Annotated in this window: 110 protein-coding genes, 1 tRNA gene and 1 pseudogene (2 of these 112 running past the window's edge); 48 read left to right on the top strand and 64 right to left on the bottom strand. The window is 71.8% G+C overall.

The features are described 5' to 3' along the window. Positions 1-558, bottom strand: partial view of a cysteine desulfurase-like protein gene (locus ACYVLT_RS31855; RefSeq protein WP_360454429.1) — the start only. Its footprint begins 642 nt before the window's first position; only the first 558 of its 1,200 coding nucleotides appear in the window; it begins with the start codon at positions 556-558; its stop codon lies off the left edge, out of view. 113 nt (positions 559-671) lie between these two features. Here ACYVLT_RS31855 and ACYVLT_RS31850 point away from each other — a divergent pair, with 113 nt between their 5' ends. The 6 genes from ACYVLT_RS31850 (at position 672) to ACYVLT_RS31825 (ending at position 5,258) form a co-directional block, all read left to right on the top strand. Then, the gene (locus tag ACYVLT_RS31850) at positions 672-1,250 is read left to right on the top strand and encodes a bacterial proteasome activator family protein (RefSeq protein ID WP_461123843.1); all 579 of its coding nucleotides are present in this window, start codon (positions 672-674) and stop codon (positions 1,248-1,250) included. Between the two features lie 109 nt (positions 1,251-1,359). Next, positions 1,360-2,223: a class I SAM-dependent methyltransferase gene (locus tag ACYVLT_RS31845; protein WP_461123842.1), complete on the top strand. Its 864-nt coding sequence runs from the start codon at positions 1,360-1,362 to the stop codon at positions 2,221-2,223. Positions 2,224-2,271: 48 nt separating this feature from the next. Then, positions 2,272-3,198 carry a galactan export ABC transporter permease subunit Wzm/RfbD gene (wzm, locus tag ACYVLT_RS31840; RefSeq protein ID WP_461123841.1) on the top strand — a complete coding sequence of 309 codons (927 nt, stop codon included), beginning with the start codon at positions 2,272-2,274 and terminating at the stop codon, positions 3,196-3,198. A gap of 18 nt (positions 3,199-3,216) precedes the next feature. Continuing rightward, the gene (wzt, locus tag ACYVLT_RS31835; RefSeq protein ID WP_360454417.1) at positions 3,217-4,032 is read left to right on the top strand and encodes a galactan export ABC transporter ATP-binding subunit Wzt/RfbE; all 816 of its coding nucleotides are present in this window, start codon (positions 3,217-3,219) and stop codon (positions 4,030-4,032) included. A 9-nt stretch (positions 4,033-4,041) separates the two neighbouring features. After that, positions 4,042-4,938 carry a galactofuranosyltransferase GlfT1 gene (gene glfT1, locus ACYVLT_RS31830; RefSeq protein WP_461123840.1) on the top strand — a complete coding sequence of 299 codons (897 nt, stop codon included), beginning with the start codon at positions 4,042-4,044 and terminating at the stop codon, positions 4,936-4,938. A gap of 107 nt (positions 4,939-5,045) precedes the next feature. Then, positions 5,046-5,258, top strand: a complete 213-nt coding sequence (locus tag ACYVLT_RS31825; RefSeq protein WP_360454411.1) for a hypothetical protein — start codon at positions 5,046-5,048, stop codon at positions 5,256-5,258. 10 nt (positions 5,259-5,268) lie between these two features. On the opposite strand, the gene ACYVLT_RS31820 is transcribed toward ACYVLT_RS31825, so the two are convergent. The 5 genes from ACYVLT_RS31820 to ACYVLT_RS31800 all read right to left on the bottom strand — a co-directional run bounded on the left by ACYVLT_RS31820 (position 5,269) and on the right by ACYVLT_RS31800 (position 13,153). Continuing rightward, on the bottom strand, positions 5,269-7,125 hold the full coding sequence (locus ACYVLT_RS31820; protein ID WP_461123839.1) for a glycosyltransferase: 1,857 nt from the start codon (positions 7,123-7,125) through the stop codon (positions 5,269-5,271). An 85-nt stretch (positions 7,126-7,210) separates the two neighbouring features. After that, positions 7,211-9,082: a glycosyltransferase gene (locus ACYVLT_RS31815; RefSeq protein ID WP_461123838.1), complete on the bottom strand. Its 1,872-nt coding sequence runs from the start codon at positions 9,080-9,082 to the stop codon at positions 7,211-7,213. Between the two features lie 7 nt (positions 9,083-9,089). Further along, positions 9,090-10,277, bottom strand: coding sequence for a UDP-galactopyranose mutase (gene glf, locus ACYVLT_RS31810; protein ID WP_461123837.1), 1,188 nt, complete (start codon positions 10,275-10,277; stop codon positions 9,090-9,092). Positions 10,278-10,359: 82 nt separating this feature from the next. Further along, a complete protein-coding gene (locus tag ACYVLT_RS31805) occupies positions 10,360-12,306 on the bottom strand; it encodes a DUF6541 family protein (protein WP_461123836.1) in 1,947 nt (648 codons plus the stop codon). Between the two features lie 76 nt (positions 12,307-12,382). After that, on the bottom strand, positions 12,383-13,153 hold the full coding sequence (locus ACYVLT_RS31800; RefSeq protein ID WP_461123835.1) for a glycosyltransferase family 2 protein: 771 nt from the start codon (positions 13,151-13,153) through the stop codon (positions 12,383-12,385). 98 nt (positions 13,154-13,251) lie between these two features. On the opposite strand from ACYVLT_RS31800, the gene ACYVLT_RS31795 reads away from it, so the two are divergent. From ACYVLT_RS31795 to ACYVLT_RS31780, 4 genes are read left to right on the top strand one after another with little or no spacing between them, the layout of a single operon-like run. Continuing rightward, entirely contained in the window at positions 13,252-14,496 is a 1,245-nt protein-coding gene (locus tag ACYVLT_RS31795) for an MATE family efflux transporter (protein ID WP_461123834.1), read from the top strand. Positions 14,497-14,506: 10 nt separating this feature from the next. Then, a complete protein-coding gene (locus ACYVLT_RS31790; protein WP_461123833.1) occupies positions 14,507-15,646 on the top strand; it encodes a glycosyltransferase family 4 protein in 1,140 nt (379 codons plus the stop codon). A gap of 45 nt (positions 15,647-15,691) precedes the next feature. Continuing rightward, entirely contained in the window at positions 15,692-16,381 is a 690-nt protein-coding gene (locus tag ACYVLT_RS31785; RefSeq protein ID WP_461123832.1) for a glycosyltransferase family 2 protein, read from the top strand. Between the two features lies 1 nt (position 16,382). After that, positions 16,383-16,769 carry a DUF2304 family protein gene (locus tag ACYVLT_RS31780; protein WP_461123831.1) on the top strand — a complete coding sequence of 129 codons (387 nt, stop codon included), beginning with the start codon at positions 16,383-16,385 and terminating at the stop codon, positions 16,767-16,769. Positions 16,770-16,836: 67 nt separating this feature from the next. Here ACYVLT_RS31780 and ACYVLT_RS31775 read toward each other — a convergent pair whose 3' ends face one another. Next, complete coding sequence (locus ACYVLT_RS31775) at positions 16,837-17,778, bottom strand: NAD-dependent epimerase/dehydratase family protein (protein ID WP_461123830.1); 942 nt, start codon at positions 17,776-17,778, stop codon at positions 16,837-16,839. Between the two features lie 42 nt (positions 17,779-17,820). After that, the gene (locus ACYVLT_RS31770) at positions 17,821-18,639 is read right to left on the bottom strand and encodes an HAD family hydrolase (protein ID WP_461123829.1); all 819 of its coding nucleotides are present in this window, start codon (positions 18,637-18,639) and stop codon (positions 17,821-17,823) included. Positions 18,640-18,686: 47 nt separating this feature from the next. Here ACYVLT_RS31770 and ACYVLT_RS31765 point away from each other — a divergent pair, with 47 nt between their 5' ends. Beyond that, positions 18,687-19,559: an LLM class flavin-dependent oxidoreductase gene (locus tag ACYVLT_RS31765; RefSeq protein WP_461123828.1), complete on the top strand. Its 873-nt coding sequence runs from the start codon at positions 18,687-18,689 to the stop codon at positions 19,557-19,559. A gap of 10 nt (positions 19,560-19,569) precedes the next feature. Then, a complete protein-coding gene (gene lhgO, locus ACYVLT_RS31760; protein WP_461123827.1) occupies positions 19,570-20,757 on the top strand; it encodes an L-2-hydroxyglutarate oxidase in 1,188 nt (395 codons plus the stop codon). Positions 20,758-21,285: 528 nt separating this feature from the next. Here the strand turns inward: lhgO and serS are convergent. The 4 genes from serS to ACYVLT_RS31740 all read right to left on the bottom strand — a co-directional run bounded on the left by serS (position 21,286) and on the right by ACYVLT_RS31740 (position 25,078). Beyond that, on the bottom strand, positions 21,286-22,536 hold the full coding sequence (gene serS, locus ACYVLT_RS31755) for a serine--tRNA ligase (protein ID WP_461123826.1): 1,251 nt from the start codon (positions 22,534-22,536) through the stop codon (positions 21,286-21,288). Between the two features lie 120 nt (positions 22,537-22,656). Beyond that, a complete protein-coding gene (locus tag ACYVLT_RS31750; RefSeq protein ID WP_461123825.1) occupies positions 22,657-23,109 on the bottom strand; it encodes a DUF350 domain-containing protein in 453 nt (150 codons plus the stop codon). A 91-nt stretch (positions 23,110-23,200) separates the two neighbouring features. Continuing rightward, complete coding sequence (locus tag ACYVLT_RS31745) at positions 23,201-24,364, bottom strand: glutathionylspermidine synthase family protein (protein ID WP_461123824.1); 1,164 nt, start codon at positions 24,362-24,364, stop codon at positions 23,201-23,203. Further along, complete coding sequence (locus ACYVLT_RS31740) at positions 24,365-25,078, bottom strand: hypothetical protein (RefSeq protein WP_461123823.1); 714 nt, start codon at positions 25,076-25,078, stop codon at positions 24,365-24,367. Positions 25,079-25,198: 120 nt separating this feature from the next. Here ACYVLT_RS31740 and ACYVLT_RS31735 point away from each other — a divergent pair, with 120 nt between their 5' ends. Both ACYVLT_RS31735 and ACYVLT_RS31730 read left to right on the top strand, forming a co-directional pair. Then, on the top strand, positions 25,199-26,263 hold the full coding sequence (locus ACYVLT_RS31735; RefSeq protein ID WP_461123822.1) for a septum formation family protein: 1,065 nt from the start codon (positions 25,199-25,201) through the stop codon (positions 26,261-26,263). A 4-nt stretch (positions 26,264-26,267) separates the two neighbouring features. Continuing rightward, the gene (locus ACYVLT_RS31730; RefSeq protein WP_461123821.1) at positions 26,268-26,618 is read left to right on the top strand and encodes a metallopeptidase family protein; all 351 of its coding nucleotides are present in this window, start codon (positions 26,268-26,270) and stop codon (positions 26,616-26,618) included. A 41-nt stretch (positions 26,619-26,659) separates the two neighbouring features. Here the strand turns inward: ACYVLT_RS31730 and ACYVLT_RS31725 are convergent, their stop codons facing one another. Together ACYVLT_RS31725 and pheA are read right to left on the bottom strand one after the other, a co-directional pair. Beyond that, a complete protein-coding gene (locus tag ACYVLT_RS31725) occupies positions 26,660-27,274 on the bottom strand; it encodes a histidine phosphatase family protein (protein ID WP_461123820.1) in 615 nt (204 codons plus the stop codon). After that, complete coding sequence (pheA, locus tag ACYVLT_RS31720; protein ID WP_461123819.1) at positions 27,271-28,164, bottom strand: prephenate dehydratase; 894 nt, start codon at positions 28,162-28,164, stop codon at positions 27,271-27,273. Before pheA ends, ACYVLT_RS31725 begins: the two co-directional genes overlap by 4 nt. 102 nt (positions 28,165-28,266) lie before the next feature. Between pheA and ACYVLT_RS31715 the strand changes: the two genes are divergently transcribed. Next, positions 28,267-28,881 (top strand): macro domain-containing protein, encoded by a 615-nt coding sequence (locus ACYVLT_RS31715; protein WP_461123818.1) that lies wholly within the window; start codon positions 28,267-28,269, stop codon positions 28,879-28,881. A 97-nt stretch (positions 28,882-28,978) separates the two neighbouring features. On the opposite strand, the gene ACYVLT_RS31710 is transcribed toward ACYVLT_RS31715, so the two are convergent. Further along, positions 28,979-29,461 (bottom strand): GNAT family N-acetyltransferase, encoded by a 483-nt coding sequence (locus tag ACYVLT_RS31710; protein ID WP_360448270.1) that lies wholly within the window; start codon positions 29,459-29,461, stop codon positions 28,979-28,981. A 60-nt stretch (positions 29,462-29,521) separates the two neighbouring features. Here ACYVLT_RS31710 and ACYVLT_RS31705 point away from each other — a divergent pair, with 60 nt between their 5' ends. Further along, a complete protein-coding gene (locus ACYVLT_RS31705) occupies positions 29,522-30,151 on the top strand; it encodes a response regulator transcription factor (protein ID WP_360448273.1) in 630 nt (209 codons plus the stop codon). 70 nt (positions 30,152-30,221) lie between these two features. Then, the gene (locus tag ACYVLT_RS31700; RefSeq protein WP_461123817.1) at positions 30,222-30,371 is read left to right on the top strand and encodes a hypothetical protein; all 150 of its coding nucleotides are present in this window, start codon (positions 30,222-30,224) and stop codon (positions 30,369-30,371) included. Positions 30,372-30,401: 30 nt separating this feature from the next. On the opposite strand, the gene ACYVLT_RS31695 is transcribed toward ACYVLT_RS31700, so the two are convergent. Genes ACYVLT_RS31695 through ACYVLT_RS31680 form a run of 4 tightly spaced genes read right to left on the bottom strand, consistent with a single transcriptional unit; the run spans position 30,402 to position 37,184 of the window. Next, positions 30,402-31,523, bottom strand: coding sequence for a GAF domain-containing sensor histidine kinase (locus ACYVLT_RS31695; protein ID WP_461123816.1), 1,122 nt, complete (start codon positions 31,521-31,523; stop codon positions 30,402-30,404). Next, a complete protein-coding gene (gene cydD / locus ACYVLT_RS31690; RefSeq protein WP_461123815.1) occupies positions 31,520-34,636 on the bottom strand; it encodes a thiol reductant ABC exporter subunit CydD in 3,117 nt (1,038 codons plus the stop codon). Before cydD ends, ACYVLT_RS31695 begins: the two co-directional genes overlap by 4 nt. Continuing rightward, positions 34,633-35,664, bottom strand: coding sequence for a cytochrome d ubiquinol oxidase subunit II (cydB, locus tag ACYVLT_RS31685; protein WP_461123814.1), 1,032 nt, complete (start codon positions 35,662-35,664; stop codon positions 34,633-34,635). The genes cydD and cydB overlap by 4 nt, the downstream gene beginning before the upstream one ends. An 11-nt stretch (positions 35,665-35,675) precedes the next feature. Further along, complete coding sequence (locus tag ACYVLT_RS31680; RefSeq protein ID WP_461123813.1) at positions 35,676-37,184, bottom strand: cytochrome ubiquinol oxidase subunit I; 1,509 nt, start codon at positions 37,182-37,184, stop codon at positions 35,676-35,678. Positions 37,185-37,506: 322 nt separating this feature from the next. On the opposite strand from ACYVLT_RS31680, the gene ACYVLT_RS31675 reads away from it, so the two are divergent. Beyond that, positions 37,507-38,106: a TMEM165/GDT1 family protein gene (locus ACYVLT_RS31675; RefSeq protein WP_461123812.1), complete on the top strand. Its 600-nt coding sequence runs from the start codon at positions 37,507-37,509 to the stop codon at positions 38,104-38,106. 47 nt (positions 38,107-38,153) lie between these two features. Here the strand turns inward: ACYVLT_RS31675 and ACYVLT_RS31670 are convergent, their stop codons facing one another. The 4 genes from ACYVLT_RS31670 to ACYVLT_RS31655 all read right to left on the bottom strand — a co-directional run bounded on the left by ACYVLT_RS31670 (position 38,154) and on the right by ACYVLT_RS31655 (position 41,509). Next, entirely contained in the window at positions 38,154-38,729 is a 576-nt protein-coding gene (locus ACYVLT_RS31670; protein WP_461123811.1) for a Uma2 family endonuclease, read from the bottom strand. Positions 38,730-38,801: 72 nt separating this feature from the next. Further along, on the bottom strand, positions 38,802-39,470 hold the full coding sequence (locus ACYVLT_RS31665; RefSeq protein WP_053714875.1) for an IclR family transcriptional regulator: 669 nt from the start codon (positions 39,468-39,470) through the stop codon (positions 38,802-38,804). A 3-nt stretch (positions 39,471-39,473) separates the two neighbouring features. Continuing rightward, positions 39,474-40,646 (bottom strand): fumarylacetoacetate hydrolase family protein, encoded by a 1,173-nt coding sequence (locus ACYVLT_RS31660; protein ID WP_461123810.1) that lies wholly within the window; start codon positions 40,644-40,646, stop codon positions 39,474-39,476. Continuing rightward, a complete protein-coding gene (locus tag ACYVLT_RS31655; protein WP_461123809.1) occupies positions 40,643-41,509 on the bottom strand; it encodes a hypothetical protein in 867 nt (288 codons plus the stop codon). Before ACYVLT_RS31655 ends, ACYVLT_RS31660 begins: the two co-directional genes overlap by 4 nt. 69 nt (positions 41,510-41,578) lie before the next feature. Here ACYVLT_RS31655 and ACYVLT_RS31650 point away from each other — a divergent pair, with 69 nt between their 5' ends. From ACYVLT_RS31650 to ACYVLT_RS31625, 6 genes are all read left to right on the top strand, one after another. Then, positions 41,579-42,754, top strand: coding sequence for a homogentisate 1,2-dioxygenase (locus ACYVLT_RS31650; RefSeq protein ID WP_461123808.1), 1,176 nt, complete (start codon positions 41,579-41,581; stop codon positions 42,752-42,754). Positions 42,755-42,792: 38 nt separating this feature from the next. Further along, a complete protein-coding gene (locus ACYVLT_RS31645; protein ID WP_461123807.1) occupies positions 42,793-44,070 on the top strand; it encodes an SWIM zinc finger family protein in 1,278 nt (425 codons plus the stop codon). A 298-nt stretch (positions 44,071-44,368) separates the two neighbouring features. Next, positions 44,369-45,796, top strand: coding sequence for a DUF5691 domain-containing protein (locus ACYVLT_RS31640; protein ID WP_461123806.1), 1,428 nt, complete (start codon positions 44,369-44,371; stop codon positions 45,794-45,796). Further along, complete coding sequence (locus ACYVLT_RS31635) at positions 45,793-46,881, top strand: ATP-binding protein (RefSeq protein WP_461123805.1); 1,089 nt, start codon at positions 45,793-45,795, stop codon at positions 46,879-46,881. The genes ACYVLT_RS31640 and ACYVLT_RS31635 overlap by 4 nt, the downstream gene beginning before the upstream one ends. Continuing rightward, the gene (locus tag ACYVLT_RS31630; protein WP_461123804.1) at positions 46,881-49,121 is read left to right on the top strand and encodes a DUF5682 family protein; all 2,241 of its coding nucleotides are present in this window, start codon (positions 46,881-46,883) and stop codon (positions 49,119-49,121) included. The genes ACYVLT_RS31635 and ACYVLT_RS31630 overlap by 1 nt, the downstream gene beginning before the upstream one ends. Positions 49,122-49,343: 222 nt before the next feature. Beyond that, on the top strand, positions 49,344-50,516 hold the full coding sequence (locus ACYVLT_RS31625) for a VWA domain-containing protein (protein ID WP_461123803.1): 1,173 nt from the start codon (positions 49,344-49,346) through the stop codon (positions 50,514-50,516). Positions 50,517-50,568: 52 nt separating this feature from the next. Here the strand turns inward: ACYVLT_RS31625 and ACYVLT_RS31620 are convergent, their stop codons facing one another. Continuing rightward, complete coding sequence (locus ACYVLT_RS31620) at positions 50,569-51,033, bottom strand: hypothetical protein (RefSeq protein WP_461123802.1); 465 nt, start codon at positions 51,031-51,033, stop codon at positions 50,569-50,571. A gap of 60 nt (positions 51,034-51,093) precedes the next feature. Then, positions 51,094-51,567 (bottom strand): hypothetical protein, encoded by a 474-nt coding sequence (locus tag ACYVLT_RS31615; protein ID WP_461123801.1) that lies wholly within the window; start codon positions 51,565-51,567, stop codon positions 51,094-51,096. A 235-nt stretch (positions 51,568-51,802) separates the two neighbouring features. On the opposite strand from ACYVLT_RS31615, the gene ACYVLT_RS31610 reads away from it, so the two are divergent. The 3 genes from ACYVLT_RS31610 (at position 51,803) to ACYVLT_RS31600 (ending at position 54,112) form a co-directional block, all read left to right on the top strand. Next, positions 51,803-52,561, top strand: coding sequence for a DUF2470 domain-containing protein (locus ACYVLT_RS31610; RefSeq protein ID WP_461123800.1), 759 nt, complete (start codon positions 51,803-51,805; stop codon positions 52,559-52,561). 24 nt (positions 52,562-52,585) lie between these two features. Continuing rightward, the gene (locus ACYVLT_RS31605; RefSeq protein ID WP_461123799.1) at positions 52,586-53,350 is read left to right on the top strand and encodes a CPBP family intramembrane glutamic endopeptidase; all 765 of its coding nucleotides are present in this window, start codon (positions 52,586-52,588) and stop codon (positions 53,348-53,350) included. A 99-nt stretch (positions 53,351-53,449) separates the two neighbouring features. Beyond that, positions 53,450-54,112 carry a GOLPH3/VPS74 family protein gene (locus tag ACYVLT_RS31600; RefSeq protein WP_461123798.1) on the top strand — a complete coding sequence of 221 codons (663 nt, stop codon included), beginning with the start codon at positions 53,450-53,452 and terminating at the stop codon, positions 54,110-54,112. Between the two features lie 89 nt (positions 54,113-54,201). Here ACYVLT_RS31600 and ACYVLT_RS31595 read toward each other — a convergent pair whose 3' ends face one another. Further along, a complete protein-coding gene (locus ACYVLT_RS31595; protein ID WP_461123797.1) occupies positions 54,202-56,265 on the bottom strand; it encodes a caspase, EACC1-associated type in 2,064 nt (687 codons plus the stop codon). A gap of 1 nt (position 56,266) precedes the next feature. Next, positions 56,267-56,626: a hypothetical protein gene (locus tag ACYVLT_RS31590; RefSeq protein WP_461123796.1), complete on the bottom strand. Its 360-nt coding sequence runs from the start codon at positions 56,624-56,626 to the stop codon at positions 56,267-56,269. Positions 56,627-56,826: 200 nt separating this feature from the next. Here ACYVLT_RS31590 and ACYVLT_RS31585 point away from each other — a divergent pair, with 200 nt between their 5' ends. Together ACYVLT_RS31585 and ACYVLT_RS31580 are read left to right on the top strand one after the other, a co-directional pair. After that, a complete protein-coding gene (locus ACYVLT_RS31585; RefSeq protein ID WP_461123795.1) occupies positions 56,827-58,074 on the top strand; it encodes an arginine deiminase in 1,248 nt (415 codons plus the stop codon). Between the two features lie 104 nt (positions 58,075-58,178). After that, positions 58,179-58,739: a ferritin gene (locus ACYVLT_RS31580; protein WP_461123794.1), complete on the top strand. Its 561-nt coding sequence runs from the start codon at positions 58,179-58,181 to the stop codon at positions 58,737-58,739. A 64-nt stretch (positions 58,740-58,803) separates the two neighbouring features. Here ACYVLT_RS31580 and ACYVLT_RS31575 read toward each other — a convergent pair whose 3' ends face one another. The 6 genes from ACYVLT_RS31575 to ACYVLT_RS31550 form a co-directional block, all read right to left on the bottom strand. After that, entirely contained in the window at positions 58,804-59,304 is a 501-nt protein-coding gene (locus tag ACYVLT_RS31575) for a hypothetical protein (RefSeq protein WP_461123793.1), read from the bottom strand. Further along, entirely contained in the window at positions 59,301-59,942 is a 642-nt protein-coding gene (locus ACYVLT_RS31570; RefSeq protein ID WP_461123792.1) for a hypothetical protein, read from the bottom strand. Before ACYVLT_RS31570 ends, ACYVLT_RS31575 begins: the two co-directional genes overlap by 4 nt. Next, complete coding sequence (locus ACYVLT_RS31565) at positions 59,939-60,460, bottom strand: SigE family RNA polymerase sigma factor (RefSeq protein ID WP_461123791.1); 522 nt, start codon at positions 60,458-60,460, stop codon at positions 59,939-59,941. The genes ACYVLT_RS31570 and ACYVLT_RS31565 overlap by 4 nt, the downstream gene beginning before the upstream one ends. An 81-nt stretch (positions 60,461-60,541) precedes the next feature. Next, positions 60,542-60,865 carry a DUF952 domain-containing protein gene (locus tag ACYVLT_RS31560; protein WP_461123790.1) on the bottom strand — a complete coding sequence of 108 codons (324 nt, stop codon included), beginning with the start codon at positions 60,863-60,865 and terminating at the stop codon, positions 60,542-60,544. Positions 60,866-60,925: 60 nt separating this feature from the next. Continuing rightward, on the bottom strand, positions 60,926-61,873 hold the full coding sequence (locus tag ACYVLT_RS31555; protein WP_461123789.1) for a DUF5926 family protein: 948 nt from the start codon (positions 61,871-61,873) through the stop codon (positions 60,926-60,928). 15 nt (positions 61,874-61,888) lie between these two features. Continuing rightward, positions 61,889-62,596: a glycerophosphodiester phosphodiesterase family protein gene (locus ACYVLT_RS31550; protein ID WP_461123788.1), complete on the bottom strand. Its 708-nt coding sequence runs from the start codon at positions 62,594-62,596 to the stop codon at positions 61,889-61,891. A gap of 92 nt (positions 62,597-62,688) precedes the next feature. On the opposite strand from ACYVLT_RS31550, the gene ACYVLT_RS31545 reads away from it, so the two are divergent. Further along, positions 62,689-63,927: a cytochrome P450 gene (locus ACYVLT_RS31545; RefSeq protein ID WP_461123787.1), complete on the top strand. Its 1,239-nt coding sequence runs from the start codon at positions 62,689-62,691 to the stop codon at positions 63,925-63,927. On the opposite strand, the gene ACYVLT_RS31540 is transcribed toward ACYVLT_RS31545, so the two are convergent. From ACYVLT_RS31540 to sigJ, 5 genes are all read right to left on the bottom strand, one after another. Beyond that, entirely contained in the window at positions 63,908-65,821 is a 1,914-nt protein-coding gene (locus ACYVLT_RS31540; RefSeq protein WP_461123786.1) for a tetratricopeptide repeat protein, read from the bottom strand. The genes ACYVLT_RS31545 and ACYVLT_RS31540 overlap by 20 nt on opposite strands. Before the next feature lie 51 nt (positions 65,822-65,872). Further along, positions 65,873-66,889 carry a glycerophosphodiester phosphodiesterase gene (locus ACYVLT_RS31535; protein ID WP_461123785.1) on the bottom strand — a complete coding sequence of 339 codons (1,017 nt, stop codon included), beginning with the start codon at positions 66,887-66,889 and terminating at the stop codon, positions 65,873-65,875. Positions 66,890-66,913: 24 nt separating this feature from the next. Beyond that, a complete protein-coding gene (locus ACYVLT_RS31530; RefSeq protein ID WP_461123784.1) occupies positions 66,914-67,108 on the bottom strand; it encodes a DUF397 domain-containing protein in 195 nt (64 codons plus the stop codon). A 14-nt stretch (positions 67,109-67,122) separates the two neighbouring features. After that, positions 67,123-67,950 carry a helix-turn-helix domain-containing protein gene (locus ACYVLT_RS31525; protein WP_461123783.1) on the bottom strand — a complete coding sequence of 276 codons (828 nt, stop codon included), beginning with the start codon at positions 67,948-67,950 and terminating at the stop codon, positions 67,123-67,125. A 250-nt stretch (positions 67,951-68,200) separates the two neighbouring features. Further along, complete coding sequence (gene sigJ, locus ACYVLT_RS31520) at positions 68,201-69,115, bottom strand: RNA polymerase sigma factor SigJ (protein WP_461123782.1); 915 nt, start codon at positions 69,113-69,115, stop codon at positions 68,201-68,203. 65 nt (positions 69,116-69,180) lie between these two features. Between sigJ and ACYVLT_RS31515 the strand changes: the two genes are divergently transcribed. Further along, positions 69,181-69,951, top strand: a complete 771-nt coding sequence (locus ACYVLT_RS31515) for an SDR family oxidoreductase (RefSeq protein WP_461123781.1) — start codon at positions 69,181-69,183, stop codon at positions 69,949-69,951. A gap of 539 nt (positions 69,952-70,490) precedes the next feature. On the opposite strand, the gene ACYVLT_RS31510 is transcribed toward ACYVLT_RS31515, so the two are convergent. From ACYVLT_RS31510 to ACYVLT_RS31475, 8 genes are all read right to left on the bottom strand, one after another. Beyond that, positions 70,491-71,393, bottom strand: coding sequence for a DUF4328 domain-containing protein (locus tag ACYVLT_RS31510; protein WP_461123780.1), 903 nt, complete (start codon positions 71,391-71,393; stop codon positions 70,491-70,493). A gap of 1 nt (position 71,394) precedes the next feature. Further along, positions 71,395-71,733 carry a rhodanese-like domain-containing protein gene (locus tag ACYVLT_RS31505; RefSeq protein WP_461123779.1) on the bottom strand — a complete coding sequence of 113 codons (339 nt, stop codon included), beginning with the start codon at positions 71,731-71,733 and terminating at the stop codon, positions 71,395-71,397. Positions 71,734-71,857: 124 nt separating this feature from the next. Then, on the bottom strand, positions 71,858-73,444 hold the full coding sequence (locus ACYVLT_RS31500; protein WP_461123778.1) for a solute symporter family protein: 1,587 nt from the start codon (positions 73,442-73,444) through the stop codon (positions 71,858-71,860). After that, the gene (locus tag ACYVLT_RS31495; protein WP_461123777.1) at positions 73,441-73,794 is read right to left on the bottom strand and encodes a DUF485 domain-containing protein; all 354 of its coding nucleotides are present in this window, start codon (positions 73,792-73,794) and stop codon (positions 73,441-73,443) included. The genes ACYVLT_RS31500 and ACYVLT_RS31495 overlap by 4 nt, the downstream gene beginning before the upstream one ends. Positions 73,795-74,168: 374 nt before the next feature. Continuing rightward, positions 74,169-75,920, bottom strand: a complete 1,752-nt coding sequence (locus ACYVLT_RS31490) for a sodium/solute symporter (RefSeq protein WP_461124164.1) — start codon at positions 75,918-75,920, stop codon at positions 74,169-74,171. Between the two features lie 35 nt (positions 75,921-75,955). Continuing rightward, the gene (locus ACYVLT_RS31485; RefSeq protein WP_360448387.1) at positions 75,956-76,396 is read right to left on the bottom strand and encodes a hypothetical protein; all 441 of its coding nucleotides are present in this window, start codon (positions 76,394-76,396) and stop codon (positions 75,956-75,958) included. After that, on the bottom strand, positions 76,393-77,268 hold the full coding sequence (locus tag ACYVLT_RS31480) for a LytR/AlgR family response regulator transcription factor (RefSeq protein ID WP_461123776.1): 876 nt from the start codon (positions 77,266-77,268) through the stop codon (positions 76,393-76,395). Before ACYVLT_RS31480 ends, ACYVLT_RS31485 begins: the two co-directional genes overlap by 4 nt. Before the next feature lie 61 nt (positions 77,269-77,329). Next, complete coding sequence (locus ACYVLT_RS31475; protein ID WP_461123775.1) at positions 77,330-78,196, bottom strand: S49 family peptidase; 867 nt, start codon at positions 78,194-78,196, stop codon at positions 77,330-77,332. A 72-nt stretch (positions 78,197-78,268) separates the two neighbouring features. Between ACYVLT_RS31475 and ACYVLT_RS31470 the strand changes: the two genes are divergently transcribed. After that, positions 78,269-78,436 carry a hypothetical protein gene (locus tag ACYVLT_RS31470; RefSeq protein ID WP_360448394.1) on the top strand — a complete coding sequence of 56 codons (168 nt, stop codon included), beginning with the start codon at positions 78,269-78,271 and terminating at the stop codon, positions 78,434-78,436. A gap of 33 nt (positions 78,437-78,469) precedes the next feature. On the opposite strand, the gene ACYVLT_RS31465 is transcribed toward ACYVLT_RS31470, so the two are convergent. The 5 genes from ACYVLT_RS31465 to ACYVLT_RS31445 all read right to left on the bottom strand — a co-directional run bounded on the left by ACYVLT_RS31465 (position 78,470) and on the right by ACYVLT_RS31445 (position 83,099). Next, positions 78,470-79,729 (bottom strand): sensor histidine kinase, encoded by a 1,260-nt coding sequence (locus tag ACYVLT_RS31465; protein WP_461123774.1) that lies wholly within the window; start codon positions 79,727-79,729, stop codon positions 78,470-78,472. A 223-nt stretch (positions 79,730-79,952) separates the two neighbouring features. After that, positions 79,953-80,213 (bottom strand): hypothetical protein, encoded by a 261-nt coding sequence (locus ACYVLT_RS31460; protein WP_461123773.1) that lies wholly within the window; start codon positions 80,211-80,213, stop codon positions 79,953-79,955. Positions 80,214-80,304: 91 nt separating this feature from the next. Then, positions 80,305-81,168, bottom strand: coding sequence for a DNA-formamidopyrimidine glycosylase family protein (locus tag ACYVLT_RS31455; RefSeq protein ID WP_461123772.1), 864 nt, complete (start codon positions 81,166-81,168; stop codon positions 80,305-80,307). Between the two features lie 27 nt (positions 81,169-81,195). Beyond that, positions 81,196-81,630 (bottom strand): DUF983 domain-containing protein, encoded by a 435-nt coding sequence (locus ACYVLT_RS31450; RefSeq protein WP_461123771.1) that lies wholly within the window; start codon positions 81,628-81,630, stop codon positions 81,196-81,198. A gap of 86 nt (positions 81,631-81,716) precedes the next feature. After that, on the bottom strand, positions 81,717-83,099 hold the full coding sequence (locus ACYVLT_RS31445) for a sigma-70 family RNA polymerase sigma factor (RefSeq protein WP_461123770.1): 1,383 nt from the start codon (positions 83,097-83,099) through the stop codon (positions 81,717-81,719). Between the two features lie 248 nt (positions 83,100-83,347). On the opposite strand from ACYVLT_RS31445, the gene ACYVLT_RS31440 reads away from it, so the two are divergent. From ACYVLT_RS31440 to ACYVLT_RS31430, 3 genes are all read left to right on the top strand, one after another. Further along, entirely contained in the window at positions 83,348-83,758 is a 411-nt protein-coding gene (locus tag ACYVLT_RS31440; protein ID WP_461123769.1) for a DUF7674 family protein, read from the top strand. Positions 83,759-83,771: 13 nt separating this feature from the next. Then, a tRNA-Gly gene (locus ACYVLT_RS31435) sits at positions 83,772-83,844 on the top strand. Positions 83,845-83,967: 123 nt separating this feature from the next. Next, positions 83,968-84,396, top strand: a complete 429-nt coding sequence (locus ACYVLT_RS31430) for an OsmC family protein (protein WP_461123768.1) — start codon at positions 83,968-83,970, stop codon at positions 84,394-84,396. 45 nt (positions 84,397-84,441) lie between these two features. Here the strand turns inward: ACYVLT_RS31430 and ACYVLT_RS31425 are convergent, their stop codons facing one another. After that, the gene (locus tag ACYVLT_RS31425; protein WP_461123767.1) at positions 84,442-84,933 is read right to left on the bottom strand and encodes a hypothetical protein; all 492 of its coding nucleotides are present in this window, start codon (positions 84,931-84,933) and stop codon (positions 84,442-84,444) included. A 34-nt stretch (positions 84,934-84,967) separates the two neighbouring features. Between ACYVLT_RS31425 and ACYVLT_RS31420 the strand changes: the two genes are divergently transcribed. Next, positions 84,968-85,453 carry a hypothetical protein gene (locus ACYVLT_RS31420; protein WP_461123766.1) on the top strand — a complete coding sequence of 162 codons (486 nt, stop codon included), beginning with the start codon at positions 84,968-84,970 and terminating at the stop codon, positions 85,451-85,453. Between the two features lie 13 nt (positions 85,454-85,466). Here ACYVLT_RS31420 and ACYVLT_RS31415 read toward each other — a convergent pair whose 3' ends face one another. Beyond that, positions 85,467-87,218 (bottom strand): ABC transporter ATP-binding protein, encoded by a 1,752-nt coding sequence (locus tag ACYVLT_RS31415; RefSeq protein WP_461123765.1) that lies wholly within the window; start codon positions 87,216-87,218, stop codon positions 85,467-85,469. Positions 87,219-87,414: 196 nt separating this feature from the next. Here ACYVLT_RS31415 and ACYVLT_RS31410 point away from each other — a divergent pair, with 196 nt between their 5' ends. Continuing rightward, on the top strand, positions 87,415-87,666 hold the full coding sequence (locus tag ACYVLT_RS31410; protein WP_053714615.1) for a type II toxin-antitoxin system Phd/YefM family antitoxin: 252 nt from the start codon (positions 87,415-87,417) through the stop codon (positions 87,664-87,666). 45 nt (positions 87,667-87,711) lie between these two features. Next, entirely contained in the window at positions 87,712-87,831 is a 120-nt protein-coding gene (locus ACYVLT_RS31405; RefSeq protein WP_461123764.1) for a type II toxin-antitoxin system YoeB family toxin, read from the top strand. Between the two features lie 82 nt (positions 87,832-87,913). Here the strand turns inward: ACYVLT_RS31405 and ACYVLT_RS31400 are convergent, their stop codons facing one another. Then, a complete protein-coding gene (locus ACYVLT_RS31400) occupies positions 87,914-88,855 on the bottom strand; it encodes a glycoside hydrolase family 6 protein (protein WP_461123763.1) in 942 nt (313 codons plus the stop codon). A 57-nt stretch (positions 88,856-88,912) separates the two neighbouring features. Continuing rightward, positions 88,913-92,092 (bottom strand): NACHT domain-containing protein, encoded by a 3,180-nt coding sequence (locus tag ACYVLT_RS31395; protein ID WP_461123762.1) that lies wholly within the window; start codon positions 92,090-92,092, stop codon positions 88,913-88,915. Between the two features lie 208 nt (positions 92,093-92,300). On the opposite strand from ACYVLT_RS31395, the gene ACYVLT_RS31390 reads away from it, so the two are divergent. The 6 genes from ACYVLT_RS31390 to ACYVLT_RS31365 all read left to right on the top strand — a co-directional run bounded on the left by ACYVLT_RS31390 (position 92,301) and on the right by ACYVLT_RS31365 (position 101,762). Continuing rightward, positions 92,301-93,407, top strand: coding sequence for a hypothetical protein (locus tag ACYVLT_RS31390; protein WP_461123761.1), 1,107 nt, complete (start codon positions 92,301-92,303; stop codon positions 93,405-93,407). Then, entirely contained in the window at positions 93,400-97,095 is a 3,696-nt protein-coding gene (locus tag ACYVLT_RS31385; RefSeq protein WP_461123760.1) for an FkbM family methyltransferase, read from the top strand. The genes ACYVLT_RS31390 and ACYVLT_RS31385 overlap by 8 nt, the downstream gene beginning before the upstream one ends. A gap of 93 nt (positions 97,096-97,188) precedes the next feature. Continuing rightward, entirely contained in the window at positions 97,189-97,833 is a 645-nt protein-coding gene (locus ACYVLT_RS31380) for a hypothetical protein (RefSeq protein WP_461123759.1), read from the top strand. Next, positions 97,826-98,815 (top strand): hypothetical protein, encoded by a 990-nt coding sequence (locus tag ACYVLT_RS31375; protein WP_461123758.1) that lies wholly within the window; start codon positions 97,826-97,828, stop codon positions 98,813-98,815. The genes ACYVLT_RS31380 and ACYVLT_RS31375 overlap by 8 nt, the downstream gene beginning before the upstream one ends. Next, positions 98,812-99,927 (top strand): acyltransferase family protein, encoded by a 1,116-nt coding sequence (locus ACYVLT_RS31370; RefSeq protein ID WP_461123757.1) that lies wholly within the window; start codon positions 98,812-98,814, stop codon positions 99,925-99,927. Before ACYVLT_RS31375 ends, ACYVLT_RS31370 begins: the two co-directional genes overlap by 4 nt. After that, positions 99,924-101,762, top strand: coding sequence for an acyltransferase family protein (locus ACYVLT_RS31365; RefSeq protein ID WP_461124163.1), 1,839 nt, complete (start codon positions 99,924-99,926; stop codon positions 101,760-101,762). Before ACYVLT_RS31370 ends, ACYVLT_RS31365 begins: the two co-directional genes overlap by 4 nt. Here ACYVLT_RS31365 and ACYVLT_RS31360 read toward each other — a convergent pair. Further along, on the bottom strand, positions 101,759-103,033 hold the full coding sequence (locus ACYVLT_RS31360; protein WP_461123756.1) for an alginate O-acetyltransferase AlgX-related protein: 1,275 nt from the start codon (positions 103,031-103,033) through the stop codon (positions 101,759-101,761). The genes ACYVLT_RS31365 and ACYVLT_RS31360 overlap by 4 nt on opposite strands. Positions 103,034-103,396: 363 nt before the next feature. Between ACYVLT_RS31360 and ACYVLT_RS31355 the strand changes: the two genes are divergently transcribed. Continuing rightward, complete coding sequence (locus ACYVLT_RS31355; RefSeq protein ID WP_360448445.1) at positions 103,397-103,771, top strand: hypothetical protein; 375 nt, start codon at positions 103,397-103,399, stop codon at positions 103,769-103,771. A 130-nt stretch (positions 103,772-103,901) separates the two neighbouring features. On the opposite strand, the gene ACYVLT_RS31350 is transcribed toward ACYVLT_RS31355, so the two are convergent. From ACYVLT_RS31350 to ACYVLT_RS31330, 5 genes and pseudogenes are all read right to left on the bottom strand, one after another. Beyond that, positions 103,902-104,561, bottom strand: a complete 660-nt coding sequence (locus ACYVLT_RS31350; protein WP_461123755.1) for a response regulator transcription factor — start codon at positions 104,559-104,561, stop codon at positions 103,902-103,904. Further along, the gene (locus ACYVLT_RS31345; protein ID WP_461123754.1) at positions 104,458-105,357 is read right to left on the bottom strand and encodes a sensor histidine kinase; all 900 of its coding nucleotides are present in this window, start codon (positions 105,355-105,357) and stop codon (positions 104,458-104,460) included. Before ACYVLT_RS31345 ends, ACYVLT_RS31350 begins: the two co-directional genes overlap by 104 nt. Before the next feature lie 65 nt (positions 105,358-105,422). Further along, positions 105,423-105,599, bottom strand: a complete 177-nt coding sequence (locus ACYVLT_RS31340; RefSeq protein ID WP_461123753.1) for a DUF397 domain-containing protein — start codon at positions 105,597-105,599, stop codon at positions 105,423-105,425. Between the two features lie 16 nt (positions 105,600-105,615). Further along, positions 105,616-106,095, bottom strand: a complete 480-nt coding sequence (locus tag ACYVLT_RS31335; protein WP_461124162.1) for a DUF5753 domain-containing protein — start codon at positions 106,093-106,095, stop codon at positions 105,616-105,618. Positions 106,096-106,187: 92 nt separating this feature from the next. Next, positions 106,188-106,352, bottom strand: a pseudogene (locus ACYVLT_RS31330) (helix-turn-helix domain-containing protein); the annotation flags it as partial. A gap of 335 nt (positions 106,353-106,687) precedes the next feature. On the opposite strand from ACYVLT_RS31330, the gene ACYVLT_RS31325 reads away from it, so the two are divergent. Then, entirely contained in the window at positions 106,688-106,963 is a 276-nt protein-coding gene (locus ACYVLT_RS31325) for a hypothetical protein (RefSeq protein WP_461123752.1), read from the top strand. Between the two features lie 84 nt (positions 106,964-107,047). Here the strand turns inward: ACYVLT_RS31325 and ACYVLT_RS31320 are convergent, their stop codons facing one another. Both ACYVLT_RS31320 and ACYVLT_RS31315 read right to left on the bottom strand, forming a co-directional pair. After that, positions 107,048-108,841, bottom strand: coding sequence for a gamma-glutamyltransferase family protein (locus tag ACYVLT_RS31320; RefSeq protein ID WP_461123751.1), 1,794 nt, complete (start codon positions 108,839-108,841; stop codon positions 107,048-107,050). An 85-nt stretch (positions 108,842-108,926) separates the two neighbouring features. Next, the gene (locus tag ACYVLT_RS31315) at positions 108,927-110,225 is read right to left on the bottom strand and encodes a UDP-glucose dehydrogenase family protein (protein WP_461123750.1); all 1,299 of its coding nucleotides are present in this window, start codon (positions 110,223-110,225) and stop codon (positions 108,927-108,929) included. Between the two features lie 281 nt (positions 110,226-110,506). Between ACYVLT_RS31315 and ACYVLT_RS31310 the strand changes: the two genes are divergently transcribed. Further along, positions 110,507-111,259, top strand: a complete 753-nt coding sequence (locus ACYVLT_RS31310) for an SDR family NAD(P)-dependent oxidoreductase (RefSeq protein ID WP_461123749.1) — start codon at positions 110,507-110,509, stop codon at positions 111,257-111,259. A 149-nt stretch (positions 111,260-111,408) separates the two neighbouring features. On the opposite strand, the gene ACYVLT_RS31305 is transcribed toward ACYVLT_RS31310, so the two are convergent. Then, positions 111,409-113,043, bottom strand: a complete 1,635-nt coding sequence (locus ACYVLT_RS31305; protein ID WP_461123748.1) for a TM0106 family RecB-like putative nuclease — start codon at positions 113,041-113,043, stop codon at positions 111,409-111,411. A gap of 107 nt (positions 113,044-113,150) precedes the next feature. Here ACYVLT_RS31305 and ACYVLT_RS31300 point away from each other — a divergent pair, with 107 nt between their 5' ends. After that, positions 113,151-113,347, top strand: the start of a protein-coding gene (locus tag ACYVLT_RS31300) for a DUF6474 family protein (protein WP_461123747.1). The gene runs 235 nt beyond the window's last position; 197 of the gene's 432 nt are visible here — the first part of the coding sequence; the start codon lies at positions 113,151-113,153; its stop codon lies beyond the right edge, outside the window.

The raw sequence follows: 113,347 nt of genomic DNA, 5'->3' as shown, positions 1-113,347 counted from the left end.
GGTGCGGCGGGCGGCCTCGGCGATCTTGCGCAGGTCCGGGCGGGTGCCGACGGAGCCGGACGCCGCGGTCACCGCGACCAGCTTGCACTTGGGCGTGACCAGGTCGTCGTACTGCCAGGCGGGCAGCTCGCAGGTCTCGATGTCGACCTCGGCCCACCGGACCACGCTGCCGGTGCGCTGCGCGGCCCGCTGCCACGGCGCGATGTTCGCCGGGTGGTCCAGCCGCGACACCACGACCTCGTCACCGAGGAACCAGCCCTCCGACAGCGCGTCGGACAGCCGTTGCAGCAGCACCGCCGAGCTCGGGCCGAGCACCACGCCGGCCGGGTCGGCGCCGACCAGGTCGGCCACGGCCCGCCGGGCCGCGTCGACGATGGCCTCGGCGCGTTGCGAGGCGGGGAAGATGCCACCCGGCCCGGAGACGGGTGCGCGCAGCGCGGTGGAGACGGCCGTGGCCACCTGTTCGGGTACTTGCATCCCCGCAGGAGCGTCCAGATGAACCCAGCCGTCGCCGAGCGCGGGGAACAGCCCACGGACCCGGGCGACGTCGAACGCCATGCCGCACACCGTACGGAGGACGCCGGCCCGAGCGACAGCAGGGGCCGCGGGTTTGCCACCCGATCTGTGACCCGGTTCGGCGTGCGCCACCCGATCGGGCCAGGATGGGAGGCATGAGCGAGGCATCCCGAGACGATCAGGTGGACAACGAGCGGCGCACCGCCGGCCGCGCCGGCGACCAGGCCGTGGTCGTGGTCGGCCCGGACGGCGCCCCGGTGGGCGCCGCACGGCTGCCGTCCGGCGACGACGCGGGCGGCCAGGACGTGACCGACCTGGTCGAGCAGCCGGCGAAGGTCATGCGGATCGGCACGATGATCAAGCAGCTGCTGGAGGAGGTGCGCGCCGCACCCCTGGACGAGGCCAGCCGCAACCGGCTCAAGGAGATCCACAAGCGGTCCATCGACGAGCTGGAGGACGGCCTCGCGCCGGAGCTGCGCGACGAGCTGGAGCGGCTTTCCCTGCCGTTCACCGAGGAGGGCACCCCCTCCGACGCGGAGCTGCGGATCGCCCAGGCGCAGCTGGTGGGCTGGTTGGAGGGCCTGTTCCACGGCATCCAGACGGCGCTGTTCGCCCAGCAGATGGCCGCACGCGTCCAGCTGGAGCAGATGCGCGGTCGCGCGCTGCCCGCCGGCACGGGTCACGCCGACGGTGAGAGCGGTCCGCACATCCGAGGGACCGGTCAGTACTTGTGACGTTCCGCTACTTGTAACGTTCCGGTGCGGTGGTGAGGGCGTGGACTGGACAACGGGTACCGCGCTGCCCGAACGTGTTCACCGCCACACCCGCGAGAGGAGCCGTCAAGTGCTCGACAAAGTCCGGCACAGCCCGTTCGTCGAAGAAGTCCGGAAGCGCGTGCGCGGCAAGATCTTCCGGGTCATCGACGACGTCGTGCGCCCCTACCACCACGAGCAGGCCCAGCGGATCGCCCGGCTCCAGCACGAGGTGGAGCAGCTGCGCAGGCAGGCCGACCGGGCGGTCGACGCCACGATCCAGTACGAGGTCCGCGCGCGCCGCGACCTGGTGTTCGCCGGCGAGCAGGAAGCCGCCCTGGAGAGCGCCCGGTTCGTGCGCAGGCACCTGCCGACCGCGCCGCACTTCGGCCACCCGCACGCGACGCTGGAGCACGGCCTCGGCCTGGTCGAGGCCGAGGGCATGGCGCTGGAGTTCGGCGTCTACACCGGCGGCACGCTCAAGCTGATCGCCACCGCGTTCCAGGGCCGCGACGTGTACGGCTTCGACTCGTTCGAGGGCCTGCCCGAGGACTGGCGCAACGGCTTCCCGGCCGGCCTGTTCGGCATGGACGGCCTGCCCGACGTGGACGGCGCCGAGCTGGTCGTCGGCTGGTTCGACGACACCCTGCCCGGCTTCCTGGACAGCCACCCCGGCCCGGTGTCGTTCCTGCACGTCGACTGCGACCTGTACTCCTCCACCAAGACCGTGCTCGACCTGGTCGGGCCGCGGCTGGTGCCCGGCACGGTGATCGTCTTCGACGAGTACTTCAACTACCCGGGGTGGCAGGAGCACGAGCACAAGGCCTGGACGGAGTACGTCGAGCGCACCGGGATCGAGTTCGACTACTGCGGGTACACGTACGATCACGAGCAGGTGATCATGAAGGTGACCGGTGTGCCCGAGGCCGGCGAAGCAGGGGTGACCGCACCGTGACAGCCCGGCGACAGGGCCCACACCCCGTCGCCGGTAGTCTCACCACTCGTGCAACCCACGAGTACGGTCGAGCGACCTCCCGCTCCCCTGGCACCCAACTCGCGCACGTTCGCGCGCGCGTTCGGCGACGTGCGCGACGCCTGGCGGCAGCGGGAGCTGTGGGGCCACCTGGGGTGGCAGGACATCAAGCAGCGGTACCGCCGGTCGGTCATCGGCCCGCTGTGGATCACGATCTCCATGGGCACCACGGCGCTCGCGCTCGGCCTGCTCTACTCGCAGCTGTTCAACCAGGAGCTGGGCACGTTCCTGCCGTACGTCACGGCCGGGTTCATCATCTGGCACTTCATCCTCGGCGTGGTGACCGAGGGCACCGAGGTCTTCATCGCCAACGAGGGCCTGATCAAGCACCTGCCCGCGCCCATAACGGTGCACGTGCTGCGCATGGTGTGGCGCCAGACGCTGTTCCTCTTCCACAACCTGGTCGTCTACCTGGTCGTCGTCGTGATCTTCTTCCCGACGCTGACCGAGAGCTACCGGATGGAGGGCGACAAGTTCCTCCAGCCGGGCCTGTCGTGGACGGTGCTGCTGGCCATCCCCGCGCTCGCCCTCGTCGTGTTGAACGGGGTGTGGGTCGCGCTGCTGTTCGGCATCATCAGCACCCGGTTCCGCGACATCCCGCCGGTGATCAGCAGCTTCATCAACCTGATCTTCTTCATGACGCCGATCGTCTGGCACGTCGGCGTGCTCAACAAGGTCACCGGCGGCGAAGGCAGCGGTGACGAGGGCGACTGGCGCATGCTGATCGCCGAGCTGAACCCCATCTACCACTACGTGGAGATCGTCCGCGCCCCCATGCTCGGTCACGCGCAGGACTGGCACCACTGGGTGGTCGTCGGCGCGTTCACCGTCGTGGGCTGGGGACTGGCGCTGATCGCGATGCGGAACTACCGTGCCCGCGTCTCCTACTGGGTCTGAGTGAGGCCGCAACACATCATGGTCAGCATCGACGTCTGGAACGCCTCGGTCGACTTCCCGATCTTCGACGCCAAGTCGAGGTCGCTGAAGAAGCTCGCACTGGGCAAGGTCGGCGGCAAGATCGGCTCCGAGGGCCGCGTCCCGATCATCGAAGCCCTGCACGACATCAACATCTCGCTGCGGCACGGTGACCGGGTCGGGCTCGTCGGCCACAACGGCGCCGGCAAGTCGACGCTGCTGCGGCTGCTCGCGGGCATCTACGAGCCCACGCGGGGCAGTTCGCGCGTCGTCGGCAAGGTCGCGCCCGTGTTCGACCTCGGCGTCGGCATGGACCCGGAGATCTCCGGGTACGAGAACATCATGATCCGCGGTCTGTTCCTCGGCATGAGCCGCAAGGAGATGGAGAAGCGGGTCGACGACATCACCGAGTTCACCGAGCTCGGCGACTACCTGCAGATGCCGCTGCGCACCTACTCGACGGGCATGCGGGTGCGGCTGGCGCTGGGCATCGTGACGTCGATCGACCCGGAGATCCTGATCCTGGACGAGGGCATCGGCGCGGTCGACGCGGCGTTCATGGCCAAGGCGCGCGACCGGATGAACGACCTGGTCAAGCGATCGGGCATCCTGGTGTTCGCGAACCACTCCGACGACTTCCTCGCCGAGTTCTGCACCACGGCGATCTGGATGGACGAGGGCAAGGTCAAGATGCAGGGATCGCTGCGCGAGGTGCTCACGTCCTACAAGGGTCGTGACCCGTTCGAGAACATGGCCCCGGAGACGCTGGAGCGGATCGGTCAGCCGAGGGTGCTGAGCGGGAACGGTGGCGAGTAGGTGAGCGTCGTGGGCGCACTGCCGGAGGGTTCCGTCGTCGGGGTCGTGGTGACCCGGCACCGGCGCGAGCTGCTGGCCGACTCGTTGAAGGTGCTGGCCTCGCAGACCCGCCCCCTCGACCACCTGGTGGTCGTGGACAACGGGCCCGACCAGCCGGTGGACGACCTGGTCGCGCAGTGCCCGATCCCGACCACGTACCTGGCCTCGCACCGCAACCTCGGCGGCGCGGGCGGGTTCGCGCTGGGGATGCTGCACGCGCTGTCGCTGGGCGCGGACTGGCTGTGGCTGGCCGACGACGACGGGCGGCCCGCGGACGAGACCGTGCTCGCCGTGCTGCTGGAGGAGGCGAAGCGGCGCAAGCTGGCCGCGATCTCGCCCATGGTGACGAACATCGAGCGGCCGGAGAAGCTCGCGTTCCCGCTGCGGCGCGGGTTGACGTGGAAGCGGAACGCGGCCGAGCTGGGCACCGACTTCCTGCCGGGCATCGCGTCGCTGTTCAACGGGGCGCTGTTCAAGGCGTCCACGGTGGACGTCATCGGCGTGCCGGACTACCGGCTGTTCTTCCGGGGTGACGAGGTGGAGATCCACCGGCGGCTGGTGCGCACCGGCCTGCCGTTCGGCACGTCGTTGAAGGTCGCCTACCTGCACCCGGACGGTTCGGACGAGTTCAAGCCGATGCTCGGCGGCCGGTTCCACGCGCAGGACCCGGAGAACGCGGTCAAGCGCTACTACACCTACCGCAACCGCGGGTACCTGCTCTCGCAGCCGGGCATGCGCAAGCTGGGGCTGCTGGAGGCGTTCCGGTTCGGGCTGTACTTCATCGGGGTGCGGCGCGACCCGAAGGCGTTCCTGGAGTGGCTGAAGCTGGTGCGCCTGGGTCAGCGGGAGCGCTTCTTCCGCAAGTGAACCGGGCCGCCGCGGCCCAGCCCCGACCCAGCGGTTCAGCTTGGCGCGGAATCGCTGACGGCGAACCTGTCTTGCCTGGTCAACCCACTGCTGGTGGGCTGTTCGGCATGACTTCTGAAGCGCGTAAGACGACGCTGGTCCTGCACCTGGCCGCGAACCCCAACCCGATCTCCGTCAAGATCTCCCAGGAGACCGCCGAAGACCTCGGCTCACGCCTGATCCAGGTCGTGCGCAACGGCCACACCCAGGCCATCACGACCGCCGACGGCAAGGAGTTCGTGGTGAACTTCAGCCACGTCGTCGCCGCGCACTTCGACTAGCCACGCGCCCTCAGCGGTTCTCGAACACCTTGCGCCACTGCTCGGCCGACGTGAGGTCGGGCAGGGCGTCGCGGTACTGCCTGCGCAGCCTGGGCCACTCCTTGCCGAGCCTGCGGTAGTTGCGCACCGCCCTCGCCATCAGGGTGCGGAACTGCTCGGGGTCGCGCTTGTAGAACGCGACGCCGGTGCCGTCGGCCGTGGAGACCGTGGCGCTGTCCAGGTTGCCCAGCAGGAACCACCGGGCGTTCAGCGCGGGCACGTTGAGCTGCGGCCGGTCGCCCGCGGCGGGCTGCGGTGGGCGCAGGTTGTGCAGCACGGACTTCGCCGCGCGCACCGCGATGGTCGCCTTGCTCCTCGACGGCTGGAGCAACGCCTCCGCGCGCACCATGTCGAACGTCGGCGGTGGGAACTCGCGCGCCGACTCCAGGCGCTGGGCGTCGCTGAACTCCGCCCGCATCGCCCGCACCATCGGCAACGCCGTGCGCAGCGAGTCGAACAGGCCGGCCGGGCCCGCGAGGAAGTCCTCGATCGCCTTCTGCTGCAACGCCACGGTGGAGTACTCCATGGACAGCAGGTGCCGCAGCGACAGCTTCAGCCCGTGCTTCACGATGACCGACCGCACGTCGTACGGGCTGTGCAGCGCGGCCAGGACCAGCCGGTTGCGGGTGTGGAAGTAGGCCTGCCAGTCGGTCGAGTCGTTCTTGTCCGTCCACGGCATGTGCCACACCGCCGAACCCGGCAGCGACACCGTCGGGTAGCCGTGCTCCAGCGCCCGCAGCGAGTACTCGGCGTCGTCCCACTTGATGAACAGCGGCAGCGGGTAGCCGGTCCGCTCCACCACCTCGCGCGGGAACAGGCACATCCACCAGCCGTTGTAGGTGGCGTCGACCCTCGGGTGCAGCTCGGGCGTCTCGCGCAGCGACGACGTGGCGAAGTCGTGGTCGGTGACCGCGCCCGGCGCGGCGCGCCAGAAGCACGTGCCCAGGTCGACGATCTCCGCCGTGCTGTGGATCCTGGTCCTGGCCTGCAGGTTCAGCATGTGGCTGCCGACGATGACCGGCGACGCCGCCGCCCGCGCGAACGCGTTGGACCGCAGCACGGCCTCCGGCTCCAGCCGGATGTCGTCGTCCATGAGCATGATCTGGTCGGCGTCGGTGTGCTCGACCGCCTCGAACATGCCCCGGGTGAACCCGCCCGCGCCGCCGAGGTTGTCCTGCTCGATGACCTCCAGCCGGCCGCCCAGCCCGGCCTCCGCCTCCGAGAAGCCCGCCACCGAACGCACCTTCACCGCGCCCTGGTCGGCCACGAACACGTGGCTCACGACGTCGAGCACGGCGGGGTCGCTGCCCAGCGCGCGCAGCGCCGCCACCGCGTCGTGCGGGCGCATGGTGGTGATGCTGACCGCGACCTTCCGCACCGGCAACGGCTCCCGCACCGCCCACTCGGCGTCCTGGATCTCCAGCACCGCCTCGTGCGTGAACACGTCGAACCAGATCAGCCCGCCGTCCTCGAACGGCCGCAGCGACACCGGGAATTCCAGCGTCGTCCAGTCCGCCGCGTCCCGGACGAACTCGCCCTCCAGGTGCACGACGTCGCCGCTGGGCTTGGAGCGGTACACGTCGACCCGGCCGGAGCCGCGCACCCGCATCCGCAGCACGACCTCGTCCACGACCGTCCACCGCTTCCAGTAGCTGGCGGGGAAGGCGTTGAAGTAGGTCGCGAACGACACCTTGGCGTGCTCGGGCACGGTCAGGCCGCGCCGGGAGTCCACCTGGCAGTGCACGTTCTGCGGTTCGTCCAGGTACATCGGCCGGACGTCCAGCGGGTCGTCGTCCCTCGGCAGGATGATCCGGTGCACTGCGTCCACAACAGGTCCCTACGGTGAGAAGCGCGTGAGGAGGACTGGGAGAAAAAAGCGGGGCGACCCGCGATGGGCCGCCCCGGAACACCGATCAGAGGTCGTACAACCGCTGCCAGTTCTCGCGGCTGGTCAGCTCGCCCATCGCGTCGCGGTAGGCGCGCTGCATCTCGGGAGCACGCTGGTACAGCTCCTTGAGCAGCCTGGTGCCCTGCTTGCCGAGCCGGATGGCGAGCTCGCGGTCGCGCCGCCGGACCCGCACGCCCTCCTGGGACGCGTCGGTGACCACCGCGGTGTTGAACAGCGACACGTGCCACCAGGCCGAGTCGCCCGCGGCCACCGCGCCGACGTCGTGCACGCTGCGGCCGAGCAGCTGGTTGACCACGCGCTTGGCCAGCACCGGCGCGAACAGCCGCGGCGCGGGCGGCGCCGTGATCAGCGGCAGGTCGCCGGACGAGATGCCGGGCACCTCCGAGGCCGGGTGCTTGATGGTCTCGGGGAACTCGGCGCGCAGCTTGCGGATCTCCGCCGCCGCCTCGACGCCGCCGTCACGCAGCACGTCGGGGCCCTTGAGGAAGTCCTCGATGGCCTTGAGCTGGGTCGCGGCCAGGCCGTACTGCATGGCGACCAGGTAGGTGGCGAGCTGGCCCGCCATGGACCGGCAGATCCGCTTCGGGTCGAACTGGCTGTGCAGCGCCGAGGTGATCAGGGCGTTGCGCAGGTTGAAGTACCGGTGCCAGTCGTCCCAGTCCTTCCAGTGGAAGTCGGCGTGCCACACGCCCGCGCCGGGCAGCGTGACCGTGGCGAACCCGTGCGCCCGCGCGCGGAAGCCGTACTCGATGTCGTCCCACTGGAAGAACAGCGGCAGCGGGTAGCCCACCGCCTTGACGATCTCCGACGGGATCAGGCACGACCACCAGCCGTTGTAGCCCGCGTCGACCCGGCGGTCCTGCACGTTGCGCTTGCCGGTCTCCTCGTCGTACCCGGTGAGGTCGGCGTCGTGCAGCGCGCCGTCCACGACCTGGCCGGGGGCCAGCGTGTCGAGGTTGGCGTACTCCGCGCCCACGTGCAGGTGGTTCGGGTGCAGCAGGTACAGCATCTGGCCGCCGACGATGACCGGCTGCGCGGTGCGGTTGGCGAACGCGGTCGTCCGGACCACGATCTCCGGCTCGCACAGCACGTCGTCGTCCATGAAGAGCACGTTGGCGTGCTCGGCGTGGTCGACCTCCATGACCTCGTAGAGGCCGCGGGTGAAGCCGCCGGCGCCGCCGAGGTTGGGCTGGCGGATGTAGCGCAGCTTGTCACCCAGCGCGGCGGAGACCTCGGCGAACCTGGGCCGCGACTCGACCGCGTCGCTGCCCTGGTCCACCACGTACACCGCGTCGACCAGGCCGAGCGGCTCGGAGTCGGACGCGAGGGCCGCCATGGTGTTGAGGCAGTCCTCGACCCGGTTGAACGTGCAGATCACGATCGCGGTCGGCCGGACCCGCCTCGGCGGCGCGACGGTCCACCGGGCCTGCTCGACGACCAGCTGGTGCTCACCGGTGACGACGTCGAACCACAGCGCGCCGCCGTCGGTGAACTTGTCGATCTTCGCCGTCATGGTGACGACCTGGGCCTTCGCCCCGGAGACCTGCTCGGCGACGATGGTCCGGGACTCGCCCTCGGCGTCGGACGCGACGATCGAGACCGTGCCGGAACCGGTGAGGGTCAGGCTCAGCTCCACCTCGGGGCTGACGCACCACCGCTGCCAGTAGGTGGCCGGGAACCGGCCGAAGTAGGTGTTCAACGACACCGTGGCGTGCGGGTGCACGACCAGGCGGTGCCGCTCGCGGTCGGCGATGCCCTGGGAGATCTCGGCGTAGAGGTCCTCCGAGACGATCTGCGACGGCCCGGCGAACAGGCCGCGTTGCGCCAGCAGTTTCTCCGGAGCCTCGTGCTCGACGAGGGTGGAGTTGCCCGACATAACCGAATCAGTCCTCCAGCGAACCGTCCAGCGCCCGACCGGTGGCCAGGTGCGGAGCGATCTTGTTGTCGAACACGCTCAGCGCGGAACCGATCGCCATGTGCATGTCCAGGTACTTGTAGGTGCCCAGTCGACCACCGAAGACGACGTTACGCTCGGCGGCTTCCCGCCGCGCGAGTTCCCGGTAGCGCTCCAGCTTCGCCCGGTCCTCGGCGGTGTTGATCGGGTAGTACGGCTCGTCTTCCTTCTCCGCGGCCCGTGAGAACTCGCGCACGATGACCGTCTTGTCCGACGGGTACTCGCGCTCGGGGTGGAAGTGCCGGAACTCGTGGATGCGGGTGTAGGGCACCTCGGCGTCGTTGTAGTTCATGACCGGCGTGCCCTGGAAGTCGCCCACGGGCAGGACTTCCTGCTCGAAGTCGAGCGTGCGCCAGCCCAGCCAGCCCTCGCTGTAGTCGAAGTAGCGGTCGAGCGGGCCGGTGTAGACCACGGGCGTGCCCGCCGGGATCTCGTCGCGGACGTCGAAGTAGTCGGTGTCGAGCCGCACCTCGATGTTCGGGTGGTCGGCCATCCGCTCCAACCACGCGGTGTACCCGTCGACGGGCAGGCCCTCGTAGGTGTCGTTGAAGTAGCGGTTGTCGAAGGTGTAGCGCACCGGCAGGCGGCTGATGACCGCCGCGGGCAGCTCCTTCGGGTCGGTCTGCCACTGCTTGGCCGTGTAGTCGCGCACGAACGCCTCGTACAGCGGGCGGCCGATGAGCGAGATCGCCTTCTCCTCCAGGTTCTTCGCGTCCTTGGAGTCGATCTCGGCGGCGTGCTCGGCCACCCACGCGCGGGCTTCCTCGGGGCTCAGGTAGCGGCCGACGAACTGCGAGATGAGGCCCAGGCCCATGGGGAACTGGTAGGCCTGCCCGGCGTGCATCGCGAACACCCGGTGCTGGTACCCGGTGAACTCGGTGAACTGGTTGACGTAGTCCCACACCCGCTTGTTGGAGGTGTGGAACAGGTGCGCGCCGTACCGGTGCACCTCGATGCCCGTCTCGGGCTCGGCCTCGGAATAGGCGTTGCCGCCGATGTGGGCACGGCGTTCCAGCACGAGCACGCGCTTGTCGAGCTGTGATGCGGTGCGTTCGGCGACCGTCAGGCCGAAGAAACCGGAACCGACGACGATCAGGTCAAATCCAGCGAAGCTCACAGCAGTCGAGGGTACGGCAGTGACCGGACGCTACTGCCCACACCCCATGGGGTGAAACCGAGACACTGACGGGTCGATACGCTCACCGACCGGCCCCCGCCGAGGCGCCTTCGACCGCGCTCGCCTGGCCGTCGATTTCGTAAATCACCGAATCGGAGTTCCGGAACACCTCGGTGAAGCCCGGCGTGCGGTCCAGGCCGACGAACCCGGGTGCGATGCGGTTCTCCCGGCGCACGAAACCCCGGCCCACGATCACGTACCGGACCCTCAGCTCGGTCAGGTCCTCGCGCACCTCCGGGTCCTCGTCCAGCTCGTTGAGGTGGTGGACCAGGTAGTTGCTCGGCGTGCCGGCGGGCGTGCCGTAGAACGTCCACTCGACCGGCTCGACCTCGGCCATCGCGTAGAGCCAGGCGCTGCCGTCGAACACGTCGTTCATCACCCGCTCGCCGGGCCGCACGTGCTCGGCCAGCCACCGGTAGGCGGCCAGCTCGCCGTCGCTGACCGTCGGCCCGTTCTGGTAGTTGCCCGCCAGGCGGGCGCTGTTGCGACCGATGTACGCGCCGCTGACCAGGCCGATGAGCAGGAAGAACACCACGCTGACGGCCACCGGCGCCCAGGGCGAGCGGGAGAGGGCGGCGGGCGCCCGGCCGGCGTAGCGGTCGACCACCCACGTGCCGAGCGCGACCACGGCCACGCCGAACGCGATGGCGCCCGGCAGCGGCAGCATGACCGCGAGCCGCCAGTGGTCGTTGTAGAAGTAGCCGGTCAGGCGCTGGATGATCGCGCCCTCCAGCGACACGGTCACCGCGTACAGCCCGCCGAACGCGAGCCACACGCCGACCATCCACACCATCAGCCGCCGCCTGGCCATGACCACGATGCCGAACAGCGCGGGCACGCCGATCCACCACTGCGGGAAGTCGACCACGCCGGAGAAGGTCAGCATCTGCCCGAACGCGCCGGCGGGCGTCGCCTCCGAGGGCCACACCATGGCGGCCACGCCGTCGGCCGCGCCCATGGAGGGCAGGATCAGCGGCGCGGCGCCCAGCGCGCCCAGCACGGCCACCGCCGCGAGCGTCGGCCACGCGCGCTTCCAGTCGATCGGCACCAGCCGGAGCACGCAGGCCAGGAAGATCACGCCGAGCAGGCCGGCGAGGATGAACGCCAGGCTGGGCTGCAGGCCGACCAGCGCCGCCGCCGACACCGCGATGGCGACCGGCCCGGTGATGCCGCGCGGCCGGATCAGGTACGTGACCAGGGCCAGCACGGCGGGCAGCAGGGCGATGCCCGCCACGTAGGGCCACAGCGGGCCGCGCCACAGCGAGTCGTAGGGGAACGGGGAGAACCAGGTGGACACGGCGGCGGCCGGCGCGACCACGCGCGCGGGCAGCTTCCACGCCAGGCCCATCGCGGCGATGCCGACCGGCCACACCAGCACCGTGCTCAGCGCGCCGGAGTTGAGCAGCTGCGGCAGCGTGATGCCGAACTGGTCGAGCAGCAGCGCCAGCAGCTGGTGGTAGGTGGCCGGGTAGAAGTAGTTCGCGTTCTCCGGCTGGTTGCCGATCGCGCCCGCGCTGGAGACCAGCGACGTCTGGTGCTCGGCGAGCCAGCGCACGAGGTTGCCGTGGTGCGGCGCGTCCCAGTCCTGGGCGAGGCGGTCGAGGCTGCTGATGCCGCGCAGGAACGTGACCGCGCCGACCGCCAGGCCGATCACGACACCCGCGGCGACGACCAGGTGGCCGCGGCGCGAGACGCGCGGCTCGTCGTCCTCGACCCGGGCGGGCCACCGCCGCTGCACCAGCGTGGTCACGGCGAACAGCACGACCGACGCGGCCAGCGCCCACGCGCCGAAGGTCAACAGCGTCCACGAGGCGCCGAGCTTGCCCAGCAGCAGGCCGCCGATCGCGACCAGGCCGTAGGTCAGCGCGGGCGCCGCGGCGACCAGCGTCCACCCACGCAGTCGCAGGGCCGCGCCGAACAACAGGCCAGGCACCCAGAGCAGCAACAGCACCAGCAGTGCAGCACTCATCGCGTCAGCAACCCGATCACTTGGCGTAGGCGCGGGTCCCCGTCCCGCTCGCGACCGCAGAGTACCCGCGCGGGCCTCACCAGCGGCGGTGGGCCACTTGCACGCCCAGCCACGCCGCGTGCCGGGCGGCGACGCCGAGGCCGCTCACGCCGATCCGCTTGGCCAGCGCCTGCTTGGACCGCCGCAACAGCTTGGTGTGCCGGCCCATGAGCGCGCCGCGGCTGTACTGGCCGGGGTGCACGCGGTAGCCGACCAGCTCCTCGGGCAGCACGTCGCCGTCCGCGCGCGCCATCACGCGCAGCCACAGGTCGTAGTCCTCCAGCCGCACCAGGCGCGGGTCGAAGCCACCGACCTGCGCGGCCAGCTCCTTGCGGACGACGACGGTCGAGGTGATGAGGCAGTTGAAGAGCAGCATGGTGCGCGCGACCTCGGGCCCGATGGCCGAGTGCATCTCCCCGACGACCTGGCCGGACGGGTCGATCTGCCGGGCCCACGCGCCGACCAGGCCGAGGCCGGGCCGCTGCTCCAGCACGGCCACCTGGTGCGCCAGGCGCTGCGGCATGCACAGGTCGTCGGCGTCGAGGAAGGCCACGAGGTCGTGCTTGGCGGCGTCGAGCCCGATGTTGCGGCCGACGGCGGGCCCGCTGCGCGGCGCGGGCGTGAGGTGCACCTGCACCCGGTCGTCGGGGAGGGTGCGGGCGGCCGCCCGGTTGCGCTCGCACTCGCCGTCCAGGACGAGCACGACCTCCCAGTCCTGGTGCGTCTGCTCGGCGACCGAGCGGAGCGTCTCGGGCAGGAAGTCCGCCTCGGGCGCGCACGGGATCACCACGGACACCGGCGATGGCATGGGGTTCTCCTGCTGCGGGGAGGGATCGGCCGACGCCGTACAGTAAGGCCCGCTTCAGCACTCCTGAGCACCCGGCACCCGGCAAGCAGAGGACACCCGTGACGGCGGCGAACAGATCCAGGCTCGACGGTCTGCGCGCGTTGGCCGGCACGGCGGTGCGCCAGTCGGCGGTCACGATCGACCAGCTGGTGTTCAGCGCGATCACCTTCGCCGTCCAGCTGGTCGCCGCGCCGGTGTCGACCGACGCCGAGTTCGGGGTGTTCTCGCTGGTCGCGATCGTGCAGATCGGCCAGTGGTACCTCGGCCGCGCGGTCGCGGCGGAACCGCTGCTGGTGGCCAAGGCGGTCGCGAACGGCGACGCGCGGGGCGTGCGCGGCGCGGCGGCGACCTCGTTGCTGCTCGGTCTGGCGATCGGCGCGGTGTGCCTGGTCGTCGGGCTGCTGCTGGACGGGCCGGCCCGGACGTTGCTGCTGATCCAGGCGCTGGCCTCGCCGTTCACCGCGGTGCTCGACCACGGCCGGTACGTCTCGTACGCGCGGCAGCGGCCGTTGCGGGCGCTGGCGCTGGACGGCTCGTGGCTGGTGCTGTTCCTGGGCGCGGTCGGCGTGGCCGTGCTCGTCGGCGAGCTGGACGCCTCGTCCACCTACCTGATCTGGGCGCTGACCGCGGTGCCCGTGGCGGCCGCCTGCGCGTGGCTGACCGGCGGGCCGTTCGCGGTCGGCGCGGTGCGCGACTGGCTGCGGGACCGCCGGTCGCTGCTGCCGGGGTTCCTCATCGACGCGGTCTACCTGACCGCGGGCACCTGGGCCACGTTCGGCGTGACCGCGTGGGTCGTCGGCCTGGACGGGCTCGGCCTGCTGCGCAAGGCGCTGGTCCCGGTGACCGCGCTCACCGTGCTGTTCATCGGCATCAGCAACGCGCTGCTCGCGCACCTGGCCGGCCGGTCGGCCCGCGAGGTGGTGCGGGCGCCGGTGCTGGTCTCCGGGCTGGCCGCGGTGGTCAGCCTGGTGTTCGCGGGCCTGACCCTGGTCGCGCCCGCCGACCTGCTCACCGCCGCGCTCGGCACGCCCTGGGAGGGCCTGCGGCCGGTCGTGCTGGTGCTGCTGGCGTACGCGTTCCTGCTGGCCACGGCCCAGACGGCGCTGGTGGCGGGCAAGGCGAGCGGTCGGGCGTGGCTCGGGCCGAGGGTGCGCACGGTCCAGTTCGCCACCGAGATCGCCCTCGTGGCGGGCCTGGGCCTGCTGTTCGGCGTCATGGGCGTCGCGTTCGGCATGGCGCTGGCGTGGCTGACCGCCGCCGCGCTGGCCTGGGGCGGCCTGCTCGGGCAACGGGGCAGGGCTTAGATTCGTGGCCGTGCACCTGGTCGACATGCCGGTCTACTACCCGCCGCACAAGGGCGGGGTCGAGGCGTACGCGCACGAACTGCACCGGCGCATGTTGGAAGCCGACCCGGACCTGCGGATCACCGTGTTCACCTCGGCCGTCGGCGCGCCGGCGGGCGTGCAGCGGCTGGGCGACCGGTGGACCGTCGTGCGCTGGCCGGGCCGCGAGGTGATCTCGCACTACCCCGTGCCCTACCCCGGTTTCACCAGGAAGCTGCGCGCGCTGTGCGGCCCGGACACCGTGCTGATGACGCACACCCGGTTCTACTGGCCGCACCTGTGGGCGGCGCTGTTCGCCAAGCGGAAGGGCCTGCGCAGGCTGCACGTCGAGCACGGGTCGAGCCCGGTGCAGAGCGGCGGCTGGTTCGTCCGGTTCGTCGCCGCCACCGTCGACCTGCTGACCAGCCAGCCGGTGCTGCGCTGGGCCGACGGCGTGGTCGCGGTGTCGCAGTCGGCCGCGCGGTTCGTGCGCGACCTGGCCAAGCGCGAGGCGAAGGTGCTGTACCGGGGCATCGAGCTGCCCGAGGGCGTGACCTCGCGGCCGGTCGACGACGACCGCCCGGTGGCCTGCTACGTGGGCAGGCTCATCAACGGCAAGGGCGTGGCCGACCTGCTCACCGCGACCGCGACCCTGCACCGGCGGGGCGTGCCGCTGAAGCTGCGGCTGTGCGGCGACGGCCCGGCCGCGGCGGAGCTGCGCGCCCAGGTGGCGCGGCTCGGCCTGGACGCGAGCGTGGAGTTCCTCGGCGAGGTCGACCACGACACCGCGCTGCGCGAGATGGCCTGCGCCACCCTGTTCGTCAACCCGAGCTGGACCGAGGGCCTGCCGACCACCGTGCTGGAGGCGGCGGCCATCGGCTGCACGGTCGTGGCCACCGACGTGGGCGGCACGGCCGAGATCCTGGACCACGGCGTGACCGGCTGGCTGGTGCCCGCGCGGGACCCCGAGGCGCTGGCCGGCGCGTTGGAGTCGGCCGTGTCCGACCCCGAGCGCGAGGCCCGCGCGGCGAAGCTCGGCGAGATCACCCGGGAGCGCTTCTCGTGGGAGCGGACCATCGCCGAGTTCACCGCAATGCTGGTCGGCGACGGCGGGGACCGGACCGCGCGCTAGCCTGTTGCGCGAACCCCATCCGACTCACTCGCCAGGGAGGCCGCCGTGGCGGACCAGTCTGACGTATGGCTGGTCGTGCCCGTCTACAACGAAGCACAGGTGATCGCGGACGTGGTGCGCAACGCGCTCCAGACGTTCCCGAACATCGTGTGCGTCGACGACGGTAGCCGGGACGGCTCAGCGGACGCGATCCGCGGCACGGGCGCTCACCTGGTGCAGCACCCGGTCAACCTCGGCCAGGGCGCGGCGATCCAGACGGGCGTCGAGTACGCCCGCTCGCGGCCGGGCGCCGAGTACTTCGTGACCTTCGACGCCGACGGCCAGCACCAGGTCGCGGACGTGGTGCGGATGCTGGAGCGGCTGCGCGCCGAACCGGTCGACATCATCGTCGGCACCCGGTTCAAGGGTGACGCCTCGCACATCCCGCTGATCAAGCGCGTGGTGCTGCGGACCGTGGTGGCGGTCAGCCCGCGGCTGCGGAAGCTGAAGCTGTCGGACGCCCACAACGGGCTGCGGGTGTTCAACAAGAAGGTGGCGGACGAGCTCCGCATCACGCTGAACGGCATGGGCCACGCGTCGCAGATCGTCGACATGATCTCGCAGCGCGGGTGGCGGGTCACCGAGGAGCAGGTCGAGATCCTCTACACGGAGTACTCGATGTCCAAGGGGCAGTCGCTCATCAACGGCGTGAACATCCTGTTCGACTCGGCTCTCAAGACGGGGTCCAGGCGCTGACATGCTGATCCAGTTCCTGCTCATCGCCGCGGTCATCGTGCTGCTGGTGTTCTTCCTCAAGAACCACGGCACGACCAAGACCGCGGCCGGCGTCAAGATCGGCTTCTTGCTGTTCCTGGTGCTCGCGGTGGTCGCCGTCGTCCGGCCGGTGGAGGTCTCGAAGGTCGCCGAGTTCGTCGGCGTCGGCCGGGGCACCGACCTGCTGCTCTACGCGCTGGTGGTGGCGTTCGGCTTCCAGACCATCAACACGTACCTGCGGTTCAAGGAGCTGGAGCTGCGCTACGCGCGCCTGGCCCGCGCCATCGCGCTGCGCAACGCGGAGGCTCCCCAGCCGTCCGACGCCCCCGAGGTCGTCGAGCGCGCCGAGGACCCGGCGCACACCGCCTGACCTGGACCGACGCGAACGGGCCGGTCACTCCCGAGTGGGGGGCGACCGGCCCGTTCGCCGTGCGCGGTCAGCCCTCCAGCGAGCGGAAGTAGTCCACGGTCAGCCGCACGCCGGTGGCGATGTCCACCTCGGGCTTCCAGCCCAGCTCGGCCTGTGCGAGCGACGGGTCGATGGCCGACGCGCGCAGGTCGCCGAGGCGGGCCGGGGCGAACTCGGGTTCGTCGGCCACCCCCGCCGCCTGCGCGACGAGCGTGTGCAGCTCGCGGTCGGACACCTGGTGCGCGGTGCCGATGTTGTAGCGCCGACCGCCGCCCGCCTCGCCGGAGGCCGCGATGAACGCCGACACGACGTCCTCCACGAACACGTAGTCGCGGGTGTTGCCGCCGTCGCCGAACACCTTCGTCGGGCGGCCCGCGAGCAGCGCGGACGCGAAGATGGCCACCACGCCCGCCTCGCCGTGCGGGTCCTGCCGGGGGCCGTACACGTTGGCCAGCGCCAGGTGGGTGCACTCCAGGCCGTACAGCTGCCGGTAGGTGTTCAGGTACACCTCGCCGGACACCTTGGACGCCGCGTAGGGCGACTTCGGGTTGATCGGCGTGGTCTCCGCCACCGGGAGCACCTCGGGCGTGCCGTAGATCGAGCCGCCGGAGGAGGCGAACAGCACCTTGCGCACGCCCGCGCGGCGGGCGGCCTCGGCGAGGTTGACCGTGCCCAGCACGTTCTTGTTGGCGTCGAGCAGCGGCTCGGCCACCGACACGCGCACGTCGATCTGGGCGGCCAGGTGGAACACCACCTCGGGCCCGAACGACGCCACCACGTCGGCCAGCTCCGGCGAGGTGATGTCCACCCGGGAGAACGAGTAGCGGTCGGCGTGGGCGGGGTCGGCGGGCTCCGTCCGCTTGCCCCTGGTCAGGTCGTCGACGACGTGCACCTCGTGCCCGTCCCTCAGGAGCCTGTCGACCAGGGTCGAACCGATGAAGCCGGCACCGCCGGTCACGAGTGCGCGCACGGGTGTTTCTCCAGAGTCGGTCGGGGAGTCGTCACGGGCAGCCTAGAACCACCGCTCCAGCACCAGTGCCACCCCGTCCTCGGAGTTGGCCGCGGTGACCTCGTCGGCGGCGTCCAGGGCGTCCTGGTGGGCGTTGGCCATGGCCACGCCGTGACCCGCCCACGTGAGCATGGGCACGTCGTTGGGCATGTCGCCGAACGCGAGCACGCCGCGCGCGGGCACGCCGAGCAGCTCCGCGACCGCGGCCAGGCCGGACGCCTTGGTCACGCCGGGCGCGGCGAACTCCAGCAGGCCCTCGTTGGTCGACCAGGTCAGCGCCACCGAGTCGCCGACCAGCGGCCCGGCCGCCCGCGCCATCTCGTCCGAGGTCATGCTCGAATGCCTGACCAGCAGCTTCACCGCCGGTTTGCCGAGCAGCTGGGCCCGCTGGTGGCCGGGCAGCGGCTGCCCGCCCTCGTCCCACGGGTGCAGGTAGTGCTCGTCGGCGATGAACTCGGCCGCCGCCGGGCCGTGGGCGGACTCGCCGACGCGTTCGGCCGCCATCGCGCAGCCGGGCAGCGCCTCCTCCAGCACGGAGGCCAGGTCGGTCAGCTGCTCGGGGGTGAGCAGTTCGGCCGAGATCACGCGGTCGCCGCCGATGTCGTAGAGCACCGCGCCGTTGGAGCACACGGCATAACCGGTGAGGCCCGCCGCCGCGGCCACGTCCGGCACCCAGCGCGGCGGCCGGCCGGTGGCCAGCACGAACGGGACGTCGGCGGCCAGCACCCGGCCGACCATGCCCGCCGTGCGCGGGCTGACCCGCCCCAGGGGCGTGAGCAGGGTGCCGTCGACGTCGGATGCCACAAGGGAAGGTCTCTGCACCCCCACATGGTGCACTCCCGGCGGGAGGACTCGGATAACGTCGCCGGGTGCGCACAGGGATTGTGATCCTGCCCGAACACCGCTGGTGGATGGCCGAACACAAGTGGAAGGCAGCCGAGGAGTACGGCTTCCACCACGCCTGGACCTACGACCACGTGGGCTGGCGCTCACTGGTCGACGGACCGTGGTTCGGCGCCGTTCCGACGCTGGCAGCAGCGGCTTCGGTGACCGGGAAGATCCGCCTCGGCACGCTGGTCGCGTCGCCGAACTTCCGCCACCCGGTGCCGTTCGCCCGTGAGCTGCTCGCCCTGGACGACCTCTCCGACGGCCGCTTCACGCTCGGCGTCGGCGCCGGCGGTGTGGGATACGACACGGAGGTGATGGGCACCACGGCACCGGGCAGCCGGCAGGGCCGGTTCGAGGAGTTCGTGACGGCGCTGGACCTGCTGCTGACCCGGGAGCGGACCACGTTCAGCGGCGAGCACTACGAGATCCGCGAGGCCCGGGGGGCGCCCGGCTGCGTGCAGCGGCCCAGGCTGCCGTTCGTGGTCGCGGCGAACGGGCCGAAGGCGATGGGCGTCGCGGCGCGGTACGGGACCGGCTGGGTCACCACCGGGCCGGAGGCCGACGACGAGGCGGCGTGGTGGCGGGGCGTGGCCGGGCTGACCGAGCGGTTCCGCGAGGTGCTGGCCGACATCGGGCGGGCCAAGGGGTCGATCGACTTCCACCTCAACGCCGACTCCTGCCCGGTGTACTCGCTGACCAGCGTGGAGCACTTCCGGGACGTGGCCGGTCGGGCCGGTGAGCTGGGCTTCACCGACCTGGTCGTGCACTGGCCGCGTGCGGATGGCGTGTACGCGGGCAGCGAGTCGGTGCTGGAGCAGGTCGCGGCCGACGTGCTGCCCGAACTCGTCGGCTAGCGTTTCCGCCGTGCGACGAGTCGTGGTGATCGGTGGCGGGATCGTGGGCCTCGCGACCGCGCGGGAGTTGGCCCGGCGCGGTCACGACGTGGTGGTGCTGGAGAAGGAGCCGCGGTGGGCGGCGCACCAGACCGGGCACAACAGCAACGTGGTGCACGCGGGCCTGTACTACAAGCCGGGGTCGTTGAAGGCGCGGATGTCGGTCGCGGGCAACGCGTCGATCGTCGCCTACGCCAAGGAGCACGGCGTGCCGGTCGACGTGTGCGGCAAGCTCGTCGTCGCCACCTCACCGGACGAGGTGCCGCGGCTGGAGGCCCTGGCGGAGCGCGCGGCCGCCAACGGCGTACCCGCCCGCCGGATCGGCGTCGACGAGGCCCGGGAGTACGAGCCCGAGGTGGCCGCGGTCGCCGCCCTGCGCGTGGAGAGCACGGGGATCATCGACTTCCCGGCCGTGTGCGCGGCTCTCGTCCGGGAGCTGAACGGCCACGACCTACGCCTGCACACGCCCGCTCTGGCCATCCGGCGCGCGCTCAGCGGCGGTGGGGTGGAGGTGGCCACCACGCGGGGCGTGGTGCGCGCGGACGCGCTGGTCAACTGCGCCGGCCTGCACAGCGACCGGGTGGCGCGGCTGGCCGGCATCACCCCGTCGGCCGCGATCGTGCCGTTCCGTGGCGAGTACTACGAACTGCGCCACGACCGGCGACGCCTGGTGCGCGGCCTGATCTACCCCGTGCCGGACCCGGCGCTGCCGTTCCTGGGCGTGCACCTGACCCGGATGCTCGACGGCAGCGTCCACGCGGGCCCCAACGCCGTCCTCGCCCTGCGCCGCGAGGGCTACCGCTGGCGCGACTTCTCGCCGTCCGACGTGGCCGACGTGGCCCGGTTCCCCGGCACGTGGCGACTCGCCCGCCGATTCGCCCGCACGGGCGCCGAGGAGGTGCTGCGGTCGCTGTCCCGCAAGCGCTTCGCCCAAAGCCTGGCCCGCCTCGTACCCGCTATCCGGGAGGACGACCTCGTCCGCGCTTCGGCAGGCGTGCGCGCTCAGGCCATGCGCGCCGACGGCTCACTTGTGGACGACTTCCTGATCGACACCGCACCACGCCAGGTACACGTCCTCAACGCCCCTTCACCTGCCGCGACCTCGGCTCTGGAAATCGGCCGCCACGTCTCCACCCAAGTTGAACTCTCCTGGTCGTAAACCGCCACGTCCTTTCCCTAAAAGGGAGGGCTTCGTGCCATCCCGCCGACCTGGCGCAGCCCTACCGCACGTGTCAAGGGGGCACTGTTCAGACTTGCCCGGTGGTGGACTGTTGCCGCCCCCTTGACACGTGTGGTTGCCCTTGTGGAGGTCGGCGGGATGGCACGAAGTCCGGACCACGCTGGTACGGGAGTTACTGCGGGACCCCGCCATCCTGCTGATCTGCCCGTCCGGCGAGGACGCTTTTGCTTTTGTTTTTGTTTTTTGGGGTTCTTGGCGCGGCCGGTACTCAAGTCCGGCTCGATTTGACATGGGGCCCTTACGGGCACCCCAGGCAGGCCAAAGCCGGGCAGGCCTGGCGGATAAAGCGCCCGCCAAGCCTGCCCGGCTTCGTCCAGCCTACGGCACCCGAACCCATGTCAAATCGAGCCTCGGTGCGCTGGTGCCGGGTCCGTTGTAGGCGAGTCGGGCGAGTTGACCCCGCCGATCGCCAGCAGGTCGTCAGGCCGTCAGCTGTTTATTCGTTGCTTAGTTGGGATTGAGGATTTCCAGGCCGAGGAATGGGCGGAGGGCTTCCGGGACGATGACCGAGCCGTCGGCCTGCTGGTGGTTCTCCAGGATCGCCACAATCCAGCGAGTGGTGGCCAGGGTGCCGTTGAGGGTGGCGGCGATCTGGGGCTTTCCGTTCTCATCCCGATAACGGACGTTGAGGCGGCGGGCCTGGAAGGTGGTGCAGTTCGAGGTTGAGGTCAGTTCCCGGTAGGCCTGCTGGGTCGGGATCCAGGCCTCGCAGTCGAACTTGCGCGCGGCCGAGGTGCCGAGGTCGCCGGCGGCCGTGTCGATGACCCGGTAGGGGACCTCGATCTTGGCCAGCATCTCCTCTTCCCACGCCAGCAGCTTCGCGTGCTCGGCCTCGGCGTCCTCCGGCTTGACGTAGGCGAACATCTCGACCTTGTTGAACTGGTGCACGCGGATGATGCCGCGGGTGTCCTTGCCGTACGAGCCCGCCTCGCGCCGGTAGCACGACGACCAGCCCGCGTACCGCTTCGGCCCGTCCAGGATCTCGTCCGCGTGGTACCCCGCCAGCGGCACCTCCGACGTGCCTACCAGGTACAGGTCGTCGGCTTCGAGGCGGTAGATCTCGCTCGCGTGCGCGCCGAGGAACCCGGTACCGGCCATGATCTCCGGCCGGACCAGGGTGGGGGTGATCATCAGCTTGAACCCGGCGGCGGTGGCCTGGGCGACGGCCATGTTCAGCAGCGCGAGCTCCAGCTGCGCGCCGACGCCGGTGAGGAAGTAGAAGCGCGAGCCGGACACCTTCGCGCCGCGTTCCATGTCGATCGCGCCCAGCCGCACCCCGAGGTCGAGGTGGTCGAGCGGCTCGAAGTCGAACTCGCGGCGCTCGCCGACGTGCTTGAGCACGACGTAGTCGTCCTCGCCGCCCGCGGGCGCGTCGGGGTGGACCACGTTCGGCACGGCGCGGTGCAGCTCGGTCAGCTCGGCCTCGGCGCCGGACTGCTCGGCCTCGGCGGCCTTGACCTCGGCGGCCAGCTCCTTGCCCTTGGCCAGCAGCGCGTCGCGCTCCTCGCCCTTGGCGCGGCCGACCTGCTTGCCGAACGTCTTCTGCTCGCCGCGCAGCGCGTCGGCGCGGGCGATGGCGGCCCGGCGGCGCTCGTCGGCGGACAGCAGCGCGTCGACCACGGTCTCGTCCTCGCCACGCGCGCGTTGCGACGCGCGGACGGCTTCCGGGTTCTCGCGCAGTGCCTTGAGGTCAATCACACCGGCAGCGTAGTACCCGACCGGAAGCGGTTTACAAGCCGCTGGAGACGACAACCGCTCCCGACCCGACCACCCGGTCGGGTCGGGAGCGGTGTCGTGTCCCTCGTTCGAACCGGAGCGCTACGAGATCGCGATGGCGACCACGAGGCCGAGCGCGAAGTGCGCGGCGGCCACCACGACGCTCGCCGGCGCGAAGCGGTCCGACTCGATCAGCGAGCCGATGTCGAGCCTGGTCACCCACTCCAGCAGCCGCACCGCGAGCACCTGGACGATGATCCCGACGAAGCCGAAGATCAGCGACGACAGCAGGCCCTCGTCGAGCTTGCCCGCCGAGCTGTAGATCGCCACGACCACGATCAGCGCCATGCTCACCAGGCCCGCCGCGGTCACGATGACCGCGTTCGGGGCGCCGTTGCGCACGAGCGCGCTGAGCTTGCCGGGGGTGGTCCAGTCGATGGCGTAGAAGCCGACGATCATCAGCACCAGACCGACGATCGCGTAGAGCGCGATTGCGCCGACGCCCCGGCCGATGGCGGCGCCGAAGCCGGCGTCCAACGCGAGTGGGGAGATCACAGACCCTCCGTGGTATGCAGGTTGATCGGTTGTGCCGCCGGTGAAGGAGCCGGTGACGTCGGGTGTGGCGGGCCGGGGTTGGTCGAGCAGGTCATTCGACGATCCTGTGCGGCACGAACGCCGCGCCGTCGTCGGTGACCAGGCCGACGGTCTCGCGGATGCCGAGACCCGCCGAGGCGTCGCCGACGACCCACGCGCCGAGCGCCGGCCGGTAGCCGTCGAACTCGGGCAGCGGGTCGAACAGCTGGTAGACGAAGCCCTCCTTGCCGTAGACCCCGCCGGTCTGGGTCTCGTAGCCCGGGGCGACGATCTGGATGTTCTGGCCCTCACGGCCCAGCCGCGGCTTGCGCACGTACTCGGTGAGCAGGCCGGGGTCGTCCAGGAACGCGGGCAGCAGGTTCGGGTGGCCGGGGTACATCTCCCACAGCACGGCCAGCAGCGCCTTGTTGGACAGCAGCATCTTCCACAGCGGCTCGACCCACAGGGTGCCGGGCAGGGTCTCCACCGCGTAGCGGCCGAACTGCTCGTCCACCACCCATTCCCACGGGTAGAGCTTCACGACCGTGCTGATCGGTGCGTCTTCGAGGTCGACGAACCGCCGCAGCAGCGAGTCCCAGCCGATCTCCTCGATCGCCAGGCCGACGGTGTCCATGCCCGCCTCGGCCGCGGTCTCCTGCAGGTAGGCCACGGTGACGTGGTCCTCACCGGAGGGGTCCGCGCCCGACCAGGTGAAGTGCAGCTCGTTCGACGGCAGCCCGCCCCTGATCTCGGCCCAGCGCTCCACCAGCTTCTCGTGGATGGAGTTCCACTGGTCGTCCTCGGGGTACACGTCGGTCTTCCAGTTCCACTGGACGACCGACGCCTCCAGCAGCGACGTGGGCGTGTCGGCGTTGTACTCCAGCAGCTTGGCCGGTCCGCGCCCGTCGTAGCGCAGGTCGAACCGCCCGTACACGTGCGGGTCGCGCCGCTTCCACGACTCGGCGATCGCGGGCCAGAGCCACTCGTTGATGCCGAAGTCCCGGTAGCGCTCGCTGAGCACCACGTTGTCGACGGCCTCCAGGCACATGTTGTGCAGCAGCTCGACGTCCGCCTCCAGCGACAGCACGTCGCTCATCTCGAAGACGTAGTGCGCCGACTCGTCCCAGTACGGGCGCGGGCTGCCGTCCGCGGCCTTCGCCGGCGCGCCGAACACCAACCCCTGGTCGGAGACGGTGCGCTGCCAGTTGGGCCGGGGCGTGGAGGACTCCCGACGCACTCAGCTGCCCCCGCTCTTGCTGCCGCCGGACACGCCGAACCCGCCGCGCTGCACCACGGTGCCGGACTTGGTGGAGACGTTCGCGCCCTTGGGCATGGTGTAGCTGCCGCCGCTGACCTTGGAGCCGATCGGGGTGCTCGTGCCGCCGTAGTGGTAGCGGTAGGAGCTGCCGCCGATGAAGATGAACCCACCGCTGACGTACCCGCCGTTGCTGCGGGCGTAGTTCTCGTCGCAGTACTGGTCCTCGACCACCACGTCGTCACGGGTGCACTGCGCCTCGATGTCATCGGGGCTGGACACGGCGTACCAGATGGCCACCACGCCGACCACGCCGACGCCGACGCCACCGCCGATGAGCAGCCGCTTCCGCAGCTTCTTGCGGCGCTGCGCCTCGGCTTCGACGGCGAGCTGCTGCTCGCGCTGCTGCTCGATCGCCGCGGCGCGGGCGCGCTGCTCGGCCAGTGTCGGCGGGCGGGGCTTGGTCTGCCCCGGCTCCTGCCGGCGGATCTGGCCGCGACCACCCTGCTGCGGGCCTTGCTGCGGCCCCTGAGGCCCCTGCGGTGCTCCTTGTGGCGGCCCTTGCGGTGGTCCTTGGCCCTGGGGCGTCGGCGGCACGTACGGCGGCGGCGACGCGCCACCGCCCTGCGGCCCCGGCGAGTCCGGTCGGTTCGGCCCACCCTGACCGGGCGTCCCGGTGTTGTCGTTCTCAGTCATCAGCCACTCCCGGCGGGGACGGTACAGAGATCGGCCGCCGAATGGGTGACGAGTGTCCCAAAAGCAACACACTCCACCCGCCCGAACGGTTCGTCGGCCTACACAGGCATCATGGAGTAGATGTCCGTGACCACGCGCTGGTTTCGTCGAGGTGACCACATGGTCATGCTCGGCGCGTCTGCTGGCGCGTTCTTGCTGCTCGCCCTGAGCACCCTCACGTCCTGGCCGGTCGGCCCGGGTGGCCTGGGCAGCCCGGCCACGACCGCGGTGAACCCGGTCATGGCCGCTCAGGCGGGCGACTGCCTGAACTGGACGAAGAAGGACCTGTCGGACGTCGAGAAGGTCGACTGCGCCGCCCAGCACCTGTTCGAGGTGACCGGTGTGGCGGACATCTCCGCCGCTCACGGCCCGGAGGCGCCGTTCCCGGACGACGCGCAGTGGCAGCAGATCAGCCAGGAGCGGTGCGCTCAGACGTCGCTGGACTACCTCGGCGGCAAGTTCGACCCGTTCGGCAAGTACACCGTCGGGCCGCTCAACCCGGGCGAGCGGCTGTGGGGCGAGGGGCAGCGGACGCTGCGCTGCGGCCTCCAGGTGGCCGGACCGGCGGGCGGGCTGCTGCCCGCCTACGGCACCGCGCGGACCCAGGACCAGTCCGACGTCTACGACCCGGGCGTGTGCCTGGGCATCACCGAGACCAAGTCGGTGGCCGACCCGGTGGACTGCGCGAAGCCGCACACGTTCGAGATCACCGGCGTGGTGACGATGCCGCCCGGCGAGTTCCCGTCGCCCGAGCAGCAGGACCAGCTCATGGTCGGCGAGTGCACCCGGATCACCACCGAGTACACCGGTGGCGCCGACCTGAAGGCCCGCGGGCTCCTCGTCTCCTGGGACACCAGGGTGGCGGAGAGCTGGGCCGCGGGCTCGCGGCTGGCCAACTGCAAGGTCGGCGCGCAGCCGGTCGACAACATCCTGGTCGCGTGGGAAGGCAGCGTGCGCAACCCGAACGCGCCGCCGCTGACCACGGCCAACCCGCCCCAGACGACCGCCGTGCAGCAGGACGAGCCGACCGGCGCGCCCCTGCACTCCCAGTCCAACTCCAGCTCCGCCGCACCGCCCTCGTCGGGCTCCAAGCCCCCGAAGTCCGACGAGACGACAGCCACGACCACGACCACGACGTCGAGGTGACGACATGCCGGTGGAGATGACCCGTCAACGGTTCGAGGAGCTGGTCGGTGAGGCCCTCGACCTCATCCCGCCGGAGTTCGCGGCGGCGATGAACAACGTGGTGGTCCTGGTCGAGGACCGGAACCCGCAGGTGCCGAGCCTGCTGGGGCTGTACCAGGGCATCGCGCTGACCAGGCGGACCACCGACTACGGCGGCGTCCTGCCGGACCGCATCTCGATCTACCGCGAGGCGATCCTGGACATCTGCCGCACCGAGGACGACGTGGTGGAAGAGGTCGTCGTGACCGTGGTGCACGAGGTGGCGCACCACTTCGGCATCGACGACGCCAAGCTGCACGACCTGGGCTGGGGCTAGCTTTTACCCGCACCGCCGACAGCCCTCGGCCTACGCCGCCGCTAGCCCTCGACCACGTCCACACCGGTCCACGACGTGCAGCGCCAGCCGTCGGCCGCACGTTCCAGCACCACCCGGCCGGTGTTGGGCAGCAAACCGGCCTCGGCCAGCGCCGGACCCACGTTCCGGGCCAGCGCCAGCGCCGCCATCCGCAGCGACCCGCCGTGGCTGACCAGCACGACCGTCTCGCCGTCCCGGTGCCCGGCGGTGACCTTCTCCACCGCGGCCAGGTAGCGGTCGAGCACCTGGCGACCGCTCTCGCCGCCGGGCAGCGGCACGTCGAGGTCGCCCTCGGCCCACTGCTTCACGGTGGCGATGAAGATCTCGAACGCCTCGCGGTCGTGCCGCCCTTCGAGGTCGCCGCAGAAGATCTCCTGCACGCCCGGCACGACCTCGACCTCCAGGCCGTGCGCCGCCGCCACGGGCGCCGCGGTCTGCTGCGCGCGCACCGCCGTGCTGGCGTAGACGGCCCGCACCGGCTCGGCGGCCAACGACCCGGCCAGCGCGGCCGCCTGCGCCACCCCGGCGTCGGTCAGCGGCGGACCGGGTGGCAGCGAGTCCAGCGCCATCTTCACGTTCGAGGCCGTCTCGCCGTGTCTGACCAGGATCAACCTCATGCGCCGTGCCCCCTCCGGACCGCTTCGACCCACTCGACCGCCGCCACGAACGCCTCGTTGCCCGCCACCGCGCCGCCCGGCTCGGCCTTCGGGTACGAGCCCAGGAACCGGGTCCGCGGGCAGTGCCGGTGCAGCGCGGCCAGCGCGTCGCCCACCCGCGCCTCGGCCACGTGGCCGTCGAGGTCGATGTAGAACCGGTACTCGCCGAGCCTGCCCTTGGTGGGCCGCGACTCGATGCGGGTCAGGTTGATGCCGCGCAGCGCCAGCTCGGTCATCAGCTCCGACAGCGCGCCGACCCGGTCGGACACCGTGCAGACGATGGACGTGCGGTCGTGGCCGGTCGGCTCGGGCAGCGCGCCCGGCGGGCGCAGGAGCAGGAACCGGGTCTTGGCGTCCCGCACGTCGGCCACGTCGGTGGCCAGCACCTCCAGCGGGTAGTGCCGCACGGCCACCGGCGCGCTCACGGCCGCGTCGAACCCGCCTTCGAGCACGGCGCGCGCGGCGGCGGCGGTGGACGTCGTGGCGACGACGTCGGCCTCCGGCAGGTGCTCGGCCAGCCAGTGCCGGACCTGCGCCAGCGCGTGCGGGTGGCTGGCGACGGTGCGCACGGGCGCGCCGCCGGGCCGCACCAGCACGCTGAAGCGCACCGGCAGCACCGCCTCGGCGACCGCGACCAGCGGTTCGCCCTCGGTCAGCGCGTCCATCGTCGCGGGCACGGCGCCCTCGACGGAGTTCTCCACCGGCACGCACGCCGACTGGGTTTCTCCCCGACGGGTGGCGGCCAGGGCGGCGGGCACCGTGTCGAACGGCACCAGCTCCTGCTGCGGAGAGGCGAAGCCGCGTGCGGCCTGCTCGGTGAACGTTCCCTGCGGTCCGAAGTAGGCGAGCACGGCCGCAACGATACGAGCACCACGGCCGGTGACGGCGTTGAGGCGAGGATCACCCGTGCGGCGGGTGCCCGCCCCCGTTCCGCAGCAACGGGTTCTCCTGGAATGCTGGGTGGTGTGTCCGCCGCCGATACGGAGGGTGAGATCAACGCTCCGGTAGCAGTTCCCCGTCTGGTGTTGTGCGCCGTCGACGAACCGCTGGCCCGCGCCTGGCTCGCGGTGGCCGACGGCCGGACCGGCGTCGAGGTGCACCGGGGCTCGGTGCTCGACATCGTCGCCGAGGCCGTGGTGAGCCCCGCCAACTCGTCCGGCTGGATGCGCGGTGGCATCGACGCGGTGTACGCGCGGGCGTTCCCGCTGGTGGAGGGGAACGTGCGCAGTGCCGTGCTCGGGTTGCACGGCGGTGAGCTGCCCGTGGGCGAGGCGCTGGTCGTGCCGACCGGCGAGCCGGAGCCCGAGTGGCTGATCAGCGCGCCGACCATGCGGCAGCCCGGTGAGCTGCTGCCCGGCGACACCGTGCACCCGTACCTGGCCGCGCGGGCCGTGCTGCGGCTGTGGCTGGGCGGGCGGCTGGACGACGGCCGGCCGTTGCGCGAGGTCGTCCGCACGATCGCGATGCCCGGTCTCGGCACGGGCGTCGGCGGTGTCGCACCTGCCACGTGCGCCCGCCAGGTCGCCGCCGCGTGGGACGAGGTGTTCAGCCCGCTGCCCAGCAGGTGACGCCGGCTGGGCTCGACTCCGACTGCGCGCCACGCCGCTGGACACGACCTCCGGCTGTGCACAACCTGTGGACAGCCCGGCTGGGGCCTGTGGACAACTAGCGCGGTGCGACCCAACGCTCCAGGTCGAGTTCGTCGGTCATGGGGATGCCGTAGTCGCCGACGCTGGGGATCTCCGGCTTGAGCCGGCGTGCCTCGCGCACCGCGTCGGGGCGCAGCGCGGTGAGCCGGAAGCCGCGCCGCTGGTAGAAGCGCAGGGCGTCGAGGTTGTCGTTGGTCGTGGTGAGCCGGACCCGGGAGCAGCCGAGCTGGCGGGCGCGGTGCACGGCGGCGTCGACCAGCGAGCTGCCGACACCTCTGCCTCTTCGCAGGGCGTCGATGGTGACGATCTCCAGGTGGCCGTCGTGGGTGGCGTAGGTGAGCAGCCCGACGACCTGGTCCTGCTGCTCCACCACGAACCCGGGCAGGCTCGCGGGGAAGAACACCTGGCCGTGGGCGACCGCGGTGTGCGCGCCCCACAGCTCCAGCACCAGCCTGCCGACGACGATCCGGTCGGCTTCCTCGATCACGCGTACGAGCATTCCTGCACTGTCTTGGCGGCCGGGCGCGGTGGGTACCGGCATTCGACCTATGGTTGGTTCGTGCCGGTGCGAGTGTTGCTCGTAGACGACCACGAGGTGGTGCGCAGGGGGCTGCGCGAACTCCTGGAGGACGAGGACGACATCTCGGTGGTGGCCGAGGCGGGCGGGGTCGGCGAGGCCCTGGTCCGGGCCGGCGCCACGCGGCCCGACGTGGCCGTGGTGGACGTGCGGTTGCCCGACGGCGGCGGGGTCGAGCTGTGCCGGCGGTTGCGCGCGCTGCCGGACGGGCCGAGGTGCCTGGTGCTGACCGCGTTCGACGACGAGGAGGCGCTGGTCGGCGCGATCATGGCGGGCGCGTCCGGGTACCTGCTCAAGCAGGTGCGCGGACAGGACCTGGTGACCGCGGTGCGCGAGGTGGCGGCCGGCCGTTCACTGCTGGACCCGCAGACCACGGCCCGCGTGCTGGACCGCATGCGCCGGCCGGTCGAGGTGGACGTGCTGGACGCGTTGACCGAGCAGGAACGGCGGGTGCTCGACCTGATCGGCGAGGGCCTGTCCAACCGGCAGATCGCCGAACGGCTGTTCCTGGCGGAGAAGACGGTGAAGAACTACGTCACCGCCGTGCTGTCGAAGCTCGGCATGGAACGCCGCACGCAAGCGGCGGCCTGGGTGGCCCGCCGGTCGCGCTAGTGCCGTACTGACCCGAAGCGAATCCGGCAATGCGCAACGCTTCGACTTCGTCACCCACTGTCACCCGTTCGTGCGCGTGGACGGGGGCGAGTACCAGGTGACGATCACCGGTTTCTCGCGCGACGGTTTCACGGTGCCCGAGTTCCGCAGTCCCGAAGGCGAGAGCAACTCCGCCGACATCGTCACCAAGTTCGAGCCGAGGAATCCCAAGGGCAGCTGAACCGCGCTCCCGGGAGCGCCCGACGGCGCGTCAACCGCTCAGCGGCACGTGCCAGGTGATCGTCGTGCCGGTGCGCGGCGACGAGGTGAGCTCACACCCGCCACCGGCGGCGAGGGCGCGTTCCTCCAGGTGCCGCAACCCGCGCTTGGCCACACCGCGCGGGATGCCGCAGCCGTCGTCGGTGACCTCCAGGTCCAGCCGGTCGGGCGTGCGGCGCAGCGCGATGCCCACGTGCCGGGCGCCCGAGTGCCGCACCACGTTCGACAACGCCTCCCGCAGCGCCGCGCGGGCGTGGTCGGCCAGCTCCGCGGGCACGTCCGCGACGTCGCCCTCGACCCGCACCTCCGGCTCGAACCCGAGCAGCTCGCCCGCCGTGCGCGCCTCCGCCAGCACCGAACCCCTGAGGTCGACGTCGGCGGGCTTGCCCGGGTCGGCGCTGCGCAGCGCGCGCACGGTGGCGCGGACCTCGGCCATGGTCTGGTCGAGCTGGTCGACCGCGTCGGCGAGCCGCCGAGCTTCCCGCCCCTCCAGCTTGAGCCGCCGGTCGAGCAGGTCGAGCTGCACGCCCGTCGCGTACAGCCGCTGGATGATCACGTCGTGCAGGTCGCGTGCGATGCGCTCGCGCTCCTGGTAGACCGCCACCCGCTGGCGCGCCGTCGACCCCTCGGCCAGCACGACCGCCAGACCGGCCTGCGCGGCGAACGCGGCCAGCACCTCGACGGTGTCCGGGCTGAACGGCCGCGCGCCCTTGCGCCGGTAGACGGCGAGCGCGCCGATCTTGCGCTCCTTGGTGCCGAACGGCGCCACGGCGAACGGCCCGTACCCCCGCAGCGCCTTGGGCACGAACGGCGCGGTGCGCGGGTCGGTGGTGAAGTCGTCGGCGACCACGGGCACGCCGGTCCGCGCCGCCCGTGCCGCCGACGACCGGCTGGACAGCACCACGCCGACCGGGTCGTCGTCGCCGGAGGACGCCTCGACGGTCAACGTGCCGTCCTCGGCGGTGACCATGGCCAGCCCGAGGTCCGCCTCGGCGAGCTCGACGGCGCTGCGCACCACGAGCGGCAGGACGGCGTCCGGGTCGTCACCGGCCAGGGCGGCCGAGGTGATCTCGGTCGAGGCGGCGAGCACGCGGGCTGGGTCCACGGTGGTCAACGGTAGGCCTTGGCCCGCATCCGCCCCTCGGCGACGTGCAGCACCAGGTCGGCGCGATCGGCCTCCTCCGGCCGGTGGGTGATGTGGATCACGGTCTTGTCCCGCAGCACGTCGTCCAGCCGCGCCAGCAACGCGGCCGCGGTCGGCTCGTCGAGGTGGGCGGTCGGCTCGTCCAGCAGCACGAGGTCGGCGTCGTGGAGCAGCGCGCGGGCCAACGCCACCCGCTGCGCCTCGCCGCCGGACAGCAGCGTGGGTCCGATCACGGTGTCGAGGTCGAGCCGGACGCCCGCGACGTCCAGTGCCCACAGCAGCCGCTCGTCGTCCGCTCGGGGGTCGCCCAGCCGGAGGTTCTCGCGGACCGTGGTCGACACCAGCATCGGCTCCTGCGGGCACCACGCCACCCGCTCCGGCCGCCAGACCAACCCGCGCTCCGGCTCCAGGAACCCCAGCAGCAACGCGAACAGGCTCGACTTGCCGGCGCCCGAAGGCCCGACCACGGCCACCTTGGCGCCCGCGGGCAGGTCGACGCACACCCGTTCCAGCACCGGCTCCGCGCTGCCCGGCCACCGCACGGTCACGCCTTCGAGCCCGACCGCCCCACCGACCGGGCCACCACCTGGGCCACCTCCCTGGCCGCGCTCGACCCGGGCCGGTTCCCGGCTCGGCGACCGCTCCACGATCCGGCCGTACGACTCGCGCAACGCGGCACGGTGCTGCGCGGTCGCGGGCAGGGCGCTCAACGCCTCCGCCAACGCCAGCGGCACCAGTCCCAGCACCGGCACCAGCAGCGGGTCGACGCCACCGGCCAGGCCGATGCACACCGCCGCGGCCAACCCGGTCGTCAGGTGCACGATCGCGATCGCCGCACCGGCCCCCGAAGCCTGCCGACGGGCCTGCCGCGCCAGTTCGGCGTCCCGGCGGGCCAACTCGGCGCGCACCTCGCGGTCCGCCCCGAACGCGATCAGGTCCGGCGCGGCCGTGAGCAGCGTCAACACCTGCTCCGACACCTGCCGCCGACCCCGGGCGAGCACCGCCGTGGCACGACGTTCGGTGAGCACCGCGACCACCGGCGCCACCGTGCCGCCGACCACCAGCGCCACCGCCAGGGCCAGCCCCGCCACCGGCTGGATCAACGCGAACAGCACCACCGCCGCCGCCGACACCCCCACCGCCACCAGCGGCGGCTGGAGCACGCGGGGCACCAGGTCGCGAACCGCGTCCACGTCGTCCACCAGTCGGGTGAGCTCGGCCTGGCCGGGCCGCAGGCTCCGCCACAGCCGGACCCTCAACGACTCGGCGTGCCGGAACGCGGCGTCGTGCGTCACCAACCGCTCCAGGTACCGCAGCACCCCCTTGGCCAGCGCGAACGTCCGCACGCCCACCACCAGCACGGACAGCGTCAGGATGGGCGGCTGGGTCGCGGCCTTCGCGATCAGGTACGCCGCCAGCGCCGTCAACGCGACACCGCTCAACGAGGCCGCCGTGCCCAGCAACGCGCCCGCCAGCAGCCGCCGCGTGGGTCGGGGCGACCGGGGCACGGCCGACCGGTCGGCCGCACGCTCGACCTCACGGGCCCGCGCGACCTCCGCGGCGGGCGAGCCGACCAACCGGTGCGTGGCGAGGACGACCGCCGCACCCCCGGCGGCGGCCGCGTGCACCGCGGTCATGACCTTGGCCGCCGTCGCCGGGTCGAGGTGCGCGGTGGGCTCGTCCAGCAGCAGCACCGTCGCGCCGTCCCGGACCCGGGTCAGCGCCCGCGCGACCGCGACCCGCTGCCGCTCACCGGTCGACAGCTCCGCGATCGGCCGCCCGACCAGGTGATCCGCCGCCACCGACGCCAGCACCGCGTGGTCGACCCGGCCGGTGGTCAGCTCCAGCTCGTCGGCCACCGTCCGCCCGGCGAACGCGGGCCGCTGCGGCACCCAGGCGATCGCCGACCGGTCGACCGCCACCGACCCGCCATCGGCCCGCACGAACCCCAGCAGCACCTCGAAGAGCGTCGACTTGCCCGAACCGCTGGGCCCGTCCAACCGGTGGACCTCGCCGGGCCGCACCCGCAGGCTCACCCCGTCCGGCGCGAACCGCCCCCGTCGCCGCACCCGGAGCCCACGGACCTCCACGCCCTCGACCGGCTCGGCCGCAACCGCCGTCCCCGGGTCGGGGGTCGGGATCTCCGCCACCCGCCGCACGGCCTCCACACCGTCCTCCGACGCGTGGTGCGCCGCGCCGGCCGCCCGCAACGGCAGGTAGCACTCCGGCGCGAGGATCAACACCACCAGCCCCGTGACCAGCGCCATCTCCCCCGACACCAACCGGAGGCCGATCCCCACCGCGATCAACGCCACCGACAGCGACGCCACGATCTCCAGCACCAACGCCGACAGGAACGCCACCCGCAACGTCCCCATCGTCGCCCGCCGGTACCGCTCGCCCAGCTCCCGCACCGCCGATGCCTGAGCCGCCGCACGCCCGAACGCGGTCAGCACCGGCAGGGCCCGCACCAGCTCCGCCAGCCGACCCGACAACCGCTCCAGCGCCGACGCCGCCGCGGCCACCCGGGCCGAGGTGAACCGCCCGATCAGGATCGCGAACACCGGGATCAGCGGCAGCGTCACCGCGATCAGCACCGCCGACGTGGGATCGGTCCACAAGATCCACGCACCCACCGCCACCGGCACCACGGCGGTCGTCACCAGGGCCGGCAGGTAGCGGGTGAAGTACGCGTCCAGCGCGTCCAGGCCCTTGGTCGCGACGACCGCCAGCGACGCCGGGCCCCGGGCCACGATCCACGACGGACCCAGCCCCAGCGCCCGGTCCAACACCGCCGCCCGCAGCTCCTCCTTCGCGCCCGCCGCCGCCCGCGCCGCGACCGACTCGGTCACCCACGCCAACCCGGCCCGCACCACGACCGCGCCCGCCAGCACCCACAGCGACCCGCCGGTCACCAGGGCCGACGCCAACGCCACGGCCTGCCACACCAACGCGCCGGCGGTCAGCGCCGCCAGCACCGCACACAGGGCCAACGCCCGGCGCGCCGAACGCGAGAGCGCGGGCAGCGCGCCGAGCGGGCCCTTCCCCGGCTTCTTGGCGGAAGGGGCTCCGGGGAAGCTCATGGTGCATGCCCAGCAGGATTGGACACAGCAGGAACGGACACGGCCGGGATGTGCCGGGTGCCGATCCGCTTGCGGAACACCCAGTACGTCCACCCCTGGTAGACGAGCACGGCGGGGGTACCGAACGCGGCCACCCAGGTCATCACGGTCAGCGTGTAGGGGCTCGACGCCGCGCCCGCCACCGTCAGCGACCACGCCGGGTCCAGGGTGGACGGCAGCACGTCCGGGTACAGCGCGCCGAACAGCGCGGCCACCGTCGCGGCCACCACCACGCCCATCAACGCGAACGCCTGCCCCTCGCGCCGCAGCACCAGTCGCCCGTAGGCACCGAGCGCGGCCACCGCGACCGCGATCGACGCGCCCCACGTCCACACCGACCCGAACCGCAGCTGCACGATCAGCAGCAGCACCAGCAACGGCAGCAGGGCGAACGGCGCGACCCGCAGCGCCAGCGACCGCGCCCGTTCCCGCACCTCGCCCTCGGTCTTCAGGGCCAGGAACACCGCGCCGTGCACGAACGCGTACCCGGCCACGGCCACCGCGCCGAGCAGCGTCTCCGGCCTGATCGAGGCGAACGCCGAGCCGACCCGGTCGCCCGCCGCGTCCAGCGGCATGCCGAACACGGTCACCGACAGCAGGAGGCCGACGCTGAGCGCGGCCGTCCACGACCCGGTGACGATCACCCGGTCCCACACCCGCCGCCACCGCGCCGAGTCGACCTTGCCCCGGTACTCGAACGCCACCCCGCGCCCGATCAGGGCCAGCAGGAACACCGTCAGCGGCAGGTAGGTCGAGCTGAGCAGCGCCGCGTACCAGGCCGGGAACGCGGCGAACGTGGCGCCGACCGCCACCAGCAACCACACCTCGTTGCCGTCCCACACCGGTCCGATGGTGTTGATCAGCACCCGCCGCTCGCGCTCCGACCGCCCGAGGACGGGCAGCAGCATGCCGACGCCGAAGTCGAACCCCTCCAGGAACAGGTAGCCCAGCCACAGCAGGGCGATCACGCAGAACCAGAGCGTCTCCACGGCTCCCCCTCTCAGTAGGCGAACGACAGGACGTCGTCGTCGGTCTTGTGCCCGTCGTCGGACTTGTGCCCGTCGGACTTGTGCTCGTCATCGGGCTTTCGAGCCGGCAGTACGCCCGCGACCCCCGCGCGGACGTACCGCCGGATCAGGAACACCTCGACGCCCGCCAGCACCCCGTAGACCAGCGTCAAGGCGACCAACGACGTCAACACCTCCCCCGGTGTCGACGACGACACGGCACGCGCGGTGAACATCCACACCCCGTCCACCCCGCTCGGGTTCGGCACCACCACGAACGGCTGCCGACCCATCTCGGTGAAGATCCAGCCGAAGCTGTTGGCCAGGAACGGCGTCGCGATGCCGCCCAGCGCCAGCCACGCGAACCAGCGCCCGCGCGGCACCCGACCGCCGCGCGTCAACCACAGGACCAGCAACCCGACCCCGACCGCGATGGCGCCGAACCCGATCATCAGCCGGAAGCCCCAGTACGTGACCGGCAGGTTCGGCACGTAGTCGATCGGCCGGCCCGACAGCTCGCCCAGCTTCGGGTCGACCGGGTAGTTCGCGCCGTACTTCTCCTGGTACATCGGCACCAGGTCCTCGATGCCCTTGACCTCGGTGGTGAAGTCGTTGTGCGCCAGGAACGACAGCAGCGCGGGCACCGTGATGCTCTTGACGTTCTCGCAGTCGGGCCGCGACACGTCGCCCAGCGCGAACACCGAGAACGCCGCGGGCGACTCGGTGTGGCACAGCGCCTCGGCCGCCGCCATCTTCATCGGCTGCTGCTCGAACATCAGCTTGCCCTGCGCGTCGCCGCTGATCGCGAGCCCGGTGAACGCCACCACGCCCACCCACGCGCCGAGCTTCACCGAGGCGCGCCACACCGGCTCGTCGTCGGTGCGCCGCCACAGGTGCCACCCGGCGACGCCGGCCAGGAACGTCGCCGCGACGGCGAAGGCGCCGAAGATCGTGTGCGGGAACGCGGCCAGCACGGTGTTGTTGCCCAGCACCGCCCAGATCGAGGTCAGGTGCGGACGCCCGTCGACCAGCTCCACGCCCACGGGGTGCTGCATCCACGAGTTCGCGGCCAGGATGAAGTACGCCGACGCCATCGTGGCCAGCGAGAACGCCCACACGCAGGCCAGGTGGGCCTTCTTCGGCAGCCGGTCCCAGCCGAAGATCCACAGCCCGAGGAACGTCGACTCGACGAAGAACGCGACCAGGCCCTCCATGGCCAGCGGCGCGCCGAACACGTCGCCGACGAAGCGCGAGTAGGCGCTCCACGTCATGCCGAACTGGAACTCCTGCACGATGCCGGTGACCACGCCCATGGCGAAGTTGATCAGCAGCAGCTTGCCCCAGAACTTCGTCATCGCCAGGTACTTGCGGTCACCCGTGCGCACCCACGCCGTCTGCATCCCGGCCACCAGCAGGGAGAGCCCGATGGTCAGCGGCACCATCAGGAAGTGGTAGACGGTGGTGATGCCGAACTGCCACCGCGCCAGGTCTAGGACGTCCACGGGTCGAACGTAGATCCGGAGCAGGGGCGTCGCTCAGGTACGAGGGTCCCCTGCCGACCGGGACCAAGGTCCCGGTGTGCGCCGTCACGTCCGCCGGGAGCGGGCGCGCCGGGTACTATGTGGACGCCAGAGGGGAGTAGTTCCCCCGGGTCACCACGACCGGGGCGAGAGGATCGACATACTGATCCGCCTTGCGCGGATCCGGTCCCTCACCCGATCCGCACGCGGAACGGGCGAACGAGACCTCCGGCCGGGCAGCGCACCACGCCCGGTCGGGGTCGTGCTGCCTCCGTCCGGGTTCATTCGGACGACGGAGGTTCCCGTGGCACCTGAACTCATCGCCCTCGCGACGGCTTTCGCGATCGTCTTCCTGGCCGAGCTGCCGGACAAGACCATGGTCGCCACCCTCGTGCTCACCACCAGGTACCGGGCGTGGCCGGTGTTCGCGGGTGTCACGGCGGCGTTCGCGATCCAGTGCGTGGTGGCCGCGACCTTCGGCGGCGTGCTCACCCTGCTGCCCGACCGGGTGGTCGCCGCCGTGGTCGCGGTGCTGTTCGGCATCGGCTCGTTCTTGCTGCTCAAGGAAGGTTTCTCGGACGACGGCGACGGCGCCGACACCGCCGCGAACGGCCCTGGTCAGGTGACGTTCCTGCGTGCGGCGCTGACGTCGTTCGGCGTCCTGTTCGCCGCCGAGTGGGGTGACGCCTCCCAACTGGCGACCGCCGCCCTGTCCGCCCGCTACGCCAGCCCCGTGTTCGTGGGCCTGGGCGCGTTCCTGGCGCTGGCCACCGTCGCTGCCATCGCGGTGCTGGTGGGCCGCCGGATCGCCACCCGCATCCCGACCCACCTGATCCAGCGGGTGAGCGGCTTCGTGTTCGCCGCGTTCGCCCTGTTCGCCCTGTGGCAGGCGGTTACGGGTTGACCGAGGACGCGGTGCAAACCCTCCACACCACCTCCGCGCCTTCGGCCTCAGACCAACCCGTCGAGCTCCACCGTCACCGGGAACGGCACCGAAGTGGTGAACTCACCGACGACGTCACCGGCGTCCTGATATCCGAACTCACCCGCGAGGTGGCAGTCCACCAGCGAGATCGGCGTCGTCAGGTCGACGATCCAGTAGTGGGGAATACCGGCGTCCGCGTATTCCCCGCGCTTGATCACCCGGTCCATGCGCTTCGAGCCCGGCGAGACGATCTCGATCACAACCAGCACGTCCGACGCCCTCGGCATCCCGCCTTCCTTGATCGCGTCACGGGGGACGACGACCAGGTCAGGCCGCCGGGAGAAGCCCGGGTCACCGCGGGGCGCGAGTTCCAGGTCGACATCCCCGTCCTGGATCGCGACCAGATCGGCGGGCAACTGGTCACGCAGTCGGACGAACAGCTCACCCGAAGCCATCATGTGGCGCGGACCCGGACTCGGCGACATCAGGATGCGACCCTCTTGCAGCTCGGAGTAGCCGAACTCGGTTTCGCCGAGTTCGGCGTATTCGGCGACCGTGAACAAGTGGAGCCCATCGGCCGAATCCTCGGGCAGAGCGGTCACTTGGTTCTCCTTCGTCCCCGCCGAGTCTGGCAGGCGGGAAGTGTGCGTCGACGCACGTATTCGCGCGAAATGTCAGCGCAGCGCGTCAGCGACCTCCTGAGCCGCCCTCACGACCTGGGGGCCCACCACGTCACCGTCCAGCTTCTCCAGGGCCACCACGCCCACGCTGGCCCGCAATCCGGGCACGCCGCGCACCGGCGCCGCCACCCCGAACGCACCCGGCTGCAACTCACCCGTCGAGTGCACCCACTGCCGCCCCTCCGGCGACAGCCCGATGGCCTTGCCCGCCGCACCCCTGTGCACGGGGTGGCGCGACCCGACCCGGTACGCCACGTGGTACGCCGTCCACGAGGGCTCCACCACGGCCACCGCCTGCGCCTCGCTCCCGTCCGCCACGGTCAGGTGCGAGGTCGCGCCCACGGCCTCGGCCAACGTCCGCAGCGCCGGCTGCGCGGCCAGCCGCAACTGCGGCAGCACGTTCGACGCCAGCCGCAGCACGCCCAGCCCGAGCCGCACCTTCGACCCCTCGCGCCGCACCAGCCCGCGTGACTGCAACGGCACCAGCAGCCGGTACACCGCGGCCCGCGACGCGCCGATGGCCGCCGCCAGCTCGCTGATCGACGGCGCCTCCGACTCGGCGTCGGCCACCGCCTGGAGCAGGGCCAGGCCCCGCTCCAGGGTCAGCGAGCTCTCCTTCGACGCGGGCGCGGGCAACCGGCCGCGCGGATCGGGTCTGACCACGCTCTACCTCTCGTCGGCGGGCGCGACCGTGCCGACCACCTCGGCCAGCCCGACGACCGAACCACCCTCACCCGGAGCCGTCGCGGTGATCCGCACCGTGTCGCCGTCCTCCAGGAACGTCCGCTCGCCGTCGTCGAGCACCACCGGCTCCTCCCCGCCCCAGCTCAGCTCCAGGAAGGAACCGCGCTCGTCGCGGGCCGGGCCGGACACGGTGCCCGACGCGATCAGGTCGCCCGGCCGAACGGTAGCGCCGTTCACCGACAGGTGCGCGAGTTGTTGCGCGAACGTCCACGACATCTCGCGGAACGGCGGCCTGGACACCACGGTGCCGTTCCACTCGACCACCAGGTCGATGTCCAGGCCCCACGACCGGTCCTCGACCAGGTACGGCAGCACGTCGTGGCCCAACGGCGGCGGCGTCACCCTGGCCACCGCGAACGCCTCCAGCGGCGTGATCCAGGCCGCGACCGACGTGGCGAACGACTTGCCCAGGAACGGGCCGAGCGGCTGGTACTCCCAGGCCTGGATGTCGCGCGCGGACCAGTCGTTGACCAGCGCCACGCCGAACACGTGCTCGACCGCCCGCGACGGCGTCAGCCGCGACGTGACCGGCCCGCCGCACACGAACCCCACCTCGGCCTCGATGTCCAGCCGACCGGTCGGCCCGAACACCGGACCGGCGGACGACCGCCGCTGGCCGTGCGGCCGGACGACCGGCGTGCCGGACACGACGACCGTCCCGGCCCGGCCGTGGTAGCCGATCGGCAGGTGCGTCCAGTTCGGCGGCAGCGCCTCACCGTCGGGCCGGAAGATGCGGCCGACGTTCTCCGCGTGGTGCCGCGAAGAGTAGAAGTCCACGTAGTCGGCCACGGTGAACGGCAGCACCGCGCCGTCCAACCCGACCAGCTCCGCCCCGCGCGGCGCGGACGTGGCCGAGACGATCTCGACCAGCCGCGCCCGCAGCTCGCTCCACGCCGGCCGCCCGGCCGCCAGCAGGGCGTCCAGGGAACCCCCGGCCACCAACGGCTCCAGCCGCTCGCCCAGGGCCAGCCCGCGCAGCGGCAACGCCCGGTCGCCCACCCGCACCGCGACACCGCCGGCCACGACGCCGTAGGGCAGCGTCTGCGGCCCGAACGGCGCGTCGGCGGTGAAGGCGGGATCCTCGATCCAGCTCACAGCAGACCCAGCTCCTCCAGGTCGGCGATCGGCTCGTCCAGCGAGCACGAGCCGTAGGAGGCGAACACGCCGCGGACGGCGTGCGCGGCCTGGTCGGAGAGGCCGGCGGCCTCCTCGCCGAGCGCGACCGCGTCCGTGCTGGACAACGCCTCGCGCACGTCGCCGCCGGACAGCGAACGCGCGGTGGCGACGAGGAGGTTGAGGAACCCGTGGTGGGTGAACCCGGTCGCGTCGTCGGTGCGCCGCACGGCGTGGTGCAGGCCCGCGGTCGCCTTGAAGGCCACGCCGCCGCTGCTGACCACGGACAGGAAGTCGGCGACCTCGTCGACGCTGGGGAAGTTCTCCTTGCTGACCCCGCCGCACCGCAGCTTGGGCCAGCTGCCGTGCTCGATGACGCGGCGCACGCCGTCCAGCCACTCGGCGCCGCCCCGGCGGGGCTCGACCACCCGGATCACGTCCTCGGGCACGAACTCCGAGACGCGTTCCAGCCACACCTCGTCCACATCGGACGGGGCCGGCATCTCGACCATCCGCAGCGCCAGGAGCTCGCTGCGGGATTCGACGATCGACACGGCCTTGGGCACACCTCCCAGACCCGTGTCGATGACCAGCGAGAGGGCCACCGGCTTGACCGGCTTGACCTTGATCAGCTCGGTGATGAGCTCGGCGAGGCGCGACGCGGGACACAGGAAGAGACCGACCGCACCGGCCCATTCCCCGGCGCGTGCGTCGAGGTGGCCGCGGACCGCGTCGGGCATGGCTGCGTTGCCCGGCGGGAACAGTGCGGCGTCGTCGACAAGCCGCGCGAGCAGGGGCGGAGTGCCGCGTGGACCGGGCGCACGGAGTTCGAAGGCGCTTGACACGGCTGACACGCTAGTGGCGTACCGGTCAATGAACAAAGATGTCCGACTATCGAACGCCCGGAGTGAACCATGGCGTACTACCGCCAGGTGGGTGAGATCCCCCGAAAGCGCCACACGCAGTTCCGCACACCGGAGGGCGGGCTGTACGCGGAAGAGCTCATGGGGGTCGAGGGCTTCTCAGCCGATTCGGCGCTGCTCTACCACCGCCACCTGCCGACCGCGATCGTCGACGCGGTCACCGTCGAGGAGGCGCGCGGCGCGTTGGCGCCGAACCTCCCGCTCAAGCCGCGGCACTTCAGGACACCGGCGCTGACCTGGGGTTCCGAGGTGGACGCGGTCACCGGTCGCCGCACCCTGTTCGGCAACTCCGACGTGGTCATCGCGTTCGTGACCGCGACCGCGCCCAGCCCGCTGTACCGCAACGCGGCCGGCGACGAACTGCTCTACGTGCAGTCCGGCGAGGGCGTCGTGGAGACGATCTACGGGGCGCTGCCGGTCGGCGAGGGCGACTACGTGGTGCTGCCGACGTCGTGCACCTACCGCGTGGTGCCCGCCGAGCCGATGAACCTCCTCGTGCTCGAAGCGACCGGCCACATCGGACCGCCGAAGCGGTACCTGTCGGCCAAGGGCCAGTTCCTGGAGCACTCGCCGTTCTGCGAGCGCGACGTCCGCGGGCCGGCGGAGCCGCTGCTGGTGGACGGCGAGGACGTGGACGTGCTCGTGCGACACCGCGCCGGGCTCACCCGGTTCACCTACGCCAACCACCCGTTCGACGTGGTCGGCTGGGACGGCTGCCTGTACCCGTGGGTGTTCAACATCCGCGACTTCGAGCCCATCACGGGCCGCGTGCACCAGCCGCCGCCCGTCCACCAGACCTTCGAGGGTCCGAACTTCGTGGTGTGCTCGTTCGTGCCGCGCAAGGTCGACTACCACCCGTTGTCGATCCCGGTGCCCTACAACCACGCCAACGTGGACTCCGACGAGCTGCTGTTCTACGTCGGCGGCGACTACGAGGCGCGCAAGGGCTCGGGCATCGGCCTCGGCTCGCTGTCGCTGCACCCGTCGGGCTGCACGCACGGGCCGCAGCCCGGCGCGGTCGAGGCGTCGCTGGGCGTGGACCGCTTCGACGAGACCGCGGTCATGGTAGACACCTTCCGGCCGCTGGACCTGGGCGAGGCGGCGCTGGCGTCGGAGGACCCGCGGTACGCCTGGTCCTGGGCACGTCGGGGTCCCGACCTGGATTGATCGAATTTTGTCGGTGGGTGGCTCTAACGTCTGCCGGCATGGACGCACGAGCGCTTCTGGAGCAGGCCCCGGACGGCCAGGTGGCGAGCAGCGCCACCCGGCTGGCGGGGTCCTCCGGCTGGCACGGGACGGGTCGCAGCGACACGGCCCTGTGGGGCCTGTGCAAGGGCAGCGGCAAGAACCCCTACCAGGTGTGCGTCGACCTGGGTGACCGGGCGACGAAGTGCTCGTGCCCGTCGCGCAAGTTCCCGTGCAAGCACGCGTTGGCGTTGCAGCTGCGCGACGCGCGGGAACCGCTGGCCGCCGCGGAGACGCCCGACTGGGTGGCCGAGTGGCTGACCCGGCGCAACCGCGCCGCCGCCGCTCCGGTGGCCGCGGACGACTCGCCGGAGGCGGTGCGGCGGCGGGCCAAGGCCAAGGAGAAGACGGCCTCGGCCAGGGAGAGCGCGGTGCGCGCGGGCGTGGCGGGGCTGACCGACTGGCTGGCCGACGTGGCGGGCGCGGGCCTGGCGGGGCTGCCCGCGCGGGACGCGGCGTGGTGGCACTCGATCGAGGCCCGGATGGTCGACGCGCAGGCCAAGGGCCTGGCGTCGGCGGTGGACGAGGTGCGCGGCATCGTCGCGGCGGGCGGGCCCCGGTGGGCGCACGACGCGGCGGACCGGTTGGGCGGGTTGCACCTGCTGGCGCGGTTGTCCTCGGCGCCCGATGCGGTGGTGCGCCGTCGGCTCGGCTTCTCCGTGGCCGAGGAGGAGGTGCGCAGCGGTCCGGGCTGGTCGGACCAGTGGGCGCCGTTGCTGAAGCTGGAGTCCGACGACGGCCTGGTGCGGACCGTGCGGCAGTGGGCGTGGGGGCGTGCGCACGGGTGGGTGGTGGCGGTGCGGCACGCCGGGGGCGGCGCCCGTCCCGCGCCGCCGTTGACGCACGGGGTGCAGGTGCAGGGGGTGCTGCACCCGTACCCCGGCGTGCCGCCGCACCGGGTGGCGGTGGGTGAGCTGCTGGTGGAGCGGCCGGCGGAGCCGGTGCCCGCGCCGGAGTCGTGGCGGGCGGCGCTGGCCGGGTTGGAGGAGCACCTGAGGGCCGACCCGTGGCAGCGCCTGCACCCGTTGGGGTGTGCGTCGGTGCGGGTCACCGAGGACGCGCTGCGGTTGGTCGACGGGACGGGGCGCGGGGTGCGGGTGCGGGGTGACCTGGCGCTGGACCAGGCGTTGGCCCTGACGGGCGGCGAGCCGTTCGACGCGTGGGGTTTGTGGAACGGCGGCGAACTGCGCCTGGGCGCGGTGGCCACGCCGGGCGGAGCACCGGAGGTCGTGGGATGATCAGGCCGCAGCAGGGGCTTCCACGACACGATCGGGTGATCATCGCCCGAAAATGTACGGAAACACCGTTACCACCCCTCGGTTGCATACGAGGAACCGCGACCGGCCAACCCGCCCCACCCAGCACCACGGGTCACCGGGCCGCCCAATCGGCCCGACCCGGCACCACGGGGAGCCGAACCGGCCGACCCGCATCACCTGGCGCCACGGGTGGCCAGGCCGACCGACCCGCCCCACCCGGCACCACGGGTGGCCGAACCTGTCGACCCGCTTCCCCCACCGCCACGGGTGGTCGGCCATGACCCTCCAGGCCGACTGGGACGAAGCCGTCCAGGCCGCGTTGGTGGGCGCCCACCGGTCGGGCACCACGCCGACCGCGCTGCTGGACCGCCTCGCCGCGCTGGGCGTCGCCGCGCACGGCGCGCAGCTACCGCCGACCGTCGACACCCCGCCGCTGCCCGCCGCGCCGCCGTCCGACGACGTGCGCGCGCACCCCGCCGCGAGGTCCGTGCTGGTCCAGATCCTGGCCCTGGACGACCAGGTGCTGCTCACGGAGTGGTGCGGCATGGCCAGGACCGCGGGCGTCGTCGCCGGCCACCGCGAGCTGCCCGCGTTGCTGGGCCTGGGCACCGCCCACCCCGGCCTGCGCCCGGCCGTGTCCGCCGTCCTCGGCGCCCGCGGCCGGTGGCTGGCAGGCATCCGCCCCGGCTGGGCCTGGGCGGTCGCCGGCGCGACGACGCCGGAAGTCGACCTCGACCAGGTCCTCGACCTGCCCGGCCAGTCGCGCCTGGCCGCGCTGCGCCGCGCGCGCAACGAGGACCCGGCGAAGACGCGCGATTTCCTGGCCGCCCAGTTCGACCTCCAACGGCGCGCCACCGACCGCCAGGTGCTGGTCAGCGCGCTGGAGGCGAGCCTGGGCCCGGACGACGAACCGCTGCTCGAACGCGCGTTGGACGACCGCGCGATCGGCGTGCACGACGAGGCGTTGCGCCTGCTGCGCACCCTGCCCGCGTCCGACCTGGCCGAACGCGCCGCCGAACGCTTGCACCGCGGCCTGTGGCTCACCGCCGACGGCTTCGACGTGCAGACCGACGAGCTGTGGGCCGAGCTCGCACCCGAGCCGGACGAGGCCCGCGACCTGATGAAGGACGGTTCCGAGGCCGGTGTCGCGGGCCGGCTCCGGGGCGCGGCGGCCAGCGTGCCGCCGCAGCACTGGACCAACCGGCTGAACACCGACGACCAGGGCGCCGCCGCCGAGCTCGCCCGCGGCCCGTGGGCGAGTTCGCTGCTGCGCGGCGTGGCGCAGAATCTGAAGCTCGCCGACGACGCCCGGCCGTGGGCGGTCGCGGCGACCCGGTCGCTGACCGGCATGGAACAGCTGGAGATGCTCGGCGGGCTGCCCGCCGACCTGGCCGCGCGCACCGTGGTCGAGGTGTCGCGGCAGTGGAACTACGACCTGCTCGACCACGCCTGCTCGCAGTTGCCGGCGCCGTGGAGCGCGCGGGCCACCGCGGACCTGCTCGACCGCTACGCCGGCATGCGCGATCCGAGGTGGCGCGCCGGCCGACCGCCCGCGGTGCTGCTGGCCAGGGGCGATGCCGAGGTGCTCGGCGCGAACTGGGCGCGCATCACCGAGCGCTGGCCCGAGCACACCGTCGAACTCGACGTCCTGCGCCTGCGCATGCAGCTGCGCGAGGCGTTCAACCACCGGGAGGAAAGCCAGTGACCACCGAATCCGTGCTGCGGCCCGCCGCGGAACAGCAGTACGCCGCCGAGCTCGCGGCCCTGGCCGCGGCGGACGACCGCCCGCGCCCGCCGCGGTGGCGGATGTCGCCGCAGGCGGTGGTCACCTACGTGCTCGGCGGCAGGCTCGCGGACGGCACCGTGATCACGCCGAAGTACGTCGGCGACCGGCGGCTGGTGGAGGTCGCCGTCGGCACGCTGGTCACCGACCGGGCGTTGCTGCTGGTCGGCGTGCCGGGCACGGCGAAGTCGTGGCTGTCGGAGCACATCGCGGCGGCCGTGAGCGGCAACTCGACGCTGGTCGTGCAGGGCACCGCGGGCACCGGCGAGGACCAGGTCCGCTACGGCTGGAACTACGCCCGGCTCATCGCCGAGGGGCCGTCGGAGGCGGCGGTGGTGGCGAGCCCGGTGATGACCGGGATGCGCGAGGGGGCGGTGGTCCGGATCGAGGAGCTGACCCGGATGCCCGCCGAGGTGCAGGACTCGTTCATCACGATCCTGTCCGAGAAGACGCTGCCGATCCCGGAACTGGGCATCCAGGTGCAGGCCGTGCCCGGGTTCACCGTGATCGCCACCGCGAACGACCGCGACCGCGGCGTGAACCAGATGTCGTCCGCGCTGGCCCGCCGCTTCAACACCGTCGTGCTGCCGCCGCCCGCGACCGAGGACGACGAGGTGGAGATCGTCTCGGCCCGTGCCGCGCAGCTCGGCCGTGCGTTGCAGCTGCCGGCCGAGCCGCCCGCGCTGGAGGAGGTGCGCCGGGTGGTGCGGATCTTCCGGGAGCTGCGCAACGGGTCCACTGTGGACGGTCGTACGCAGCTGAAGAAGCCCAGCGGCAGCCTGTCCACCGCCGAGGCGATCTCGGTGGTGACCAGCGGCATGGCGTTGGCCGGGCACTTCGGCGACGGCACGATCACCGCCGACGAGCTGGCGTCCGGCCTGCTCGGCGCGGTGGTGAAGGACCGCGTGTCGGACACCGCGGCGTGGCAGGAGTACCTGGAAGCGGTGGTGAAGGAGCGTGCGGAGTGGCGCGACCTGTACCGGGCGTGCCAGGACATGGTGGGCTGATGACGCGGGAACAGCAGCCCTTGCCCGAGCGGGTGACGCTGCTCGGGATCCGGCACCACGGTCCGGGTTCGGCGCGCATGGTCGCGGCGGCGCTGGAGGCCGTGCGGCCGGAGGTGGTGCTGATCGAGGGTCCGCCGGAGGGTGACGCGCTGCTGCGGCACGTGCCCGACCTGACGCCGCCGGTGGCGTTGCTGCTGCACGACGAGGCGGAGCCGGCGCGGGCCGCGTTCTGGCCGTTCGCCGAGTTCTCGCCGGAGTGGCGGGCGATGACGTGGGCGCACGCCAACGGCGTTCCGGTGCGCTTCTTCGACCTCCCCGCCGCCGCGTCCTTGGACGACACGCCGACCGACCCGACCGACTCACCGGAGTCGCCCGGGTCTCCCGAGCCGGAGTCGGCCGAGTCGCCGAAAGCCTCGATCGACCCCCTGGGCACGCTCGCCGAGGCGGCCGGTTTCGACGACCCGGAACGCTGGTGGGAGGACGTGGTCGAGCACCACACCGACCCGCGGGACCTGGCCGAGGCGGTCGCGGAGGCGATGGGCGCGTTGCGCGAGGAGTTCGCCGACCAGGTGGACGCCCGCACGTTGCGCCGGGAAGCCGCGATGCGGCAGAACGTGCGGCAGGCGTTGAAGGACGTCGAGGGCCCGATCGCGGTGGTGGCCGGCGCCTGGCACGTGCCCGCGCTGCGCACCCTGCCTCCCGCATCGGTCGACGCCGCCGCGCTGAAAGGCCTGCCGCGCAAGAAGATCTCGGGCACGTGGGTGCCGTGGAGCCACGGCAAGCTGTCCGCGTCGTCCGGGTACGGCGCGGGTGTCGACTCGCCCGGCTGGTACGCGCACCTGTGGGAGTGCGCCGAGCGCGGCGACGCCGTGCCGCGCTGGTTCGCCAAGGTGTGCGCGGTGCTGCGGGCGGAGGACTTGCCCGCGTCGACGGCGAGCGCGGTGGAGGCGGTGCGGCTGGCGGACGCGTTGGCCGCGATGCGGGGCCGGCCGTCGCCCGGTCTGGCGGAGGTGATGGAGGCCTCGCTGGCGGTGTTGTGCGGCGGCGACGCGACCCCGCTCCGGCTGGTGCACGAGGCGTTGGTCGTCGGCGAGCGGTTGGGCGCGGTCGGCGACGACGTCCCGACCTCGCCGTTGGCCGCGGACCTGGCCCGCCTGCAACGCCGGCTGCGCCTGCAACCCGGCACCGCCGTCAAGCCGATCCGCCTGGACCTGCGCAAGGACACCGATCGGGAACGCTCGAAGTTGTTGCGGCGCTTGGAAGTCCTGGACGTCCCGTGGGGCACGCCGGACACGACCCGCACGTTGGGCACGTTCGCCGAGGCGTGGCAGCTGCACTGGCAGCCGGAGTTCGCGGTGGCGCTGGCCGTGGCCGCCCGGCACGGCACCACCGTCGAGGCCGCCGCCCGGACCGTGCTGATCGCCCGGGCCTCGGCGGCCACCCGCGTGGTCGACGCCGCGGAGGCCTTGAGCCGGTCGGTGGGGTGCGAGATCCCGGAGGCCGTCGCCGCGTCCCGCCAGGCGCTGGACCGCTGCGCGGCGGCCGCGACCGACGCCCTGGAACTCCTGGCCGCCCTCCCGGACCTCGCGACCACCGTGCGCTACGGCTCGGTGCGCGGCACGGACCCGGAACTGCTGCGCGTCGCCCTGCACGGGTTGTTGGCGCGCGGCGCCGTCGGCCTGCCGATCGCGTGCCGGGGCGTGGACGAGGACACGGCGGAACGCGCGGTCAAGGCGGTCGAGGGCGCGGACGACGCGGTCCGCCTGGCCGCCGACGACGAGCACCGCGACACGTGGCAGCGGGCGCTGAAATCCCTGGTCGCCATGCCGGACGCGCACGGCCTGCCGACGGGCCGCGCCACGCGCCTGCTGTGGGAAACGGGTGCCCTGGACTCCGACGAGGTCGCCGCCCGCCTGCACCGCGCGGTCTCGCTGGCCGCCGGCGCGACGGCGTTCGTGGCGGGCTTCCTGCGCGGGTCGGCCGCGCTGCTCACCGCGGACCCGCGTCTGTTCGGCGTGGTGGACGAGTGGCTGACGGGCCTGTCGGGTGCCGATTTCGCCGCCGCGCTACCCCTGCTGCGCCGCGCGGTGGGCGAGTTCAGCCCGGCGGAGCGCCGGATGCTCGGCGACCGGGTCCGGGGCACGGCGGCGGGCGGGGCGGTGACGGCGAGCGATTGGGACGAGGAGCTCGCGGCGCGCCTGGCCGGTCACGTGCGCGACCTCCTGGGTGCCGGCGCATGACGGGCGGCGAGCGGCGCTTGGCGGCGGGACTGGTCGGGCGAACGGGTCGGGTCGGGCGAACGGGTCGGGTCGGGCGGCGGGGGTGTGGACGTGGGGGTGGTTGTCGGCGGCCTCATGGTTTCCAACCGAGGACCGGTAACGGTGTTTCCGTACATATTCGGGCGATGATCACCCGATTGTGTGACACAGGGCCTGGGTGGCCGGGATGGGTGGGGTGTGCTCGTGACGCACGATATCGCGGTTGAGCGGCAACGGCGATGGCGGCTGTTGTTGGGTGGTGCGGCCGGGGATCTCGGTGCTCTCGGTGACGACGACCAGCGGCGGGACGCGGCGTTGACCGGGTTGTACGGCGGCGGTGACCCCGTGGACGCCGGCGGTAAGCGCAGTGCCGGGCTGGGTGGGTCGTCGCCGGTGTTGCACCGGTGGTTGGGCGATGTCCGCACGTACTTCCCGAGTTCGGTCGTCCAGGTCATGCAGAAGGACGCGGTCGAGCGGTTGGGGCTGCGCCAACTGCTGCTGGAACCCGAACTGCTGTCGAGCGTGGAACCAGACGTGAGCCTGGTCGGCACCTTGGTCTCGTTGTCGCGCGCGATCCCGGAGCGCACCCGTGAGACCGCGCGCGCCGTGGTGCGCAAGGTCGTGGAGGACATCGAGCGCAAGCTGGCCGACCGCCTCCTGGCCGCCGTGCACGGCGCGATCGACCGGTCCCGCCGCACGAGCCGGCCACGTCTGTCCGATGTGGACTGGAACCGCACGATCCGGAAGAACCTGCGCCACTACCAACCCGACCACGGCACGGTGGTCGTGCAGGACCTGGTCGGCAACAGCCGGCGCAGCCGCCAGGCCTCGCTGCGGGACGTGATCCTGCTGGTCGACCAGTCCGGCTCGATGGCCGAGTCGGTCGTGTACTCCGCCGTGCTGGGCGCGTCGTTGGCCTCGTTGAAGGCGGTCGACACGAAGCTGGTCGTGTTCGACACCGAGGTGGTGGACCTGACCGAGCAGCTGAAGGACCCGGTGGACCTGCTGTTCTCCACCCAGCTGGGTGGCGGCACGGACATCAACCGCGCGGTCGCCTACGGCCAGTCACTGGTGCGCCGCCCGACGGACACGGTGATGGTGCTGATCAGCGACCTGTACGAGGGTGGTGTCGCGCGCGAGTTGCAGCGCCGGGTGCGGGAGCTGGTGCAGAGCGGGGTGACGGTCGTGGTGCTGCTCGCGCTGTCCGACAGCGGCACGCCCGCCTACGACCACGAGCTGGCGGCGAAGCTGTCGGAGCTGGGCGCGCCCGCGTTCGCCTGCACCCCGGACCGGTTCCCGGACCTGCTGGCCACGGCGTTGCGGCGGGAGGACGTCGCCGCCTGGGCCGAGCAGAGCGGCATCCCGGTCGGCCGGTAGCCCGCCGCCGGCCGTATCAGCCCACGTCAGCCCGTCGAACGGACAGGCGACCTCACCGGATGACCACCCGTCCGAGGGTCATGAACGGCGCGCCGCGGGTCAGCACCACCGTCCGGCCGCGCGGGTCGGGCCCGGCCAGCCACACCCGCCCGCCGCGCCGGATGTTCTCGCGCACCCGTTCGGGGACCTCGGCCAGCCGCAGGAACGTGCGGTCGGAGTCCGCCGTCTCCAGGTACGCCTGCCGGCCCACGCGCGTGCGTCCCGGCACGAAGTTCACCGCCACGGGGTGCCGGGGGTAGGTGGCGAGCAGCCGCCGCAGCGCGCGGCGGGAGAAGAAGTGCCGCAGCCCGGGCACGGCGAGTTCCACGCACAGCGGCGTGAGCAGGAAGACCCAGCGCGAGCCGAGCCACTCCGACACGACCCACAGCGTCAGCAACGCGAGCAGTGCCAGCCCGACGAACCCGACCGCGCGGCGATCCGCGCTGGTCAGGCACTTGTCAACCCAAGTTTCGCCCACCACTGCTCCCAGCAAACCAGAGTTCCGCCTACTGGGTAACCGAATAGATGATCAGCAAACTCAGCTGCGCACGATCTTCGCGGGGAAGAGCTTCGGCACGCCGCGGAACGTCACCACGGTGTTACCCGCCCGGTCCGGCGTGACGACCCACGCCCGCCGGTGCCGGTTGATCCGCCCGCGGGCGAGGGGTCCGGCGCTGACGTCCAGCACCAACGGCCGGTCGCCGTGCACGACGAGCAGCCCGGCACGCCAGTGGACGCGCACGTAGACCCACCCGTGGTCGCCCAGCACCCTGGTGAACGGCTGCCGCCGGGTCAGCCCGAGCCCGAGGACCAGCACGGAGAACAGCAGCAGCACGAGCGGCAGGGCGGACGACACGGCGAACACGAAGATCAGCGCGAGTTGCAGCACGAACGCGAGCGCGCCGACCAGCACCCAGCCGAACGCGCGCCGACCGGCGATCTCCATGCAGTACCGGGTCCACCGGTCATCGAGAGCCGCTCCTCGGGTGGACGGCTTGTTCGGCACGACCACGAGCCACCTCCGCCAGGCGAGCCAAGGTTACGACGGACGCGGGTTGCGTCGAATCGGCCAACCGGACCGATCAGGCGCATTCGCGACCCCGCTCGGCGCGTCGGTTGCGCGCCCCCTAACCTGCGTGAACGATTCCGGCGGGCCGGTGCGCCGGACCGCGACGCGCTACGCCGGTCGTGGGACTACCGCTGCGGTGCCCATCAAGTTAGGCTGCCCTAAGTTGGGAGGTGAGCGGTTGAACGAGACACGTCGACCGCCGGCACCGCATCCGGCGGAGCGGGCCCGCACCATCGCCGCCCGGGGTGGGCGTGCGGCCCTGTTGCCGTCGGGCGGCACGGAGAACCGGATCACCCCGGTGCTGCACCACGTCCACCCCAGCGGTGCGGCGACGATCGTGCTGCCGGACCGGCACCCGCTGGTCGAAGCCGCCCGCCGGACCGAGCTGACCACGATGCTGGAGGTCGCCGACCAGGCGCCGGTGCAGCTGCGCGAGCCGGTCCGCGGCCTGCTGTGGATCACCGGCTGGCTGCGCACCCTCACCGCCGAGCAGGCCCGCGAGGCGGCGCTGGAGGTCGCCGAGGCACGCCCGGACCCGCGGCTGCTCGACGTCGGGCACGGCGCGTCCGCGCTCCGGTTGTCCCCCGCCTCACTGGTGGTGGCCGACGCCGAGGGCACCACGTCGTTGCGGCCGGAGCTGTTCGCGCAGGCGGAGCCGGACCCGTTCGCCGCGCACGAGGACCACTGGTTGCGCCACCTGGAGCTGTCGCACCGGGACGTGGTCGGCCTGCTCGCCCAGCACCTGCCGGACGACCTGAAGGGCGGTCACGTCCGGCCGCTCGGCCTGGACCGGTTCGGCCTGCGGCTGCGGGTGGAGATGACCGACCAGGACCACGACGTGCGGATCGCGTTCTCGCAGCCGGTGGGCACGGCGCAGGAACTGGCCGGCGAGCTGCGTCGCCTGATGGGCTGTCCGTTCCTCGCCCAACGCCGGTGACGCGGGCGTCGTTAACGTAGTGGGGTGATCGACGACCTCGACGCCCGGACGCGCCGCGGCTACCGGCTGGAACTGCTGCTCGTCTTCGCCGTGACGCTCGGGTTGTCCGGGGTGCGGAGCCTGGTGCGGCTGCTGGACAGCCTGCTGGACCCGGTGCCGCTCAACGAGCAGAAGGTCGCGATCAACGTCCCGCAGGCGCGGTTCGACCTGTTGGACCTGATCGCGCAGCTGCTGAGCGTCGTGCAGCTGGCCGCGTGGGGCGGGCTCGGCCTGTACCTGCTGTGGCAGGGCGGCATCAAGCTGCGGGCGCTGGGGCTGGACCGGACCAGGGTCGGGCCGGACGCGCTGGGCAGCCTCGGGTTGGCCGCGGTGATCGGCATCCCCGGGCTGGTCTTCTACCTGGTCGCGTGGAACATGGGCCTGAACCTGGCCGTGCTGCCGTCCACGTTGGACTCGTCGTGGTGGCGCGGCGCGGTGCTGGTGCTGTCCGCCGTGGGCAACGCGTGGGCGGAGGAGGTGCTGGTCGTCGGGTACTTCATCACCCGGCTCCGGCAGCTCGGCTGGCGGGAGAACACGGCGTTGCTGGCCAGCGCGGTGCTGCGCGGCTCGTACCACCTGTACCAGGGGTTCGGCGGGTTCGTCGGCAACGTGGTGATGGGCCTGGTGTTCGGCAAGGTGTGGCAGCGGACGAACCGGCTGTGGGTGCTGGTGGTCGCGCACGCGCTGCTGGACGTGGTCGCGTTCGTCGGTTACACGGCGTTGCGCGGTCACGTGTCCTGGTTGCCTTGAGTCCTCCGCGAGGGGGATCCGGCGTTCATCCGGTAGAAGGACGCGTATCGAGGACCGGGTCGTGAACATTGAGGCATTGCCCGACGAGGGGGGACCTCGATGCGTGTCACCGTGCCGACGTTGGCCGACGAACTGGCGCTGCTCGCCTACGAGGACGACGGCTCGCGCAGGCTGGGCCAACCGGCGCTCGGGTACGGCCTGGCCGGTGCGCTGCTGGTCGAGCTGGCGTTGGCGGAGCGGATCGACGTGATCGACAAGAAGGTCGTCGTGCTGGACCCGGCGCCGGTCGGCCACGCCGTGCTGGACCGGGCGTTGACCAGGATCGCGGGCGAGAAGCCGCGCAAGCCCGCGCACTGGATCCAGAAGCTGGGCAAGAAGCTGACCGACCAGGTGCTCGACGGCCTGGTGGGCGCGGGCGTGCTGCGGCGTGAGCAGGACCGGGTGCTGCTGGTGTTCCCGCGCACCCGGTTCCCCACGCCGGACGGCGCTCAGCCGCCGGCGGAGGCGGACGCCCGGGCGCGGATGACGGCGGCGATCATGGACGGCGGTCCGGTCGACCCGCGCACGGCGGCCCTGTGCGCGCTGGTGAAGGCCGTCGGCTACGACCGGAAGGTGTTCGCCGGCCTGCCGCGCGCGGTCGTGCGCAAGCGGTTGAAGACGATCTCCGAGGGCGACTGGGCGTCGACCGCCGTGCGCAAGGCGATCGAGGAGGTCCAGTCCGCGATCGTGGTGACCGTCGTCGTGGCGGCCGGGGCGAGCTGACCTGAGCGTTGAACTCGGGGGTCCTGAACGTAGGACTCTCGCGTTCTGAACGTAGGACTCTCGCGTTCTGGAGGTAGGACACGCGTGGGTCAGTGGACTAGGAGGAAGCGGGCGGTGGTGTGGGCGGCGGCGGTGATCACCGTGCGGGTCACGCCCGCCGAGTCGAGCAGGGTCGGGTCCAGGTCGGCGACGGTCAGGGCGGCGTTCTCGGCGATCCGGGCGGCCGGTTCGGCGAGGGCGGCGGCGAAGGCCCGCCAGCCGGCGATCTCCTCCGGGGTGCCGGTGGCTTCCAGGGCCAGGCGGGCGCCGAGGTCCGCCAGGCCCACGCCACCGCCTCGCAGCACGCCCTCGTGCGCGGCGCTGCGGACCGCACGCACGGCCCGTTCGACCATGGGCACCGCTGACGCGGGGGCGCGGAGCAGCACCGCGGCGTTGCCAGTCGGCGCACGGCCGCTGTACACCAAGGTCTCGCGTGACGTGACCACGACCATCTCCGCCTGCCCCAACGACCGCGGGTTCGCCGTCGGCAGCAGGTCCGCGTCGAGGATCGTGCCGCCCACCGCCGCCTGGAGTTCGGTCAACCGCTCCTGGTCGGTCACCACCGCCGCGATCGGCAGCCGCTTGCCCGGGGACACCAACGTCGTCAGGGCGTCGTGCGGCAGCTCCTCGCACACCACCAGCACGCTCCCGCCGGCCGCGTCGACCAGGTGGTCGACGGGGACCGACAGGCGCCCGCTCACCAGCAGCACGCGCGCGTTGGTCAGCACGACCTCCTTCCGCGCCTCGGCGGTCACGAACAGGCTCGACGCGTAGCCGCTGTCGAAGCGCACCCCGCGACCGACCTCGTGCTCCAGCCCGAAGCCCTGGCCCGCCTCCACCAGGACGGGTCCGCGCGGACCGGTCACCGCGACCACCTGCCCGACCAGCGAGCCGACCTCGGCGTCACCGGACGCCGCCGTGGCCAGCACCGGCACGTCCTCCACCCGCAACGGCGCCGCCGCGGCCGCGACGAGCTCGGCCGCACGGGCGGCGGCGGCCGTGACGCCGCGCATCAGCCGCACCGGGTTGTGGCCGTCGCGCATCGCCTCGACCAGCCCGCCGATCGCGCCCCGCGCCACGGCCACCGCCGACGCCGCGCCGTCACCGGCCTCCTGCCGCACGTGGAGCACCAGGTCGCGCACGTACCCGGCGCCGAGCCAGTCCCGCGGGTCGTCCGGCTGGAACGCGGCCACGATCGCCGACGCGTCGGACAGCTCCACCGGCCGCCGGTCCACGAACACCACCGCACGCCTGCCCATCGGCCCCAACGTCCGGCACACCGGTTCGGCGGCGGCCCGGAACCCGCGCGCCACCAGCAGCTGCCCGGACGTGTAGGACGCCGTGCGCCGCGGTCGACGACCGGGCGCGCCACCGGCCCGCGCGATCCGCAGCGGCCGCGACGAGCCGTGCGCGAAGAACTGCGGCGTCTGGTCGGGCCGCCGGCGGCGCACCTCGCCCTGCGCGTACTTGAACAGCTCGTCGACGTCGATCCACCCGTCGCCGTCCAGGTCGGCGCCACCGCCGGCCAGGCCCTCGATCAGCACGTCGGTGAACAGCGACGCGAGCGGCGCGTCCAGGGACAGCGAGTCCTGCTCGAAGGCGTACTCGTAGGCGTTGGACGCGGTCATCACCACGTACCCGGAACCGGCGTCGTCCGTGTCGGCGTCGTCCAGCACGGTCGTCCCGGCCGCCTTGAACCCCTCCACGAACGCGCCGCTGAAGCAGCAGTCCAGCAGCAGGACCCGCCCGGACGCCCGGCAGTCCTCCAGCTGCTCGTTGAGGAACGAGCGCGGGATCGCGGTGCCGGCGGGCCGGTCCTGCAAGGTGTTCGACGCGGCGAAGTACAGCCGCCGCGCGGGCGTGGTGAGGCCGTGGCACGAGAAGTACAGCAGCACCAGGTCGTCGGGCTCGCGCGGCGCGAGCAGGTCCTCGACCGCGCGGCGGATCTCGTGGTCGGCCTTGTCCCGCAGCACATCGACCGTGGTGAACCCGCCGACGTCGGGGTCCTCCAGCACGGCGGCGAGCCGTTCCACGTCCTGCTCGGGCGCGCGCAGCCGGCTCAGCCGGACGTCCTCGTACTCGCCGGTCGCGACCAGGAGGGCGTGCCGACCCACCTCACCCCTCGCTCTCGTGCTCGCGCAGCCACGCCTCCAGCAGGGCCTTCTGCGAGCGCGCGTCGACACCCTCGACGGTGATCTCGTCGTCACGGGTCTTGATCGTCACCTTGCGCGCGCCGCCGCGCTGCACGAACGCCGTGACCACGGACGCGACGGCGGCGGCCACGGCGGCGGGCAGCGCGCCGTTGAGGACGAGCTCGGCGACGGTCGCGCCCGCGCCGCTCTTCGCACCGTCCGGCGACTCGGCCGGCGCGGGCCGTGCGTCGACCTTCGCACCCCTGACCAGCTCTTGCAGCAACTGGCTCGTCGCCGAGGCGGTTTGGCCCGGCGCGTCGATGAACAAGCGGAAGTCCGCCACTGATCCTCCCCCGGTAGAACACGATCATCCCGCAACCACATCGACGGACCGGTAGTCCACGTCACAACGCAACGTTCAAAACGTCCAACCCTGAGTCGACGCAACGAATCGCCGTTCTCAGGCCGTCGTACGATCGAGTTTCGTCGGAACGGACCACTCAGAGCTGCTGATCCGACCGATCTCGGGTTACCCTCGACCCCGTGACTGCGCACATCGCCCAGACCGCGTCCACCGACGACGAGCCGGCACCGGCGCCCCGCGTCGACAGCGAAGTCGGCCCCCTGCGCACGGTGCTGCTGCACCGGCCCGGCGCCGAGCTCAAGCGGCTCACCCCGCGCAACAACGACCAGCTGCTGTTCGACGGCGTGCCGTGGGTCGACCGGGCCCAGGAGGAGCACGACGCGTTCGCCGAACTGCTGCGCGGACGCGGTGTCGAGGTGCTGCTGCTGGCCGACCTGCTGGTCGACGCGCTGCACGACGACCGCGCCCGGATCGCGGGCATCCACAGCGCGGTCAACGAACGGCGGCTGGGCATCGACCTGGCCGACGCGCTGCGCTCCCACCTGGCCTCGATCAGCCCGGACCAGCTGGCCACCGCGCTGATGACCGGCATGACGTTCGAGGAGCTGCCGGCGGCCGAGGGCGCGTCGCTGGTGCGCAAGATGCACCACCCGATCGACTTCGCGGTCGACCCGCTGCCGAACCTGCTGTTCACCCGCGACTCGTCGGTGTGGGTGGGCGACCGGGTCGCGATCACGTCGCTGGCGCTGCCCGCGCGCGACCGGGAGACCGCGCTGACCGACCTGATCTACGCCTACCACCCGCGGTTCCGTCGGACCGGCCGCGCGTACGGGGCGCACTCCGCGCCGGTCGAGGGCGGTGACGTGCTGCTGCTCGCGCCCGGCGTGCTGGCGATCGGCGTCGGCGAGCGGACCACGCCCGCGGGCGCGGAGTCGTTCGCCCGGTCCGCGCTGGCCGACGGCCTGGCGCACACCGTGCTGGCGGTGCCGATCACGCAGGAGCGGGCGACCATGCACCTGGACACGGTGTGCACGATGGTCGACCGGGACGCGGTGGTGATGTACCCGGCGGTGCGGGACAACCTGTTCGCCTTCCCCGTCCGCTCCGACGGCGCGGGCGGCGTCGTGGTCGAGGACCGGCGCCCGTTCCTGGAGGCGGCGGCCGACGCGATGGGCATCGAGAGGCTGCGCGTGATCGACACGGGGCTGGACCCGGTGACCGCGGAACGCGAGCAGTGGGACGACGGCAACAACACGCTGGCCGTCGGGCCCGGTCTGGTGGTGGCCTACGAGCGGAACGTGGAGACGAACGCGCGGCTGGAGGACGCGGGCGTCGAGGTGATCCGGATCAGCGGCTCCGAGCTGGGCTCCGGCCGCGGCGGGCCGCGCTGCATGTCGTGCCCGATCGACCGCGCGCCGCTGGTCTGAATGGGCCGGAAAGGGTTGCCTAAGCTTTCTTCGGCAACCCTTTCCTTACCTTCGTAAGCCTTACCTGCAATGCATTAAACCGCACTTTCGGTTATTCTTCGAGCATGGCTGTCAACTTGAAGAAAATTGCCTCCGCGCGCACCTCGAAGTTCCACGACCTGCTCACGGAGCAGGTGCGCAACGAGTTCACGGCCTCGCAGCAGTACGTGGCCATCGCGGTCTGGTTCGACGGCAACGACCTGCCGCGCCTCGCGTCGCACTTCTACAAGCAGGCGTTGGAAGAGCGCAACCACGCCATGATGATCGTGCAGTACCTGATGGACAACGGCCTGCCGGTGGCCATTCCCGGCGTGGACGACGTGCGCAACGACTTCGCCGCGCCGCGGGAGCCGGTCGCGCTCGCGCTGGAGCAGGAGAAGAAGGTCACCGAGCAGATCGTGACGCTGGCCAAGACGGCCCGCGACGAGGGCGACTACATCGGCGAGCAGTTCCTCCAGTGGTTCCTCAAGGAGCAGGTGGAGGAGGTCGCGTCGATGAGCACGCTGCTCACCGTGATCGACCGCGCCGACGGCAACCTGTTCCACGTGGAGACATTCCTGACCCGCGAGACCGTGGGCGACGCGGCCGACGGCGGCGCACCCAGGGCCGCGGGCGGCGCCCTGTAGGCACTCCGCTCCCGAACAGCCGACGACGCCCGTCACCTCAGCCGGTGGCGGGCGTCGCGGCGTCTCAGGTGAGGCAGCCCTGGTCGGCCTTGACCAGGCTGATGCCGGTGAGCGTGTCGCCCGCGTTCTCGAAGAAGAACTTGTAGAGGGTCTCGGGGTCGAGCTCGTGGACGAACCCGTGCGGGTACTGCCGCACGTCCGGGTAGACCTCGTGCATGCGGTCCCGCGAGTCGCCGATGCGCAGGCCTTCGGGCGTGCGGGCGCCGCCCTCGACCCGGATCTCCACCACGACGCCGTCCTGGAGGCCGACCCAGCCCGGCACGGTCTTCAGCTCGCGGATGGGGCAGGAGAACGCCGGTGTGGTCACGTCGCCGCCGATCTCGCCGGTGGCCTCCAGCTGCGCCGAGGTCAGGCCCAGCCGCACCTGCCCGACACCGCGCGAGTCGAGCACCCGGCCGCCGTCGGCCGCGGCGGTCTCGCTGACCGCGGTCGGCCCCGCGACCGGCCGCGGTGCCGGATCGCACGCCGTCAGCAGCAGCAGCGCCGCGATGACCAGGCGTTTCATCCGCCCCCCAGGGGGCAGTCGGACCCGACCAGCTCCAGCCGCACGGCCGTCACCTGGCCGGCGTCGTCCAGCGGGAACGCGTAGCGCCACTCGGGCGTGCCGGGCAACCGGACGGTGACCAGGTCGCCCCGGCGCACCGCCTCCGGGTAGTCGTCCAGCACCTCCTCGACCGGCGTCCCGACACCCACGAGGCTGGTCGGGGTCACGCTCGTCGCGGGCCGCGTGATCCGTGCGACCCCGTACCGCGGTGAGACCGCCACGGCGTCACCCGGCACGTCGGGCAACGAGTAGAACTCGCACGTGTCGGTGCGCTCCAGGGTCAGCGCCGGGTTGGCCCGCGCCTCCTGGGCAGGCATCCCCAACCTCAGGACGGGGGAACCCGACGGCCGCACCGGCAGCGGCGCCACCGACGGCGCGGGTGCGGCGGGCTCGCCGAGCAGGCTCCCGCCCACGCCGCTCACCACCACACCGCCTCCGACCAGCAGGGTCAGCGCGAACGTCGACGCCACCGCGACCCGCGCCCGCCGCCGACGCCGGGCGCCCGTCACGATCACCTCGGCCGCGTCCGGTCGTGCGGGCAGGTCGAGGCGCTCGTCGGCGAACAGCTCCCGCAACCGGTCGTCCAGCTCCACCGTCACCCCTCCTCCTCCAGCCTCTTGCGCAACGTGGCCATCGCCCTGCTGTTCTGGCTCTTGACCGTGCCCGGCGAGATGCCGAGCGTGGCCGCGATCTCCAGCTCCGACAGGCCCTCGTAGAACCGCAGCACGACCACCGCGCGCTGCCGGGGCGGCAGGCCGCGCAGGGCCTGCCACAGCGGCTCGTGCTCCAACCGGTCGACACCGGACTCGGCCATCGCGTCCGGGAAGTCCGCCACCAGTTTCTCCCGGCTGCGCCGCCGCCACCGGCTGATGTGCGCGTTCGCCATCGACCGCCGCGCGTACGCCAGCGGCTCGAACCCCTTGCGCAACAACGTCGACCAGCGCGCGCCCAGCTTCTCCAGCACGGTCTGCACCAGGTCGGCCGCGTCGTGCGGGTTGCCGGTCAACGCGTGGCCGTAGCGCAGCAGCGTGGGCAGCGACGTCCGGACGAACTCCCCGAAGTCCGCCCGGGCGTCGACCCCGTGATCCACCCACTCGACCGGCAGGACCGCCGTCACCTCGTTCCCCCTCCCGGCGGCCTCCCGACCGCCGTCGAGGTGTACACGCCCGAACGGGTCCGCCGGTTGCCGCCGTTCAGGTCACAAAACGGGCAACGGCCGGAACGCGCCGTCGGCGTCCGGCGTGAACTCGTGCACGGCGACCACCGCGTCGGCCGGGATCGGCCCGTAGACGTGCGGGAACCACGGGCCGTCCTCGGTCTCGCCCGGCTCCCACAGCACCGGCAGGCCGTCGGGGTCGATCACCAGCAGCACGAGGTCGTGCCGGTTCGGGTAGAGGCGGTTGGCGGGCAGGTGCACCGTGCCGGCGTCCGAGCAGTGCACGAAACCGTCCGGGTCCAGCGGGATCGCCCCGTCCTCGCGGGCCCGCGTCCAGTCGGCCTTCGGGCTGATCCGCAGGATCACTCCGCCTCCTAGTTGTCCACAGGTGCCTGTGGACAAAGCTGGGGATACCTGTGGACAGGTTCAGCGCAGGGTGATCTGCCGCCCGCGCAGACCGTCGCGCGCACGCCGCTCGGCGTCGGTGAGAGGTTCGGCGTCGAGGCTGGTCAGGGCGTCCTGCAAACGCTTGCCCAGGGCTTCCGCGCCCGGTGCCCACTCGCTGGAGTGCAGCTCGCGGTCCAGGTCCCACACCGGCACGAGCAGGCCGTGCGCGCGGAACGAGCCCGCGTACCGGGAGCCCTCGCCCAGGTCCAGCTCACCGCGCACGGACAGCCGGGCCAGCGCCGCGAGCAACGACTCCTCCGGCTCGGGCCGCACCCAGCGCAGGTGCGCCTTGTCGCCCGCGTCGACCCAGTAGGCGGCCTCGACGCCGGACGCGGTGAGGCGCTCGGTGGGCAGGATCGCGGAGTTGGCGCGCTCCAGGGACAGGGCGACCTCGCCGGCGGGCTCGTTGTCCGGCGGCAGCCACCACGCGAAGTCGGGGTGCAGCTCGGGGCTCAACGTGGCCTTGGTGTCCAGCAGGTCCTGCAACCGGCCGGGGTTCGCACCGTCGTCCGGGCCGACGACGGACAGCGCGTCACCCGTCTTGGCGGTCAACGCCCAGTGCACCGCGCGGGCCAGGTCGCGGCTCAGGTCGCCGGACCGGGTCTGCACCTGGAGGCCGACGAACGCGGTGCCGTCCGCGCGGACCAGGCCCGCCGCCGCCATCGGCAGCACGGTGGCCAGCACGACCTCGCGGCCGGAGTCGTCCTTGAGCGGCAGCTTCACCGTCGCCGACGGCACGAACTCGCGCAGCGCGATCAGCTCGGCCTCGGCGGCCAGGCCCTCGAACGGGCGGGAGACGATCAGGTCCGCCCCGCCGCCGGCCGCGCCGTGGCACGCCTTGTAGCGCTTGCCGGAGCCGCACGGGCACGGCTGCCGCGGGTTGACGCCGTCCGCCGGCTCGTTCTTCACGGCTGTCCGCTTCGCCACCGCGCCTCCTCGGTCTCAGGGCTGGTCGGGCGTCAAGTTATCCGCAAGGTGCCGGCGCGTCTCCTCCGGGTTGTTGGTGGCGAGGAACCGGACGCCGCGCTCGCGGCACAGGTCGATGTCGACCGGATCGTCCACGGTCCAGGCGTAGACGCCCGCTCCCCGGTCCGGGTGACGCCTGAGCAGGTGAACTCCAGGGCCGGCGAAATCGGCGAAGCGGGGCTTGGTCGCGGGCCACAGCCGGTCGTAGAGCAGGACCGTCGGCACCTCGGGCTTGAGCTTCTTGAACCGGTGCACGGCGAACACGGAGAACGACATCATCACCACGTCGAGCCGGTGGCGGCCCAGCTCCTCGGCGAGCCTGCGCTCCACCCCGGCCCCGTACCGGACGGGGTGCTTGGTCTCGACGAACAGCCGCGTGCCGTGGTCGGCGGCGAGCCCGAGCAGCGCGTCCAGGGTCAGCACCTCGGCGGGCTCGCCGCCGTGCCAGCTGCCGAAGTCGTGCCGGCGCAGCTGCGCCAACGTCATCGCGCTGACCAGGCCTTTCCCGCCGCTGGTGCGGTCGATCCGGCGGTCGTGCACGCACACGAGGTGCCCGTCCCTGGTGAGCCGCACGTCGCACTCCAACCCGTCGGCGCCCTGCCGCAGGGCCAGCTCGTAGGCGGCGAGGGTGTGCTCGGGGCGGCGGGTGGACGCGCCGCGGTGGGCGACGACTTCAGGCGACACGTCAGCGATGCTCCTGGTGGGACACGGACCGGGTCAACCCGACTACCTGACGTCACAGCTCCCTGAATGTTTGACACCGCAACCACACTCGGATGGACGCGAGCCCCGCTCAAGACCTACCGTCCGTCACCGTGGCGTCCTTCGACCAGCACGACCCGGCTTTCATCGCCGACCCGTACCCCGCGTTCGCCGCGATGCGCGCGGAGGGCGGCGTGCACTGGCACGAGGGGTTGGGCGTCGCGGTGGCGGTGTCGCACGCGGCGTCGTCCGCCGTGCTCAGGCACCGGTCGCTGGGTCGGATCTGGACCGACGCCAAGCCGGTCGAGCGGTTCGAGTCGTTCAACCTGCTGCACCGCAACTCCCTGCTGGAGAACGAGCCGCCCACGCACGGCCGGCTGCGCAGGCTGGTGGCCGCCGCGTTCGGCCGCGGTCACGTGGAGCGGTTGCGGCCGTGGATCGCCGACCTCGCCGACCGGCTGGTGGACGGGCTGGTGGCCGAGATCCGGTCCGAGGGGCAGGCCGACCTGCTGGCCCACCTGGCCGCGCCGCTGCCGGTCGAGGTGATCGCCGAGCTGCTGGGCGTGCCGGCGTCGGACCGCGCGCTGCTCCAGCCGTGGTCGAACGCGATCGTGAAGATGTACGAGTTCGACCTGGCCGAGGACAAGCGCGCGGCGGCCGAGGACGCGGCCACCGAGTTCGTCGCGTACCTGCGGGAGCTGATCGCGCTGCGGCGGCGGTCGCCCGGTGACGACCTGGTGTCCGACCTGGTGGCGGTGACCGACACCGACGGGGCGAAGCTGACCGAGGACGAGCTGGTGGCGACCGCCGTGCTGCTGCTCATGGCGGGCCACGAGGCCACCGTCAACGTCATCGGCAACGGCGTCCAAGCACTGATGAAACACCCGGACGAGTGGCGCCGGCTGGTGGCCGACCACGCTCTGCTGCCGACCGCGGTGGAGGAGCTGATCCGCTACGACTCGCCGTTGCAGCTGTTCGAACGCACCGCCACCGAGCCCGTCACCATCGCCGGCTACCGGGTCGAGCCGGGTCGGAAGATCGCCGCGCTGCTGGGTGCGGCGGCCCGTGACCCCGAGGTCTTCACCGACCCGGACACCTTCGACATCGGCCGCAACCCCAACCCGCACCTCGGGTTCGGCATGGGCATCCACTACTGCCTGGGCGCGCCGCTGGCCCGCATCGAGGTCCAGGCCGCCCTGTCCTCCCTGGCCCGCAAGCTGCCGAACGCCGAACTGGCCGCCGACCCCCGCCGCCGCGCCGAGTTCGTCATCCGAGGCCTCCACGACCTGCCGCTCACGGCTCGTCGTCCCTAGGCGCGTCCCGCCACCGCCTCAGCCACACGTCCGCTTCCCCGTGGTCGCCCCGCCGGTAGAGCAGCACCCCCAGCTCGTACATCGCCGTCCTGTGCCCGGCCGCAGCGGCGCGGCGGTAGTGCTGCTCGGCGACGTCGGGCCGCTCGTCGGCGACGAGGGCGGCGAAGTTCGCCATGCCGTCGATCGACCCGGCCTCGGCCGCCAGGTAGAACCAGACGACCGGCTCTTCGTCACCGGGGTGCTCGGTGAGGAAGAGCCCGAGCTGGTTCATCGCCGCCGCGTCCCCGGTGTCGACGGCTCGGCGGATCCACTGCTCGGCCTCGACGGGCTCGTCGTTGCTCTGGAGGAAGGCGGCCCACGCCCGCATCCCCCGGATGTCGCCGGCTTCCGCCGCCCGGCGGACCCACTCCAGCGCCGACTCCAGGTCGGAGGTCCGCAGCAGGAACAGGCCGAGTTTGAGCATCGCCTCGCCGCTGCCCGCCTCGGCGGCCGACCGGAGCCAGGAGTCCGCCGTCGGGAGGTCGCCGCGTCGCTCGGCCACCGCCGCCAACGTGATCATGGCGGTCGGGTCGCCGGCCGCCGCGGCCCGTCCCGACCACGATTCCGCGTCGTCCAGGTCACCGAGGACGAAGCGCAGGCTGCCGAGGTTCGTCATCCCGGGCAGCGAACCCGCGTCCGCCGCCCGCCGCCACGCCTGTTCGCCGATGGTGCTCAGGCGGTGCACGACGTAGGAGTGGTAGCCGATGCTCACCAGCTCCTCGGTGTCGGCTTCGGCGATCGCGACCTGCCACGCGTCCGGTGGGATCTCGCGGTCCGCGAGCTGGTCCAACGCGTAGTCGTAGACGGTGTAGCCGCCGTCGGCCGGTTCCAGCAGCGACACCCTCGGGTTGATCTCGCGGGTGGCCCACGCCAGGGCCTCGGCCTCCTCGTCCGCGAGTCTCGCGCGCAGGCGGGCGTCGAGGTGCAGCGCGGCGAGCCTCGTGAGCACGTCCGCGGGCACGGGGCGGGTGAGGCCGGTGCGGTGCCAGTCGACCGCGCCCATGACCAGGGCGAACCCGACCGGGCTGGCGTCACGGCCCAGCTCGATGCGTTCTCGGATGTGGTGGGCGGCGCCCACGTACTCGCCGATGCCGATCCGCTCGATGCGGTCGCGGTCGGTGGGGTCGGGGACGGCCTCGGCCAGCGCGTCCTCGTCGGGGCGGTCCCGGTCGCGGTCGAGCGTGACGCGCTGGAAGACCTGGAGGACGTCCCACTCCGGTGGTCGGATGCGGTCCGTCGGCTGGAGGCGGTCCCACTCCTTGGCGCGCAGGGTGGCGATCACGGTGTTGGCGGCGGCCAGGCGCCGGATGAGACCGGGGGTGAGGCCCGCGGTGAGGAACCGGTCGAGGTCGTCCAGCCAGACCACGTGGTCGGTCGGCGCGATGTTCGCCTTGTCCAGCTCCACCAGCGCGGTGGCGCTGTCCGGGATGAGGATCGGTCGGTCGGGGTGGAGGTCCTTCACCACCTGCGCGGCCAGTCGCGTCTTGCCGACCATCGACGGCCCGACCAGCACCACCGGCCTGCCTTCCCGCAGGTGCCCGGCGACCTCGGCCTCCTTGGCCGGGCGGGGCAGGTACGGCACGTCCACCACCGCCGGGTGCGCCCGCAGCACGCGCAGGTCGGCGTCCGCGACCAGCAGCTCACCGGTCAACGCCCGCCGCACCACACCCCGGTCGGCGGCCCGCTGGTCGCGCTGGCGCGTCCACCACGCCCCCGCGCCCGCCACCAGCGCCGCGACACCCGCCAGCCACGCGGCCGTGGTGAGCTTGAGGACCACGGCCAGCACCGCGCCCACGACGGCGAGTGCCGCCAGGACGACGAGCGTCAGGCGCTGACCACGTGGGCGCAAAGCCATTCGGTGATGATGGCACCGGCGACGCGCCGTACGGTGGACGGCGCGACCCCGCTAGCGCTTGATCTTGTACTTCTTCGGCAGCTTGAACCCGCGTTCGGCCATCACCGTGCGCAGCCGGTCCGGGTAGTCGGTGATGATGCCGTCCACGCCGTCGTCGATCAGCTTGTGCATGGTGGCCGGGTCGTTGACCGTCCACGGGACGACCTTCAGGCCGTGCGCGTGCGCCTCGTCCACCAGGGCTTTCGTCGTGAACGGGACGTAGTTCGGGTCGCCGACCTTGCCGTTCTGCGGGTTGCCGTGGACCGGCGAGAGGGCGGACGCGCCGAAGCTCTTCACCGCCTTGACCACGCTGCCGCCGAAGTCGGCCAGGTCGAGGCCACCCGTCCACGGCGAGCCGGGGCGCAGGAACTCGGGCTGGGTCAGGGCGACCAGCGGGAGGCGCGGCTCGGCCTTGCGCCACAGCATCAGCGTGCCCCAGTCGAACGACTGGATGGTGACGTTGCGGTGGAAGCCGGACTTGCGGATCTCGCGGGCGGTGACCTCCACGAACTGCTCGCGCGGCGCGGTCTCGTGCGGTGCGGCGGCCTCGACCTTGGTCTCGATGTTGAACTTGACGCCGAACGCGCGGTAGCGGCGGGCCAGTGCGAAGACCTCGGCCAGCGTCGGCATCCGCGCGCCCGGCGACAGCTCCTGGTCCGGGTACTGCGACCAGCGCCGCGAACCGCAGTCCAGGGTGCGGACCTGCGCGAACGTCAGGTCCTTCACGTACTTGCCCGCGTACGGGAAGGCCGGGTCGCCGGGGACGGCGGGGGCGGTGTCGACGCACTTCGCCGGGTTCGTCCTGCGGTCGTGGGTGACGACTTCGCGGCCGTCCTTGGTGATCTGGACGTCCAGTTCGAGGGTCGTGACGCCCAGTTCCAACGCCTTGCCGAACGCCGCCAACGTGCTCTCGACCGTCAGCCCGATGCCGCCCCGGTGCGCCTGGAGGTCGAACTTCCTACCACCGCCCGCGCCCGCCACGCCGGACGTCAGCAGGGTCAGGACCAGTGCCGCCGCAAGTGCCCGCATGAGGCCACGGTGGCACGCGGTCGGTCAGGAGCCCAAGTGCCGGCGGAAGAACGACCACTGAACAGCGGGGAACGCGAGCGTTGCGGCGTCAGGGTTCTTCGAGTCCCGAACGGCCACCACCGGTCCCGCGCACGCCACCTCCACGCAGTTGGCGTTGCTCGCGCCGTTGCTCCGGCTGCTCTTGCGCCACGTCACACCGGAGAGGTCCACTGTGGACACGGTCACCGCCTCCTTCACTCGGCCAGAACCCGTTCGATCAAGGCCATTGAATCCTCCGGGCTCAACGCCCGGGAGGCCACGAAACCGAACGTCAGTCTAGCCTCCCGCAGTTCCCTCTCCTGCTCGATGTGCAGCGCTCCGGTCAGGTACTCGATGTACAGGACCTCCGGTTCGTCCGGCCCGGAGAAGCCCAGCAGGGTGAACGCCGTCGTCATGCCGTCGACCACGCCTTGACCGTTCGACACCACCTGGATCGTCACGTTGGGCCGCCGCGCCATGTCGAGCAGGTGCACCAACTGCTCCCGCATGACCTCACGGCTGCCGACCACTTTGCGGAGCGCGGCCTCCTCGATGATCGCGTGCAGGCGCAACGGGTCGTCCGGGTCGGTCAGTCGCCGCTGCCGGATCTGGCGCACACGAATGTCGTTCTCCAGCCACCGCTTGGTGCGCTTCAGCCGGTGCGCCTCGAACATCGCGCGCATGTAGCCGGCAGTCTGGAGCAGGCCCGGAACGATCAACGGCGACAGGTCGCGCACATCGGTGGCTTCGGTCTCGACGTCGATGTAGCCCTGGTTCTCGATGCCGTAGGTGGTCCACCAGCCGGGCTCGCGGGCGCGTAGTGCCTGGTCGAGGAGGTCTGGGTCGTACTGGTCGTAGAGGTCCATCATCGACTTGGCGAGGTGGACGTCGAGGATGGTCTCGCCCTTCTCCAGTCTGTGGAGGGTGGACTTGGTGCGGTAGAGGGCCCTTGCTGCCTCGTCGAGGGTCATCTTGGCCTGGGTCCGCATCCGGGCGAGCTTGCGACCCAGCCGACGGCGGCGGAACGGTGGCGGGGTGGGCACAGGGCAGCATGATCCGGCGGGATGCGCGGATGCGGGATTCCCGGCGCGCTTCACCGCATCGGGCGGATCTCCCGGCCGCACAGTCGGCGCTGTGGAAGCGAACCTTTTCAGCCTGGTGGACGCGGCCGACCGCAACCGGATCTTCGCGTGGGGCATGGAGATCGTCGAGGACGAGACGACGGACGCGATCGTCTACCGGCGCGATCCCGACACCGGCCGCACGTTCATCGGCCGGCACGCGTCCGCCGAATCAGCCCTCGACCGGTACGGCCGGCGCGTCCCCCTCGCGCTGGTCTGGGAGTACGAGGACTTGCTGGAGGCGTTCGGGATCGGCCAGGACGTCGATGGCGACGATCCGCCCGCCCGTGACGGTGAACGCCATGACCGACAGCGGCCGTCCGTTGGCCACGACGACGACCCCGGCCGCGCCGTTGACCAGGGCCGGGCGGGCGAACGGGGACAGTCGGCCGAAGGTGACCGCCTGGCCGGCCACCGTGCGCGCGCCGGTGAAGGTGGCGGTGAAGCGTGAACCCGCGCCCGCGTCCGAGCGGAGCACGACGTCCGGGTCGAGGACGGCGACCAGGGCGTCCAGGTCACCGTCGCGGGCGGCGGCGAAGAACGCGTTGACGACGTCGCGCTGGAGGGTCGGGTCGGGGTCCGGGGTCGGCGCCTGACCTCGTACGCGGCGACGGGCACGGCTGGCGAGTTGCCTGGTCGCGGCGGTGGACTTGTCGATCAACGCGGCGATCTCGTCGAACGGGACGGCGAACAGGTCGTGCAGCACGAAGGCGAGGCGTTCGGCGGGCGTCAGGGTGTCGAGGACGACCATCAGCGCGAGACCGACCGAGTCGGCGAGCACCGCTTCGTGCTCGGGGTCGGTGCCGTCGTCGTAGCCGACGACCGGGTCGGGCACGTGGACGTCGAACGGCTCCTCGCGCCGGTGCTCGCGTGAGCGCAGGACGTTCAGGCAGACGCGGGCGACGACGGTGGTCAGCCACGCGGCCGGGTTCTCGACCTCGTCGGTGTCGGCGCGGTGGAACCGGAGCCAGGTGTCCTGCACGGCGTCGTCGGCCTCGGTCACCGAGCCGAGCATCCGGTAGGCCACCGCGCGCAGGCGGGGCCGGTGCTCCTCGAAGCGCTCGGTCGGCAGATCGCGGTCGGCCACCGTGTCACATCCCTTCTCCGCCGCGGGTCGTAGCGGTAGACCCACACGACACGTTCGGAGGAACGATGACATCCATCCTGGTCACCGGCGGTACCGGCACCCTGGGCCGCCTCGTGCTGCCGCTGCTGTCGGACGCCGGTTTCACGATCCGGGTGCTCAGCCGCCGCGGCGGCGGGCCGGGGGACGGGGTCGAGCACGTGACCGGCGATCTGCTCACCGGTGAGGGCGTCGAGGCCGCGGTGGACGGTGCGGAGGTCGTGCTCCACCTGGCCGGCGGCCCGAAGGGTGACGCGGAGGCGACCGCTCGACTGGTGCGCGCGGCGGCGAAGGTCGACGGTGTACGGAATATTGTCTACATCTCGGCAATCGGCGCCGACCGCGTCCCGCTGGGGTGGTTCAGGGCGAAGCTCGGGGCGGAACGGGCAGTGGCCGAGTCGGGCCTGCCGTGGACGACGCTGCGCGCGGCCCAGTTCCACGACTTGGCGCTGGCGGTGGTGGCGAAGATGGCGAAGCTGCCGGTCGTGCCGATCCCCGGTGGGTTGCGCTTCGAGCCGGTCGACGCGCGTGACGTGGCCGAGCGCTTGGTGGAGCTGGTGGTCGGCTCGCCGGCGGGCCGCGTGCCGGACCTGGCCGGCCCGGAGGTGTACGGGATGGGCGAGTTGGTGCGCGGGTACTTGGGGGCTCGGGGCAAGCGCCGGGTCACGCTGCCCGTGCGGATGCCTGGTCAGGCGGGACGGGCCTACCGCGCGGGCGAGAACCTGTCACGCGAGGGTGCCGCACTCGGCCGTCGGACCTGGGAGGACTTCCTCGCCGAGCGAGTGCTGACCGACCGGTGACGACCCGCACGACCAGCACGCGGCAGTCACGGGCAGCCATGGCAGGGCGAGCTTGGCGAGGCGGGACCGGTGGGCGGGATCGGCGGAGTGGGACCGGGCTGCGACTCGGGGAGGGCCGACACAGCCGAGCGACTCCTCGGGCCGAGGCGCGGCGGCGGACGGCAGACCCTGCGGGGAGCGGACACGGCGGCGCAGGCAGGCGCAGGTCAGCGGCAGTGCAGGCAGAGGGGTCGGCGCAAGCCGGCAGGCGCGGGCGGGTCGGCGCGGGCAGGCGCGCGCAGGCGGGCAGGCGGGCGCGGGCAGCTGGGCAGGCGCGGGCGCAGCCGGCAGGCGCAGGTCAGCGGCAGCGCAGGTAGAGGGGTCGGCGCAGGCAGGCGCGCGGGCGGGCAGGCCCAGGCGGGCAGGCGCAGGCGCGCGCGAGTGGGCGGGTGGGCGCAGGCAGGCCAGCACAGGCAGCGGGTCGGCGCAGGCAGGCGCGGGAGGGCAGCCAGGTCAGCGCGGGCGGGCAGGTCGGTGGGCGAAGCAGGGTGGAGCCGGGGTCAGCGGGGGGAGCCTGAGGCGCGGGTCGGGCGCAGGGTGGGGGTCGGGGCGTCCTTGACGTCCACCACCCGCATCCGGCGGATGGTGGCTGCGTCCACCGGCAGCAGGAGGACGGTGATGTGGCGGACCACGAGCGCCGTCACGGTCGCCACGGCGGCGGCCAGGAGGTCGGTGATGGCGTGGAGCAGGACGCCGTCCGCCAGGGCCTGGGTGCTGGAGCGGAAGCCCCAGGCCAGGGTGAACGCGGTGAACAGGCACGTGCACGCCCACAGGCCCCACCACCACCGGATCAGGGTGGAGGGGTTCGGGCGGCTGGTGGCGGGTTGGCGGAGGGCCGCGTGCTCCAGCTCGGCCAGGACCGAGCCGGGCACGACCAGGTTCACGCCGGGCACGACGAGGCCGATCACCACCTCGTTGTCCGACCTCGACGGGCCGTAGCCCGCATCGCGCGCGGCCGCGTTCCTGGCCCGGCGCAGCCACAGCAGGGTGAACACCACGGCGACCGCGGAGGCCACCAGCATCACCACCGACGACGCCACGACCATCGCGTCCGACACGCCGACCGTGGTCCCCGACATCGCGCCGTACCGGCTGAGCAGCAGCAACACGTAACGCCACGTCTCACTGCCCGCCGCCCACACCGCCGTCAACGCGGCCAGCCCCAGGGCGTGGGACGCGGTCCGCGCCGCCCGCTGCGCCTGGTCGACCGTGTCGGCGGGCCGGTGGTCGTCGGTGGCCACGGACGTGGGCCAGCGCCACGCCAGCAGCGGGAAGCCCCAGCGCGGTGGCACCGGGTACGACGGCGGTCCCGTGTAGGCCCGCGGCGCACCCCGGCGACGGTGCGGGTAGGCGCCGGGTGGCGGGTTCGCCACCCAGTCCACCCGCAGCGGTCGCAGTGCCATGTCAGATGACCTCGGGCTCCGCGCCGTCGACCTCACCGACCAGCGGACGACCGGCCGCGGCCCACACCTGCATGCCGCCGTCGACGTTGGTCGCGTCCCAGCCGTTGGCGTTCAGGTACTGCGTGACCCGCGCGGACCGGCCGCCGGCCCGGCACACGACGTAGAACTCGGAGTCGCCGGGCAGGTCGTCGAGCCGACCCGCCAGCTCGCTCATCGGGATGTGCACAGCGCCCGGGGCATGACCCGCCGCCCACTCGTCCGCCTCGCGGACGTCGAGCAGCACCTTGCCCTCCGGCAGTTCCGCCGGCACCTCGGACACCTCAACGCTGGGAACGGTCACGGGTCCATGCTGCCATGGGGGTCATAAACCGGGGATAAGGCGCACGCCGGCCGCCACCCGGGAGGACAACTGCCCTCGATGGGGTGACGGCCGGCGTGGTGTTCGCAGGACCGACCGCGACGGACTAGTGCGCGGTCGCCTTCTCGGCGCCGACGCCCGTGAGCGCCCGCACCTCCATCTCCGCGTACTTCTCCTTGTTGTCTTCCTTCGACAACACGGTGCCGAGGTAACCCAGCAGGAACGCCACCGGGATCGACACGATGCCGGGGTTGGACAGCGGGAACAACGCGAAGTCGACGTTCTTGAACATCGACGTCGCCTTGCCCGACACCGCCGGCGAAAGCACGATCAGCGTGATCGTCACCGCGAGACCGCCGTAGATGCTCCACAGCGCGCCGGAGGTGTTGAACCGCTTCCAGAACAGCGAGTAGAGGATCGTCGGCAGGTTCGCCGAAGCCGCCACCGCGAACGCCAGCGCCACCAGGAACGCGATGTTCTGGCCGTTGGCCGCGATGCCGCCGAGGATCGACACGATGCCGATCACGATGGCGGTGCGCCGCGCGACCTTCACCTCGGCGTCCTTGTCCTCCGCCTCACCCTTCTTGATGATGTTGGCGTAGATGTCGTGCGCGAACGACGCCGACGCGGTGATCGTCAAACCGGCCACCACGGCGAGGATCGTGGCGAACGCGACCGCCGCGATCAGGCCCAGCAGCAGCGGGCCGCCGAGCGCCTCGGCGAGCAGCGGAGCCGCCGAGTTCGCCCCACCCGGTGCCGCCCGGATCTTGTCCGGACCCACCAGGGCCGCCGCGCCGTAGCCCAGGACCAGGGTGAACAGGTAGAACAGGCCGATCAGCCAGATCGCCCAGACCACCGAGCGGCGGGCCTCCTTGGCGGTCGGCACGGTGTAGAAGCGCATCAGGATGTGCGGCAGGCCGGCCGTGCCGAGCACCAGCGCGAGCGCCAGCGACAGGAAGTCCAGCTTCGAAGTGCCGGTCGCGCCGTACTGCAGGCCGGGACCGAGCAGCTTCTCGCCCGCCTTCGGCGCGTTCTCGACGGCCGCACCGAGCAGGCCGGACAGGTTCAGGCCGAACTTGGCCAGCACCCACACCGTCATCACGCCGGCGCCGATGATCAGCAGCACGGCCTTGATGATCTGCACCCAGGTGGTGCCCTTCATGCCGCCGATGAGCACGTAGGCGATCATCAGGGCGCCGACCACCGCGATCACGATGGCCTGGCCGAACTTGCCGGTGATGCCGAGCAGCAGGGCGACCAGGCCGCCCGCGCCCGCCATCTGGGCCAGCAGGTAGAAGAACGACACCGCCATGGTCGACGTGGCCGCCGCCGCGCGCACCGGGCGCTGCTTCATGCGGAAGCTCAGCACGTCGCCCATCGTGTACTTGCCGGTGTTGCGCAGCAGCTCGGCGACCAGCAGCAGCGCGACGAGCCACGCGACGAGGAAGCCGATGGAGTACAGGAAGCCGTCGTAGCCGTTGAGCGCGATGGCGCCCGCGATGCCGAGGAACGACGCGGCCGACAGGTAGTCGCCCGCGATGGCGACGCCGTTCTGCGGGCCGGTGAACGCGCGACCGGCGGCCAGGTAGTCGGCGGCCGTCTTGGTGTTGCGGCTGGCCCGGATGACGACGACCAGGGTTGCCGCGACGAAGACGCCGAAGATGGCGATGTTGAGCAGGGCGCTGCCGTTCACGCTTGACCCCCTTCGAGCTCGTTGCGGAGCTTCTCCGCCTTGGGGTCGAGGTTCTTGTTCGCGTGCCGCACGTACAGCGTGGTGATGGCGAACGTCGACACGAACTGGAGCAGGCCGAGGATCAGGCCCACGTTGATGTTGCTGCCGAAGAGCTTCGTCGACATGAACCCGTGGGCGTAGTCGGCGAGCAGGACGTACAGCAGGTACCAGGCCAGGAACAGACCGGCCATGGGGAAGACGAAGTTGCGCAGCCGCTTGCGAAGCTCGCGGAAGTCGGGGCTGTTCTGCACATCCACCCAGTTGTGATTGCCCTGGGCGTCGGCTGGGGTGTGCTGCTCAGACGTGCTCACAGTCCCCTCCTCGCGTACTTGACGACGGTGTGAACGGCACGTAAGTCCTCCTGGTGCGTTCCTGATACGCCGTGCACCGTAGGGAGACCTGGCTCACGCCTGAAAGACCTTTCGTGTGACCGTGCGCTCAACTGTCGAGTGATGCGATGAGCGGTAGTACTGCTGAGACGAAGTGCCACTCGGGTGATCGAAATCACCGGTAACCAGATCGGTGTCGTTATCTTCACCCGATCGAGACCTATCTCCACTCTCGGCAACCGACACGCACGGCTGAACGGGTACCGCGCAGGTCATCACCGGGGTGATGCGCGGAGACGGGCCTCGAGAGAGGGCGTAGCCCGCCTACCGGTGCCCAAACATCGGCGTGAGCCATTTCACAGTCCGCCCTCGCGGTACTTGCGGTCCGCCACCCGCGCCTTCTCCTCGGCCGTGCCGAACCGCTGCACGTCCCGGTCGCGCATGAACCCCAGCGGGTCCGGCGCGTGCAGCCGCAGCAGGATCTGGTTCACGTCGTCGGGTCTGCGGCGCGAGGTCAGCTTGCTGATCATCACCATGGTCAGGAACGCCACCGGCACCGTCACCAGCGCCGGCTGGGAGAACACCGACGGCGCCCACCGCCCGGTGTACGAGCTCACCACCGTCACCACCTGCGCGCCGATCACCAGCCCGCCGCCCACGACCAGCCCGGCCATCGCGCCGACCCACGTCAGCCCGCGCCACCAGATGCCCAACAACAACAACGGGCAGAACGTCGACGCGGCCAATGCGAACGACATCGCCACCGTCAACGACGCGTCCGCCCGCGGCAGCAGCAGCGCCAACCCGATCGCCACCGCGCCGGTCAGCACCGTCGCCCACCGGAAGTCGCGCACCTTGCCCGGCAGGATGTCGGTCGACACCACCCCGGCCACCGACACCAGCAGCCCCGACGACGTGGACAGGAACGCCGCGAACGCGCCCGCCGCCACGATCGCGCCCAACACCTGGCCCAGCACGTTCGGCTGCATGGTGGTCGGCAGCAGCAGGACCGCCGCGTCCGTCTTGCCCGTCACCAGCAACTGCGGCAGGTACTGGCGCGAGATCACCCCCAGCACGGTCGGGAAGAGGTAGAACAACCCCAGCAGGTACAGCACGTGCAGGGCCGTGCGCCGCGCCGCCCGCCCGTCCGGGTTGGTGTAGAACCGCACCAGCACGTGCGGCAGCCCCATCGTGCCCAGGAACGTCGCGAAGATCAGCGAGTAGGTCTCGAACAGCCCCGACAGGCCCTCGGTCTGGGGCCGCAGCCAGTCGTGGTTGGACGTCGGCGAACCCTCGACCACCGGCACCGGCGACCCCGCGGTGAACCGCAGCTCGGTGTCCGCGCCCACCTCGTGCAGGCCGGGCGTCCAGTACACCGGGCCGTCCGCGGGCCCCCCGTTCACCTGCCCGGTCGCGGACAGGTCGATCGGCACGTCGACGCGCACCCGCACCGGGTCGACCGTGGTCACCTCGACGTTCTCCGGGAACCGCAGCACGCCCGAGTCGTCCACCGGCTGCGCCCCGTTGCCCGGCCCGGTCAGGAACACCGCGAACAGCACGAACGTCGGCGCGGCGATCGCGAACAGCTTGCCCCAGTACTGGAACGCCTGCACCAGCGTGATCGCGCGCATCCCGCCGCCCAGGACGTTCACCACCACGATCACCGTCACCACCGCGCCGCCCAGCCACGCGGGCAGGCCGGTGATCGTGTTCAGCGTCAACCCGGCCGACTGCAACTGCGGCACCAGGTACAGCACGCCGATGCAGATCACGAAGAACGTGCAGAACTTCCGCAGGTTCGACGGGCCCAGCCGCGCCTCGGCGAAGTCCGGCAACGTGTACGCGCCGGACCGCCGCAGCGGGGCCGCCACGAACAGCATCATCGCCAGGTACCCCGCGGTGAAGCCGATCGGGTACCACAGCGCGTCGATGCCGTCCTTGAGCACGAGCCCCGCCACGCCCAGGAACGACGCGGCGGACAGGTACTCGCCGGAGATGGCGGCGGCGTTGCGGGTGGCCGGGATGGCGCGGCGGGCAACCAGGAAGTCGGGTGTCGTGTTGGCCCGGCGGGAACCCACGTAGCCCAACAGGAACGTCAGCGCCGCCATCACGCCGACGAGCACGAGGCTCCAGGGGTTGTCGATCACCGGTCCACCGAGCTCACGAAGTCGTGCTCATGCCTCTCGGCGAGTCTTCGGTAGGCGTAGCCCACGCCGTAGCAGAGCGGGAACGGCAGCAGGCCCAGCAGCAGCCACGGCAGCCGCACGCCCACCAGCTGCACCTCCGCCAACCACGGCAGCAGGTAGAACACCAGCGGCAGCAGCGCCAGCAGCAGCAACGTGCCGCCGCCCAGCACCAGCCCGGTGCGCAGCTGGGTCCGGATGAGGTCGCGGATCAGCTTCTCGCCGACGCTGGTCTGCTCCTCCAGCTCGATGATCGTGCGCAGCACCCGCCCGCGCCCGCGCGGGTCCGCCAGCACCACCCGCCGGCGGCGGTTCTTGCGCGCCGAGACCGACAGCCAGGCATCGCGTTCGGCCGGCTGCGGCTGGTCCGGTTGGCCTGGGGGGCCGGAGTGCTTGGTCATCCCCAACTGCTCTTGGGGGGACGCACGATCCGCTCCTTCAGCTCACGCGTGTGCCGCCGGCTGACCGGCAGCTCCTTCGCGCCGTCACCCGAACCGATCACCACCGCGTACCCGTTCGACGTCATCCGCAGCTCGGTCACCAGCGGCAGCGCCACCAGGAAGGAGCGGTGGATGCGCACGAACCCGGCGTTCTCCCAGCGCTCCTCCAGCTGCGCCAACGGGATGCGCACCAGGTGGCTCGCGCCGTCGTTGGTGTGCAGGCGCGCGTAGTCGCCCTGCGCTTCGACGTAGCGGACGGTGGCCCGGGGCACGAGCTTGATCGTGCCACCCAGCTCGACCGGGATCACCTCGTCGTCCTGCGGTTCCGCCGCGCTGGGCTCGGGCGTGACCGCCGGTGTCGAGGCGACCCGTTCGACGACCCGCGAGATCGCCTTGTTGATCCGGTCGGAGTTGATCGGCTTGGTCACGAAGTCCAGCGCGCCCACCTCGAACGCCACCACCGCCTCCGAGTGCTCGACCCCGGTGACGAACACCAACGCCGGGGGCGCGCGGAACGCGCCGAGCACCCGCGCCAGGTCCGTGCCGCTCAGGCCGGGCATGTTGATGTCGGCGAACACGGCGTCGACCGGCGGCAGCCCCGCCTTCGTGCGGTCCATCACCTCGACGTCGTAGTCACCCCGGAGGATGCGCAGTGCCTCGGCCGCGTCGAAGGCCGTGAGCACGCGTCGGATGTGCGGGCTGCTCTCGAGCAGGTACTTGATCTCGCTCAGACCGGGTGCCTCGTCGTCCACCGCCAGGACGAGGAGGCCGGTGCTGTCCGCGCGAGTGTTCACTGTGGTTGGCTTCACTGGGGTGCTCACTGTGCCGCGCATCTTGCCGACCCGGTGGGGTCGCTGTCTACGCCGGTTGCCGGACGGCCGCGAGGCCGTGACCTCACAAGCCGAATCGCGACCAGCGCGCCCGCTCTTCCAGGGCCGCCAACCCCTCCACCAGGAAGTCGCCCGATCGAGTGGTCGTGCCGGCCAGTCCGAGGCGGGCCAGCAGGGGGCGGCGCGGCTCGGCGATCGCGATGTCGGCGTCCGGGTAGCGCTTGGCCACGACGCCGCGCAACGTGCCGACGCCGTCGACCAGGCCCAGCTCGGCCGCCTTCGCCCCGGTCCACACCTCGCCGTTGAACAACTCGTCGTCCGACGCCGTCAGCTTCGCGCCGCGGCGCTCCTTGACCCAGTCGACGAACTGCTCGTGCAGCTGCGCCTGAAGACTTTTGAGCCACTCGACGTCCTCGGGCTTCTCCGGGCTGAACGGGTCCAGGCGCACCTTGGCCTCGCCCGCGGTGTGCACCCGCCGCTCGACGCCGTAGCGCTCGATCAGGCCGTTGAGGCCGAACCCGGCGCTGACCACGCCGATCGAGCCCACCAGGGACGTGCCGTGCGCGTAGACCTCGTCGCCCGCGCAGGCCAACCAGTAGCCGCCGGAGGCCGCCAGGTCCTCGCAGAACGCCAGGACGGGCACCTTCTTCTTGGCGGCCAGCTCCCGGATGCGCTCGGCGACCAGCGCGGACTGCGTGGGCGCGCCGCCGGGCGAGTTGATCAGCAGGGCGACCGCGACCAGCCGGTCGTGCTCGAACGCGCGGGTCAGCGCGCTCTCCACGGTCTGCATGTTGATGGTGTTGCGGGCCATCGGCGTCGGCGTCGGCGTGATCACGCCGTGCAGGCGGACGGCGGCCACCACGGGTCCGCGCTCGGTCCGCTCGCTGACGATCCGGGGCAGCCGGGCCGCGATCTTGTCCGTCACGCTCATGCCCCCGACCTTACGTGTGGCCGCCGGTCCGGTGTGGGTGGGAAGCACGGCGAGCAGGGCTAGCATCGACCGGTGACGTTCAACCCGATCCGGTGGCTCGAACGCTACGTCGAGTGGTGGGACGACCGCGGGCGCAAGAACGCCGACGGCCCGACCGCCATGCACGTCTACTGGATGTGGATCTCGTGGGGCGTGTGCGCGGTCATGATGGTCACGGTCCTGGCGATCGCCGCGGCCTGACCGGTCCGCGAATCGACGCCGCGGGCGGCCGGATCAGGCCCGGACGACGGGTTGTTCCGTGGTGTCCTCCAGCCGCGGCGGCACCAGCGGCAGGTTGGTCTGCACGCCCCGGCTGTACTTGGGGATCTTCAGGATGATCTTCATGCCGGCGTCCGGCGCGGTCTCCACGACCAGCGCGTAGTCGTCGCCGAACACCGCCCGCATCCGGTGGTTGATGTTGCCGAGGCCGACGTGCGCCCCGGTCTGGTGGGCGTCCTTCAAGTCCTCGAACAGGCGGTCCGGGTCCATGCCGACGCCGTCGTCCTCGACCGAGATCAGCGCTTCCGCGCCGTTGTCCTCGGCGATGATCGTCAGCAGCCCGCCGCCGGGCTTGCGCGCCAGGCCGTGCCGCACCGCGTTCTCCACCAGCGGCTGGAGCACCAGGAACGGCAGCACGACCTGCAACACCTCGGGCGCGATCTTCAACCGCACGTTCAGCCTCGGCCCGTACCGCGCCTGCTCGATGGTCAGGTAGCGGTGGATGTTGGTCAGCTCGTCGGCCAGCGTGGTGAAGAAGCCCTCGGTGCGGAACGAGTAGCGGGTGAACTCGGCGAACTCCTGCAACAGCTCCCGCGCGTGCGCCGGGTCGGTGCGGATCAGCGAGGAGATCGTGTTCAGCGCGTTGTAGACGAAGTGCGGCGAGATCTGCGCCCTCAGCGCCTTGACCTCGGCCTGCGCCAACGCCTGCCGCGACTTCTGCAGCACCTCCAGCTCCAGCTGCGTGGAGACGAACCGCGCGGTCTCCTCGGCCATCCGGATCTGCCGCTTGTTCGCCACCCCGCTGACCACGATCAACGTGCCGGCAACGTCGTTCTCCACCACCAGCGGCACGATCACCGCGCTGTGCAGCGAGCACGGGCCGGGCAGCTCGCACTCCAGCTTGCGGTGCTCGACGTGCTCCTTGTGGCCCTCGCCGATCGCGCGCTCGATGTAGGTGCGCAGGAACTCGTAGTGGTCGTTGGCGCCGCCGTCCCACGACAGCAGCGTGCCCTCGTGGTCGGTGATGCCGACCGCGACGCACCGCAGCATCTCCCGCAGGTGGGGCGTCGCCTTGTTCGCCGCGTCCTCGGTCAAGCCCTCGCGCAGGTCGGCCGACGCCTTGGACATGCGGTGCAGCATGTCCATCACGGCGTCCTCGACCGACGTGCTGACGCGGCGGGCACGGCACAGCATCACGAACAAGCCGAGCACGGCCAAGGTCGCGATGAGTCCGAGCACAGCCCGCTCGGTGAGGAGGTCCCGCACGGCGTCCATGCTGTTCCGTGGGGGCGGTATAGGCAAGGGGATCGCCGAGCCGAGACGCGTTCATCCGATGAATTGGCGGCAACCGTGGCACAGCGCTTACCCAATCGGGTGATCAAGAGGTCTTGTGATCACGGAGAGTGGGTGCGACCCGATCACCCGGGTCGCACCCGCGGCCGCGACGCTCACCCCGCGTCAGCGCCGACCGCCCCCGCCCGGCGTCAGCCCGCCGTGGTCAGTTCGTCTTGGTGGTGGTCGTCGTCTCGGTCGGGTCCTTCTTCTTGCACTCCAGCTTCTTGACGAGGTCTTCCAGGTTGGGGTCTTCGAGCAGGTCGAGTTCCTCCAGCACGCGGCAGATCACCTTGGTGACCTGGTCCTGGTGCAACTCCGGTTGCTTCGGCCCCGGCTCGGCGACCGAGACGGCGATGGTCGAGCCGGCGAACGTCGCGATCCCCATGGCGGTACCGATCAGCGCGGCGGCGAGGCGCTGGTTCATAACTCCTCCAGGTAGTCGATCCGATACCGGAGGAATTCCCCGAACGGCCACGATCAGCCGACGAACGGAGCAGGCCACTCGTCCGTGTGACTCACTTGAGCAGTCGCGACATCCGCCGGTCGGCCAGCGGCTTGCCGCCGGTCTGGCACGTCGGGCAGTACTGGAAAGCCTTGTCCGCGAACGACACCTCGCGCACGGTGTCACCGCACACCGGGCACGGCAGACCGGTCCGCGCGTGCACCCTCAGCCCGGACCGCTTCTCACCCTTCAGGGTCGCCGCGGACTGGCCCACGGACCGCGCCACCGCGTCGTTCAGCACGCCGATCAACGCACCGTGCAGCCGGTCCAGCGCCTCCGCGGACAGCTTGCCCGCCGTCGCGTAGGGCGACAGCCGCGCGGTGTGCATGATCTCGTCGGAGTAGGCGTTGCCGACGCCCGCCATCAGCGTCTGGTCGGTCAACGCGGTCTTGAGCCGCTCGGTGCGACCCGCGAACAGGTCCTCCAGCTGGGTGCGCGTCACCGACAGCGCGTCCGGCCCCAGCCGCGCGACGCCCGGCACGTCCGCCGGGTCGTGCACCACCCACGCGGCCAGGCCCTTCTTCGTGCCCGCCTCGGTGAGGTCGAACCCCGGCCCCTCGCCCGGCGGACCCAGGTGCAGGCGCAGCGCCAACGGCCCGCGGCCCGGCTTGGGCGGCGCCGCCGACAGGTGCTCCGACCAGCGCAGCCACCCGGCCCGGGCCAGGTGCACCACCAGGTGCAGGCCGCCGCAGTCGAGGTCCAGGTGCTTGCCGAACCGGCCCGCGCCGGTCACCTCGCGTCCCTGGAGATCGGTCCACGGCGGCGTGAACGTCTTCAACACCTGCAACGACGCGACGTCCACCCGGTGCACGCGCCGTCCAACGGCGTGCTCGCGCAGGTGGTGGGCGAGCGCCTCGACCTCGGGCAGTTCCGGCACCCGACCAGTGTCACCCGCCGGGCGCGATCAGTCGACCGGTTGCAGCGGACCGTCCAGGTCGGGCAGCGAGTACATCTCGATCTTGCGGGCCACGTTGGCCACCTCGTTGCGCACGGTCAGGAAGCCGCGCACCGAGCCGACCCACCGCTCCGGCGGCAGCTCCTCGGTCTTCTTCGACTCGGCCGCCACCAGCCACGGCCGCCGCACCGCCCAGCGCACCGGGAAGAACAGGAACACCAGGACCAGCGCCACGATCAGCCACGACGGCACGACCACGTCGGCCGGCGTCCACATGACCAGGGTGACGCCCATGGCGATGACGATCGCCAGCATCAGCACGCCCGGACCGTGGCCACCGCTCACGTCGTGCTCGAAGTCCTCGTCCGTCGACGGGTTGCGCCACTCGATCTGACTGCGCACCGTCCACATCCGGCCGTCAGCGCCGCGCACCAGCCGCGTCATCACCGTCTCCTCAAGACGTCGAGCGATCACTCAGCGTTGTCCACGCTACCGGCAAAGTCTTGCACCTCGTGGGTGAAAACCCGCAGTTACGCGGGTTCGAGGCGGCTCGGCGTCGGGTGCAGCGTCACGGTCGTCGGCGTGACCGTGGGCTTGGCCGACCCGGTGGTCGTCGTCGGCGCGCCGGTCGTGGTGGTCGTGATCAGGAGCGCCGTGCGGGAATCGGACGTGGTGGTCGTCGTCGGCGCCACCGCCAGGGCGCGTTCCTGGGCCGGCGCGGACGAGCGGCTCGGCACCACGACCGCGGGCGGGACGGGCACGGCGGCGGAGGTGGCGGCCGGTGGCGTCGATCGCCCCGTCGTCATCACCTTGGTGTGCCGGACGTGCGGCGCGTCGACCGACGGCGCCGGCGAGGTCTCGCTGGTCGCGGTGCCGGTGGCGGTGACGGCCGTGGTCGTGCCCAGGACCAGCACGTGCCGGCCGGGCGCGCCGTCGGGGCCCGACTGGACCAGCGCCGGGCCGGGCGCGCCGGTGAACGTCCCGGCGATCGCGCCGAACAACCCCACGGCCGCGGCCGACGCGGTCGCCGCCAGCACGAGCTTCACCCGGCCGGTGAGCCACGCGGCCTTGCCCACGGCGACCGGGCCCATGGCGACCGGGCCGAGCACGACCGGGCCGGCCGCCGTGACGGGCCCGAGCGCCGCCGGTGCCAGCAGCGCGGTCGCGGCCACCGGCACGGCGATGCTGCCCGCGTGCGCGCGCAACGTCGAGCACACCTCGACCAGCTCGGCGTGCAGCGCGTTGCACGAGGAGCAGGTCCGCAGGTGCATGCGGATGCGCTTGCCCTCGGTGCCCTGCGCGGCGCCCGCCGTGTAGGCGCCCAGCTTGGCGACCACCGAGCCGCACGCGCGCGGCCCGACGTCCTCGGCCAGGTGCGCCTGCAGGTACGCCGCCCGCAGCCCCTCGCGGGCCCGGCGGGCCAGCGCCGCCATCGCGTTCGGGCTCAGGCCGAAGCTCGGCGCGACCGCGGCCGGCCGCTCGCCCTCCACCTCGACCTGCCACAGCACCGTGCGCCACCGCTCGGGCAGGCTGGTGAACGCGCGGGAGATCAGCGCGTGCTCCGGCCGGTTCGCGGTGACGTCCGGGAACGGCTCGACCCGTCGGCTGAGCTCCTCGTCCTCGACCGGCACGTCCCGCCGCCGTCCGCTCCACTCCCACGCCACCCGGCGGGCGACGGTCAGCAGGTAGGTGCGGACGTGGTCGGTGGGGCCGTTGCCCCGGCGGATCGCCTGGAGCACCCGGAAGAACGCCTCGGCGGTCAGGTCGTCGGCCTCGGCGTGTTCACGCACGTGCCGGAGGGCGAACCGACGAACGGCGTCGGCGTGACGGGTGAACAGCTCGCCGAACGCGCCGTCGTCGCCCGCCCTGACCCTGGCGAGCAGTTCCCGGTCGAAATCGGCATCTCCGGCCATCCCGCCCGGCACCTCCCGCCCAGCCCGTGGTCCAGTCGTCAAGATGCCACAGCCGGCCGGTCCCGGCCCGAAGTGATAGCGACCCGATACCGAACACCGACGGACGGACTGGGCCGTTCGGCCCAGTCGGCGCGCCTGCCCGCCGCAGCCGGGTCCGCTCGCAACCGGTGACGGACCGGTCACGGGTGGGCGTCAGCTGGTGGCCGACCGTGCTGCGGGCGCGCCGATGACGGGTAGTCTCCTGCCGCGTGGTCGATTGGCGCACAAGGGCTTCCGCCCTCCTCCCCGAGCTGAGCGCCGTCGTCGAGCGCGAGTCCTGGTCCTGCCACGTGTTCCTGTCCGAGTTGTGGCAACTCGCACTGGAGGCGCACCGCGACGGCGACCACGACGTGCTCTGCCGCGTGTACGGCTTCGCCCACTGGTGCTTCCGGCAGCCCGAGCGGTTCCTGTCCGACGCGTCCGTGGTCAGCTTCTACGAGCACGTGTTCGACGAGTGGGAGCTGCGCGACGAGGTGGCGCCGTGGCTGCCCGCCGAGGTCGTCGACCGGGTGAGACCGCTGTGGGAGTGGCGGTGGTCGAAAGAGCGGTTGGTCGAGGTGGACCGGCTGCTGGAGGGCTCGGGACCCCCCGTCGAAACCAAGTCGGACGGTGGGCTATAGTTGTCGGCAACAGGCGGATGTAGCGCAGTTGGTAGCGCATCACCTTGCCAAGGTGAGGGTCGCGAGTTCGAGTCTCGTCATCCGCTCTCGAATCACGGCGAGTGCTCATGGAGCACTCGCCGTTTTCGTTTGCCCTCCATCCGCCGCGCACCCGCGATCACCATTAGGTTGGCGTCGAAGGTTTCCTCGTCGAAGACGGAGTTGCAGACATGGCCACCACCCGCAAGGCGACCACTCACTGGGAAGGCAACCTGCTCCAGGGCAAGGGCACCGTTGCCCTGGAGTCGTCCGGCATCGGTTCGTACGACGTGAGCTGGCCGTCCCGCGCCGAGGCGGCGAACGGCAAGACCAGCCCCGAAGAGCTGATCGCCGCCGCTCACTCGTCCTGCTACTCGATGGCGCTGTCGCACGGCCTGGCGCAGGCGGGCACCCCGCCGCAGCAGGTCGACACCTCGGCCGAGGTGACGTTCCAGCCCGGCACCGGCATCACCGGCATCCACCTGACCGTCACCGCGATCGTGCCCGGCCTGGACGCCGAGGGCTTCGCGGCGGCCGCCGAGGACGCCAAGCGCAACTGCCCGGTCAGCCAGGCGCTGACCGGCACCGAGATCACGCTGACCGCGAACCTCCAGGCGTGACCCGCTGATCGGATGACGTCCGGTACCGGCCTGGTACCCGAAGTGTCAGGCCGGTACCAGATGTCCCGAAGGATTTGACCCGAACGAGTGAGGCCGGTAGTCGTTGGGAATGCTCACGGCGTTGGGTGGTTCCGGCCGGCTCGCCTTCGGCGCCTTGATCGGTGCGGCGGTGGCCGCCCTCCTGGCGGTGCACGGGGGCGTCGTGAAGCCGCCGCGGGGGCTGGAACCGGCCGACGGCGGTGAGATCGTGGTCGTCAAGGGCAGCGAGCAGCCGAGCCGGACGGGCGGCGGGACCGACACGACGACGTCGAGCACCAGTTCCGCCGGCAGGACGACCACCACGACGGTCTCCTCGTCGTCCAGCAGCACCACCACCACGACGACGGGCACCACCGCCACCACCACCACGACGGCTGTGACGACGACCACCACCACGCGGCCGACCACGACCACCACCCGGCGGCCCACCACCACGAGCACGACCACGACGACGACCCGCAGACCGTGCGGGCTCATCTTCTGCTGATCGCCCGCCACCGGATCACCGAGCGTGCTTTGGCAAGATCGAGGCGTGACGTCCAGCCAGGTGCCCACCCAGCCCCAGCGAACCAACGGCACGCCCACGGTCCGCATCCAGCCCGTCGCCACCACGCCCGAACCCGCTTGGCCCACCACCGAGCCGCTGACCGCGACCGACCTCAGGCCGGTCGCGGCGGCCACCACGAAGTTCCCGCCGGTGACGCTGCCCACCAACGGCTCGGCCGGCCGTCCGGCCAACGGCAGCGCCAACGGACGGGTCGACGGCACGACCGCTCCCGCGAAGCCCACCGCCCCCGTTGCCGCTCCCGCGAAGCCCACGGCACCCGTGGCCGCCGCGCCCGCGCCGGCGGCACCCGTCGCCGAGCCGACCGCCGTCCCCGTCCCCGCTCCCGCGCCGACCCCGGCCCCTGCCCTGGCCCCCGAGGTCGCATCGACGCCACCGGCCAAGCCGCGCAGCCGGTTGCGCAAGATCGCGCGGCGCATCGTCGGGCCCACGCTGCTGACCAAGAAGAACTGAGCGGCGGCTCCGGCTACGCGCTCTGCGCCCGCGCGTACAGGCCGCCGGAGCGGAGCAGTTCGTCGTGCGAGCCGATCTCGGCGATCCGGCCGTCGTCCATCACCACGATGCGGTCGGCGTTGCGGATCGTGGACAGCCGGTGCGCCACGACGAACACCGTGCGGCCGTGCACCAGGCGGGCCAGCGCCTGTTGCACCAACGCCTCGGACTTGCCGTCCAGCGCGGAGGTCGCCTCGTCCAGCACGAGCACGCGCGGGTCGCGGATCAACGCCCTGGCGATGGCCAGCCGCTGCTTCTGCCCGCCCGACAGCCGCGCACCGCGCTCGCCGACCACGGTGTCCAGCCCGGTCGGCAGCCGGTCGATGAACTCCAGCGCGTTGGCGTCGGCGAGGGCTCGCCGCACCACGTCCTCCGGCACGTCGTCCAAGCCGTAGGTGACGTTGTCCCGGATCGTGCCCTCGAACAGGATCGACTCCTGCGGCACCACCGACAGGAACCGCCGGTAGCTGCGCAGGTCCAACGACTCCATGTCGACGCCGTCGAGCAGGATGCGCCCCCGGGTCGGCCGCAGGAACCCGATGACCAGGTTGACCACCGTCGACTTGCCCGCGCCCGAGGCGCCGACCAGCGCGATCGTCTCGCCCGGCCGCACGTCGAGGCTGAAGTCGTCGACCGAGTTCCGCTCAGCCTCGGGGTAGGCGAACCCGACGCCCTCGAACCGCACGCCGCCGCGCACGACGTCGACCTGCGCCTTGCCCGCGTTGTGCTCCAGGTCGGGCGCCTGGAGCACCTCGCCGAGCGAGCGCACCGACTCCAGGCCCTTGCTGATCAACGGGGTGAGGCTCATCAACGTGGTGACCGCGCCGGTCAGGGAGGCGAAGTAGGCGCTGAGCATCACCACGTCGCCGGGCGTGACCGAGAGCCAGCCGTGGTAGGCGGCCAGCGCCGAGCCCGCCAGGCACCCGACGCCCAGGGCGTTGAGCAGGATCCAGGCCAGGGCGCCGAAGCGGACGTTGAGGCCGTCCAGCTTCATGCCGGCCGCGAAGACCTGGCGCAGGGTGCCGTCCATGCGGTTGAGGGCGGTGCGCTCCAGGCCGTGCGCACGGGTGATCGGGATGAGCGTGGTCATCTCGCCGACCCGCGACGACAGCTGCTCGACCTCCTGGCGGAACGACTCGTTGTACGCGCGCAGCCGGCCGCGCAGCCACATCACCAGCACCGCCGCCGCGGGCACGACGAGCAGGAAGACCGGCAGGAACGCGGGCGCGCTCAACCCGATCACGACCAGCGCGCCGCTCAACGTCGCCAGCGCCGAGAGCCCCTGGTCGCCGGCCTGCTGGGTGGAGGTCTCGATGCTCTCGACGTCCCGGATCACCTTGGTCTGCAACACCCCCGCGCTGACCCGCGCGTGGTAGCCGATGGACAGCTGCTGCATGCGCCGGCTGAGCGCCGACCGCATCCGCATCCCCATCCGACGCGCGCTGCCGTACCACCAGCGCGTGTAGAGGACGGCGAACGGGTAGTTGAGCACCAGCATGACCAGCAGCAGGCCCGCGCCGAGCCAGATGCCGATGAGGGGTTTGCGCTCCACGACGACGTCGATCACGTGGGCGGTGATGACCGGCGTCAGCCAGGTGGGGCTGTGCTTGACGAAGAACGCGCCGGCGCCGAGGGCGAGCTTGGCGCGGTCCTCGCGGAAGAGGTAGAGGAGGGTGCGGACGGGGTGCTCGCCGCGGTAGCGGTGGTCGAGCGGACCGTGGGGCATGGGGCGACAGGGCTCCTGGAACGGCGGGGCACGGGGCACCCACACCGCGCCGTGTGGGGGAGCGCTCTCACATCGTAGGTGGCCGGTCCACCGCATTCGGCCTCGCCGGGTGGGCGCCGATGGGTGCGCCGTCCGACAATCACGGTTGCCCACCAAGGGCTCATGCTTGTACATCTTGTACAAGCAGGGAGGGCCGATGAAGACGATGACCTACTCGGAGTCCCGCGCGAAGTACGCGGAGACTCTGGACTCGGTGATCAACGATCGCGAAGAGGTCGTCATCACCAGGGCAGGGCACGAACCGGTTGTGATCGTGTCACTGGACGACTACCAGTCACTCAAGGAAGCCGCCTACCTGCTGCGGAGTCCGGAGAACGCCCGGCGGCTGCTCAACGCCATCGAGCAGTTGGAATCCGGCGGAGGGACGCCGCGCGAGCTTGCCGAGTGAAGCTCGTTTGGGCCGCAGAGGCATGGGACGACTACCTCTGGTGGCATGAAGCACGGCTTTCAAGGGTATTGGTCGCGTCGGATCACCGATGAGCACCGTCTGGTGTGCAAGATCGAGGGCGACGAGATCAGGATCGCCGCCTGTCGCTACCACTACGCGAGGTGACGGCGACAGACTCGACACAACCCACCGCATTCGGCCTGGCCGGGTGGGCGCCCGCACGGCGCCCACCCGGTGTGGCGGAGCGTCAGTAGCCGAACACCAACCGGTAGGCGATCTCCGGGTCGAACGTGCCCGCGGGCGTGTTCGGCGCGGTGCCGCAGTTGCCGTCGGAGTCGCCGGGGACCTTCACCCACAGCAGCATCTCCGCTCCGCCGCCGGTCTGGGCGGTCACGCCGAGCCTGCGCTGACCGGGGTTGCACCACTGGCCGTTCGAGCCGTTGCCGTTGCGGCTGGTGTCGACCACGAACGCCTTCGAGTAGCCGGGCAGCGAGCCGTTCACCGAGTTGCCGTAGGACACCGACTCCGACGTCGTGAAGTAGTTGGAGACGTTGACCGCGAACCCGCGGACGTTGCGCACGCCGGCCGCGTCCAGGCGGCCCGCCATGGTGTTCGCCGGCACCCACCGGGCGTTGCCCGCGTCCAGGTAGGCCCACGTGTTGGGCGCCCGGTCGCGGAACTGCTCGGTGGCGTAGCGGATCATCGCGTTGCGGGTGGAGACGGCGTCGGGCGTCATGCAGTTGAAGTCGGCCAGCGAGTCGGGCTCGATCACCACGACGGCGGGCCGGGCGCCGATCGCGGACGCGAAGTTCGAGATCCAGGTCCGGTACGCCTCGGGCGAGCCCGCGCCGCCACCGGAGTGCCCGCCGCACGCGTCGCGGCCGGGGATGTTGTAGGCGACCAGGACGGGCAGCTTGTCGGCCGAGTCGGCGGCGGCCACGTAGTTGCCGACGGCCGAGCGGATGTCACCGCTCCAGTTGCCGAACCACCGCGCCATCGGCTTGGTGGACAGCGACGACCTGATGGCCGACGTGCGCCCGTCGTTGGGGTTGTTGCGCACCCACACGGCGGGATTCGAGTTGGGGTCGACGTAGAAACCGCTGGTCATGCCGATGGGACTGGCCGCGTGGGCCTGGCCCGGGACGACCAGCGCGGCGAGCAGGGCGAGCACTGTCGCGGTCAAGCGCATTGACGGTCCTTCCTGCGTGGGAACGCGACGGCGGCTCACCCGATCAAAGCACTCCGGTCAACGCAGCGGTCCGACCAACGCCCGCACGACCGCGTCGACGCGGTCCGTGTCGACGCCGACGGCCGGCAACACCTCGCCCAGGATCCGCCGGGTCACCCTGTCCCACCTCGCGTCGATCCGCTTGTCGCCGGCACCTTTTGCGGCCACCGACGCCAGGACGACCTTCGCCTCCTCCGGCAGGTCGACGAAAAGGGCCGGGTCGTGCAGGTCGCGGTGCTCGATGAAGATGTGCGGGTGGAAGTAGGCCAGGCGCAACAAGGCACGGGGGTCGGGCCGGTACACCTTCGGGAATTCCCGCAGCAGAAAGCGGACCCACTCGGCCAACGCCGCATCCGGCACGTACGGCGAATTGACCCCGATCAGGTCGGTGATCAAGCCCGCGATCCAGCGCACGTCCTCGTCGGGGGTGCCGGGTGGTGGTGGGTGCATCCTCCCGAGGACGTGGTGCCCCCCGTTGAGCGGGACCAGCCAACTGGCCATCGAGTCGGCCCACGCGTCCTCGTCGTAGAGCGCCTGGCCCTCCGCGACGGCGATCCCGTACAGCATTCGCTTCGCCTGGACGTCGTCGCCGACGAGGCGGGCCAGCGCGTACTCCGTCCACCCGGGGCCGGTGATCTGATACGGCCAATCGGACCACGCGACGCCGGCATCGGTCGGCTTCAACCAAGTGAGAACGGTGGGCAACCCGTCCTGCGACAGGCCCGACCGCCACAGGTCCACGGTCGACCGCCACACATCCGGCGCCTCGTCCGGATCGCCGAAGACCGTGAGCGGCACCTCGGTCGAGACGGCGGCGGCGAGCACCACCAGGTTCGCCGAGTAGGTGGCCAACTGCCGGACGTGGTCGACCCGCGTCGGGCGGTAGGACGCGTACCGCGGCGAATCACGTCGCCGGCGATAGGAGGCCAGCAGGGAGAACAGGACTTCGCGCACGTTCGCACGTTCCTCGGCCGTGACTTGGTCGTGCAGCATTTCCATCGCGAATTTCACGACCGAGTAGCGGGACGTGAACACCTGGTGCGAGAGGATCGCGAAGAGCCGGTCGTCGTCGGGCTCGCGCGCCTCCCGGTTGCCGCCGTACGCGCTCGCGGCCACGTCCAGCAGGACGTTGACCGCGAAGTGCGCCACCAGGTATTCGCCGAAGGTGGCGTGCAGGAATTCGTAGGCCCGTTCGGTGTGGTGGCCTAAGTTCGCCTCCGCCGTGTGGACGAAGAAGAACTCGCCCAGCAGTCGCTTCCCGTGGCGATCACCGCGTGCGTCCGCGGGCACCACGCCCAACGCCTCCAGGTCCGCCTGGAGCTCGTCTTCCCGCAGGTGCTGCACGCCCCGGTTGAACATGGCCAGCGCGGCCACCGACAAGCGGCGGACCTGGTCCCGCACGCCCCGTTCCAGCTCCTCGGGCGACAACGGCTCGGCGGCGCGCTTGCGCACCTCCCGGCGGGCGAAGTTGTCGAAGATCCGCTCGTACAGGGCGGACCCCGTGAGGTCGCGGCGGATCTTCGGCGCCGCCGGGTCCGCCGCGTAGAGCGCGAGCATCAGCAACAACAGCGGCTGGCGCACGAGGACCGATTGGTTCTGCGCCTCGTCCTCGGTCAGCGCCCGCACCCGCCCGGCCGCGATCGCGCTCGCGTTCGCCTCCCGCCAGGCCCGCAGCCATGCCCTGACCTGCGACTCGGTGAAATCCTCCAGCTTCACCACGGTGACGTCGGCTGGGATGTCGACCCGGTCGGCGACGACGGTGCGCGAGGTCACCACGACCACGACCGGCCGGTGCTGCTCGGCCTCGATCCGCTGGAACTCCACCACCTGCTGGAGGTAGCCGCCGCGGTCGTGCCGGGCGGCTTGCAGCAGCTCGTCCAGGCCGTCCAGCAGCACGACCCGGACGGTGTCGACGCTCTGGTCGGTCAGCTCGTGCCACCGGACGCGGCGGTTCGTGGCCAGGTCGAGCGCCTGTTGCACCTGGTCCAGGATCGGCGCGTTGGCCCCGACGTTGCGCAGGGGCACGCGGACCGCGGTGTAGTCGGCGGCCGGCAGGCGTGCCGCGAGCACCTTCGTCAGCAACGACTTGCCGGCACCGGGGTGGCCGAGCACGAGCAGGGGCAGGCGGGTCGCGTCCGGTGACATGAGGTGGCCGGCCATCATCACGTCGAGGTCGGCCAGCACCGGCCGGCCACCCCACCAGTGCTCGTCGGCCGGGCGGCTCTGGGACGACGCCGCGGCGATCCGGTAGCGCGGGGTGACGAAGACCTTCCCGATGGTCGGGAACGTGACGTCGGCGCCGTAGCGCTCGACGTCGTTCGGCACGACGGGCAGCGCGAGCACGCCCTGGTTGGCCCGGCGCAGGACGCCTGGTTGCTCGCCGTGCGCCACGCGTCCGGCGACCAGGTCGAGCAGTGCTTCGACCCGGGCCAGCGCGTCGCCCTGCGCGGCGAGCGCCACCCGGACCGACTCGTCGGCCGCCCGCACCACCGCCCGCGTCGCCGCGTGCTCGCCGTGCGTGGACCAGATGAGGAACTCGGGCACCCGCGCGGCCAGTTCGAGGTACCGGGACGCGTACCGCTCGACCGTTCGTTCCGCGATCACGTGGGCCACGTACCGCACCGAGTCGCCGGGCCACTCGGCGAGGCCGTCGAGGAAGTCGTGCGTCCGATCCGCCAGCTCCTCGACCCACGTCTGCACGTGGGGCAGGTTCTCGTGGAAACCGCGCGCCGGGGACGGGTGCGGGATCTCGGCCTTCAGCAGGAACGCGACCGACTTGTCGGGTTCCGCCCCGGTCACGAGGTTGTGGCGTTCCCGGGCCGTGATCGCCAGCCGCTTCAACCGCTTCGAGCCGACGTACTCCTCGAACACCTCGAAAAACGCGCTCGCCACGATCGTGCTGTGCGCGGCGGCGATCAGCTCGCGCCGCTCCAGCCCGTGCACGCCCATGAGCCGGTCCGACAGCCCCTGCGCGAGCGACCGCAGCAGCCCGACCGCCTCGTTCTTCTGGTCCACCCAGCCCCACAGGGGCGTGACCAGGGCCAAGGGCACCAACGCCGCCCCACCGAGCGCGACCGCTCCGGCGCCGAGGATCGCGCCACCGAGCGCCTTGTCCAGCACCCCGATGCCCCGGGGCTCGTACTTGCCGAGGATGCGCAGGGCGCCCTGGAACGTCAACGACGGGTGCGTGCGTAACACGACTCCGCAGCGTACGAGCTCCGTGCCACGCCAGGGGAGGATCGGGGCCGGATCGCGGGTCCCGAGGTCCACGTGCTGTTCGGGTGGCCTTGCGCACCCGGAGGAACCAACGGCCGGCAACGACCACATCACAAGTGCCGGATGCCCGCACCGCCCCGGAGCGCATAAGCAACAATGGCGCTCGCGCGGCAACCCCTGGAGGAGCGGAATGTCCTGGCAAGAGGACCTGGCAGAGCTGGACCGCACGTTGGCGGAGGGTCGGATCAGTGCCGACGACTACCGCCGTCGCCGGGATGAACTCCTCGCCGCCGCCTCGGGTGGCGGCCCGGCCGCACCGGCGCAGCCCAACAGCGGCCCGTTCGCACCGCCGGTGCGCTGGGACGCGGTGCCGCCGTCGCAGCCGAACCCGAACCCCGACGCGACCCAGATCGTCACGCCCGGCGCCCACCAGGCCAACCCGGACAAGACGCAGGTCGTGAGCCAGCGGCCGGCGGACGCCGACCGCACCCAGTACGTGACGCCGATCGCACCGCAGCAGCAGCAGCAGATGCCGCCGCAGCAGGGCGGCTGGCAGTCCGGTCCGCCGTCGAGCACGCCGCCGTGGGGTGGCGACAGCTACAGCCCGGTCGGCGACGCCAACCCGAGCTGGATCGCGCAGGGCCCCGAGGTCTTCGACGACAGCGGCAGCGGCAAGGGCAAGGTCATCGGCATCGTCCTGGCCGTCGTGCTGCTCGCGGGCATCGCGTTCGGCGCCTACTGGATCTGGGGTCGCGGCGGTTCGACGCCCGTGGCCGACCCGACCCAGAGCGGCGGGGCCACGACGACCACCACGTCGCAGCCGCCGCCGGACCCGCTGCCGATCGGCGAGGTCCCTGGCAAGGTGAGCACGAACAAGGCGGTGACCGACTTCACCGCGGTCCCGAACCTCAAGTACCTGCTGGACTCGGAGGCCGCGCTCTACACCACCGCGGGCGCGACCAAGACCAAGCTGGCCCAGTTCACCCTGGACGACGGCTCCCGGGGCATCATCCTGATCGTGCAGTGCACCGACGCCGCGGCGGCCGCCGCCGGCGCGCTCGGCCTGCACAACACCCAGATCAACAACGGCATGGCGCAGGTCACCGACGCCCCCGCCGGCGTGATGGCGGGCCAGGTCGACGCGAAGGACGGGCAGAACGCCCGGGTCCGCGGCCACTACAGCAGCAAGGACCTGATCATCCGGGTCGACGTCGCCGCGCCCTCCCTCGCCGCCGCCCGCAAGGGCTTCGACGAGGCCCTCGACGCCGAGCTCGAGGTGCTCCCCGCAGATGGCTGACCCGCGCAACGACGGCGGTGCCGTGACCGCGTGCACCGTCGTCGCCCGCAACTACATGCCCGCCGCGCGCGTCCTCGCCGCGTCCTACCTGAAGCACCACCCCGATCACGAGTTCGTGATCGCGGTGATCGACGCGCCGCGCGGCTCCGGCGAGCGGCAGGGGCGGCTGCGCACGGTCGGCCCGGAGGCCACCGGGATCGACGCGGACGACTACCTGCGCATGGCCACGGCCTACAACATCACCGAACTGGCCACGGCGGTGAAGCCGTACCTGCTGCGCGAGCTGCGCTCGCAGGCCGACGTGGTGATCTACCTGGACCCGGACATCGAGGTCTTCGCCCCGATGCCGGAGCTGGAGGAGCTGGCGCTCGCGCACGGCATCGTGCTCACGCCGCACTTCCTCACCCCGCTGCCGCGCGACGGCAAGGACCCCAGCGAAGCCGCGATCATGGGCGCCGGGATCTTCAACCTCGGTTTCGTGGCCACCGGTCCCGGTTCCGAACCGTTCCTGGACTTCTGGGCCGAGCGCCTGCGCCACGACGCGATCGTGGCGCCGGAGAAGCAGCTGTTCACCGACCAGCGGTGGGTGGACCAGGTGCCCGCGCTGTTCGGCAACACCGTGCTGCGCGACCCCGGTTTCAACGTGGCCTACTGGAACATCCACGAGCGCCCGGTGGCACGCGACGCCGACGGCGTGCTGACCGCGGGCGGCCACCGGCTGCGGTTCTTCCACTACAGCGGCTACCGGCCGGAGAAGCCGTGGCTGCTGTCCCACCACACGCCGAACCGGCCGCGCGTGGTGCTGTCCGAGCACCCCGCGGTCCGCGAGCTGTGCGACGCCTACCGCGCGTCCTTGCAGCGCAACGGTTACGCCGAGACGCTGGAGTCGATCCCGTACGGCTTCGCGAAGATGGCCGACGGCACGAAGATCAGCCCGGCCATGCGCACCCTGTACCGCGACGCGTGGGTCAAGGCCGAACGCAAGGACCCGGGCACCCGGGCCGTCGTCGTGCCGCCGCACGCGTTCGACTCCGACGGTGGCGCGGCGCTGCGCCGGTGGCTCGCCGGTCCGCCGGACGACGCGCCCGTCGGCACCACGCTGAGCCGTCTCGTGCAGGCGGTGTGGGACTCGCGCCCCGACCTGAGGACCGCGTTCCCGCTGCCGCACAGCCGGGACGCCGGCCCGTTCCGCTCCTGGTGCGCGAGTTCCGGGGTGACCGAGGCGTCGTTGCCCGCGTGGGCGCTGCCCGCCGAGCCGGTCGAGCCCGCGGAGCCGACGCCGGACTTCGGCGTCAACGTGGTCGGCTACCTGACCGCGGAGCTCGGTGTCGGCGAGATGGCCCGGTTGGTGCACGACGCGATCCGCGAGTCCGGTGTGCCGGTCGTCTCGGTGGTCGAGGACCAGCTGGTGTCCAACCGCACGGGCCTGGCCGAGCCGGGCACCGTCGGGCAGCCGCGGTTCCCGATCAGCCTGCTGTGCGTGAACGCCGACCAGACCCGCGCGGTGCTCGACCACCAGCCCCAGGTCGGCCACCACCGGTACCGCATCGGCCTGTGGGCGTGGGAGCTGGAGGAGTTCCCCGGCGAGATGCACCACGCGTTCGACCTGGTCGACGAGGTGTGGACGGTCAGCGAGTTCTGCCGCGACGCCATCGCCAAGCACACGTCGGTCCCGGTCAAGGCCATCCCGGTGCCGGTGCGCGACCCCGGCGCGGTGAGCAGGCCCGAACGCCGTCCCGGCGACCCGGTCCGGTTCCTGTTCGCGTTCGACTTCTTCAGCATCGGCCAGCGCAAGAACCCGTGGGGCCTGGTCGAGGCGTTCCAGCGGGCGTTCGAGGGCCGCGACGACGTGCGCCTGGTGCTCAAGGCGATCAACGGCGACAAGAACCCGCACACCGCCGAGCGGCTGCGGGTCAAGATCATGGACGACCCGCGGATCGAGCTGGTCGAGCGGTACCTGTCGGTGCGCGAGCTGGACGACCTGTACGCGTCGAGCAGCGCTTACGTCTCGCTGCACCGCAGCGAGGGCTTCGGCCTCACCGTGGCCGAGGCGATGGCGCGGGCCATGCCGGTGATCTCCACCGACTACTCCAGCACCGCGGAGTTCCTGGACGCCACGACGGGCTGGCCGGTGCCGCACCGGCTGGTGCCGGTCGGTCCGGGCAACCACCCGTACCCGGCCACCGCGATGTGGGCCGAGCCGGACCTGGACGCCGCCGCACGCGCCATGCGCGAGGTCGCGGACAACCCGGCCGAGGCCGCCCGCCGCGGTCGCGCGGCGCGTGAGCACATCCTGCGCACCAGGTCGGTGGCCAAGGCCGCCGACTGGATGGCCGAGCAGCTGCGCGCGGCGCACGAGAGCTGGCGGGGCAGCGGCGGCGCCGGTTACCGGGCCGAGCTGCCCGGCGCGGACCTGCTGCGGCCGTTGCGCGAGTCGAAGCAGGCGTTGCTGTGGCGGGCCGAGGTGGGCACCGCGTCGCGCACGCCGCTGGCGCCCGCGCTGCGCAAGGCCGTGCTGCGCGCCATCGACCACTACGACGTGCACCAGCGCAAGGTGATGGGCACGCTCGTCGGCGGCGTCGAGGACACGCTGCACGGCGTGGTGGCGCGGTTGGAAGCGGTCGAGTCGAACGTCGAGTCGACGCGCTGGGCGAACGAGGGCCTCAAGACCCGCTTGGCCGCCGTGCAGGACGAGTTCCGCACCGCCGTGCAGGACACCGCGTCGAGCGTGACGAACCTGGAGAAGCAGCTCGACACCACCCTGGAACGGGTGTGGTCGCGGCTGGAGGACGACGAGCGCACCACGTTCGGCCGGTTCGCCGAGCGCGACCGGCGGCTCGACGGTGACGAGCAGCGGATCGCCGAGCTCGCCCGGGCGCTGGGCGCGGTGCAGGACACGGCCCGGCTGCGGCACGCTCCGGTGCCCGCCGGTGCCGACGTGGTGGTGTGCGACGCGGGCGCGTTGCTGCTGCCCGTCGACAACGTGGTGCTGCCGTGGCTGGCCTACCACCGGTCGTGGGAGGTCGACGAGGCCGACCTGATGGCCGGGCTGGTGGGCGACGGCACGTTCCTCGACATCGGCGCGCACGTCGGCTACCACACGCTGCGCCTGCTCCAGCGGACCGAGGGCGTCACGTCGGTCGTCGCGGTGGAGGCCAACCCGGTCAACGCCGAGTACCTGCGCCGCAACGTGGTGGCCAACCTCGGGCCGGAGGGCGCGCGGATCGTCGACGTGCTGCCGGTCGCGGCCTGGGACGAGGACGGCAGCATCCGCCTCGTGCAGGCCCAGGACGACAACAGCGGCGACCACCGGGCGCACGAGCTGTCCGACGAGGCGGCGGGCGGCGTGGTGATCCCCGCGGTCCGGCTCGACGGCAGGCCCGAGGTGACCGACCGCCGCGTCACGCTGGTGAAGGTCGACCTCCAGGGTCGCGACCACCGCGCGCTCGCCGGGCTGACCGCCGTGCTGGAACGCGACCGGCCGCACGTGGTGTGCGAGTTCTGCCCCAGCGCGATCACCGAGCTCGGCGACGACCCGCTCCAGGTGCTCCTCGGCTACCGCAAGATGGGGTACGCGCCCGTGCCGCTCGGCGCCGACCCGGAGGCCGAACAAGTCGACGAGGACCTGGTGCGGCAGGCGGAAGCGGTCGACACCGGCTTCATCACACTGTGGCTTCGCCCACTCTGACCTGAGCTTTCCGGGGTTGACGAGAAAAATCCTCACCTACAATCGACGCGGCTCCCGCCACCGGCGGGGGCCGCGTCCTGGTGAGGAGGTGCCGTGTCCGACCGTCGGACGCCGTCGCGCACCTCCGTGCCCAGCACCCTGCTGATCATCGCGTTGCTCGCGGGCGTCAGCCTCGGCGGCCTCGCGCTGTTCGGCGCGCCACCGCTGCCGGACAACGCGCGCAACGTCCCGCTCGTCGGCGAGGAGGGTCGCCGCCCCGCGCCGCGGCTCGCGCTGGCCGACTTCGACTCGGGCACCGAGTACTACGACCACGTGCTGTCCTTCCGGGACGTCCAGAAGCTCGGCTTCCTCAACCCGTCCGAGGTGGAGATCTTCACCCGGGAAGGGGCGGGCGCGGCGCGGCTGACCGTGTCGTCCAAGCTCCCCGAGGGTCGCCTCCTGGTCGCGGTGGTCCGGCTGGCCGACCGGGACGCCGCGCTGCGGGCCGCCGACGAGCTCGACGAGTTGCAGGTCTCGTTCGGCCTCTGGCGCACGCCCGCCGAGCACGGCGTCACCCGGCTCGTGGAGTTCGTGCCCGAACCGGACGACGATCCGGACGGGCGGTCGACGGCGCGCGCCCACTACGTCCACGGTGACCTGGTGGTCCGGGTCGAGTTGAACGCGCGGACGCCCGCGGACCTGGCCGGGTTCGGCGGTCTGCTCGCCAAGCAGCTCGGGGCGCTGCCCGCCGATGGATGACAGACGCACCCGGGTCGCCGGGGTCAGCGTGGTGACCGCCGCCGCCGTGTGCCTGGTCGCCTACAGCTACCTCGTCGGGCTGTGGCTCACCCGGCACGACCAGTCGCCCGACCTGCTCCTGGCGATCCGCAACTGGGTCAACCGACCGACCGGTGTCGGCGAGGACTTCGGGTTCCTCGGTGTCGCGCTGCTGCTGATGGTCGCCGGGTTCGGGGTGGGCGGGATCGCCGGCGCCGCGGGTCCGGGCCGGCTCGCGTTCGCGGCGCGGTTGGCGCGCCGGGGTCTCCCGCCGCTGGTGGTGGCCGTGGCGGTGGGTGCGCTGCTCCTGGCCGTCGGCGCGCAACCGCTGGTCGACCCGGCGATCACCACGCCGGTGGCCGCGGTGGCGCTGTTCGCGCTCGTCGTGCTGGTGCTGCTGCCGCTGCAACACCGGTTCCCCGGCCTGGCCGTGTTCGTGCAGCTGGAGGTCGTGTGCCTGCTCGTGCTCGCGGGCGGGTGGGCCGCCTCGACCGGTGAGCACGACGTGCCGCGGGTGATCGGCCTGGTCGCCGCCCTCGTGCCGCTGGTGACGCTCGGTCAGCTCGCCTGGCTGCTGCGCACCGAGCTGTTGTTCCGGCGGCACGCCCTGGTGCTCGGCCTGCTGTGCCTCGGGCTCCTGGTGCTCGCGGAACGGGTGCTCCCCGGGACCGCCGCGTTCTGGCGCCCGCTGACCGGCGTCTACGCGCTGCTGCTGTTCCTGATCGCGCTGCCGAGGGGCGCGTCCCTCGCCGCGACGCGGCTCGTCCGCTGGTTGGACAGCCGGGCACTGCCGCTGTTGGTGTCGATCCCGGTGGTGGGGTACGCGGTGCTGGGCGTGCAGCACCCCGTGGTCCCGGCGGTGGTGGCCATCCCGATCTCGTTGGCGTGCACGTGCCTCGCCGCCGAGCTGCTGCACGTCGGCTCGCAGCGCGTCTTGCACCGGGACAGGAGGCGTCCGGCATGAGCACGACCGAGCTGGAGCAGCCGCCCAAGACCGCGCGGGCCAAGCGCACCGACTACCTGCACGGCCTGGACCTGCTGCGGGTCATCGCGTCGTGCGCGGTCGTCTTCACCCACGTGCTCGCCTGGTTCGCCGGCGTCGGGGAGGGGTGGTGGGCGTGGACGGTGACCGCGTGGGTCAGCGCCGACACGCTGCACCTGCACCCCTGGATCTCGTTCGTCGGCGTCGCGTTCTTCTTCGTGGTCAGCGGTGTCGTGGTCACGCACGTGACCAACCGCGAGACACCGGGCCAGTTCCTGCGCCGCCGGTTGACCCGCCTCGCGCCGCTGCTGTTCGTGGTCACGTTCATCGGCTGGTGCCTGATCAACTTCGGGCTGCGGATCTCACGGGTCTGGGAAGGCCCGCTCGGGGTGGACAAGCTGCTGCTCGGCATGGTGCTGGGCAACGGCTTCGCGGAACCGGACGTCGCGCTGCTCGCCATCACGTGGACGCTGCGCGTGCAGGTCCTCTTCTACGTGCTGGTGGCGCTCTCGATCCCGTTGCTGCGCAAGCGGGCCTGGGTGCCGCCGCTCGTGATCGCCGCGCTGTGCTGCCTGACGCTGCTCGCCGCGCCGCACAACGAGTTCTTCGGCGCGCACTTCACCGGGTTCGCCACCTACCTCCCGGTCCTGTGCCTGGGTCAGCTGATCTCGCTGGTGCACTCCGGGCGGGTCGACCCGGTGGCGGGCGTGGCGATCGGCTCGGTCCACTTCCTGCTGCTGGTCTGGGCGGACAAGCTCGGCCTCACGTTCCAGGGCGACGGCGTGCCCCGCACGGTGCTGCTGGCGGTGCTCGTGGTCGTGCTGCTGATGAAGGCGCAGGACCGCGTCAGCCGGTCGGCGTTCGTCAGGGCGTGGGCCAAGCGCACGTACGCGATCTACCTGGTGCACGTGTGCGCCATCTACCCGGTCTTCGACACCCTGATGCCCTACCTGGACGAGAACCTGGTGGTGCTCATCGGGCTCGCGGTGACGTTCCTGGCGGCCGAGGTGCTGCACCGGTTGGTCGAGATGCCCGCCGATCGGGCGATCCGCCGCTGGGAGCGGCGCCGCAGCGTTACCGACCGCCCGGGATAATCACGATCCGCCGTCCGATCGAGAGCCTTCCGTTACCATGCTGCGCGGGGAGGGTCGCGCGACTGGGAAGGGGCGGACCCCTGGACGGTCAGACGGCACCGCCGAAGGTTCGCATCGCGTTCATCGACATCGGGCGCGGGCTCGCCGCGCTGCTGGTCTTCTACAGCCACCTCGCCGAGCAGTGGGTCGCCAAGCGCGAGGTGGGGCCGACGCCCGGCATCGACTTCATCGACGCGCTCACCAGCGACCCGATGCACATGGGTCTGCAGGGCATCGGCCAGATCGCGGTGCCGTTCTTCTTCCTGGTCAGCGGGTTCGTGGTGACGCCGATCGCGCTGCGCCAGGGCCAGCGCCGGTTCGGCCTCAACCGGCTGGTCCGCGTCTACATCCCGATGACGTTCGTGGTGCTGCTGACCGCCGGGGTGATCCTGCTCGGCGCCCGGACGCTGGTCGGCGCCGAGGAGCCGACGATCACCTGGTGGACCGTGATCACCAACTCGCTGGTGGTCAACTACCTGATCGTGCCGCAGGTGGTGATGGTCGGCGTCGCGTGGACGCTGGTCGTCGAGGTGATCTTCTACACCCTGCTGGTGCTGCTGCTGCCGGTGATGAGGCGCTGGACGTGGCTCGCCATCGGCGCCCAGCTGACGTTCGTGTTCGTGGTGATGATGAGCGCCCGCGAGTTCGGCGCTTCGTGGGCGTTGTTCGCGGTGAACGTCTCCTACCTGCCGATCCCGATCATCGGCCAGATCATCTGGGCCACCACGAGCAAGCGCGTGCCGCTGTGGCTCGGCGGGACCTACGTGGGCATCGCGTGGGCGCTGTACGTGCTCGCCGAACGCCTGGAGCTGGGTCGGCTCGACACGTCCTACAACCTCGCGCTCGCGTTCGCGCTGCTGTGCTTCATGGCCGGGTACTTCGCCGAGCCGCGGCTCAAGGAGCGCAGGATCTGGATCGCGCTGTCCGAGCGCAGCTACTCGATCTACCTGCTGCACGGGTTGGTCGCGTTCGTGGCGCTGGACCTGATGCGGCCGACCGTGCCGCTGCTGCTGGCGATACCGCTCGCGGTGGCGCTGACGTTCGGCGTGGTGGAGCTGAGCTACCGGTTCGTGGAGAAGCCGAGCCACGCGCTGGCCCGGCGGCTGTCCCGCAAGCCCGCACCCACGCCCGAACCGGAGCCGGCCGCCGAGGCCGAGGCGGAGTTCGAGGACGAGCACGACGAGCTGGACGAGTTCGACGACGTGGCCGAGCTGGACGAGTTCGAGGACGCCGAGGACGCGCGGTGGCCGGAGGAGTCGGACCCGGAGCCGGTGCGCGAGCAGCCCACCGTGGTGATCGCGCCGGTCCGACCGCCGAACCGGTTGCGCACTCCACCGCCCCAGCGCACGCCGCGCACCCCGCCCCGGGGCACGCCACTCCAAAGCACCCCGCCCCAGGGCACTCCGCTCCAGGGCACCCCACTCCAGGGAGCGCCGCCCCAGCGCACGTCTCCCCCGCGCACGCCGGCGCGCGGCATGCCGGCCCAACCCGCGCCTCCGGTGCGCACGGTCACGCCACCGCACGGCATGCCGGCCCAGCCCGCGCCGGACCGGCCTGCACCGGCGCGACCCGTTCCGGACCGGCTCACGCCCCGTCCGCTCGCACCCCGTCCCGCCCCGGCGCCGCGGCCGGTCGAGGACCCCACCCAGCACATCCCGGCCGTCTGGCCCTCCGACGAGCCGGACCCGGACGAGGCCGCGCCGAGGCGCCGGCGGCTGCGTGAGGACAGCGGGCCCGCGGTGACGGTGGCGTCCCTGCTGGCCAACCACGCCAAGGAGAACGGGCACCGCCGCTAGCGCGGCTGCTTGCCCAACTCCTCGGCGATCACGTCGATGACGGCCGGCGCCAGCACCGGGTCCAGCCCGCTGACCAGCAGTCGCTCCGCGGCTTCGAGCACCACGACGTCGGTGGCCGCGAGGGCTTGGGCGACCTCGCGGGCGTTGCTGGTGAGGCGTTCGACGTGCACCATCGTCAGGTCGGTGAAGCACGCGACCAGGTACTGCGCCGCGTAGTAGGCGAACGAGTCGCCGAGCAGCCCCACCTTGGCCGTCGCCACGCCGTTCGCCGGCGGCTGGGTGAACCGCTTCGGCTCGGGCACGGGGTTGATCTCGTGGCTGCGCACCGTGCTGCCGTTGGGCGCGAGGTCGTAGGCCTGGATCGGGTCCGTCGCGGTCCGCCCGAGCAGCGGGGCCAGGTCGCCCTCGCGGTCGACCACCTGGGTCGGCACGACCTTCCACCCCTTGGACGTGCCCGGCTTGACGGTGTCGGTGATGACCCGCGCCATGACCAGGCTGCCCTCGTGGGTCCAGTGGCTGTCGTACCTCGGGTACGGCAGCCGGTTGGTCAGCTTGGCGGTCTCCTCGATCCGGGACCGCAGGTCGAGCGCGCCCGTCTTGGGCAGGCCCTTCCAGAACTCGTCGCGGGCCTTGTTGAAGCAGTCCTTGCCGTAGAACTTCGACGGCAGGTAGTCAGGCACCATCGTGCTCTTGTTGGGCGCGACGACCAGCAGGAACCGACGGCCCGACGCCTCGACCGCGGCACGCAGGCGGCTCAGCCGGGCGTGCACCTCCGCGATCGGCAGCAACGGGTCGCACGCGCCCTCGACGTCCGCGCCGAGGAAGAGCCAGTCGTCCTTGCCCTCGATCACGTCCACGAACGCGGTCGGCTCGGGCCGGTCCGCGGACGGGTCCTTCGGCGTCACCACCGGACCGACCGAGTCCTGCGGCCGGTCGAGGTCGGGCGCCTCGCCGAACACGCCCCGGCTGATGCCGCTCGCGGCGGCCACGGCCTTGTCGCGCAGCGGCACGTGGTCGCTCGCCCACGCGTTGAGCCCGGTGAAGAAGCCCCAGCCGTCGGTGACCGACGGGAACTCGGCGAGCTTGCGGTTCTCGAACTCCGCCGGCCGCACCCCGACGAGCAGCAGCAGGGCAGGCCCGCAGAAGAAGAGGACGGCGAGGGTGAGCGCGGTGCGCTGGCGGCTGCTGTGCCGGGGCCGGTAGAGGGCGTGCTCGCGGGGGAGCAGCGACTCGGGCACCGCCGGGAGGCTCTTGGGCGGGTCGATGCTCACGCCGAACAGCCTAGCCGGCACGCATGTCGCTCGTTCGTGGTTCACCTCAAGGTGGGGATTCACGAAGTGATGCGCGTGCAACCCGGCGGGCATGGCAGACGTCTCTTCGGGTGACAGGAACCCGATGCAGCGGAGGAACGGCATGTGGCCCACTGTGATCCTGGTCACTTTGGGAGGGTTGGCCTTTTTAGTGCGAACCGTTCGCGTCCTGCGATCCGTATCGAAATCCGAAGGCGGCCAACCCCGTATTGAGACCGCCCCGCCGGTCTAGTCCCTATGGCGGCTTGTCCACTTGCCGTACGATCATTTCGGGTCGAACGACCTGTGCCTGCTAGGGGACCTCAGAACAGAGGTAGGTGCGTCATGGATCTCGCACTGAGCAAAGTCATCGAGCTGCGCGAAAGCGGCTTCCAGTTCCTGCACCTCCGCGACGAGGACGGGCAGCTGGACCGCATCATGGCGTTCAAGCAGCGCAGAGGCTTCATCGACTCGATCCTGTTCTGGTCCGAGACCGAGGCCCGCGCGGGCAGGCTGCCGGCCGTCCGGGACAGCCAGCGCGCCGCCCAGGCGGTCTGGATTTACGAGGGACCGCTGGTCGAGGCCGTGGACCGGCTGCTCGACCTGCCGGAGCCCGGCGCGCGCAACGCGCCGACGCTGATGAAGCGGACGGCGTCCGACCTCGCGGTCGTGACCACGCTGCCGTTCAAGCTGAACCTGCCGCCCGGCGCTATCGCCTAGACATCTCGCGTTAACGTCACCCGCCGCACACAGAATGCGGCGGGCATCGACGTTTCGGTTACGGTCCGTAATTTTTGTGCGATTTTCGCCAAAGTTTCGTAACGGCCACCGTGACCTCAACAATGAATATTCACCCTCGGCGCGGCGAGACCAATCCCGATTCATAGGCGAGCACGACGAGTTGTGCGCGGTCCCGCGCACCCAGTTTGGTCATCACCCGGCTCACGTGGGTGCGCGAGGTCGCCGGGCTGATCACCAGGTGCTCGGCGATCTCGTCGTTCGACATCCCGGCGGCGACGAGCGCCAGGATCTCCCGCTCCCGCGCGGTCAGCTCGCGCAGCGCCCCGGGGTTCGGACGGCGGTGCTCCGGCCGGTTCGCGAACTCCTCGATCAACTTCCGGGTGACACTCGGGGCGAGGAGCGCCTCACCCTCCGCGACCACCCTGAGGGCGTGCAGCAGCTCCACCGGGTCGGTGTCCTTGAGCAGGAAACCGGACGCGCCGGCGCGCAACGCCTCGAACACGTACTCGTCCACGTTGAAGGTCGTCAGGACGAGCACCTTCACCTCCGGCAGCTCGGCGCACACCTGCCGGGTGGCGGCCAAGCCGTCGGTGCCTGGCATCCGGATGTCCATCACCACGACGTCCGGGCGGTGCTCGTGCGCCTGCCGCACGGCCTCCGCGCCGTCACCGGCCTCGCCGACGACCTCGAACCCGTCCTCGGTGTCGAGCAGCAGGCGGAAACCCGCCCGCACCAACGCCTGGTCGTCGGCCAGCACCACCCTGATCACCACGTACCTCCCACGGTAGGACCGCCCTGACGGTGAAACCCCGGGTCGACGGACCCGCGGCCAGCGTGCCGCCGAGCGCCTCGACCCGTTCGCGCATGCCGCGCAGGCCGGAGCCCGCGCCCTGCGGCGGTTGGTCGGCGCCCGTGCCGTCGTCGGTCACGGTGAGGACCAGGGCGTCGTCGGTGTGCTCGAACGAGATGACGATCTCGGACGCGTCCGCCGCGTACCGCATCGCGTTGGTCAGGGCTTCCTGCACGACCCGGTACGCGGCGGCGTCGACCGGGGCGGGCAGGGCGCCCGGCGTGCCGACGACCCTGGCGACGGGCACCGGCCGCACCAGCTCGTCCAGCCGGTCGAGACTGGGCACGGGGGTGGTCCCCTCACCGGTGCGCAGGACGCCGAGGGTCGCGCGCAGGTCGTCCAACGCGTGGCCGCTCGCTTCCTTGATCGCCTTGAGCGCCTTGACCGCCTCTTCGGGCCGGCGGTCGGCGACGTGCGCGGCCACGCCGGCCTGCACGTTGATCATGGCGAGGCTGTGCGCGACGACGTCGTGGACCTCGCGCGCGATCCGCAGCCGTTCTTCTTCCACCTGGCGGCTCCGCTGTTCGAGGACACGGGTGCGGCGCAGGGACAGCACGGCGATGGCGGGTGCGGCGATCAGCGGACCCCAGTGGCCGGTGACGTAGTAGAGCCAGGTGGACGCCCCGGTCACCGCGATGACGGCCACGGGGAAGCGCTTGCGCCAGATCAGCGGCACGAACGTCGCCGCGAACCAGAGCCACGCCAACCACGCCATGCGGACGACGGTACGGGAGGAAGGCGGAGGTCAGCGTCGGCTCAGGGGCGGCTCGCGCCCGTACGTCAGCGGTCGTACGACCCGCTCTTCACCGCCGCGAGGAACCCCACCCAGTTCGGGAGCGCCACGGTCGGCCCGGCCGGGTTCTTCGAGTCCCGCACCCGCGCCGCGCGACCCGCCAACGAGACCTCAACGCAGTTGCCGTTCCCGCCGCCGTTGCTACGAGTGCTCTTGCGCCACATGGCGACACCTCGATCTCTATCGTTCAGCTGCCAACCTCCCGAGCCAATCGGCGGACTCCTCCGGAGACAACGCCAACTTCGCAAGGTGGGTGAAGGTCAGCCTAGCGACCTTCACCTTCGATGGGTCTTCGACGTGCAGCGATCCCGCCGCGTGCTCCACGTACAACACCGACCGGTCCGCCTTCATCGGGAAGTCGAGCACGGTGAACGCCCCGTACTGACCCTCGTTGAACCCCGCTCGGTGGGGTAGGACCTGCACGGTCACGTTGGCCAGTCGCCGACGCTCGTCGAGGTGCAGCAACTGCGCCCGCGAAGCTTGGGCCAGCGCGCTCTCCAGCATGATCGCGTGCAGTTGCAGCGGCTCTTCGGCGAGCAGTCGCTCCTGCCTGAGCAGACGCACCTCGATCTGGTTCGCGATCCACCGCTTCGACCGCTGTACCCGCGCCCCGGCCAACACCGCTCGGACGTAGTCGGCGGTCTGGAGGAGGCCGGGCAACCCTGATCGTCCAGGTCGTACTTGGTCCACCAGCCCTTCTCCAACGCCCGTGCGTACATCTCCATGTACGGCTCCCACTGGGAGAACGGCACGCCGTAGGTGTCGAGCATGGCGCGCATCCCGTGGTAGTCGGGGCGCTGGCCCTTCTCTATCCGGCTGATCTTGCGGTGGTCGTAGTTGATTCGGTCGACTGCCTCCTGCTGCGAGAGGCCCGCCCGCCCGCGCAACTCCCGCAGCACCTCGCCGAGCCTGCGCATGCGGTGAGTCGGCTCGTTCCTGCCCATCCGCACCACCTCCTGTGATCATCCGACTGTGATCATCCGATCGCGCAACGCTCCTCGGACGACCACGGTTGGTACATCGAGCGCGGTGACGGGTGGAAGGCCCGGTACAGGCGGGGGTGTGCGGAGGACTTCCTGGCGCGGGTCGCGGCGCCGACGGGCGTCTACTCGGTGGCCGTGTGGCGGGGGCCGACGCGGGTCTGCACGGTCGGGCTCCGCTGGTCCGGACGCCACTGCACAGGGTGAAGTAATCCACTCGGCCGGGTTAGCGAGCTTGAACCGGACCCCGTGGTTGCGAAACTTTCCCGCCCATGAACCTCAGGAAGACCATCGCGGGCGCCGCGGTCACCCTCGGCGGCACGGCCGTCATGCTCGGTCTGGGCGGCACCGCGCAGGCCGCCGACGTCGGCGCGCACACGAGGCCCGACCTCGACGCCGAGCTGGGCGAGATCGCGAACGTCGGCGACGTCCTCCGCGTCGACGCCGCGGACCCGGCGGGCCCCGTCATCCTCGGCCCCTTCGCCCTGAGCAACAGCAACAGCACCGGCAGCGCGCCGATCGACCTCAAGGTCCTCGTCGGCGGCTGACCCCGCCGGCGCCCCCCAGCCGGAACGGTCCCGGCCCCCTCCCCCTCGGGCCGGGGCCGTTCCAACCGCACGACACCCGAGGGGTCAGCGGCCGACGGCGTAGCCCTGCGCCCCGCGCGGATTGGCCGCAGCACGCAGCAGGCCGTCGCGGGAATCCCTGGCCACGGCCGACATCCGGCCCAGCGTCCACGGGCCGGCGTCCACGACCGCGTGCCCGCGTTCGCGCAGCTCGGCCATCGCGGCCGCACCGACCCGGGACTCGACCACGACCTCGCCGGGCGTCCACGACCGCGGGTAGAACGAGCTCGGGAACGCGTTGGTGTGCCACATCGGCGAGTCGATGGCCTCCTGGAGGTTCATCCCGCCGACGGTGTGCGCGAGCCAGAACCCGAGCTGCCACTGGTCCTGCTGGTCGCCGCCGGGGGTGCCGAAGGCCATCGCGGGCAGGCCGTCGTGCAGGGCCAGGGACGGCGACAGGGTGATCCGGGGTCGCTTGCCGGGGGCCAGGGAGTTCGGCAGACCTTCGTCCAACCAGAACATCTGCGCCCGGCTGCCGAGGCAGAAGCCCAGCGACGGGATGGTCGGCGAGGACTGCAACCACCCGCCGGACGGGGTGGCCGACACGATGTTGCCCCAGCGGTCGACCACGTCCACGTGGACCGTGTCGCCCTTGACCGTGCCCGTGCTCGACACGGTGGGTTCGCCGAGCGCGCCGCTGTCGTTCCGGCTCGCCGCGCCCGGGCCGCGCAGCACGTGCCGGGGAAGGCGTCCCTCGACCGGACCGGGTGCCCCGGGTCGCAGGTCGAGCGAGGCGTGGTCGGTGACGAGTTGCCGGCGCTGCCGCGCGTACTCCCTCGACAGCAGCACGTCCAACGGCACGTCGCCGCTGTCGCCGTACCAGGCCTCCCGGTCGGCGAACGCGAGCTTGGCGCACTCCACCGCCAGGTGCACGGTCTGCGCCGACGGCACGCCGTCCACGTAGGACAACCGGTCGCCGAAGCCCTCCAGCAGCAGCAACTGCTGCAACAGCACCGGTCCCTGGGTCCACGCCCCCGGCTTCACCACGCTCCACGACCCGAAGTCCACCGACACGGCGTCCTCGTAGGTCGCCTCCCACGACGCCAGGTCCTCGCCGGTCAGCACGCCGGCGTGGTCGGCGCCCGAGTCGTCGCGGTGGGCGATCCGGAAGAACTCGTCCACCTGCGCCGCCACGAACCCCTGCGACCACGCCCGCCGGGCCGCCTCGATCTGCGCTTCCCGGTCCGACCCGGCGGCCTCGGCGGCGGCCAGCAACCACTCCCACGTGTCGGCGAGCTTGGGGTTGCGGAACCGCGACCCGGCCTGCGGCGGCTCCCCGCCGGGCAGCCACAGTGCCGCCGAGGACGTCCAGTGGTCCCGGAACAGGTCCGCGACCGTCGAGATCGTGAACGACACCCGTTCCAGCAGCGGGAACCCGTCCCGCGCGTACCCGATGGCGAAGCCCAGCACGTCGCGCAGCGACTTGGTGCCGTAGTCGCGCAGCAGCGTCAGCCAGCCGTCCCACGCGCCCGGCACGGTGGCGGCGAGCATCCCGCTGCCCGGCACGAGGTCCAGCCCCAGGCCCGTGTAGTGCTCGATCGTGGCACCGGCGGGCGCCACGCCCTGGCCGCACAGCACGCGTGGCGCGGTCTCGCCGGCGGCCGCGAACACCACGGGCACCTCGCCGCCGGGCCCGTTGAGGTGCGGTTCCACCACTTGCAGCACGAAGCCGACGGCGACCGCGGCGTCGAAGGCGTTGCCGCCGTCCTCCAGGACGGCCATGCCCGCGCTGGAGGCGAGCCAGTGCGTGGACGCGACCATTCCGTGCGTGCCGACGAGTTCAGGACGCGTGGTGAACATTTCAACAACCTACGTCGGCCCGGCCCGTTTTGTTACCCCTGCTAACGAGACCGTGTCCTGAAGATCAGCTGAACCCGAAGCCCCCTCACACCGCCTGGTCAGGGACCCGCAGCTCACGCCCCAGCCCGTGCAGCACGAGCCCGGCCCGGGCCAGCGCGTCCGCGTCGAGGTGGTTGCGCGTGTCCAGCACCGTCGAACCGGACATCACCGACGCCACCACCGCCCAGTCCAGCGCGCGGAACTCGGGCCACTCGGTCAGCAGCACGACCGCGTCGGCGTCGCGCACCGCCGCGTAGGGCGAGTCGACCACGGTCATCCCCACCAGCGGCCGGCTGATCTCCGGGTCGTAGGCGACCAGCTCCGCGCCCTCGAACGCGAGCAGCTCCGCCACCGCCAACGCGGGCGAGTCGCGCAGGTCGTTCGTGCCCGCCTTGAACGCCAGCCCCAGCACGCCGATGCGGGCGCCGGCCAGCGACCCGACGGCCCGGCGCAGCTTGTCGACCACCCGCCGCTGGTGCCGCGAGTTCGTCTCGATAGTGGCCCTGACCAGCGAGAAGTCGACGCCGACGGCATCGGCGATGCGCACCATGGCGTGCGTGTCCTTGGGCAGGCACGACCCGCCCCAGCCCGGTCCCGGCTTGAGGAACGACTGGCCGATGCGCTTGTCGTAGCCCATGCCCTCGGTGACGGAGGTGACGTCCGCGCCGAGGAGTTCGCACAGCTCGGCGACCGCGTTGACGTAGGAGAGCTTCATCGCCAGGAAGCAGTTGGCCGCGTACTTGACCATCTCGGCGCTGGCCGCGTCCATGAGCACGGTGGGCGCGCCGAGCCTGGTGAACAGCGCGCCGACGCGTTCGGCGGCCAGCGGCGAGTCCGACCCGACCACGATCCGGTCGGGGTGCAGGAAGTCGCGGACGGCGCTGCCCTCGCGCAGGAACTCGGGGTTGGAGACGACGGCCACGTCCTCGCGCCCGAGCAGGGCCGCGACCTTGGTCGACGTGCCGACCGGGACGGTGGACTTGCACACCACGACCGCGCCGTAAGGGAGGACGTCGCGGATCTCTTGAGCCACCGCCTCGACCGCGCTCAGGTCGGCCGCGCCGCCCGCGCCCATGGGTGTCGGCAGGCACAGGAACACCACCTCGGCGTCGGCGACGGCGTGCCGCGCGCCTTCCACGAACTCCAACCGGCCCGCGGACTGGCCTTCCACGACCAGGTCGGCGAGGCCGGGTTCGAGGATGTCGACCTGCCCGGCGCGCAGCCGGGCGACCTTCAGCGCGTCCACGTCGGCGCACACGACCCGATGCCCGAGGGAGGCCAGGCAGGCCCCCGTCGTCAGGCCCACGTAACCCGTTCCCACGACCGCGATCCGTCGGACGAACATGAGGGTGACGGTGGCACCCGAAGTTGACCGTGGGTCAAACACCAGGCGTATGCGGAGAGTGATGTGGGTAGTCCTCCGGGTGTACGGGGAAACACCCCTCGCGGCGGACGCGGTTTCAGCTGGACGAAGGCAAGGTCGTAGGTATGGAACTCGTCCTCTTCTCCCTGCTCTTCGTGGGGCTGGCGGTGCTGGCGGCCGTGCCGTTGGTCGCATTGCTCCACTTCTCCGAGCGCCGGGGACTGAACGACCGTTAACCTCCTGTCCCCAGGACAGGAGGATGTATGGAGATCTCGGGTACCGCGGCGATCGTCACCGGCGGCGCGTCCGGTCTGGGCCTCGCGACCGCGCGGGCGCTCGCGGCACGCGGTGCGGCCGTGTTCGCGCTGGACCTCTCTACCGACGACGCCCCGGACGTCGAGGGCGTCACCTACCTGGCGGCGGACGTGACCTCGGAGTCGGACGTCCAGGCCGCCGTCGACACGGCCGCCGGTTCCGGCTCGCCGCTGCGGGTCGTGGTGAACTGCGCGGGCATCGGCCCGTCGACGCGGACCGTGGGCAAGTCCGGCCCGCACCCGCTCGACCTGTACCGGAAGGTCATCGACGTCAACCTGGTGGGCACGTTCAACGTGCTGCGGCTGGCGGCGGCGGCGATGGGCAAGACCGAGCCGTTGGAGCACGGGCAGCGGGGCGTCGTGATCAACACGGCGTCGATCGCGGCGTTCGACGGGCAGATCGGGCAGGTGGCCTACGCGGCGTCGAAGGCGGCGGTGGTCGGGATGACGCTGCCGGCGGCGCGCGACCTGTCCTCGGTCGGGGTGCGGGTGATGACGATCGCGCCGGGCATCGTGGACACGCCGATGCTGGCGACCGTGTCGGACGAGTTCCGGGCCGGCCTGGCCGCGGGCGTGCCGTTCCCGAAGCGGCTGGCCCTGCCGGAGGAGTACGCGCAACTGGCGGTGGCGATCGTCGAGCACGACTACCTGAACGGCGAGGTCATCCGCATGGACGGCGCCTTGCGCATGGCGCCGCGGTGACATGGCCGCTGCTCCGCAGACGGCGGCTCGGTCGCCTGGAAGTCGACCGTTCGCGCCTGATTTCCCGACGATCGAAAAGCGTGATCGCCGGGAAATGAGTCGCGAACGATCGACGCGACCTCGCGCGGTGGTCCAGTTGGGCGGTCCGGTTACAAATCTCCTGCGAAGGGGAGGTCGTCCATGGCGTCCGACGTCATCCACAGCCGCAGGGTGTGGGTGGCGCGGACGTCGTCCTCGTTGTACTCCAGCAGGCGGTGGCGTTGGGCGGGGTCCGGCGGACCGCCGTCCAGGCCCACGGCGTCGCGGTACCAGCGCATCGAGTTCTCGCCGCCCGCCTCCGGGTCGCGCCAGCGGAAGCCCGCGACCGGGGCGATGGTCTTCAGGCCCTTGCCGTGGGCGCACAGGAACTGGTCCTGCACGATGCCGAACAGGTCGACCCACGAGTCGGACGTGATGAACTCCCGCACCTGCGCCACGGTCGGGATGCCGGGCTGCCCCTTGAACCGCTCGGCCGACCCGAGCAGCCAGCGGTTCTCCGCGAGCTCGTTGTAGCAGTAGGCCTTGAACGACAGGCCGCGCGCACGGGCGCGCAGGCGCACGCCGGTGAGCCAGCCCCAGAACTCGGCGAACGACCGGGCCTCGTCCGCGCACGGCAGGGGGTCCCAGGTGGCGAACGCGCGGTAGCCGTGCTCCTCGCCGACGTCCTGGCCGGACAGCCAGCAGCCCCACATGTACGCGCCGAGGTCGCCGAAGCTCTCCATGTCCACGTCGACCTCGACGTCGGCGCGCGGCACGTCCATCCGGGACACGCGGCGGACCACGGTGAGGTCGCGCAGCCAGGCGCGGGCGAGGATGACCGCGTCCGAGTGCAGCATCCCGACCAGCGGGATCACCTGCTCGTCCGGGTCGAGCGCGGCCAGGTCGTCGACCGTGCCGACGCCGACCTTGCGCAGCGCCACCGCGTCCTCGCCGCGCACCACGAGGCTGACGTCCCGCGCCGCCTTCAGGTCGGTCTCGCACACCGGCCACCACGGGCAGCTGCGGCACTCCACGATCCGGGACGCCCGGGCCTGCGGGTCCGCGCCGGTGGCGGCGGCCGAGGCGACGGCCAGCCGGTCGGAGAACCGGTTGTCGTACTCGGCGAGCGCGTTGCGACCGCCCGGCCACGTCGGCGCCTCCAGGTCGTGCCAGACGACGACGTCGGCGTCCATGCCGATCACGCCACCGGTGGCCCGGCCCCGCGCGGCGAACCCGGACGCCTGGAGCTGGCGCTGCGCGTGCGCCAACCGGAGCTGGTCGCGCGGCTGCGGCCGGACCTTGCGCAGCGGGTCGACCCGCGCGCCGCCCGGCAGCGGGTACGTCAGCGGTGACGTGCGCGCGCCCTGGCCGGGGTCGCTGACCTTGTGCCGGACCACGAGCACCGGCACGTACCCGGTGGTCTCCTTGACCAGCAGGTCGATGCCGCCGCGACGGCCGCCCAGCGGGTCGCGCGGCAGGGCGGCGCCCCAGATGTAGGGGATGCCGGCCTGCATCGCGGCGGCGGTGACGCGTTCGCGGTCGGCCGACGGCACGTCCTGCGGTATCTCCATCAAGTCGGACCCGACGGCCCGGCCCAACGCGGTGGCGACCGCGCGCCGGTGTTCGTCCGCGTCGGCCTTGCGCTGCTGACCGGTGGGGTCCGGCGGCAGTTTGGGCACGTCGCGCATGGAGGGATCGTGTTCGAGGTGCACCCGCCGCCGGCAACGAGTGACCACACCGGCGTCGAGCTGCACCTGGGAAGTCACCGGTGCAGCGTATGACGCCGGGTGGGTCGTTGTACCGGCAACCTCGCGGAGTCGAGTCGATCTTTTGCCGGAACGCCTCTAGGGTCGTCAACCGAGGAGGTGCGGCCATGGCACGTGCGAAGAGCAAGGGGTTCACCCCGAGCAGGGCGAAGAACCTCGTCGGTTTGGCCAAGGTGTTGGCGCCGGCGTTGATCCCGGTGATGGCGCCGGTCGCGGCCCGTGCTGCCGCGCTCCTGAGCGACCGCTACGACCACTACCGGGCCTCACGGCTGGGTGTGCCGGTCGACCAGCTGACCCGGTACTC

The sequence above is a fragment of the Saccharothrix stipae genome (assembly GCF_054781895.1).
This window is presented reverse-complemented; position numbering and strand designations above follow the sequence as displayed.

Excerpts from the sequence above, each read along its gene's own strand:
- ACYVLT_RS31850 (WP_461123843.1), top strand. The coding sequence starts at position 672 with ATGAGCGAGGCATCCCGAGACGATCAGGTGGACAACGAGCGGCGCACC.
- wzt (WP_360454417.1), top strand. The coding sequence starts at position 3,217 with ATGGTCAGCATCGACGTCTGGAACGCCTCGGTCGACTTCCCGATCTTC.
- ACYVLT_RS31825 (WP_360454411.1), top strand. The coding sequence starts at position 5,046 with ATGACTTCTGAAGCGCGTAAGACGACGCTGGTCCTGCACCTGGCCGCG.
- ACYVLT_RS31815 (WP_461123838.1), bottom strand. The coding sequence starts at position 9,082 with ATGTCGGGCAACTCCACCCTCGTCGAGCACGAGGCTCCGGAGAAACTG.
- ACYVLT_RS31805 (WP_461123836.1), bottom strand. The coding sequence starts at position 12,306 with ATGAGTGCTGCACTGCTGGTGCTGTTGCTGCTCTGGGTGCCTGGCCTG.
- ACYVLT_RS31800 (WP_461123835.1), bottom strand. The coding sequence starts at position 13,153 with ATGCCATCGCCGGTGTCCGTGGTGATCCCGTGCGCGCCCGAGGCGGAC.
- ACYVLT_RS31780 (WP_461123831.1), top strand. The coding sequence starts at position 16,383 with ATGCTGATCCAGTTCCTGCTCATCGCCGCGGTCATCGTGCTGCTGGTG.
- ACYVLT_RS31740 (WP_461123823.1), bottom strand. The coding sequence starts at position 25,078 with ATGACTGAGAACGACAACACCGGGACGCCCGGTCAGGGTGGGCCGAAC.
- ACYVLT_RS31735 (WP_461123822.1), top strand. The coding sequence starts at position 25,199 with ATGTCCGTGACCACGCGCTGGTTTCGTCGAGGTGACCACATGGTCATG.
- ACYVLT_RS31730 (WP_461123821.1), top strand. The coding sequence starts at position 26,268 with ATGCCGGTGGAGATGACCCGTCAACGGTTCGAGGAGCTGGTCGGTGAG.
- ACYVLT_RS31725 (WP_461123820.1), bottom strand. The coding sequence starts at position 27,274 with ATGAGGTTGATCCTGGTCAGACACGGCGAGACGGCCTCGAACGTGAAG.
- ACYVLT_RS31715 (WP_461123818.1), top strand. The coding sequence starts at position 28,267 with ATGCTGGGTGGTGTGTCCGCCGCCGATACGGAGGGTGAGATCAACGCT.
- ACYVLT_RS31710 (WP_360448270.1), bottom strand. The coding sequence starts at position 29,461 with ATGCTCGTACGCGTGATCGAGGAAGCCGACCGGATCGTCGTCGGCAGG.
- cydD (WP_461123815.1), bottom strand. The coding sequence starts at position 34,636 with ATGAGCTTCCCCGGAGCCCCTTCCGCCAAGAAGCCGGGGAAGGGCCCG.
- ACYVLT_RS31650 (WP_461123808.1), top strand. The coding sequence starts at position 41,579 with ATGGCGTACTACCGCCAGGTGGGTGAGATCCCCCGAAAGCGCCACACG.
- ACYVLT_RS31645 (WP_461123807.1), top strand. The coding sequence starts at position 42,793 with ATGGACGCACGAGCGCTTCTGGAGCAGGCCCCGGACGGCCAGGTGGCG.
- ACYVLT_RS31640 (WP_461123806.1), top strand. The coding sequence starts at position 44,369 with ATGACCCTCCAGGCCGACTGGGACGAAGCCGTCCAGGCCGCGTTGGTG.
- ACYVLT_RS31630 (WP_461123804.1), top strand. The coding sequence starts at position 46,881 with ATGACGCGGGAACAGCAGCCCTTGCCCGAGCGGGTGACGCTGCTCGGG.
- ACYVLT_RS31600 (WP_461123798.1), top strand. The coding sequence starts at position 53,450 with ATGCGTGTCACCGTGCCGACGTTGGCCGACGAACTGGCGCTGCTCGCC.
- ACYVLT_RS31580 (WP_461123794.1), top strand. The coding sequence starts at position 58,179 with ATGGCTGTCAACTTGAAGAAAATTGCCTCCGCGCGCACCTCGAAGTTC.
- ACYVLT_RS31575 (WP_461123793.1), bottom strand. The coding sequence starts at position 59,304 with ATGAAACGCCTGGTCATCGCGGCGCTGCTGCTGCTGACGGCGTGCGAT.
- ACYVLT_RS31545 (WP_461123787.1), top strand. The coding sequence starts at position 62,689 with ATGGACGCGAGCCCCGCTCAAGACCTACCGTCCGTCACCGTGGCGTCC.
- ACYVLT_RS31540 (WP_461123786.1), bottom strand. The coding sequence starts at position 65,821 with ATGGCTTTGCGCCCACGTGGTCAGCGCCTGACGCTCGTCGTCCTGGCG.
- ACYVLT_RS31535 (WP_461123785.1), bottom strand. The coding sequence starts at position 66,889 with ATGCGGGCACTTGCGGCGGCACTGGTCCTGACCCTGCTGACGTCCGGC.
- ACYVLT_RS31515 (WP_461123781.1), top strand. The coding sequence starts at position 69,181 with ATGACATCCATCCTGGTCACCGGCGGTACCGGCACCCTGGGCCGCCTC.
- ACYVLT_RS31510 (WP_461123780.1), bottom strand. The coding sequence starts at position 71,393 with ATGGCACTGCGACCGCTGCGGGTGGACTGGGTGGCGAACCCGCCACCC.
- ACYVLT_RS31490 (WP_461124164.1), bottom strand. The coding sequence starts at position 75,920 with ATGGCGGCGCTGACGTTCCTGTTGGGCTACGTGGGTTCCCGCCGGGCC.
- ACYVLT_RS31485 (WP_360448387.1), bottom strand. The coding sequence starts at position 76,396 with ATGACCAAGCACTCCGGCCCCCCAGGCCAACCGGACCAGCCGCAGCCG.
- ACYVLT_RS31480 (WP_461123776.1), bottom strand. The coding sequence starts at position 77,268 with ATGCGCGGCACAGTGAGCACCCCAGTGAAGCCAACCACAGTGAACACT.
- ACYVLT_RS31475 (WP_461123775.1), bottom strand. The coding sequence starts at position 78,196 with ATGAGCGTGACGGACAAGATCGCGGCCCGGCTGCCCCGGATCGTCAGC.
- ACYVLT_RS31465 (WP_461123774.1), bottom strand. The coding sequence starts at position 79,729 with ATGGACGCCGTGCGGGACCTCCTCACCGAGCGGGCTGTGCTCGGACTC.
- ACYVLT_RS31460 (WP_461123773.1), bottom strand. The coding sequence starts at position 80,213 with ATGAACCAGCGCCTCGCCGCCGCGCTGATCGGTACCGCCATGGGGATC.
- ACYVLT_RS31450 (WP_461123771.1), bottom strand. The coding sequence starts at position 81,630 with ATGACGCGGCTGGTGCGCGGCGCTGACGGCCGGATGTGGACGGTGCGC.
- ACYVLT_RS31445 (WP_461123770.1), bottom strand. The coding sequence starts at position 83,099 with ATGGCCGGAGATGCCGATTTCGACCGGGAACTGCTCGCCAGGGTCAGG.
- ACYVLT_RS31430 (WP_461123768.1), top strand. The coding sequence starts at position 83,968 with ATGGCCACCACCCGCAAGGCGACCACTCACTGGGAAGGCAACCTGCTC.
- ACYVLT_RS31415 (WP_461123765.1), bottom strand. The coding sequence starts at position 87,218 with ATGCCCCACGGTCCGCTCGACCACCGCTACCGCGGCGAGCACCCCGTC.
- ACYVLT_RS31410 (WP_053714615.1), top strand. The coding sequence starts at position 87,415 with ATGAAGACGATGACCTACTCGGAGTCCCGCGCGAAGTACGCGGAGACT.
- ACYVLT_RS31405 (WP_461123764.1), top strand. The coding sequence starts at position 87,712 with ATGAAGCACGGCTTTCAAGGGTATTGGTCGCGTCGGATCACCGATGAG.
- ACYVLT_RS31400 (WP_461123763.1), bottom strand. The coding sequence starts at position 88,855 with ATGCGCTTGACCGCGACAGTGCTCGCCCTGCTCGCCGCGCTGGTCGTC.
- ACYVLT_RS31390 (WP_461123761.1), top strand. The coding sequence starts at position 92,301 with ATGTCCTGGCAAGAGGACCTGGCAGAGCTGGACCGCACGTTGGCGGAG.
- ACYVLT_RS31385 (WP_461123760.1), top strand. The coding sequence starts at position 93,400 with ATGGCTGACCCGCGCAACGACGGCGGTGCCGTGACCGCGTGCACCGTC.
- ACYVLT_RS31375 (WP_461123758.1), top strand. The coding sequence starts at position 97,826 with ATGGATGACAGACGCACCCGGGTCGCCGGGGTCAGCGTGGTGACCGCC.
- ACYVLT_RS31370 (WP_461123757.1), top strand. The coding sequence starts at position 98,812 with ATGAGCACGACCGAGCTGGAGCAGCCGCCCAAGACCGCGCGGGCCAAG.
- ACYVLT_RS31355 (WP_360448445.1), top strand. The coding sequence starts at position 103,397 with ATGGATCTCGCACTGAGCAAAGTCATCGAGCTGCGCGAAAGCGGCTTC.
- ACYVLT_RS31345 (WP_461123754.1), bottom strand. The coding sequence starts at position 105,357 with ATGGCGTGGTTGGCGTGGCTCTGGTTCGCGGCGACGTTCGTGCCGCTG.
- ACYVLT_RS31340 (WP_461123753.1), bottom strand. The coding sequence starts at position 105,599 with ATGTGGCGCAAGAGCACTCGTAGCAACGGCGGCGGGAACGGCAACTGC.
- ACYVLT_RS31325 (WP_461123752.1), top strand. The coding sequence starts at position 106,688 with ATGAACCTCAGGAAGACCATCGCGGGCGCCGCGGTCACCCTCGGCGGC.
- ACYVLT_RS31320 (WP_461123751.1), bottom strand. The coding sequence starts at position 108,841 with ATGTTCACCACGCGTCCTGAACTCGTCGGCACGCACGGAATGGTCGCG.
- ACYVLT_RS31315 (WP_461123750.1), bottom strand. The coding sequence starts at position 110,225 with ATGTTCGTCCGACGGATCGCGGTCGTGGGAACGGGTTACGTGGGCCTG.
- ACYVLT_RS31310 (WP_461123749.1), top strand. The coding sequence starts at position 110,507 with ATGGAGATCTCGGGTACCGCGGCGATCGTCACCGGCGGCGCGTCCGGT.